Raw genomic sequence first — 102,051 nt, 5'->3', positions numbered from 1 at the left:
GAGTTGACGGGTGGTTCCTATTTCCCGGCGGCGAACGCGGCGGATCTTCCTGAGGCGATTGTGGATGCTTCGACGATTCATTATTCGTTGAGCGAGCGTGAGTTGGCTGGTTCGTCGGAGCCGTCGGGTAACGCTGGGGATCCGATATCGACCGCGTACGGCAACTTTCATGATTCGTGGACGGATCTTCCTGCGACGGCGGGGTTGTTCGGGTTGGATGTGGTGCGTTCGTATAACTCTCGTGATACTCGTTCGAGTGTGTTGTCGGTTGGTTGGCGTGGTTCGTTCTCGGAGCGTGTCGAGGAGTCGGGTGACGATGTTCGTCTTGAGCTTGGAGACGGCCGAGATGTGTGGTTTCGTGATAGCGGGTCTGGTGGTTGGAACCCGGGGCTCGCGTTTGATGGGACGTTGTCACAGGAACTTGATTCGTCGTACCGGGTAACGATGGCGAACGGTGATGTGTGGGATTTCGATACGTCGGGTCGTTTGGAGTCGAAATCTTCGTGGGATGGACAGTCAGTATCGATCGCGCGTAACGGTGCCGGGAACCCGTCGACGGTGACGTCGTCGCAAGGCCCGACTCTGACGTTTACATACAACGGTTCGAACCTTTTGACGGGTGTTTCGTCGTCGGACGGTAGGACCATCACGTATGGGTATACGTCTGGCCAGTTGACATCGTTTGTTGATACCGCAGCGAAAACGACGTTGTTCACGAACGACGCGGCTCAGCGGGTGTTGACGATCACGGACCCGAGCGGCGTCGTGATCGTGGCGAACACGTACACCGGGCTTGGTCGTGTCGCTTCACAGTCCACTCCTGATGTGAAGTTCAACTTCACCTACGATTTTGCGAATCGTGAAACAACGGTTGAGACGACAACTCATAGTCCACAATCTCCGGTGTTGTCAGAATCGATTGTGTATGAACATGACACATTTGGTCGGTTGATCAAGATGACTGATCCGAACAATCAGAGTGTCGTTCGGACGTACAACTCGAATGGTTGGGTGAACTCGTTTGTTGATCGTTCAACCGCTGAGGTGTTGTCGGATCGTAATCACCTCGGGTTACCGACGACAGTTTCCGATCCGAAATCTGGTGAGTCCGAGTTGACCTATGACGGCGCGTTCCGGTTGGAATCGATTGAGTCTCCGGTTTCTGGTACCACATCGTTCACGTACTCGGGATCGAATCGGATTCCCTCGACGATCACCGATGAGTTGTCGAAGGTGACGAGCCAAACGGTGTCTGGCGGGTTGATCACGTCTCAAACTGACGCTGACGGTGTAACCACCGCGTTCACGTACACGTCGTTGCGCCAGGTTGAATCCGTGAGCGTTGATGGCAACACCACCACCTTCGAGTATTTCCCGGCGGGCTGGTTGAAAAAGGTCACCACAGCGCAAGGGCGGGCGACGTCGTACACCTATGACGGCGCGGGGCGGGTTCTCACGATCACCGCCGCGGACTCGGGTGTGACGACGACGACCTATGACAACGCTGGTCGTGTGTTGAGCGTGACTGACTCGACAGCAGCGGTGACCACGAACACGTATTCGAGTGGCCGCCTCGTGTCGACAGCGAAACCGGGCAAGCCTGCCACGAGTTACACCTACGACGCGTTAGGTCGTCTCGCGAAGGTCACCGACCCGACCGGTGAAGAGGTCGAGGTTTCCTACGGTGTGTTGGGACGGATCGAGTCGCGAACCGATACGGCCGGCCGGGTGACGTCTTATGGGTATGACACTTCGGGGCGTGTCACGCGAGTGACCGCGCCCGGCGGCGGCGAGACCGACACGACCTATAACGCGAACGGCCAGGTCGTCACGGTTGCCGACCCGGTTGATCGACAAACAACGTTCAGTTATCTCGCGAACGGTTTGGTTGATGAGGTCACTGCGCCTGATGGTGGGGTGACGTCGTTTGGGTACGACGCTTTGGGTCGCCAGGTTTCGGTCACGGACCCGACCGGGCGTACATCGACACAAACGTTTACCGACGCCGGTCGGGTCGCGTCGAAAACCGATCCTGGCGGGGTTGTCACAACCTACGGGTATGACAACAGCGGACGGCCGGTGAGTGCAACAACACCGGCGGGTACCACCGTGGTTGGATACAACGACGACGGTTTGGCGGTCTCGGTAACGAACCCGGAGGGTGAAACCTGGACCCAGTCCTACAACGCGGCAGGGCTTGGATGGGTGTCCACCGACCCGGCCGGTGTGACCACGACCCAGTTGTGGTCGACTCGCGGTGAGTTGTTGAGCCGCCAAGTCTCGGGCCGCGGCGCTGAAACGTTCCAGTACAACCCTGATGGCACCCTCGACGTTGTTTCTGACGGGCTCGGTAACGAAACCAGCTACACCTATGACGACGCGGGCCGTTTGATCACTCGCACAACCCCAGCGGGTGTCGAGTTGTGGGGCTACACCAACGGTGAACTCACCACCTACGTTCCCCCAGTGTTGGGCGGCACTGCTCACCCGACCACCTATCGCTACGACACTGCAGGTCGCCTCGACAAGATCGTCGATGGATCCGCACGCTCACAAACACACACGTTCAACGCTGCCGGTGATGTGACCTCCACCGCGTTTTCCGATGGCGTCAACGTTGTGACACACACCCTTGGCTATGACAGCGCCGGGCGTCACAGCACCACAGTGACCCCGTGGGGTACCGAACCCAGCACCTATGACCTCGCGGGACGCGTCACCAGTACCGGCACCACCGACGGTCGCGTCGCACGGTACCTATATGACACCGGAGGTCGTGTCGCACAGTTGACAACTCCTGACGGTCTTGAAATCAACTACAGCTACGACACTGCGGGGCGGGTGTCGAAACTAACACCGAACGCGACGATGACCGATTGGTTCAACGCCGACAACGGCGCCGGCGCGGATCCGAACAAATGGACACGCCAACACGTGTCGGGCGGTTCCAGCGCGGTGCAGTACAACCGTCTTCGGATGGCGACAACAAACACGACGGGATCCTCGACCGCGGTCACGTCGATCGCAGCCCAGGCAGCGAACTCTGAAACAACGATCTCGTATCAAGTCGAGTCAACCTCGCCAGCGAACGCTTCAACGTTTGCTATCTACGCACGCCAAAACGCCACAGGAACAGACTCCTATCGTCTCGAAGTGCCCTCGGATGCGACGACCGCGTCGCTGATCAAACGAGTTGGCGGCACCGACACGACCCTTTCCACGTTCACGCTGCCCCCAGCCGGGTCCGAGATACGGATGCAGTTGAAGACCAACGGCAACCAGATTTCTGCCCGGGCATGGTTGAACGGCGCACCAACCCCAGGAACATGGGATGTTGCTGTCACCGACTCCTCAGTCACCGCGGCAGGCGCAACGCAACTGAAATGGACACGTAACGCAGGCACGAACGCGGTCACGATCGATGGATACCGTCAACTCAACACCGGTACAGCACTCACCCCGTTTGTGACCTACACCTACGACAACGCAAGCCGCGTGATCGCCGAAACACTCCCCGGTGGATCCTCACGCGGGTACACCTACGACGACGCCCAACTCATCCAAACCACCCAAACCGCGCCCGGAGCGAACCGCACAACGAACCTCGGATATGACACTGCCGGAGCGGTCAACACGATCGCTGTCGTCGGCGGCGAGTCCGCCACGTTCGGATACGACAACGCTGGACAACTCACCTCCACAACACCAGGAAGCGGCCCCGCCCAATCATGGACCTATGACACCGCCGGACGCCGTACCAGCCAAACCATCGGCTCCGCGACCACGAGCTACACCTACAACACCCAATCCCAACTCACCACGATCGACCACCCATCCGGACCAGACACCACCATCACCTACGACAACGCAGGTCGTCGACTCAACGAAACCACCGGAACCGACACCGTCGACTACACCTACAACCCGCTCGGCCAGACAGCAACAATCACCCGTGCCAACAACGGAACCACGATCACGAAAGAAGACCGCGCATACAACAGCGACGGGCTTCTCCACCGGGTCACCACCACCGGACCATCAGACTCGTTCCTGCGTTACGTCAAATACGACTGGGACATCAACCAGCCAATCCCACAAATCGTTTCACTACTCGACGGGTCCTCCAACAACGCGCTCGTTCACGGACCCGCTGGCCTTGTCGCATCGACCAAAGGCAACACGCCAACCGTGTTCGCGACCGACGCGCTCGGATCCATCATCAACAGCACCGGACAAAGTTTCGCCAACGCAACCAGCTACGACCCGTGGGGCAACCCCACCGGTGCCGCCACAACCGCCGCACCAAAACTCGGATACCGCAGCGAACTCAACACACAAACCGGTCTCTACCTACGCGCACGAGACTACAACCCAACAACCGGCACCTTCACCACCACCGACCCCCTCGACGACATACCAGGAACACCCACCTCCGGAAACCCATACCACTACGTCAACAACAACCCCATCAACTGGCAAGACCCACTCGGCCTCGCACCAGGCATCGGCCTACCAGGAGATCTAGATTTTACGCTAAATAAAGGTTCTTGGGATCCAGTCGAGATGATTGGGAACGATTGTTCCCGGTTCAACACTGCCCTTGAAATGGCATGCTTTGCCGTCACCTATTGGGGAACCACCCGAGGGTTCTCCTGCGGCGAGCTAGACATTGATCACGTAATCACATGTACTAGCGCGCAGAGCTATGTGCGCCGAAAGGACCTTCACTCAGCGTTTCAAAGAATCAAACAATATGTTGGTGTAGTCGAGACGGCCGTTACGGCCGCCCTCTCCGGCGGGCTGGGTGCCGGAGCGAACTTCGCAATCAACGGCATCGAGTTCATATCGAGTCTTGAATCCGTCGCCAAAGGTGACATGACAGATGTCGACGTGGTAGGCGTAGGCTTCAGCAAACTCGTACAAATCATCAGCAAAGGCCGCGTCCACACCACACCACAAATCATCACCCCAAGAGGAACAGGGGCTGTGGATGATGCCTTTGGTGCGGGCGATGCCATGGCGTCTCGGTACCTCAGGGCGATGTCGGATTCTCCGGTCGATATCCCGAAGGGTTGGACGCCCCGTGTGGCCGACAACGGCAAGGGGGTGGTGTTCCAGCGGCCTGGAGCTACTGGCAACGCCGACATGATTCGAGTGATGGATCCAACGTCGCAGTACCCGAACGGCTACATCCGGATCTACAACAGCCATGGCCAGCCCGTTGACCTCGCTGGCAAACCTGGTCCGCCGTCGGCGACGCACATCCCGCGATGAACTCGGATCCGGTGCTCGTGGAACACCCAGATCGCTGGGTGGTCTCGGTGAAGGGTGCGGCGGTGAGCAGGTGTTCGTTCGACTGGGCGGTCACATGGGTCATCGCTACCGAGAACGGGGATGTCGAGATCCGGGCTGAGCAGCCGTTCCTGTTTGGCGACCGGAATCCTGTTCACCTGGTGCCAGAGGGTGACCCTGTTCAGCTGGCACCGGTCCTGTCCACCGTGCGTGACTCGGTTGTTCGCATCGAAGCGTTTGCCAGCGGCCGACTCGAACTCGAGTTCGGAGCGGGAGCGATCGCGACGGTGGAGCCGTCCGAGGAGTTCGAGGCGTGGACGCTCGCCGGTCCGGGGGGCCTGAAGCTGGTCTCGACTCCGGGTGGTGGTGTGACGGCGTGGAGTTCAGCGCCGTCCTGACCCGTTCGTCTACTGGCTGCCGCTGGTGATGGTGCGGAGGCGGGTGCGGGTGAGGAGGGCGTCGAGGTGGTCGAGGAGGGCTTGTTGGTCGGCTTCGGGTAGTTCGGCGATGGGGGCGAGGCGTCCGGTGAGGGCGTGTTCGGGGGCGTGGAGGGGGCGGCGGTCGATGTCGTCGAAGACGAGGTGGTCGAGGCTGGTGTTGAGGGCTTGGGCGATGCGGGCGAGGGCGTCGAGGCTGGGGGTGATGCGCCCGTTTTCGGGTTCTTCGGATCTGAGCGGGGCGTGACCTCCGTTCAGATTGGGAGTGGCGGTTCATGCCATGCGGTGCGGTCGGCCGGGTTGTAGCGGAGGTGCCGGTATCGCTCGTGAGCAGATTGACGGCTGATCCCGAGCGCGTCAGCGATCTCGGACCACGTCGCACCCCAAAACCGGGCGCGGGCAATAGACACTTCGAGCTCATCTTGGGCGCCGCGCACGGCATCGACCTGACGGCGGGCCTTGACCAGGGCGTCGGTCTTGTGGCGCTCGGGGCGTTCCACACACGTCAGGATATCCTGACAGCGTCGCTCGGTCCCCGTTGGGGATCTCGTCATCAGGGATGAAACTGGCTGGCGGGAGGCTTGGGCGCTGACCCCGTCTGTCTTTGGCGCCTTGCGTTGAGCCTGTCTGACAGCGTGGTGGCTGCTGGCATTGGTAAGGAATCATCGAGTGTTGCTTCGAGCACGAGTCTCAGAATCTTGTTTCATCCTCGTTCAGCGCGCCCAAGCCTCCCGACTCGTCAACGACACGTTGGTGTCAGGAGGTAACGGTAATGGAAGTGATCCACGATCGAGTCGCTGGGCTCGATGTTCACAAACGCAGCGTGACCGCGTGTGTAAGGGTGCCGTCTGGTTCGGGCTCGAGGCGTCGTTCTGAACGCGAGTCGTTCGGGACCACGATCAACCAGTTGGTCGAGTTGCGGTCGTGGCTGGTCGCCCGCCAGGTCGGCTACGTCGCGATGGAAGCAACTGGCGTGTTCTGGATGCCGGTGTGGGACCTGCTCGCACCCGCCATCGCGAAGATGGATCTGGTGAACGCCCGGTACGTCAAAATGCTGCCCGGGCGAAAGACTGACATGTCCGACGCCGCGTGGCTTGCACACCTGGCCGAGGCCGGTCTGCTGCGCGGGAGTTTCGTGCCCCCACAACCCCAACGTGATCTTCGGGACCTGACCCGGTATCGGGCTCGGGCTGTGCAACAGCGCACTCAGCAGTCCCAGCGGACCGAACGGCTGTTGGAGACCGCCGGGATCAAGTTGGCGTCGGTGGTGTCCAAGACCTTCGGGGTGTCAGGACGAGCGATGCTCGACGCGCTCGTGGCCGGCGACACGAACCCTGTCCGCTTGGCGGACCTCGCGAAGGGCACACTGCGGTCCAAACGCACCGAACTCGCCGCGGCGTTGGAGAACCGTTTCACCGACCACCACCGCCAGATGCTCGGGACCTGCTTGGAGGCCTACGACTTCCACAACGGAGTCATCGAGTCGTTGAGCCGCCAGATCGCTGACGCCACGATCGCTGTCGGTGACCGGATCGAGCTGACGCGAACGATCCCTGGTGTCGATCTGCGTACCGCGGAGGTGTTCGCCGCTGAGATCGGCTTCGACATGAGCATCTTCCCCACAGCAGACCACCTCGCGGCGTGGTGCGGCGTCGCTCCCGGCAACAACGAGTCCGCCGGCAAGCAACGGCGGGCAGCGTCATCGAAGACGAACCCGTGGCTCGCCAACGCGCTCCGCCAAGCCGGCTGGGCGGCATCGCGGACCTCCAACACGTTCTTGTCGACCCGCTACCGGCGCCTCGTTCCCCGTCTCGGACCCCAAAAGGCCGTGACCGCTGTCGCTCACTCGATCATCGTCGGCTACTGGCACATGCACACCACCAACGAGCCGTGGATCGATCTCGGCACCGACTGGTACGACAAGCGACGAGACCCCAACACCGAGGCACGGCGGCTCACTCGCAAACTCGAAGCGCTCGGCCACACCGTCACCCTCGCCTAACCGCCCCGACCCCCAACCACGACACCAACGATCTTCGGGCCTACGGCCCGAGGCTCCGCCGCGCTCGAAAAGAAGACCAGTTTCGTCTCAGCCACGCGCAGGCTCGCGCCGAGATCTTCAAGTGGATCAACACGTACAACAACACACGGATCCACACCTCGCTCGGCGCCGGAATGCCGCCCGTTTGTTGAGCGTCGCGTTGGGTGGGAACGCCAGTACGATGCGCAACAAGCAGCGTAACCAACCGTCCGGAACAGCGGGGGACCCTCAGTCATTTACGTCTTCGAGATGCGCGGCGATGTCGCCGGTGGTGAGCCCTTTGACGTACAACGAGATCACCATCTGATCGAGCCCCGACAAGCGACGCTGACCAACCGGCTGGCGTTGCGGTCGCGGGGGACGCGCAGGCCCACGTCGCCGATTTCAGTGCACACCGTTTTCGGGTAATAACCGTCGCGTGAGTTGCCCGAGCCTCTACCCTCGACTGCATGGGACTCGTAGCCGAGATGGCAGGTGATCTCGGACTCCAGTGCTGCCTGCAATACCCGTTGCACCAGCCCAGCCACCAGATCGCCTTCACCGGTGAGCGCGATGCCGGTCGGTTTCGCGTCCTCAACGAGCCGCTCAGCAGCCGCAGACACCAACACATCACGCGACACCAGCTCCACCGGTCCCGACGCCTCGCCACCGGTCACAACGTTCGATGTCGATGCCATAGGAAAGACTCTTCGCGGCCCGCGACCACACGCCGCGAACCTTCAGGCCCACTCCCGGTTACACACCCCCTGCGACAGTCCCTCACCTATCTCGCGAACGGTCTGGTTGATGAGGTCAATGCGCCTGATGGTGGGGTGATGTCGTTTGACTACGACGCGTTGGCGGTTTCGGTAACGAACCCGGAGGGTGAAACCTGGACCCAGTCCTGCAACGCGGCAGGGCTCGGGTGGGTGTCCACCGACCCGGCCTACGTTCCCCCAATGTTGGGTGGCACTCCTCACCCGACCGCTGATCGATATGACACCGCAGGACGCCGTAGCAGCCAAACCATCGGCTCCGCGACCACCAACTACACCTACAACCCGCTCGGCCAAACAGCAACCATCACCCGCGCCAACAACGGAACCACGATCACCAAAGAAAACCGGGCATACAACAGCGGCGGGCTTCTCCACCGAGTCACGACCACCGGACCATCAGACTCGTTCCTGCGTTACGTCAAATACGACTGGGATATCAACCAGCCGATCCCACAAATCGTTTCACTACTCGACGGGTCCTCCAACAACGCGCTCGTTCATGGACCCGCCGGCATTGTCGCATCGGCTAAAGGCAACACGCCAACCGTGTTCGCGACCGACGCGCTCGGATCCATCATCAACAGCACCGGACAAAGCTTCGCCAACGCAACCAGCTACGACCCGTGGGGTAACCCCACCGGTGCCACCACAGCCGCCGCACCAAAACTCGGATACCGCAGCGAACTCAACACACAAACCGGTCTCTACCTACGCGCACGAGACTACAACCCAACAACGGGCACCTTCACCACCACCGACCCCCTCGACGACATACCAGCAACACCCACCTCCGGAAACCCATACCACTACGTCAACAACAACCCCATCAACTGGCAAGACCCACTCGGCCTCGCACCAGGCATCGGCCTACCAGGAGACCTAGATTTTACGCTAGCTAAAGGTTCTTGGGATCCAGTCGAGATGATTGGGAACGATTGTTCCCGGTTCAACACTGCCCTTGAAATGGCATGCTTTGCCGTCACCTATTGGGGAACCACCCGAGGGTTCTCCTGCGGCGAGCTAGACATTGATCACGTAATCACATGTACTAGCGCGCAGAGCTATGTGCGCCGAAAGGACCTTCACTCAGCGTTTCAAAGAATCAAACAATATGTTGGTGTGGTCGAGACTGCAGTTACAGCTGCCCTCTCCGGCGGGCTGGGCGCCGGAGCGAACCTCGCAATCAACGGCGCCGAGTTCATATCGAGTCTTGAATCCGTCGCCAAAGGAGATATGACAGATGTCGACGTGGTAGGCATCGGCTTCAGCAAACTCGTACAAATCATCAGCAGAGGCCGCGTACACGCCACACCACAAATCATCGCCCCGAAGGCGACAGACAACCTCGCTGGACTGGCGGATGACTACATTGACATCACTGCCAAGGGCAGCCGGGTCCGAAATGTTCAGACCAGCGTCAGTCGATCAAACTTTGAGCACAACCTGATCGAAGCGAGCTACCGGCCCACCGTGCTGCGCGCCGAGAAGAACATCGTTTCGTACGAGCGCAACGGAGCCCGCTACGTCGTGAGGGACGGAGCGGCATCGACAGGCGGCCCGACAGCCGACTTCTACCCCGCTGGATCTTCCTCCTTCACTCTCAAGATTCGGCTCGGCGGATGACCAGCGTCCGCGTCCACTCAGCAGAGCCCTGGAGACAGCTCCGAAGCCAGGCTGAGGCAGTCTTCAACCTGAACAGCCGATTGCCGCACGTCGTGTCCACGCTCCTGACGTCGCGCTCACCGTTCTTCGATGGCGATGTCATCTTCCTCGATGATGCTTGGGATCTGGTGTCGTCGCTCGCAATCGTCCATGGCGACACCGATGTGAGTGTAATGGTGGCGGAATCAGATACGGCGAGCTTCATCCTCAGCACGACCGGTGAATACGGCGGCTTCACCTGCTCATCAAGTGGTACCGCCGACTGCTATCGGACCGGCTTGTTCGGCGAGTCGCCGCGCGGGCCAGCCGGACTGATCGGGTACGTAGCTGACACCGTCGCCATCTTTGGAACCTCGGGTCGCTGGGGTATCTGGGTGGAGCGCAACATTGCAGGCCTTGTCGTGAGCACAACGCCTTCCGCTCTCGCTTCATGGGAACTTGAGAACGGACCTTTCCTCAACGCGGATGAGGCGCTTGACGGCTTTCTTGGGGTGAACCTCGGCGGCAGTGCACCTGACTCGGAATTTGCGGACACGTTGCGACGCAACTACGGAGTCTTCCGAGACGACTGAGAGGTAGGGGACTGCCGCGGGGTGGGGTGACATCTGAGCTGGCTTGCCTGTGGGGCAGGCCTGGAAGGATGTTCTCATGCCCAAGCCTTATCCGCAGGAGTTCCGCGACGATGTTGTGAGGGTCGCTCGGAGTCGTCCCGATGGTGTGACCCTGGAGCAGGTCGCCGCCGATTTCGGGATCCATCCGATGACGTTGTCGAAGTGGCTTCGCCGGGCCGCTGTCGATGACGGCGATCACGCTGGCGTCACCACGACCGAGTCCGTCGAGAACCGCGAGCTGCGCAAGCGTGTGCGGCTGTTGGAGATGGAAAACGAGGTGCTACGCCGGGCCGCGGCGTATTTCGGCCTGGCGAACCTCCCAAAAGGCTGATGTACCCGCTCGTGTCCGAGCTTGCCGCAGACGGGGTTCTCGTGGTGGTGTCGTGTCGGGTACTTGGCCTTGCTCGCCAGCCTTACTATCGGTGGCTCGACCGGCCGTTCAGCGACGATCAACTCGACGAGGCTTGGCTCGCTAACGCGATCTTCGACGCGCATCGTGACGATCCCGAGTTCGGCTACCGGTTCCTCGCCGATGAGGTCCGCCGCATCGACGACCACGCGGAGGTGTCGGACCGGGTCGTGTGGCGGATTTGCCGAGACCGCCGCTGGTGGTCGAGGTTCGGTAAACCCAAACGTCCCAAGGCCTCCAAGCCCGCCACGGCGGCCCATGACGACCTGGTACGCCGGGACTTCACCGCTGACGAGCCGAACGAGTTGTGGCTCACCGACATCGAGCGCCACGAGGCGTTCTTGAACCGGGTGGTGATGAAAGGACACCACCGCCGGCCTGTCGCAGCGGGCCGGGTGAAGCTGAGGGCAGTCTGATCCGGGAGACGCCGGGGAGAATGGAAGCGGCCCTGACAACGCCGGGACGTGCCAGCACTGTCAGATGGTGCGGGTCCGGCAAGCGAGACGGAAAGGTGTACGTGAGGAACCAGCGTCTGAACGCCTCTCAAGCGAAAACCACCAGCTCGAACCTGACGGATCTGGGCTGGGTTGCAACGCGCACCTCGACGGCGGTCATGACCGTTGCCGGGGGAACTTTTAGGTCGGGTGATGTCGCCGACCGGGAGGCCACGGTGAATGCCTGCGGCGTAGCCGTGGCGAAGTTGCAGGGGCATAGTTGGGCGCCGACCCCGTCAAACGGTTCAAGAGTGAACGTGGGAACCATCCCGTCGGTCCCTCCCCGCCAGCCATCCAGGTTGGCGGCCGGGAAGGCCCGTCGTCGGCTGATGCTGGCGGGATGGGGCGGAGGACCCGTAGTAGTCCGAGCACAGGAAAGCTGTGTACATGGCGAAGGGGTCCAGCGTGTTCGCAGCATCACTGCTGAACGAGGAGACCGCTGGTGAATATCGGCGATCCGTGGCCCGGCCTCGACGAGGCCGAGCAACGGGTACTCAAGATGCAAACGAAGCTGCACCAATGGGCGAAGGCTGATCCTGGCCGTCGCTTCGATGACCTGTTCAACCTCGTGGTTGACCCGGCGTTCCTCGTTGTGGCGTGGAGTCGGGTGCGGGGCAACAAGGGTGCACGAACCGCCGGAGTCGATGGAGTGACACCTCGCTCGATCGTGTTCGGTGCTGGGGTCCTGCTCGGTGGGCTGCGAGATGATCTCAAGGCCGGCCGGTTCACGCCTCAGCGGGTGCGGCAGAAGATGATCCCCAAGGCGGGCGGCAAGGCCCGTTCGCTGGGCATCCCGACTGCCACAGACCGGATCGTGCAGGCCTCGTTGAAGCTGGTGCTCGAACCAATCTTCGAGGCGGACTTCAAACCATGTTCCTATGGTTTCCGCCCGAAGCGCCGAGCTCAGGACGCTATCGCTGAGATCCACTACCTCGGATCGCCCCCTCGGAACTACGAGTGGGTGTTCGAGGCGGACATCAAGGCGTGCTTCGACGAGATCGACCACACCGCCCTCATGGGTCGTGTGCGAGAGCGGATCGGAGACAAGCATGTCCTGCGGTTGGTGAAGGCGTTCCTGAAGGCCGGTGTCCTCTCCGAGGATGGCAGCAGTCGGGAAACGATCACTGGCACACCACAGGGCGGGATCCTCTCACCGCTGCTGGCCAACATCGCACTGTCCGTCCTGGACGAGTACTTCACCACGAAGTGGGAAGCGCTCGGCCCGTCATGGACACGCGCCAAGCGTCGCCGCGCCGGCGAACCAACCATGCGCATCGTCCGCTACGCAGACGATTTCGTGGTCATGGTCCACGGCACCCGCGACGACGCTGAAGCGCTGTGGGATGAGGTCGGCTCGGTGCTCGCTCCGATGGGCCTGCGCCTGTCGGAGGAGAAGACGAGGGTCTGCCACATCGACGAGGGGTTCGACTTCTTGGGTTGGCGCATCCAGCGCCGGAACTGGAGAGGCCGAACCGGCAAGAAGGCGATCTACACCTACCCGTCGAAGAAGTCGTTGGCTTCGATCATCGGGAAGATCCGATTGCTGACCCGCCGAGCAAAGCATCGAACGCTCGCAGACCTGTTGCGCCGGTTGAACCCGGTGCTGCGGGGCTGGTGCAACTACTTCCGCCACGGCGTGTCGTCACGGACTTTCAACTACGTCGATCATTTCGCCTTCTGGCGGATCGTCGGTTGGCTCCGGAAACGACACGTCGGGCTGAACATGCACACCCTGGTCCGCCGCTACCTCCCTGGCTGGAGGATCCACGACGGCGGCATCGAGATGTTCCGCCCCCAAACGGTCGCCATCGAGCGCTACCGCTACCGGGGCGCCAAGATCCCGACCCCATGGACGAGCGTGACAACAGGACCACCCGCCACAGCGGCCTGAACACGTGGAGAGCCGGATGCGATGGAAGTCGCACGTCCGGTTCGGAGGGCGGGCCGGAGAAACCCACCGATCGAAAGACGACAGGGCGCTCCGGTCCGACCCCTACACCGAGCATCGGACGCGTGAAGGCAAGCTGTACCTCTGCGCGATCAAACGGTCGGCTCGCGCCTGCGCGCCCGTCGCGGTGTACGCGTCGGGGCCGCCGTTGCGGGCGATCTCGCGGCCGATCGTGGCCCGGTGTCGGCCGAGGCGGCGACCGATGGTGGTGTGGTTGTCGCCGTGTGTGATCCCGACGCGGATCTCCTCGCGTTCGGGCGCGGTCAACGCTTGAGCTGGCATGCTGGGGATCCTCCACTGGTCCGGGATGTGAGAGCAGCGCGCATTTTGCCCGTTCACGCTCTGACCAGTGGAGACCTCACCCTCAACCTGACGGTGTTGCCATCACCACTTGAACTCGCCTCTGTTGCGCGAATTGGACACAGCGGCGGGTTGTGCACGTGACCACCCGCAGCAGGATGACCCCCGTTTACACACCATGCCGAGTCTTTCTGTAGGGTGACAGACTGGAGGGCGTGGAACGCATGAATGGCCCCGTGTCGATCGTCGAGGTGTCGCCCCGCGACGGCCTGCAATCCGACCCGGCGATGCTCAGCACCGACCAGAAGGTGGCGCTCATCACCCGCGCCGTGCGCGCCGGGGTGCGACGGATCGAGACCGTGAGCTTCGTCAACCCCAAGCGGGTCCCGCAGATGGCCGACGCGGATGAGGTGATGGCCGCGCTCCACGCCGACACCGAGACACGTTCGCTCGGCGCGTCGTACATCGGCTTGGTGCTGAATCGTCGCGGCCTCGACCGCGCACTTGAGACCGGGGTGGACGAGGCCAACGCCGTGGTGATGGCGAGTGACACCTTCGCCCAGCGAAATCAGGGCCAGGACACCGCTGGGTTGATTGCGGCGGCCAATGAGATCTGCGTGGAGGCCGCCGCGCACGACCTGCCGACATCGGTCACCATCGGTGCCAGTTTCGGCTGTCCGTTCGAAGGCGAGTTGCCGCTCGATCGTCTCGCCGACGTCATCGAGCGGGTCGCCGAAGCGCTGCCGGCGGAGATCGCCCTGGCCGATTCCATCGGCGTGGCCGCGCCGACCGATGTGACCGAGCGATTCGCCCTCGCCCGGGAGATCATCGCCGATCGTCCGATCGCCCTGCGCGCCCACTTCCACAACACCCGAAACACCGGCCTCGCCAACGCCGCAGCGGCCGCCGCTGCGGGAGTGCGCACCTTCGACAGTTCGCTCGGCGGCATCGGCGGATGCCCGTTCGCGCCCGCCGCGACCGGAAACATTCCGACTGAGGACCTGCTCTACATGCTGCACCGCATGGGCCTCGACAGCGGCATCGACCTCGACGCTCTGACGGCGAATGTCGACTGGCTCGAAGGGGTGCTCGGACATTCGGTGCCGGGGTACCTGTCGAAAGCGGGCAACTTCCCGGCCCTCTCGTACTGACGCCACCACCAACGCCGCTCCTCTGAACAGAGTCTTCACACGCAGCGCAACGATCCGCGCTGAGCCGTGTGCAAAACTCTGCGCCGTGACTTCCCCGATCATCGTCGGCGGTGGCGTTGTGAAACGCTACGGCGACAACCTTGTGCTGAATCGAACCGATTTCTCGGTCGAGCCGGGGGTGACCGGGCTGCTCGGTGCCAACGGTGCAGGCAAGACCACCCTGATCGGCATGGTGCTGGGGTTGCATCGCCCAGATGCCGGCGAACTGCGGGTGTTCGGGCTCGACCCAGCCCAGCACGGCTTCGAGGTGCGCGGCCGGATCGGCTACGCCCCCGAGCATCACAACCTGCCCGACGACCTTCCTGCGAACGACTTTGTGCAACACATCGCCGAGGTCCACGGGCTGCCCACGGAAGCGGCGCTCGGCCGGGCATCGGACGCACTGTGGTTCGTCGGCCTCGGCGAGGAGCGGTTTCGCCCGCTCGGCACGCTGTCGACCGGCCAGCGGCAGCGCGTGAAGCTCGCGATGGCGATCGCTCATGACCCCGACCTCGTGGTGCTCGACGAGCCGACCGACGGCCTCGACCCGACCCAGCGCGAGGCAATGCTGTCGCTCATTCGCCGCCTCGCCGTCGAGTTCAACATGAGCGTGTTGTTGAGTTCGCATCTGCTCGACGAGGTCGAGCGCACGTGTGATCGCGTCGTGATCCTCAACGGCGGCCGGGTCACGGCATCGGGGGAACTCTCGGCGCTGAAAGGCGAGGGATCCGGCGTAAGCGTCGAGTTGCTCGAGGGCGCGGAATCGTTCGCCCGGCGCATGAGCGCTCGGGGATTCGAGGTGAGCTGCGACGGGCCACTCGTGGTCACCCGCTCGGGGTCCTCGGGTGCGAGCCAGCACGATCTGCAGCGGATCATCCGCGACGACCTCGCCGAGGCCGGTGCGCCAATCCTGCGGCTGTCGGATCGCATCGTCACCCTCGAGGAGATCTTCTTGGAGGTCGGCACATGACCTCCACGACTCCGCCTACCGCCGCCAGCGCCGCCAGCGCCGCCAGCGCCGCGGGTGGCGCCACCGCCGCCCGCACCCAAATTCTCGACCGCGGATATCGCCACTACGACGGCCCGCGCACCGGAACCTCGGGCGCGATGCGCAGCGTCGTCAAGTACACGGCGCAGCGTGCGCTCGGCATCCACCGCAAGTTCCGCTACAAGATCGTGCCGATCCTTGTGATCGCCATCAGCTTCGTCCCCCACATCGTGTGGGTCGGAATCATTGTGTTGACCAACCGACTCGACGAGCAATCCGACGGTGTGATGCCCGCTGGCGTCGGTCGAATGGTGGCGAACGAGCTCGTCAAGGACTATCCGGGTTCCTACGGGTCGATCGTGTTGGCCATCGCCCTGTTTGCCGCCTTCGTCGCTCCCGAGGTCCTGTGCACCGACCGCAGCTCGGGGATGTTGGGGCTGTATCTCGCCTCGCCGTTGAATCGGACGCGTTATCTGGCCGCCAAGGCGATGGCGATCGGCATGTTGTTGTCGATCATCACCGTCGGCCCGGCGCTGGTCATGTTGACCGGCTACACCTCGCAGGGATACGGACCCGACGGCTTTGGTGATTGGATCGTCACCCTGGCCCGGGTGCTCGGAGTCGGCGTGGCCATCGCCGCGTTCCACACCCTCATCGCCGCCGCCATCAGTTCGATCACGACCCGTCGTGCGGCGGCATCGGCGACGTTCATCGTCCTGGTGCTGGGCGCGGGGGTTTTGGCGACGCTGTCGCTGGTGGAGTTGCGCGCGCCGATGTGGGTCGGCGCCTTCGACCTGGTGCAGTTGCCGAGCGAGTTCGCCTACCGCGTGTTCGGCCGACCCGGTCCGCTGTCGTATTGGCCCCGCCCGCCGCTCGACACCTGGGTCGTCTACGCCGGATTCTTCGGGTGGATGGCGGTGTCGTTGCTCGTGATCTGGGACCGGTACCGGCGCGCCGAGGTCACGAAATGACCGCGCCGATCATCGCCTTTCGCGACGTGTCCAAGTCGTTCAAGGGACTCGTCGCGGTGTCGGAGGTGAGCTTCGACATCGGACCCGGTGTGACCGCGCTGCTCGGACCCAATGGCGCCGGCAAGTCGACGGTGTTGCGAATGCTCGTCGGGCTGACCGCGCCCGATCGGGGGACCGTGTCGGTGTTCGGCCACGACCCGCGCTCCAACACCGCCGTGTTGCGCTACGTCGGCCTCGTCCCGCAACAAGAGGGGGTGTTTCCCCGCACACGGGCCATCGACTTCGTTCGCCTCGCGGCGGTGCTCAACAGCGTCGACGACCCCGACGCCGCGGCGCGCATGGCCCTTGAAGCCGTCGAACTCGACCCCGACGACACCCGATTCGTCGACCAGTACTCCAAGGGCATGCGCCAGCGGGTCAAGCTCGCCCAGGCGATCGTGCACGGCCCGTCGGTGATCGTGGCCGACGAGCCGCTCAACGGCCTCGACCCTCGCCAGCGCCAACGGCTGATCCGGATCTTTCAACGGCTCGGCGCCGAGGGACGGTGCGTCATCGTGAGCAGCCACGTCCTCGACGAGGTGGAGCGGTTCGGGTCGCAGGTGCTGGTGCTCGCCCAGGGGCGCCTCGCCGCGGTCGGCGACTTCCGGGCGATCCGCGACCTGATGGACGATCGGCCGCACCTCATCCGGTTGCGCAGCGACAATCCCCGTGCGCTCACCTCGGCGCTGTTGGCCCGCGGCATCGTTCGCGGCGTGCAGTTCACCGACGCCGACACCGCCGAGGTCGCCGTCGACGACGTCGCGTTGTTTCGGCGATCGATCGCCCCCGCAGCGCGGCACCTCGACTGTTCACTCACCGAGGTGGCGCCGCTCGACGACGACCTCGAAAGCGTGTTTCGGTACCTCGTCGCCGGCCCCGGAGGGCGATGATGTCGGCGACCTCGACGAACGTCGCGCTCTATCGAACCCTGCTGTCGGCGACGACGAGCCGGGCGCGGGTGTACGGCTTCGTCGGTGTCGCCGTGGTGCAACTGATCGTGTCGTGGATGGTGCGGGGGAGCGGCGATCGCGTGCAGGGGGCGCTCACGATGATCGACGCGTTCGGTCTGACCCTGACCATTCCGCTCGCGGCACTCGTGTTCGGCACGGCATCCCTCGGTGACCCGATCGAGGACGGGACCTATGTGTATCTGTGGTTGCGTCCGCTGCGCCGGGCCGCGATCAGCGCGGCCGCCTTCGCCTCAACCCTCACCCTCGTCGTGCCACTTGCGGTGCTGCCGACGGTGCTGAGCGCGCTGGTCATCGCGGAGGGGCCGCGCCTGGTGCTGGCGGCCGCCGTCGCGTCGATGGCCGCGGCGGTTGCCTACAGCGCGGTGTTCGTCCTGATCGGCCAACTCACCCGGCGTTCGCTCGTGTGGGGGATCGCGTATCTGTTGATCTTCGAGCAGTTCATCGCCCGCGGCGGCCGCGGCGTCGGGTTCCTGTCCCTGCACAGCTACGCGGTCGCGTTGGTCCAGTCGATCTCGCACCAGGAGATGCGACTCGCGTACTTCGGTGGGGTGACCGCGGCGGTCGTACTTGCAACGGTCACGGTCGCCATGTTGGCGATCTCGATGCGTCGCCAGCGCTCGATGACCGTGGCCTGAGTCGACATGCGCCGACGTGTGCCGACTTGGCGCTGCGACGCTCAGCGGAAGTGAAACACCGGCGCGTCGTTGTGGTCGTCGAGTTCCGCGAGCAGCCCGCGGCGGCGCAACTCCGGCAAGACGCCCTCGCCGACCCACCAGGCCTCTTCGAGGTGCGGGTAGCCCGACAAGATGAACTCCTCGAAGCCCAGCTCGGCGTACTCGGCGATGCGATCCGCAACCTCGCAGTAGCTGCCGACGAACGCCGTGCCGGCACCACCGCGAACCAGGCCCACCCCGGACCAGACGTTCGGGTAGATCTCGAGGCTTCGCGGGTCCGAGAGATCGGCCCCGTCGAGGGCCGCTCCGCTGAGTTCGGCCATGCGTCGCTGCCCCTCCGACATCGTCGATTCGAAATCGGCCCGCGCCGCGGCGATCGCCTCGGGGCTCATCGCAGCCTGGAGTCGCGCGGCTTCGGCCCACGCCTCCTCCGAGGTCGGTCGGGCGATGGTGTGGAACCGGATTCCGAGTCTCAACTCACGGCCGGCTTCCGCCGCCAACTTGCGCATGCGCTCGACGCGCTCGGCCACCATCGCCGGCGGTTCGCCCCAGGCGAGGTACACATCGGCACCCCGCGCGGCGACCAGCTCGGCGGCTTCAGACGCTCCTCCGAAATAGATCTCCGGTGGATTCGGCGACGGCACGGCACGGGTGGTGGCACCGGCGACGGCGTAGTGCTCGCCGGAGTAGTCGAACTCCTCGCCGGACCAGGCGCCGCGTACGACGTCAATGAATTCGCCGGTGCGGGCGTATCGGGCATCTTTGTCGGCGTAGTCGCCGAAGCGGTGCAGTTCACGCGGTTCGGCGCCGGTTACCAGGTTCAACAGGATGCGTCCGCCCGAGAGCCGGTGGTAGGTCGACGCCATCTGCGCCGCGAGGGTGGGCGACATCAGACCCGGTCTCATGGCCACCAGGAACTTGAGGCGCGACGTCTGCGGTACGAGCATCGCCGTGGTGATCCACGAGTCCTCGCACCCGGTGCCACAAGGCGTGAGTACGGCGTCGAATCCGAGTTGGTCACACGCTCGGGCGATCTGTCCCAGGTAGTCCAACGACGGCGGTCTCACCGGTGCGCCGTCGTCGCTGGGGGTGACGTCGCGCGAGTCGCCTCCCGTGGGCAGGAACCAGTGGATCTTGAGCATGGCGGCTCCTCATCAACGCAAAAATCTGACGTTACCCGACGCACAAGGTCAGGATTGAACCGGGCGGCCGGAGAATCAGCGTCGCCGCAAACGATCGAGGCGCCACAGCACCGCGCCCGCAGCACCCGCAGACCCGAGCACGGCTACGACGATCCACCCCGGGGACACGCCGCTGTCGGACGTCATTGGCGCTGCACCAGCCCGTTCGTCGTCGGGGGCTCGTGAGGTCGAGGCCTTCGCTGCGGCCGAGGTCGGGGCGGTCTCGGTCGTCGTCGTGGTCGGGGCTGCCGAGGTGGACGGTGCCGGCGCTGCGGTGGTGTCGACGGTGGGCAACGTCGACACCGGTTCGCCGAACAGCGTCGTAGTGGGCGCCAAGGCGCCAGCGCGGGTGATGAAGAAGTCAGTGCCTGCGTAGTGGGTGTAGCCCTGTGACGCGTTCAAGGTTGTCACTCCGGCTGGAACATCGTCGGGAATGACGAACGAGGTCCGGAACTGGAATTGATCGTTCGCTGAAGCCGTCGCCACCGACGTCGGCCTCGAAACCCCGGTGTAGTTCCACATGGTGATGTCGATGTTCTCGACCGCGCGCGCTGGCTCCTGCCCCTCCGGCAGCGGGACGACATCGTCGCAACTCGTCGCCCAGGCCTCGCCGAAGACCGTGATGCGGTCGCCGGGCGCTCCGTAGGCCGGAACGACGTCGATCGAAGGGGGCACGCACGACGCTTCGGCCGCCGCCGACCCGGCCACGAACCCGCAACACACGAGTGCGAAAACGGCGGTGATGCGTCCGGTGATGCCCATGGCGCTCAATCTAGGTCGGCGCCCCGACTCGAACCCGGAGGAACGCGTCTCGAAACCGGACCAACGATCACACGCAAATCGACCGCATGGCGATAGATTCAGAACGACGCATCAATTCGGTGCGCCGTCAGGCTCGAACGGTTGAGGCTGGGGGGATGGCGGTGACCTTGCAAGCCGATGATCGCCCGAGTGCCCCGGCACCAAGGAGTGTGAGCATGTATAGGACGAGACGAACGGCAGTTTCGGCCGGACGCGGATTGTCGGCGATTGCGCTGGCATTGGCGCTGGTTGCATCAGGCTGTGGCGATTCGGAGGAGGTGGCCGACCCCGATGCCACCACGACGACCGCGGCCTCGGGGGAGATGCCCGGCGGCGACGCCGACTGCAGTCCGGTTGAGTGGGACGATGTCGCGGACGGCGGCGAATTCGTCGACTACGCACAGCTGGTGAGCGCTGGAGACAACACCAGCTTCGATCCGGCGGCGGTTCAGACCCTCGATGAGTCCCAAATCACGAACAGTCTCTTCGACGGACTGACCGACTTCGACTACTCGAATGGCTGTGAGCCCGAACTCAAGGGCCTCGCAGCAGAGTCGTGGGAGGTGAACGACGACTCGACTGAATTCGTGTTCACGATCAAAGAAGGCCTCGAGTTCTCGAACGGCGAGCCGGTGCTGCCCCACAATTTCAAACAGGCGTGGGAGCGTCTCGGCTCCAAGGAACTCGGAGCCGCGTACTCGTATCTGATCTCGTTCATCAAAGATGGGGCGAAGCTGAACGAGGGTGAACTCGACACGCTCGATTCGATCGTGGCCGATGACGAGGCCATGACCCTCACGGTCACGCTCGAGGCGCCGCTGTCGGATTTCCCGGCGATCGTCTCGTTCGCTCCGCTGTCGCCGATCACCGACGAAGACCTCGCGAGAGTCGGCAACACCACCGGTTGGGGCAAAAACGGGGTGTACATCGGCAATGGCCCCTTCGTGCTCGACTCGGCCGAGGCCTCCGATCAGGGCGAAGTCGTCATGACCCCGAACGAATCGTGGGCCGGCGACGTGACCGGGTACAAAGACGTTGTGCTCGACAAGGTGACGTTCAAAATCATCAGCGACGTCGAGTCGGCGTTCCAGGCGTTCGACTCCGGTGAGGGCGACGCCTCGACGATCCCGTCGGGCAAGTACAAGTCAGCGATGGCGAAGTACCCGAACACGGTCGGTGAGACCATGCTCGGCACCTACTACTTCGACATCGGCCACGAGGACCCGGTGCTCGGCGGCGAAAAGAACCTGAAGCTTCGCCAGGCGCTGTCGCTCGCGGTCGATCGCTCCGAAATCAACGACAAGGCCTACGAAGGCGTTCGTCAGATCTCGACCGGCGTGACCCCTCCCGGCATCCCCGGTTTCGAGATGGGTCTCGGCGAGTTCGCAACGACCGATGTCGATCGGGCGAAGGAGCTGTACCAGGAGTGGCAGGACGAGGGCAACGAACTGTCGGGTGATATCACGATCTCGTTCAACGCCGGAGGTTCCCACCAGACCGTCGTCGAGGTCATGCAGGCGAACATCAAAGACGTGCTCGGCATCGACGTGAAGCTGAACCCGATCGACGAGGACTATTTCAAGGTCATCGCCGAAGAGGGTGGCTGCCAGATCTGTCGGGCCGGCTGGTATGCGGACTACCCGACCTATGGCAACTTCATGGTCGACCTGTTCAGCCGTGCTTCGATCGGCCTCAACAACTTCGGCCGCTTCAGCGACGATGAGTTCGAAGAACTGATCGCCGACGCGTTGAAGGAATCCGACGAGGACAAGCGCGGCGAACTGTACCGTTCGGCCGAAAAGCGCCTGCTCAACGACACCGCGTATGTGATCGCACTCAACTGGTACACCGGGGATCAGGTGTTCCGAGACACGGTCGGCAACTACAAGCCGAACCCGCTCGGCGCCGTTCCGTGGGAACGCGTGGGCTTCAAGAAGTAGGCCCGATGAGATAGCCCCGGGGCGGAGGAGAGAACCTTCGCCTCCGCCCCGGGTTCTCGACAACACCTTCCTTCGAACGCACCCCACATGGTCGTCTTCATCCTCCGTCGCCTGATTTCACTGGTGGTCACCCTCCTCGGTGGTTTCACGCTGCTGTTCGTCTTGTTCTTCGCGTTGCCGAGCGACCCGGCGACCAAGATCGCCAGCGGAAGCGGAAAGCCGCCGTCCCCCCAGGTGGTCCAGAACACCAAGGAACGGTTGGGTCTCGACAAGTCGATCCCTCACCAGTACTGGGATCGCCTCACCGAGACCGTCACCCTCTCCGGGGAGAGTTTCAAGACCCGAGAGCCCGTTCGGGACATGGTCAAGACCCGCCTGCCGAACAGCATCCGGCTCGCCACCTGGGCGATGGTGATCGAGATCACCGTCGGCATCGGATTCGGTGTGTTGTCGGCCCGCAAACGCAACTCGATTGCCGACACCCTCACCACGACGGCCGCGGTCATCGCGTCGGCCATACCAGTGTTTGTGCTCGGTTACCTCCTCAAGCAGGTCACCGGCGTATATGCGTTTGAACACGGCTGGCCGGATTGGGCAAGGTTTCCGACGCTCGGGATTGGCCCGAACGAGTGGTACCTCGGCATCATCCCGTCGTTGGGTCAGCTCGAATACCTCATCCAGCCGGCGATCGTGCTCGCCTGCGTGTCGACCGCGATCGTCGCGCGCCTCACGCGCACCACGATGCTCGAGGCACAAAGCGCCGATTACGTGCGCACCGCGCGGGCGAAGGGCCTCGGCGACAAGGTGGTCTCGCGTCGTCACGTGCTGCGCAATGCGTTGATCCCGGTCGTGACCTTCATCGGCGTCGACTTCGGCACCATGGTCGGGATGGCGATCCTCACCGAAACCGTCTTCGACTGGCCCGGGTTGGGTTCGAAGGTGGCGACGGCGGCAGGACAAAGCGACCTGCCGGTCGTGCTGACGCTGTCGATGGTCGTGATGGCGGTATACGGCCTCGCCAACCTGATCGTGGACATCAGTTACGCCAAACTCGACCCGCGGATTCGGCTGGGGGAGGACTCGTGAGCGACATCACGGTGGTCGATCAGGGCGGCACGGCCGACGACGGTGCCCTCGATTCCGATCTGTTGATGGTCGCGGACGCGACGTTGACCCAATCCGGTCCGTCGCGTTCGCTGGCCCAGGACGCCTGGCGGAGGTTCCGACGCAACAAGCTCGCGCTGTTCGGTCTCGCGTTGGTGAGCGTGCTGGTGCTCGTCGCCATCGTCGGTCCGTTCCTCGTGCAGGACCCGACCAAGCTGTCCAAGTTCTACCTCGAAGGGCCGACCAAGCAACACCCGCTCGGCCTCGACGATCGCGGCGGCGATGTGCTGGCCCGCATCGTGCACGGCATCCGGTTGTCGATGGTGATCGGCTTTGTTTCTGCGGCGTTGCAGACGGTGCTGGGCATTGTGATCGGTGCCATTGCCGGCTGGTACGGCCGCTACGTCGATGCGGTCCTCATGCGTTTCGTCGACATCATGTTGGGGATCCCCTACATCATCTTGGCCTACGCCTTCATCACCTTCTTGGGTAAGGGTGTGTTCGCGGTCATCATGACCCTCGCCCTCAGTTCATGGCTGCAGACGTCTCGAACCGTGCGGGCCGGATTCATCCAGGCGAAGAACCTCGAATACGTTGAAGCGGCCCGCGCCCTGGGGGTGTCGAACGCCCGAATCATGATGCGCCACATCCTGCCCAACGTGTTGCAGCCGGTCGTCGTGTTGCTCACGATCGGAATCGGATCCGCCATTCTCGCCGAGGCGGCGCTGAGCTTTCTCGGGGTCGGGGTGCAGCCGCCGCAACAGTCGCTCGGGCTCATGATCAACAACTCCAAGGCGTTCTTCAGCGACGCGCCGTACCTGCTGTTGTTTCCCGGGTTGGCGATCGTGTTGACGGTTCTGGGGTTCATCCTCGTCGGCGACGGGCTGCGCGATGCGCTCGACGTGAAGGACAACTGACATGGCTGGGCCGGAGTCACCGCTGCTCGTGCTCGAGAACCTGACGGTCGGTTTCGAAACCGACGACGGTCTCGTGCAGGCGGTTCGCGGCGTCGATCTCGATGTCGGCGAAGGCGACGTGTTGGCGGTGGTCGGCGAGTCGGGCTCCGGCAAGTCGGTCACCGCACTCAGCGTGTTGGGGCTGCACCCGGCCGGGCGGACACGACTGGGTGGCAGGGTCTTGTGGCGGGGCGAAGACCTCCTCACTGCGAACGACGAGCGGATGCGTCAGGTGCGCGGCGGTGAGATCTCCATGGTGTTCCAGGATCCGCTGACCGCCCTCAACCCCGTGTATTCGGTGGGCGATCAGATCATCGAGATGGTCCGCTCGCACGAGAGCGTCTCGCGTTCTGAGGCCAGAACCCGAGCGATCGAGATGTTGCAACTCGTCGGCATTCCCCAGCCCGACAAGCGTGTCGACAGCTACCCGCACGAGTTCTCCGGAGGCATGCGCCAACGGGCGATGATCGCCATGGCGTTGTCGTGTGAACCGAAGCTGGTCATCGCAGATGAGCCGACAACCGCGCTCGACGTCACCGTGCAGGCCCAGGTGCTCGAGGTGCTGTTGGAGGCGAGTCGACGCCGTGGCGCTGCGATCATGTTGATCACCCACGACCTCGGCGTGGTGGCATCGATGGCCGACAAGGTCGCGGTGATGTACGCGGGCAAGGTGGTGGAGCGGGCAGAGACCGACGAGCTGTTCGCCCGCCCGACCCACCCGTACACGATCGGGCTGTTGGGGTCGTTGCCCCGGGTGGACGCACGCGAGGGCGACACCTTGACCCCGATCGGGGGGCAACCGCCGTCGATGCTGACCCCGCCGTCGGGGTGTGCGTTCCATCCGCGCTGTTCGATCGCTCGGCGCTCGACCGGATGTGCGGACGTGATGCCGGAGTTGACCGAGCTCGCGCCGGCGGGCGGTAGCGGTGGTGGTCACGGTGGTGTTGACGGCGCTGGAGAAGCGGACGCTGCGGCTGCCATGGGTTCGCACCAGGTGGCGTGTCATCGCCGTGATGAGGCGGCGGTCATGATCGAACGAGGTGAGCGATGACCGAACCCTCCACGTCACAGGACGGCGCGGTGGCGCTCGCGGCGTCGGCCCCGTTGCTCGAGACGGTCGACGTCGTCAAGGAGTTCCCGGTGATGGGCGGGTTTATACGCCATCGCGTGGGCACGGTGCACGCGGTCAGCGGCGTGTCGTTGACCCTCGACTCGTCGGAGACCCTCGGCATCGTGGGCGAGTCGGGTTGCGGGAAGTCGACCTTTGGTCGAGTGGTGCTCAATCTGTTGTCGAAGACGAGCGGATCGATCCGGATCGATGGCGTCGACACCGCAACAATCGCCGACAAGGAGCTGCGCCGCCAGGCACAGATGGTGTTTCAGGATCCATATGCGTCGCTGAATCCGCGCATGACGATCGGCGAGGTTCTGGCCGAGCCGTTCCTGGTGCACCAACGAAAGCGCGCCGCGGAGTCCCGCGAGGAGGTCGCCGAACTGCTGCGAACCGTCGGGCTGTCGCCGGAACATGCGAGCCGTTATCCCCATGAGTTTTCGGGTGGTCAGCGTCAGCGCATCGGAATCGCGCGGGCGTTGGCGGTCGCCCCCAAGTTCATCGTGCTCGACGAGCCAGTTTCGGCACTTGATGTGTCGATTCAGGCCGGAATCGTGAACTTGCTCGAACGGCTCCAGGACGAGCGTGGCATCTCCTATCTGTTCATCGCCCACGATCTGTCGGTGGTGCGTCACATCTCGCATCGGGTCGGGGTCATGTACCTCGGCAAGCTCGTCGAGATCGGCACCCAGGAGGAGATCTACGAGCGGCCGCGCCACCCCTACACCCACGCCTTGTTGTCGGCCGTGCCCGTGCCGGACCCGGTTCGGGAACGCACCCGGCGACGCATCGTGTTGGAGGGCGACGTTCCCTCGCCGATCGACCCTCCGTCGGGGTGCCGGTTTCGTACGCGTTGCTGGAAGGCCACCGAACAGTGCGCCACCGAGGAGCCGCCGCTCGTCGCGCCGGCGGGTTCGGTCGATGGCGATGGTCCCGGCGAGGGGGCGGCCCACCGGGTTGCGTGCTGGCACCCGGAGGCGTAACGCCGCACTCGTCGTGGCCGACCGCCGCACTTGCGTCGCACTTGCGTCGCGCTTGCGTCGCGCTTGCGGTTCTGTAGGTAATCGCGGTTGCCATAGCAACCGGAAATACCTACAGAACCTCGCCGGGCGGGTGGTTGCGTGGTCCGGGCGAGCGGGGTCCGTGCAGCTATGCGGTGCGGACCCAGACGAGCGCAAGTTGGGCGATCGACACGTCGGTCTTCTCGAGCGGAATCGCGACCTCGTCGATGAGCGCGGCGGCCTCGTCCCAGCGCAACACGATGGAGCCGACCTCGTCGGCGAGCTGAGCTTCGAGCGCGTCGATATTCGCGAGCTTCTCCTCGACCCGTGCGGCCGCTGCATCTACCCGGTTGTCAGCCCGTTGGGCACGTCCGTGACCCGTGGCTGCGCGGTTGACCGCGGTTCCGATCGACCGGGCACTCTTGCGGCCTCCGAACAGCGAGCCGAGCACGCTCGTGGCCGTGCCCAACATTTCGTTGCGCTTGGAGGTCTGTGCTTCGGCCTCGAGTTGTTCGACCCGACGCTGATCGGTGGCTGCGCCGGTGCGGAGCTTGTCGATTCGCGCTTGGAGCTTGGCCCGCAACTTGTCGGTCTCGGCGTCCGCCGCAGTATCGGCAGCGGCGGCGCAGCGTGCGACGAACTCGTCGCGGGATTCCCCGGGACGGCTGTAGAGCTTCAAGGTCTTGTTGGCGAAGATCGTCGTCGTCTGCGTGCGCACGAGGTGGTCCTTGACGGCCGCCTCCACCCCCGAAAAGAAGGTCTTGTTCTTGATCGGAGCCCCCGGCAACACGAAGACCGTGCCATCGGGCTGGGCGGCGACGAGGTCGCGATCGTCGTAGTCGACGACGTAGGGGCGCGTGACGTCGAGGTTCGCGTCGTTGAGGGGTGCGAGGATCGCCTCCCACTCCTCGGTGTGGTCGAGGCCGGCAGCCGTGTCGTCGAAGGTGAGATTCACCCGCAAGGCGATGCACGCCTGGAGCCGTCGGCCCTCCGGTCGCGTCCCGAGCACGGACGACCAGGGCGCCGCCGGGTCGAGGAACCGCACGGCGATCCCCTCGGCGACGGTCGGCATCACCGGCGATTCATCATCGGCGTGGGCTGGCGTCGGCGACGGCGACGAGACCGAAGCAACGGGCGCAGCGGCGGCCGGCTCAGGGTCAGTCGGCGCCGGGTCAGTCGGCGCCGGGTCAGCCGGCACGGCGGCAGCCGGCGCGGCGGCAGCCGGCGCGGCTGTCGGTGCGTTCTTGAGTTCCGCCATGCCGGGCAGTCGGCCGACCTGATCGCTCGACAACGGGCCGGCCAGATACGACATGGCCCATCGCACCGCGAAGGTCCGCGGCGCCTTGCCCCCGGTGGTGTGTAACAGGAACTCGCGTTTGGCGAGCCCCGAGATCGTGGCGTCGACCGACCGGAGATCGACCGTGCCGGCCGCGCTGCTCATTCCATCGAGCAGTCGGGCCTTGTCGCGCTCGGTCTGCAGGCGCCCCACCATCCATGTGCCCGCATTCGAGATGGCCTTGTAGTCGAGATCGACCGGGTTCTGTGTCGCCAACACCACACCGACCCCGAACGCCCGAGCCTGCTTGAACAGCGTCAGGATGGGCTTTTTCGACGGGGGAGCGGCGGTGGGTGGCACGAACCCGTACACCTCGTCCATGTAGACGAGGACCCGGAGTTTGGGTGAACCTTGTTGTCCGCGCATCCAGCTCACGAGCTTCGACAGGATCCGGGTGACGACCATCTGGCGCGCCTCGTCGGAGAGGTGCGCGAGGTACACCACCGCTGCGTTCGGCGACCCGTCGGGTGCCCACAGCATCGAGTCGATGTCGATGGCCTGCCCTGCCCCCCAGGCGGCGAACGAGGGCGAGGCGAGCAGGCCATTGAGCTTCATCATCAGCGCGGCACGATCGGCTCGGGGAAAGAACGTGTCGATCTCGATCACCCCGAGTTTGCGCATCGGCGGGTCCTGGATCCGCCCGAGCAGGGTGGCGAGATCGAGGGTTTCGCCCGCCGACCAGGCTTGGTGGATGAGGTTGGCGATGAGGACGTGCTCGCGGCCGCTCAGCGGATCCGAGGTGATGTTCACTAGCCCGAGGAGGCCCTGGGTGAGCGCTTCGATCTCGTCGTGAATCGCTTCGTCGTCGATGGCGATGTTGGTCGGCGGTGCGAGCGACCCGACGATGTTGATCGGAACTCCTGCGGTGCTGCCCGGCGTGTACACGCACATGCGATGACCACTTCGAAGTCGCACGATGTCCTCGGTCCCGAGCCCCCAACCGCCGAGTCCCTCGGACCAGGTCGCCGCCACCGCAGCGGCGTCCTCGCCGGATGGCACCCAAGGTGCGAATTCCTCGGGGGCGAGCGACGGGAAGCTCAACAAGAGGTTGCCCATGTCACCCTTCGGATCGAGGATGAGCGTGGGGATGTCGTGTTGCAGCGCCTCCTCCAACAACACGATTCCGAGGCCGGTCTTGCCCGATCCGGTCATGCCGACGATGACCCCGTGGGTGGTCAGGTCGTCGGGATTGATACCCAAGGGCGTCTCGCTGCGTTCGTGAGTAGCCGGGTCGGTGAGCGCACCGACGTACATTCCTTCGGGTCGTGTCGACATGCAGTTGTTCGTAGCAGCTTTCGCCATCCGGTGGCGTACACGACGGCGTGTGTGGGTGATTACGCCCAGTGGAAGCGGCTCGCGTCGCCATCGGGTCCGTCTGGTGAAAGAATCTCATCCGTGGTCGAGCGACACCGTGTCGCGCCACCGACAAGGAGCTGGAAATGGATCTCGGCAAGATCACCGACAAGGCCAAGGATCTTCTCGGCCAGAACGAGGAGAAGATCGAAGACGCCGTCGACAAGGTGGCGGACTTCATCGACGAAAAGACCGGACACAAGCACAGCGACAAGATCGACGGTGCCGTCGACAAGATCAAAGACGTGGTCGGCGAACCGGACCCCAAGCCCGAAGCCTGACCATGTGAGGCCCGTCGAGGCCGCGGGGCTATCGTTTCGACGATGGGTGCCACCTCGGCCTCGACGCCGTCTCCGTCCGGCTTCGCGTCGGCGTCTCGCCGTGCGGGAGCGGTCCGCGGCCCTTCCATGGGCGATCACGCGTTGGCCGATGCTTCGCCAACCGTGCTCTGGCTCGACCGCGAGGATCGCCCCGAGGCGGGCCCCGCACTCGGACAGACGGGAAATGGCGCCGATGACGCGGTCGACCTCGTCATCGTGGGTGGTGGCTACAGCGGTTTGTGGGCAGCGATCCAATCGATGCAGGACGATCCGAACCGCAGCGTCGTCGTCATCGAGTCGGGCCGGATCGCGGAACAGGCCAGCGGGCGCAACGGTGGGTTCTGTTCATCGTCGTTGACCCACGGACTCGACAACGGGGCGAGTCGATTCGGCGAGGATCTCAAGCGCATCGAAGCCGAGGGGCGGGCGAGCTTCGCGGGCATTCGCGACACGATCGAACATCACGGCATCGACTGCGATTGGCACGAGCCCGGACAGCTCACGGTCGCCACCGCTCCATGGCTCGTCGACGACCTCCACGCCAGCGCCGAGCTGTCGCGCAAGCACGGCTACGACATCGACGTGCTCGACGCCGAAGCGACCCGTTCGGAACTCGATTCGCCCACCTATCACGCAGGGTTGTGGCAGCGCGACGGCGAGGCGCTCGTCGACCCGGCCCGGCTCGGTTGGGGACTCGCCGCAGCAGCGAGGTCGCTCGGAGTGCGGATCCATGAGCGCACGACGATGGTCGGCCTCGAACGTCACGGTGCCGGCATGGCGGTGCGAACCGACCGCGGCACCCTGCGCTGCGGGGCGGTCATCTTGGCCACCAACGCGTTCCGGTCGCCGCTGAGACGGATCAACGCCACGGTCGCGCCCGTCTATGACTACGTGTTGGCCACCGAACCCTTGAACGACGACCAGCTCGCCGCGATCGGGTGGGCGAATCGACAAGGGGTGGCCGACACCACGAACCAGTTCCACTACTACCGGCTCGCGGCCGATCGTCGGATCGTGTGGGGCGGCTATGACGCGGTGTACCACTACGGGTCGCGCATCGATCCGGCACTCGACCAACGCGAGTCGACCCACCGGGTGTTGGCGCAGCACTTCTTCGAGACGTTCCCGCAACTCGAGGGGCTTCGTTTCACCCATCGCTGGGGTGGCGTCATCGACACCAGCACGAGGTTCTGCGTGAGCTTCGGTACGGCATTCGACGGTCGGGTCGCCTATGCGGTCGGCTACACGGGACTCGGCGTCGGGGCCACCCGGTTCGGCGCCCGGGTGTGTCTGGACCTGTTGTATCGACCCGACTCGGAACGTTTGTCGCTGTCGCTCGTGCGTAAACGCCCGATCCCGTTTCCGCCGGAGCCGATCCGCTGGGCGGGCATCGAGGTCACTCGGCGAGCGATGGCGCGCGCCGATGCCGCGCACGGCCATCGGGGCCCGTGGCTGCGTCTGCTCGACCGTTTGGGGCTCGGGTTCGATTCCTGAGCGAAACGGAGCCACCGTCTGAAACGGAGCCGCCGTCTGAGACGTGAGGGCGCGTTCATCTTCGCCCGGATCTGCGGACGCGGCGTAGCTTGGTGCCTATGCGTAGTGCCAAGGATTTCTTCAAGCCGCTCGCCGCCGGTGCCCCCCAGCCCGTCACCGAGATCCCGTTCCCGCCGTCGCGGATGATTCACTTCTTCCCCCCGCACCTCGACAAGGTGACCGCGAAGCTGCCGGAGATGGCGACCAAGGTCGACATCCTGCTCGGCAATCTCGAAGACGCCATCCCGGCGGATCAGAAGGAGAACGCCCGCGCCGGGCTCGTGAAGGTCGCCAAGGAGATGGATCTCGGCGACGCGCAACTGTGGACCCGGGTGAACTCGCTCGACTCTCCCTGGGTGCTCGACGACCTCATCACGCTCGTCACCGAAGTGGGCGATCGCCTCGACGTCATCATGATCCCCAAGGTCGAGGGCCCCGAGGACATCCACTACGTCGATCGCCTCCTCGCCCAGCTCGAGGCGCGCGCCGAGTTGACCAAGCCGTTGCTGCTCCACGCCATCTTGGAGACCGCCCGTGGCGTCGCCAACGTCGAGGAGATCGCACTCGCCAGCCCCCGCATGCAGGGCATCTCGCTCGGGCCCGCCGACCTCGCGGCCTCGCGGAGGATGAAGACCACCCGGGTCGGCGGCGGCCACCCCGGATACCTCGTGCGCCAAGACCCGCCTCGCGGCGAGGACGGACCGGTCTACGACGCCGAGCGCTCCTCCTATCAGCAGGACCTGTGGCATTACACGATCTCGCGCATGGTAGATGCCTGCGCGATGGCGGGCATCCTGCCGTTCTACGGGCCCTTCGGCGACATCAAGGACACGGTTGCCTGCGAGGATCAGTTCCGCAACGCGTTCCTGCTCGGCTGCGTCGGAGCATGGTCGCTTCACCCGGTTCAGGTCGACATCGCCAAGAAGGTGTTCTCGCCCTCCAAGGAGGACATCGACCACGCCCTGCACGTCATCGAGGAGATGGGCGACGGCACCGGCGCGGTGATGATCGACGGGAAGATGGAAGACGACGCCTCGGTGAAGCAGTGCCACGTGATGGTCAACCTCGCCAAGATGCTCGCCGCCCGTGACCCCGAGCTCGCCGAGCTCTACGGCTTCTGAGGAGGATCGCGACATGACTGATGTGATCGTTCCACGGCGCTCGGTGCTCTACATGCCCGGCGCCAACGACAAGGCACTCGAGAAGGCCAAAGGTCTTGCGACCGACGCCATCATCTTCGACACCGAGGACTCGGTTGCTCCGGACATGAAAGAGGCGGCGCGGGGCAAGGTCGCCGACGCGGTGCGTTCGGGCGAGTACGGCAAGCGTGAGCTGACCATTCGGGTCAACGGCCTCGACACGCAGTGGTTCGAGGACGACCTTCGTTCGGCGGGCGCGGCGGGTCCCCATGGCGTCGTCGTGCCGAAGGTGAACTCGGCCGCCGACGTTGCGACCATCGAGCGTTTACTCGAATCGGTTGCCGGGGCCGAGAACACGCGTATCTGGGCGATGTTGGAGACCCCGACCGCGGTCGAGAACGCCGTGGAGATCGCGACGGCATCCGAGCGTCTCGCCGTGTTGGTCATGGGGACCAACGACCTCGCCAAGGAGTTGCGCGCCGGGTTGGTGCCGGGGCGTCATCCGCTGTTGTGGGGACTCGGCCGGTGCGTGAACGCGGCGCGATATGCCGGCAAGGTGATCCTCGACGGGGTCTACAACGACGTTCGCAATCCCGAAGGGTTCGCGATCGAGGCCCAGCAGGGTGCCGAGATGGGCTTCGACGGCAAGACCCTCGTGCACCCGAGCCAGGTCGAGCCGTGCAACGAGGCCTTCGCCCCGTCCGAGGACGAGATCGACTACTCGCGGCGCGTCATCGAGGCGTTCGAGGCGGGCATCGCCGAGGGCAAGGGCGTCGTCACCGTCGACGGCAAGATGATCGAGAACCTGCACGTCGACAACGCTCGACGCGCCCTCGCCATCGCCGAGGCGATCGCCGCCCTCAACTCCTGAGGCTCGTCACCTCGCTGCACCCCTCACCCGCCCTGGCCTCACCCGCCCCGACCCTGCCCTCGCCATCTCTCGCTGCACCCCTCACCCGGCCCGACCCTGCCCACAGTTCAACCGTGGGCAAACGGGGCCACCAGCTGGTCGGGGTTGCCCACAGTTCAACTGTGGGCAGGCGAAGTCGGCGGCGCCGGTTGCGTTGCGAGTGTGCCAAACGTTGGTGCGTCGAGGAGCGCAGCCATCGTCGCCCGGACATAGTCCGGCTGGGTGGTGACTTGACGGTGGGTGAAGCGAACGGTGCGGTACCCGTGAATCGCCGCCTGTTGGTCGCGCCATCGGTCGAGTTCGAACGAGGCGGCGCGGCCGTGCCAGCGGCGACCGTCGAGTTCGACGATCAAGCGTGACTTCTCGAAGAGGAAGTCGACCCTGCCCGGCTCGCGTTCCGCCCACGGCGCCGTGGCCTGTGTGGCCACCCGACCCTCGATCAGCGATCGGACCTCGGCGAGGAACGCCCGCTCGAGTGTCGATTCGGTCGGTGGCTCCCCGTCGAGTTCCTCGAGAACCTGTCGTACGCGCGCGGTGCCTTTTCGGCCACGGGTCGCGACTTCGGAGAACGTCTCGGTCAAGGCGCACAACGTCGTTCGCTTTGCGCCGAGCTCGTCGTCGATGACTGCCCTCAGTCGGCCGAGGCTGAGCACTGACCCGAGGTCGATGAGGGTCCGCTCGAGCGTTGTCGTGGCGAACCCCGATCGTTCGGTGAGGTGATGCGGGTGCCAGGTACGTGAGCGTCGCACGGTGACGCCGGGGAGTCGGTGGTTGGCGGTCCACGGTGCCAGGATGACGATCGGCAGGCTTGGGCCGGGCAGGTCGATCCCGGCGAGCCTGGCCGCGCTCGTTTCTGCGAGCACCGACCTGGGGACTGCTGTCAACGCGGCGGTCGCCCAATAGTTCCAGGTTTGTGGCGCACCGGCGATAGCGACGACGTTGTTGTGGAGGCGAATGAGTTGGCCGGAGCTCAGCCGGGCCTTGAGTTGGCGGTCGCTCATCCCGACCGCATCCAAGGCGGAAGGGGTAAGGATGCCGTGGGTGGTGCGGGCAGCAGACGCGAGAAGTCGGTCGTACATCGGGGTCCCTGAGGTCGAAAGCCTGAGGGGGAAGCGGCCACGATGGTAACGGCGACCCGTGACATCGATCGATGGTCATGGGGGTGGGACGGGGTCCGATGCTCGGCTCGGCCTTGCCCACAGTTCAACCGTGGGTGAAACGGGCCGGCAGGTGGCCGAGTTTGCCCACAGTTGAACTGTGGGCGCGGGGAGGGTGGGCGCGGGAAGGGGAGGAGCGAGCGTGAACTGTGGGCAAGGGAGGGCGGGAGGCGGCCAGACTGGTGCGCACCTGAGACCTGTGAGGTGACGAACATGCAGACGCTCAACTACATCGGCGGACAGTTCCGCCCGGCGCGCAGCGGTGAGACGCTTGAGGTGTTGAATCCGGCGACCGGCGAGGCCATCGCCCAGGTCGCGTCCTCGGATGGATCCGATGGCACCGATGCCGTTCAGGCGGCGGCAGCGGCGTTCGATTCGTGGCGGCGCACGACGCCGCGGGAGCGTTTCGAGATGCTCAGTGCGGTGGCCGATGCGATCGAGGCCGACCTCGACGAGCTGAAACGGCTCGAGAGCATGAACGTCGGCAAGCCGGTGTCGATCGTCGACTTCGAGTTCGATCTCACCGTCGACAACTTCCGGTTCTTCGCCGCCGCCTCGCGTTTCGCCGAAGGGCGGGCGGCGGGGGAGTACCTCGAGGATCACACGAGCTTCGTGCGGCGCGACCCCATCGGGGTGGTCGTCGGCATCGCGCCGTGGAATTACCCGCTGAACATGGCGACGTGGAAGATCGGCCCAGCGCTCGCGGCTGGCAACACGATGGTGCTCAAACCGTCCGAACTCACGCCGCTGACCGCGCTTCGCCTCGCCGAGATCACCGCCGACATCCTGCCGCCGGGCGTGTTGAACGTCGTGTGCGGCACCGGGGCGAGCGTCGGATCGGCGCTGGTCAATCACCCCCGCGTCGACATGATCAGCCTCACCGGTGGGGTCGCCACCGGCAAACGCATCGCGGCGGAGGCCGCCGCGAGCCTCAAACGCCTGCATCTCGAACTCGGGGGAAAGGCACCGGTGGTGATCTTCGAGGACGCGGACCTCGACCTCGTCGTCGAGACCCTCACCGAGATGAGCTACTACAACTCCGGCCAGGACTGCACCCAACCGGCCCGCTACCTCGCGGCGGCGTCGATCTACGACGAGTTGGTCGACCGGATGACGGCGGCAGTGGCCGGCCTCGCGACGGGAGATCCGTTCGATCCAGACACTGCGGTGGGGCCGATCGTGAGCGCGGCCCACCAGCAACGGGTTACCGACATGATCGCCAGGGCCAAGGCGGACGGGGCGGCGGTCACCACGGGTGGTGCCGCGATCGACGGTCCCGGGTTCTTCGTCGAACCGGCGGTGATCGCCGCAGCGGCGCAAGACTCCGAGATCATCCAGCGGGAGATCTTCGGCCCGGCGGTGACCATCCAGCGGTTCGGATCCGAGGACGAGGCGTTGGCGATGGCCAACGACTGCGACTACGGGCTGGCGTCATCGGTGTGGACCGGTGACGTCGGCCGGGCGATGCGGTTCAGCCGAGATCTGCACTTCGGTGCGGTGTGGGTGAACGACCACATTCCGATCGTGTCGGAGATGCCCCACGGCGGCTACAAGCAGTCGGGGTACGGCAAGGACATGTCGATCTACGCGGTCGAGCACTACACCGAGTTGAAGCACGTCATGATCCGCCACTGAACCGGCGTCGACCCGTCGGCGAGAACGCCAGGCAAACGAGGCTCCGCTCGGCGGAACCACGGCGATACGCTGACGCGATGAGCTTCGACCCGAACGCATCCGGAACCCCGACGCCCCCTGGGTGGTACCCCGACAGCACCGGAAGTCAGCGCTATTGGGACGGGACGCAGTGGACCGAACACCTCGCGCCGGGGGCACCGCAGCACGGCGGCATGCAGCCCTACGGCGGTGGAGGCGACGACACGACGTTCGCGACGCTCGTTCACATCCTGGCGCTGTTCACGTCGTTCATCGGCCCGCTGATCATCTACCTGGTCAAGGGTGAGGAATCACCGTTCGTGAAGCACCACGCCGCGGAGGCGTTGAACTTCGGTATCACCGTGTTCATCGCGTACGCCGTGTCGGCCGTGCTGATGATCGTGCTGATCGGATTCGTGCTGTTCCCGCTGGTGGCCATCTGGAGCATCGTGATGCCGATCATCGCAGCGCTCGCCGCGAACAAGGGCGAGTGGTACCGCTACCCGCTGACGTTGAGGCTCGTCCCGGGCGGCCGCTAGGCCGGTAGGCCAGCCCCGACGGGCCGACCCCGACGCTCAGCCGCCGAAGCGACGGGTGAGCCAGTCGATCAGCACGGCGTTCACCTCGTCCGGCGATTCCTGTTGCACCCAGTGGCCGGCCTTGGCGATGGTTGCCATCTCGAGGTCGGAGCACACGGACGGCATGTTCTTGGCCAGCGCCGGAGGCAGCGCCGGATCCCACTCGGCCAGGATCATGAGCGTCGGCACGTCGATGACGGTCTTGCCGATCTCGGGGAAGGCCTCGCCGTTGGCGTCGATGTTGCGGTACCAGTTGATACCGCCGCGAAAGCCGGTCCGTTCGAACTCGGCGACGTAGCGGTCGATCTCCTCGGCCGTCGCGATCGGCTTGCCTCCGGGGTCGATGGTCTCGATGTTGATGAACGGGTTCATCGCCGGTCGTTTCGCCTCGCCGCCGCCGGTCGCGGCCGACTTCAGGAAATTCGTCGGGTCCACGCCGCCGCGCATGAGCTTTTCGAACACGAGCCGGCCCCGCGGGTCGAGCACCCGCTCGGCGACGCCGGGCTTTTGGAACCACAACATGTACTGCTTTTCGACGTCGTCGCCGAAGACCATCTTGAGAAACTCGGTGCCAGGAAACGGCGTGTAGGGCGTGCACACCCCGACGATCCCGGCGACGCGTTGTGGATGCAACACCCCCATCGCCCACACCACAAAGCCGCCCCAATCGTGGCCGACGAACACGGCGCGTTCGATGTCGAGCGCGTCGAGTAGGCCGACGAGATCCCCCGTCAGTTGACCCAACCCGTAGGCGCGGATCTCCTCGGGGGCACTCGAGGCCCCATAGCCGCGTTGGTCGGGGGCAATGGCGTGGAACCCGGCGGCGGCGACGGCGGGGAGTTGGTGGCGCCACGAGTACGCCAACTCAGGAAATCCGTGGCTGAACACCACGGCGGGCCCGTCTCCCTGTTCGTGAACCGACAGGGTGATGGAGCCATATGTCGGGTCTTTCACCGTGATGGGGCGTGCTGTGACAAAGGTCATCTTCGATATTTGAGCAGGTCTGAACCCTGGCCGCGGACAAATCGGTGTCGGCGAAGCGGCCGCGGCGCCACCGGCGGCACTCCCAAGCTGATAGAAGAGAGCCATGGCTGCGTCACGATTCGGGCAATCCACCTCCATCGCGGGCGAACGTTGGGCCTTGTCGCTCGGGGTCACCGACGAGGTGCTCAACCTTGCGGCGGCGTTCTACATCGGCGACGGCATCGCGGCGGGCGAATTGAACCGTCGCTTCACCCTGCCCCTGATGGGCGAGGTCGACCTGTCGTTGGCGCTGACGATCACCGGAGTCGAGTTCACCTCCTCGCCCGATCACGACGGCCGCTTGCACGCGTCGATTCGTGCCGCCGGAAGCGTCGATTTCGGAGCGGGCGCGGCCATGCCGGCGCTGCCGGGTAGAGCGCTCGTGCGAGCCGATGTGCTCGTGTCCCCGCGGGTCGAATTGCGTCCCGACGGTCGGTTCGTGGCGGCGCTCGACCTCGAAGGCGCCGAGCTGTTGCGCACGGTGATGGAGGGGATCGAGGGATCTGAGGTCGACCCGGGCACCGCCGCGGTCATGGGCGACATGTTGTTCGCCAGCATCGGCGGCGACATCTTCAGCGGACTTGCGGCACAGATGGGGCGCATCGGCATCGAACTCGAGCCCCATCAGGCCCAACCGCTCGTCGATCTCGGAGTGCGCGCCGCTCCCGGCGATGTGGTGATCGACGAGGGCCACATGACCGTCGGGCTCATCGCGGTCGACAGCGTTGAAGGCCACGCCATCGCACCCCTTCGGCCCGGCCAGGACGTCGTGGTCGGTCTGGCGTCGGGGTCGCTGACCCAGTTGGCCCTTCGCCTGGCCGAGGATTCGCTCGGGGTTCCGCTCCCCTTCGAGGTCGACCTGCAGACCCACAGCTCCGAGGTCGCAGCACGCATCCGTAACCGCCGGCTCACGAGTCTCGGGTTCCTGCCCGACCTGCGCACCGGGGTGCGGGCCTCGGTCGCGGCGCGGCTGCTCGACGACCGCATCGAGCTCAGCCCGCGCGAGGCCTGGGTGGAACTGCCGCTCGTTCCGTCGTTTGTGAACCGGTTCAACCAGGCGCTCGGATCGCTTGCCTCCCTGACGCCGTTTCAGGTGTCGCTGCCGGCGAAGGTGTCGGTGCCGATCGACGACTCGACGACCGTCGCCGTGCGGGCCACCGAGTTGGCGATGCGTCCCGACGGAGTGGTGTGCGTGTTGGAGGCGGACCTGTGAGCAACCCGGAGCCGCAGACACCTTCCGACCTCGACCCCGAGGCGCCGTCGGCGGGCGAAACCAATCAGCCGATCCCTGCCATCCCCGGGGCGTTCAACCTGCGGGAGTTCGGCGGCTATCGGGTCGCCGGGGGAGCGATCCGGCCGGGGTTGCTGTACCGAAGTGACCTCTTGAACCGTGTCGATCCACGTCGGGCGCACGACTGGCTGGGGGTGGCGGGCGTCGCCACGCTGGTCGATCTGCGCACCGAGGCGGAACGCGGCGCGGACGGATTCGTCGAATCGAACAACGACATGGAGTCGATCCACCGGTCGTTGCTCGACGAGGTGTGGAGCTGGCGCGACGAGGACGAGTCCGACTCGGAGTGGTTCCTGCGAGACCGCACCATCTCAATGTACGAGCAGCATTCCGATCGCATCGTCGTCGTGCTTGAGGACCTGGTCGCCCGAGACGGGGCGGCGCTGTTCCACTGCACCGCTGGCAAGGACAGAACCGGGGTCGTCGCCAGCGCGTTGCTGGGGGTACTGGGTGCCTCCGACGAGGTGATCATCGCCGACTATTCCAAGAGCACCGAGGCGATGGTCGGCATCGTGGGCTGGTACCGGGACCGGATGATCGAACAAGCGCGGGCCCAGGGCCTCGATGCGGCGCCGCCCGGGCGCCTCGATGAGGAGGAGATCATTCGCCGAGCCGCCGCTCCGGCGACCATGCGCGGCGTGATCGATGCGTTGAAAGCCCGCCACGGCTCCTTCGAGGGGTGGGCCGTCGATATCGGCGTCGACCGTCGGCTCATCGATGCGCTGCGGGCCAAGTTCGTTCACTGAGGACGATTCGCCATGCCGCTCGCTGCGGCGTCACACCAAGAGGACCCGATGACCGAAACGCTTCCACAGATCGACCTGTTGAACGGATACCTCTATGCAGCCGACCCGACCCCGACGTATCGATGGTTGCGGCATCACGCCCCGGTGTATCGCGACGACATCAACCGCCTGTGGGGGATCAGCCGGTACCACGACATCGTGGAGGTCGAGAAGCGGCCTCGCCGATATTCGAACCGCAACAGCTATCGGCCGATCCCGGTGGGAACCTACGACGACCGTTCGATGATCGGTCTTGACGACCCCGACCATCAGGCTCAACGTCGGCTCGTCGCTCGACGTTTCACGCCCCGGGCCGTGGTCGACCACGACGCGGAGATCACCGAGGTGATCGACGGCCTGATCGACGAAGCGCTCGCCGCCGGGACGGTGGACGCGGTCGAGGCGCTCGCCGCGCCCCTGCCGGCGATGATGATCGCGAAGTACCTCGGCTTCGGCATCGATCGGTGGCGCGAGATCAAGCGATGGTCGACCGACACGATTCAAAACGGCGGCGGGCTCCGGTACATGACCGAACCCGGCATCATCGCGGCGATGGAGTTCGCCGGCGCGTGCGCAGAGCTCATCGCCGACAAACGGGCGAACCCGACCGACGACATGGTCTCGGTGTGGTGCCACACCGAGATCGACGGGGAGCCGATGAGCGACGAGCAGATCATCGCCGAGTGCCTGCTCCTGGTCGACGGCGGCGCCGAAACCACGCGAACGGTGATCGCCCAGACGCTGTGGGACCTGATCGAACACCCCGACCAACTGCTGCGGCTCCGACAGAATCCCGACATGATCGCCGAGACCGCGGTCGAGGAGTTCATCAGGTGGGTCACCCCGATTCTGAATATGGCCCGAGTCGTCACCGAGGACCACGAACTCCACGGACAACAGCTCCGTGAAGGTGATCAGGTGCTGTTGATGTACAGCTCGGCGAACCGCGACGAGGCGGCCTTCGACTCACCCGATGTCTACGACGTCGGCCGCGTCCGCAACCAGCACGTCGCGTTCGGATTCGGCACCCACTTCTGCCTGGGCTCCAGCCTCGCTCGGCTGGAGATCCGCCGGTTCTTCGAGCGGTTCCTCGCTCGGGTGGCGTCGTTCGAAATCGCGGCCGGGACCGCTCCGAACCACATCCCGGGCGCGTTCGTGCGCGGCGTGGACGGCCTCGTGTTGGATCTGCGCTGAACGCCATGGGTCTGGCCGGGCTTCAACCGTGGGCGACCCCAGAGGTCACCGCCGTCAACCGTCTCCCGATGCGTCCGCCGCTCGATCCCCACGACGATCGTGCGGCGGCGTTGAGCGGAGCGGCATCGCCGTGGATCATGTCCCTTGACGGTACCTGGGGATTCCAGCTGCTGGATTCTCCCGACTGGGTGGAAGGGGCCCTCGCTGCACTGGAGACGGGCGAGCCGATGCGCGGCGGCGAACAGATCGAGGTCCCGGGCACCTGGGTCCTGCAGGGCGGAGACGACTTTCGTTTCGGGCGTCCCGCCTACACCAACGTCGTCATGCCGTTCGACGCCGAGCCGCCCCATGTCGCGACCCAGAACCCGACCGGGGTCCACCATCGCAGGTTCCGACTTCCTCGAGGTTGGTCGAAGCGGCGCATCGTGTTCGAGGTCGGCAGCGCCGACAGCTCGCTGCTCGTGTGGGTGAACGGTTCGGTGGTCGCGGCGAGCACCGACAGTCGCCTCAGCGCCTGTTTCGACCTCACCGATCACGTCCGGGCCGGGTACAACGACCTGGCGCTGGTGGTGACGCAGTGGTCGGCGGCCACCTGGATCGAGGACCAGGACCAATGGTGGCTGCCCGGGCTGCATCGCTCGGTGCGCCTGGTCGCCTTTGCCCCGAGGTCGCTCGGCGCGGTGCGTCTGGTGCCGGGATTGCGCGACGACCTGTGCACCGGCACGCTGGCGGTGGACATCGAACTCGACGCCGGCAACGACGTGCCCGACGGCTGGACCGTGGAGGTCGAGGTGTTGGGGGCCCGCCGGCGACGCATCGCCCGCCTGGGACCGCAGACGGTTGCGACCTTCACCCATGGGCACCCCCTCGAGGAGGTCATCTCGGCGATGTTCTGGGAGGGGCCCAGGGTGGTGGGCCTCGTCGAGGTCCCCGACATCGAGCCGTGGTCACACGAATCACCGAGGCTCTATGACGTCGTGGTGACGCTGCGCGACGCCGGCGGCGAGGTGGTCGACCTGCGCCGGCAACGAACCGGGTTTCGATCGGTCGTGGTGGCCGACAACGAGTTGCGAATCAATGGCGCGCCCGTGGTGATCAACGGCGTGAACCGTCACGAGTTCGACCCGACCCGGGGTCGCAGCGTCGACGAGGCCTCCATGCGGCGGGATCTCGAGTTGATGAAGCAGCACCACATCAACGCCGTTCGTTGCGCCCATGCCCCCACCGATCCGCGCTTTGTCGACCTCTGCGACGAGTACGGGGTCTACGTGATCGATGAGGCGAACATCGAATCCCATGGACGTCAGGCCTCGCTGTGCCACGACGACCGCTACACCAACGCCATCGTCGAGCGGGTCCGGCGATTGGTGCAACGCGATCTGAATCATCCGAGTGTGATCGCCTGGTCGCTCGGTAACGAATCGGGTTACGGGGCCGCCCACGACGCGGCGGCTGCCTGGGTTCGTCGCGTCGATCCCAGTCGCCCGCTTCACTACGAGGGCCCGTTGATGCACGACCTGTATGCCGACGCGCCCGTCACCGACATCGTGTGTCCGATGTACACCCCGGTCGAGGACCTCATCGCCTGGGCGAAAACGACCACCGACCGGCGCCGACCGCTGATCCTGTGCGAGTACGGCCACGCGATGGGTGCCGCAGGTGGACACGCCGCATATCAGGAGGCCTTTGAGGCACACCATGGATTGCAGGGCGGGTTCATCTGGGAGTGGTGCGACCACGCGCTGACCCTGCCCGACGGCGGCCCGGGCTATGGCGGTGACTTCGGCGAAGCGGTCCACGACGGCAACTTCTGCTGCGACGGCATCGTCGGTGCCGATCGTCGCGTGCGGCCGCTGCTCACCCACCTTGGACGCCTGTTCGCGCCACTGGCGCTCAAGCGCGGGGGTTCGAGCGGGGCGGACCTGGTGTTGACGAACCGGCGGTGGTTCAGCGACCTCGGCGACGTTCGGGTGCGTTGGTACGTCCTGGGCGATGGTGAGGCGGTGGCCGCGGGTGAATTCGATCCGATCGAATGTGCGCCGCGGGCCTCGGTCGACCTCGATCTGCCGGCGGCCGCGCTTGAGGCGTTCGGAGCACTCGAACCATCCGTCGAGGCGCACCTGCGGGTCGTGGTCGTTCCGAGGAAACGCCCGGCGTGGGCTCCGAGCGGATGGGTCGTGGCGACCTTGCAGGTGCCGCTGCGAAGCGAGTCGGGTGCCGAGTCGGGTGCAGAGTCAGCGGCCGCGTCGGGGGCCGCGTCGGGGGCGGAGTTGTCGTCGGTGTCGCGGTTGCCGTCGCGCCGGTCGGCCGCCGTCGCCGCCGACGCGAAAGCACAGATCGTCGGTGGTCAGGTCGAATTAGTCATCGGCGGTGGCACCTTGATGGCCCCGGAACTGTCGTTGTGGCGTCCGCCGAGCGACAACGACGGCCTGACCGTGGGATGGATGGACGGCTCGGGGGTGCTCGGGCGGTGGCGCGGCTGGGGACTCGACCGGCTCCGAATCATCGAACACTCGGTCGCGGCGCGGCGCGGGTCGATCGTGCGCACGACCCGGTGGCAGGCCGCAGAAGAACTCCAGGCGATCGTCCATCGGCAGGTGATCACCATCGGCGACGGCGCGGTGGCCTTCGCCGAGACCGTCACCGTTCCCAAGGCGATCGAGGAACTCCCGAGGGTGGGAGTCTGCTTCCGACTTCCCGGGGAATTCACCGACCTCACCTGGGTCGGTCCGGGCCCCGAGGAGACCTATCCCGACCGCACGAACGACCTCGTCGGCCGCTGGTCCGGGTCCATCGCCCGCGAGTTCGTGCCCTATGTGTTGCCCCAGGAGTACGGCCATCACCACGACGTGCGGTGGGCGGCGCTGTCGCGACCCGACGGGTCCGGGCTTGCACTGAGCGCTCCGGGCCGGTTCGGCCTCAACGTGTCGCAGTTCTCGGCGCAGGCCGTGACCGCGGCGTTTCACCTTGGCGATCTCGAACCCGATGGCGACGTGTACGTGTATCTCGACGCCCGGCATCGCGGTCTGGGCACCGCGGCGTGCGGCCCCGACACCGCCGAGCGGTTCCGGATCGGACCGGGTACGTTTCGGTGGACCTGGAACATGATGCCGACCGCGCTCGAAGCGGCGCGGCCAACGGAGGGGCGATGACCGTGTCGAGTGAACGAGAACTGACCGAACCCGTCGACCTGTGCGATTCGGCCGGGCACCTCAACCCCGAGGCCATCGGCTGGTCGCGGGTGCCGTTGCACCGAGCGAATCTCCGCGGTGCCTACGGGCGCAAGAAGCGCTGGGACTACTGGTGTTTCATCAACTCCGACCTCTACGTGGCGGTGACCTACGCGGACGTCGACTATCTCGGCATCACGGCGGTGTGGATCCATCAACCCTCCACGGGGTTCACCGCGTCGATCGAGCCCCCGGCGCCGTTCGCCCGCGGATTCGTGCACACCGAACGGAGCGGCGTCGGCACCATGTCGGTGCGCAACGCAGTGCGGCTGGGTAACGGACCGGTCGGCCTGCGCATCGAGGACCGACCGGATGCGACGCTCATCAAGGTGACCGCCGAACGCACGGCGTGGGGGCCACTCGACCTCGACGTCGCGGTCGAGCGACCCGAGGGGCACGAGTCGCTCAACGTCGTCATCCCGTGGTCGCTGCGCCGGTTTCAGTACACCGCGAAGGACAACTCCCGCCGCGTGCGGGGTCACATCTCGATCGGCGATCGTCGATTCGATCTCGGAGCCGAGGGCGACGAGACGACCTGGGGCATCCTCGACGTCGGCCGGGGGTTGTGGCGTTACAACAACCGCTGGAACTGGGCGAGCGGTTCGGGAATCGCGAGCGGGGGAGCGGTGGTCGGACTCCAGTTCGGCGGCAAGTGGACCGAGGGCACCGGGTACAACGAGAACGCCCTGTGCGTGGACGGCCGCCTCCACAAGATCCACAACGAGTTGTCCTGGGACTACGACTGGGACCACCCACTGCGACCGTGGCGGGTGATCGACCCGGTGGGCGGGTTGGTCGAGGCGACCCTCAGCCCCACCCACGACCGGCACAGCAAGGTGTCGATCGGAGTGTTGTCGATGGAGGTCCATCAGGTCTTCGGCACCTGGGCGGGCACGATTACCTCCGAGTCCGGCGACCTCGTTACTTTTGACGCCGTCGTCGGTTTTGCGGAAGAAGCGCGCAACCGGTGGTGACGAAGCGCTGAACGGAGCAGACATGGAAACGGGGTCGAACGGGTGGAACATCGCCGATATCTGGGAGTCGCACGCAGCGGTCGTGCCGAACGCCCCTGCGATTTTCTTCGGCGACGTTGAACTGAGCTGGGCCGACTTCGAGGATCGCGCGGCCCGACTCGCCACCGTGTTCAGCGACGCCGGACTCGCCCGGGACTCGAAGGTCGCGCTGTACCTCTACAACGGCCCCGCCTACCTCGACGCCACCTTCGCTGCATTCAAGCAGCGAATGGTTCCGGTGAACGTGAACTACCGCTACACCGACGCCGAACTGCGGTACCTGCTCGACAACTCCGATGCCGAGGCGATCATGGTCGACACCCGATTCGTCGACAACGTCGCCCGCCTGTTGCCGGAGTTGCCGAAGGTGAAGGTCGTCGTCGAGGTGGACGAGACCGGCCTCGGACCCAACCCCGCCGGCGCGCAGATCCCCAGTCTCATCGCCCACGCCGACGCGGTGACGACCCCGCCCCGGGCGCCACGAATCGAACGCAGTCTCGAGGACCTGTGGTTCCTCTACACCGGTGGCACCACCGGAATGCCCAAGGGCGTCATGTGGCCGCACCGGTCGATCATCGGGGCCGGCGCCACAAACTTTCGGCCCTACGCCACGGGAACCCCCGACTCGATCGAGTTTTTCGCCGAGGTCGCCCGAGCGGCCCATGATGGCGAGCGCGCGCCGCTGCGCCTGTTGCCTGCCGCACCGCTGATGCACGGCACCTCGGCGCTGACCAGCTGGGGAACGCTCAACGCCAGCGGGGCCATCGTGATGCTCACGGGCCACAGCTTCGACGCCGAGGAACTGATCACCACGATCGAACGTCGCGGTGTCACCAACCTCACCATCGTCGGCGACGCGTTCGCCCGGCCCATGCTCGCCGCGCTCGACACCGCCGACGAACGCGGGGAGCCGGTCGACCTGTCGAGCCTGCGACTCGTGGTCAGCTCGGGGGTGATGTGGAGCCAACAGACCAAGGACGCGCTCCTCGCCAGAGCAGACGTCTCATGTGCCGACTTGCTCGGCAGTTCCGAGGGGGTCGGTTTCGCCAATTCGGTCGCCAAACGCAATCGCTCGGCCCCGACCGCCCGTTTCAAGCTCGGCCCCGACGCCCAGGTGTTCGGCGATTCCGGTGCCCCGGTCGTGCCGGGGTCGGGGGAACGGGGCGTGCTGGCGGTCGGCGGGCCGATTCCCGTCGGCTACTACAAGGACGAGGCCAAGACCGCGGAGACGTTTCGCACCTTCGAGGGCCGCGTCTGGTCGGTGCCCGGCGACTTCGCCACGGTCGAAGCCGACGGCACCATCACCCTGCTCGGACGCGGCTCGGTGTGCATCAACACCGCTGGCGAGAAGGTGTTTGTCGAGGAGGTCGAGGAGACCCTGAAACGCCACGAAGCGGTGCTCGACGCCAACGTCATCGGCGTGCCGGACGACAAGTGGGGCAACGCCGTCTGTGCGGTGGTCAGCCTCGGCGACGGAACCGACGGTGACGACGAGACGGCACAAGCGCTCATGGACCACTGCCGTGAAACCCTCGCGGGTTACAAGGTGCCCAAACGCATCGTGTTCGTGCCGACGGTGCAACGCGGCCCCAACGGCAAGGCCGACTACCGCTGGGCGGCATCCGCGGTCTCGGGGTGAAGATTCGTCCGTGGCACGGCGTCTTCGCGATCGTGCTCGCCGCGAGCGCGTTCGCGATCGGCGCCTGTTCCGAGGGTGAACCCGGCGGCGACGGTGGCGCTGGTGGAGGTGGTGAGGCCGGCGGTGTCGCCGACGAGGCCGAGTTTCCCGAATGGATCGATGTCGCCCCGGACTTTCTCGTCGAACGACTCGGCGGCCCGACCTCGGCTCGCGAGTTTCGCGGCCGGCCGTTCAACCAGTCGGCGAGGTCGTTGTCGAACGAGGAGTTTCGTCGCTTCGGTAGCGGGGCGCTGGTCTTCGACCGGCATTTCGTCGCCGAAGATGGGCTCGGCCCGGTGTTCAACGCGGATTCCTGTCTGAGCTGCCACCTCGACGGCGTGGACGACTCCGACGCGGCGACCGTGGACGACGAGGGCGAAACCGTCCAGCGCGAGCAGGGGGGTGCCGGTCGCGGAGGCGATCCGGGACCCGGCCTGTTGTTGCGCCTGTCGGTTCCCGGGGCGTCGGCCGACGGCTCGCCGAACCCGGAGCCGACCTACGGCCTGCAACTCCAGGACCAGGCGGTCGGGCCGGCGAGCGCGGAGGGGACCGTGAAGGTGACCTGGTCCACCGAGACCGTCACCTACCCCGACGGGACCACGGTGGAGTTGCGCCGCCCGAGGTTCGACATCGACGAGTTGTCCTCGGGGCCGCTGGCCGCCGATGCGATGACCTCGCCACGGATCGCCCCCACGATGACCGGCATGGGCCTGCTCGAGGCGATACCCGAGGCCGCCCTGCGCGCGGCTGGCGACCCCGACGACGCCGATGGCGACGGGATCTCCGGACGTGTCAACGAGGTGTGGGACCGCAGCACCGCGACGACGACCGTCGGCCGGTTCGGGTGGAAGGCCGGCCAACCCACGGTGCTGCAACAGAGCGCCGCCGCCCTGCACGACGACATGGGCATGACCAACCGGGTGTTTCCCGCGACGTGTGACAACCAGGGCAGCGCATGCGATCCGACGTCACACGACGACGCGGCGGTCGACCTCGACGACGAACGGCTCGATCTGCAGGTGTTCTACAACCGCACCCTCGCCGTGCCGATCGCCCGCAACCTCGACGACCCAGCGGTGATTCGTGGCGCGAACACCTTCGTCGAGATCGGGTGTTCCTCGTGTCACACGACGACCCAGCGGAGCGGGCCCGACGAGGTGGCCGGCCTCGCGAACGTCGAGTTTCATCCGTTCACCGATCTGTTGTTGCACGACATGGGACCCGGGCTCGCCGACGGCCGACCCGAATTCGGCGCGAGCGGATCGGAGTGGCGCACACCGCCGTTGTGGACCGTCGGCAGACGCGGCGAGGTGACCGGTTTCGAGAATTTCCTGCACGACGGACGGGCCCGGACGATCGAGGAGGCGATCCTGTGGCACGGGGGCGAGGCCGAGGCGGTCCGTGGGCGGTTCATGGCGTTGGCACAACGTCGTCGGCACGACCTGATCGAGTTCATCGGCGCGCTGTGAGCGGTGATCGAGGCTGCAGCGCACCGGTGCTGTGACCCGCTCAGCCGAGCCGCGAGACTGTGGCCATGTTTCCCGATGACTGGTCCGACGACCTGACCAATGCGGTATCGACCGGGCTGCGCCTCGTGGTCATCCTCGTGATCGCCGCCATCGCACGCTGGGTTGCCCACCGCGCCATTTCCAGGGTCACGCGGCGAATGCACGTCAGTCTCGCCGGCGATGGTCTCACCTCGACGTTGGCGGGGACGCTGAGTGGTCCGGCATCGGTCGGGCGCTCCGAGGCTCGTGCCGCCACCATCGAAGCGATGTCGCAGTCCCTCGTCACCTGGGTCCTCGCATCGATCGTCACCCTGTTGGTGTTGGGGGAGTTGGGGATCAACCTGGCTCCGCTGCTCGCGGGCGCAGGAATCGTCGGAATCGCGCTCGGCTTCGGGGCCCAGTCGCTGGTTCGCGACGTGCTGGCCGGATTCTTCATCCTCGTGGAGGACCAGTTCGGGGTCGGCGATGTGATCGACGTCGGAACCGCGAACGGCACGGTCGAGCGCATCTCGCTGAGAAGTACCCAGTTGCGCGATCTCAACGGCACGGTGTGGCACGTCCCCAACGGCACGATCCTCACCGTCGGAAACAAGAGCCAGGGGTGGGCCCGAGCGGTGGTCGAGGTCACCATCGCACTGTCGGCCGATATCGCCGCGGCGCGACGGATCATGATCGAGGTGGCCGAGACGATGGCGCAGGAGGAACGCTGGCGCGATGCCATGGCGCTCGACGCCGGCCCCGACGATCAGGGGGTGTCCGCACTGACCCCGGTGGGCGCGACGTTGCGGATCGTGGTGACCACCGAGCCCAAGTCGCAATGGGCCGTCGAGCGCGAGCTGCGCCAACGCATCAAAGAGGCCTTCGACGCCGCCGGCATCAGCCTGGAGGTCCCCCACATCGCGCCGCCGGTTCTTTAGGCTCGCGAGGTGGCCCAGGTCCGCATTGGACGCGTCGTGGGCAGCCGATGATGCGAGGAGGTGACCGATGCAGAAGCAACTGGGCGGAGCGGGGCTGTTGGCGCTGCTCATCGTCGGTTACCTCATCTGGAAGGACCCGACGGGCACCGCGAATGCCATCTCGGGGTTCTTCGGTGCGGTCGGCGATTTCGCGTCGACGCTGTGGGACAAGCTCGGAGAATTCATCACCAGCCTGGTGGGCTGATGGATGACCGCTGGCATCGCCCGTGGTTGATGCGGCTCCTGCCGGATCGTCGCATCGAGCAATTTCTCAGCGAGGGCGAGCACGTGCTGCGAGACACGCGACCGTCGTTCAAGGTGTGGTTCCTGGGCGTGTTCGATGTGATCGTCGCCGGGGTGCTGATGCTCGCGGTCGTCGTGGCGGCGGCCGACGTCGCGGTCACCAAGATGGCGCTGGTGCTGTGGGCCGTGTTGGCGGTTCACCTCGTCGTCGAATTCGTCCGGTTCGCCTTCACCCGCTACGTCGTCACCGACCATCGAGCGATCAGTTGGTCCGGGGTGTACCACGACCGCTTCGAGTGGATCTCCTGGCGCAAGGTCACCGATGTTTCGGTGCACTCGTCGCTCGGCGAGCGCCTGCTCAAGACGGCCACGATCCGCGTCCACAGTGCCAATGAGGCCACCGGGTTCAAGACGATGAAGGGCGTGCCGAACCCGTTGGAGTACGCCCAGCTGATCGCCGATCTGGTCAACGCGTCGCAGGGACCGGTGACGTTGAGGCCGGACGGCGCACAACCGTCGCTTCGCGACTGACACACTCGACCCGTCCGGCGGACCATCGCTAAGGAGGAACCCCCATGGCCCACCCACGACGTTTCCGATTCGGAGCCGAACTGCACCGACCGTTTCCCGACATGACCTGGGCTGAGACCGCCCGCGAGGTGGAGTCGCTCGGATACTCAACGCTGTTTGTTCCCGATCACTTTCAGGACCAGTTCGCACCGATCGCCGCGCTGGCGTCGGCGGCCACGGCCACCAGCGACCTGAAGGTCGGCACCCTCGTGTTGGACAACGACTACCGCCATCCGGTCATCACCGCGATGGAGATGGCGACGATCGACGCGATCAGCGAGGGTCGGCTCGAACTCGGCCTCGGCGCCGGTTGGAAGCGCCTCGATTATGACCAGGGCGGCATCGCGTATGACGAACCCCGCGTTCGCGTCGAGCGGTTCATGGAGGCGGTCGAGGTCGTTCGGGCGCTGTTCGGCGACGACCCCGTCAACTTCTCGGGCGACTACTACACGATCACCGACATGGTGGGTGCGCCGCGGCCTCACACGGTCGGTGGGCCTCCGTTGTTGCTCGCGGGCGGCGCCCGGCGCATGTTGCGCTTCGCTGGGCAGCACGCGGCGATCGTGGGGGTGAATCCGTCGATCCACTCGGGTGAGGTCGATGCGGCAGCGGCTCGCGACGCGCTCTCGGATCGCATCGATGAGAAGTTCTCCTGGGTGCGCGAGGGGGCGGGGGAGCGCTTCGACGACATCGAGTTCAACGCCTGGTGCAGCGTCGCGACCATCACCGACGATCCGCTCGGGTTCGCAGAGATGGTGGCGCCGGGCTTCGGCATCGCTGCAGAGGATGCGCACACCGCGCTCGACTCGCCCATCACGATGATCGGCACGCTGGCGAGTCTCGGCGAGCAACTGCACCGTCGACGTGAGCGCTGGGGCTACAGCTACCACGTGTTCGCCGACGACGCCGTGCGGCCGATGGCTCCACTCGTCGCCGCCTACCGCGACGCCTGAGCCGCCATCTCGCCTGAGCCACCATCTGGCTGGTCAGTGCGAGGGGTGCTCGCCGAGCTGCTCGCTCAGGTAGTTCTGCACGCCGATCTGTTCGATCGTGGTGAGCTGGGTTTCGAGCCAGTCGATGTGTTCTTCCTCGGCGACGAGGATCTTTTCGAAGAGTTGGCGCGTGCCGTGGTCGGCGACCTCGTTGCACAACGCGATGCCGCGTCGCAGGCGGTCGACCGCCTCGCGCTCGACGGCCAGATCGTTGTTGAACTGCTCGACGACGTCCTCGCCGACGCGCAACGCATACAGCCGCTGAAGGTTCGGCACACCGTCGAGATACAGGACCCGGTCGATGAGTTCCTCGGCGTGGCGCATCTCGTCGATGGACTCGTCGCGGATGTGGTGAGCCAAACGGTTGTACCCCCAGTTGGAGCACATCTTGGCGTGGACGAAGTACTGGTTGATCGCCGTGAGTTCGGCGGTGAGTACCTCGTTGAGAACGTCGATGACCTCGGCATTGCCCTGCATGGGGACCTCCATCGTTGAGCGCAGCGGTGCGCGGCATCACCGTAGCGCCCCAAGGTAATGAAATGAGAACCACTCGCGCGACGTGTGGAGGGCCTTACGGCCTTGTTTTTCGGGGCTTTACGCCGCCTGGATTGAAACCCGAACCTCGGTGTTCACCTCGTCGATGATCTCTTCGATGTGGTCGATACACGAGCCACAATCGGTGCCGGCACCGCACATGGTGCTGACCTCATCGACGCACGCAGCGCCCCCCGAGACCGCCTTGCGAACGGCTCCCTCAAATACTGCGTTGCATGAGCACACGAGCATGTTGTTCAGCATACCTAACGTTGCGGTGCAGGACCACCTATTTTTTTCCGAAAGGTTCGATCGACGTGCCCGGCCGCATTCGCGGGTAGGCGCAGAGGCTCTGCCAGACTGAGGCCGATGGCTCTATCGGGTCCGAACTTCACCAGCGCATTCGGTCGTCACTGGCACGGGATCGGAGTCAGCGTCGACGCGATCGTCGGTGCCGTGAGCCGCCCGCTCGAACCGACGATGGAGCGCTGGCGTGCATCGACGGGACTGCGCCGGCGAGCCCCACTGGTTGTCGTTGCGGTCGTCGTGGCGGTCTACACGCTGCTCTTCGCGGTGCTGCAATGGAAGCGACACGAGTACTTCGGCACCTTCGACTACGACCTCGGCATGTACGACAACGGCATCTGGCAGACCGCCCATGGCCGCAACTTCATGACGACGCGGGGCATGAACCTGTTCGGGCACCACGCAAACCTTGGATTCCTGTTGTTCGTCCCCTTCTATTGGATCGGAGTCGGCGGCCCCCACTTCCTGAACGTGATGAACCTGCTGGGGATCGTCGCCACGTCGGTGCCCATCTTCCTGTTGGCCCGCACACACCTGCGCTCGAACTGGGCGGGGGCGTGGCTGGTCGTGGTGTATCTGGCTCACTTCTCGCCGCAGTGGATGATCCAGGAGACGTTCCACGCCGAAAGCCTGGCGTTACCGTTCGTGGTCGGGGCGTTCTACACAGCCTCGGTGAGACGGTGGCGCTGGTACTGGGTGTGCATCTTCGGCGCCGTGATCTGGAAGGAGGACATCGCTCTAGCGACGGCGATGATCGGACTCGCCGTCGGGCTCATGCTTCGCGAGCGTCGAGTCGCGTTGGCGACGATCGGGGTGTCGATGCTGTGGTTCGTCCTCGCGACGCGCCTGATCATGCCGGCGTTCGATCAGCACTCGGTGTTCGACGGATTGTTCGGCCCCCTCGGCAACAATTCGACCGAGGTGGTGGTCGGCGCGGTGACCGATCCCGGGCCCTTCGCCGACACCGTGCTGTGTCACGGATTCTGGGACGGGTCGCTTCACGAAGCAGACCCTGGTCGCACCGACATCGTGTGCCCGTCCGGCCAGATCCTCGAGGAGGTGTACCCTCCGCCTCGAGGATTCGCGACGCTCATGCAGCCGTTCGGATACGTCGGGCTACTCAGTCCCATCCTGTTGCTGGTCGGGCTGCCCCAGCACCTCGTCAACTCGGCCACGATGCAGCCATTCACCTGGGACCTTCGCTGGCACTACGCGCTCATGCCCTTTGCCGGGGTGCTGTTGGCCACCGTGTGGAGCGTGGTGAAACGCAAACGCGCGATCGTCGCTTGGGCGCTGATCTCGATGCTGGTGGTCGGCGTCGTCACGACCCATGACCGGGGTATCGGCCCGTGGGGGGCCGACTTTTCGCGGGGGTACTGGCGGGTTGTCGACGATCCGACCAATCAGGTGTACCGCGAGGTCATGGCCGAAATCGACGGCGACGACGTCGTGTCGACCAACTATTTCTTCGTGCCACACCTGTCTCATCGCGAGTACATCTACACGTTTCCGAACCCGTGGCGGCTGTCGAACTACGGAGCTGCAGGCTCGACCGTCGAGCCCCCCGACCCGGCGACCGTGGACGTGGTGCTGATCGACCGTGCGCGCTTGAACGCCACAGATCAGATGTTGTTCGACGAAGTGCGCAACAGCGGCGATTTCGAGGTGGTGACCCACCGGGTGGCCACGCCGCCCGATCGCGTTGCCGATCTCTACCTGTTGAGGCGTCGCGCCCCCTGACGCGCTATTCGGCGGGCGGCGGCGCGAGGGTGACGTCGATCGAGTAGCTGGCCCCGGGTGTGGTATCGAGCGTTGCGATGCGCAACGCTTCGCGCAGGTCGGCGGCGACGAGTTCGAGCGCGGCAAGGTGCGCCGAGTCGTCGCTCACCACGACGCGTTCGACGTCGGCTTTCATGCCGACCTTGGCCTCGGACTTCGCGCGCCGCACGTCGCGAAGGACGTTCTCGACGACCGCGAGGACGGGAAGGTCGGTGGCGGCTGCCTCGACATCGAGTTCGGCGACGGTCGGCCACGGGGCGCCGTGCACCGAACCCTGCATCCACCACGACCACGCCTCCTCGGTGGCGAATGGGAGGAACGGGGCGAACAGCCGTTGCAACACGCTGACGGCTCGCGCCAACGCGTTCGCCGCCGAGGCGGATGCGTCGCTGTCGCCGTAGGCCCGGATCTTCACGAGTTCGAGATAGTTGTCGCAGAAGCTCCAAAAGAACGTTTCGGTGCGTTCGAGCGCACGGGCATAGTCGAAGCGTTCGAACGCGGAGGTGGCCTCAGCGACGAGCGCGGACAGTTCGGCGAGGAGTGCGACGTCGACGGGTTCGTTCACTGCCCCGAGCGGGTCGCCACCGAAGCTGAGCGCGAACCGGCTGGCGTTGAGCAACTTGATGGCCAGGCGACGGCCGACCTTCATTTCCTTTTCGTCGAAGGCCGTGTCGGTGCCGGGCCGACCCGATGCCGCCCAGTACCGAACCCCGTCGGAGCCGTAGCTGTCGAGCAGGTGCGCCGGGGTGACGACGTTGCCCTTCGACTTCGACATCTTCTTGCGGTCGGGGTCGAGGATCCACCCCGACAACGATGCGTTCGACCACGGGGCGCGACCCTGCTGGGCATTCGAACGCACCATCGTGGAAAACAGCCACGTCCGGATGATGTCGTGGCCCTGCGGGCGAAGATCCATCGGAAACGTGCGAGCGAACAGGTCGTCGTCGGTTCCCCAGCCACATGCGATCTGCGGGGTGAGCGAGGAGGTCGCCCACGTGTCGAGGATGTCGGGATCGGCCCGGAACCCGCCCGGTTGGTTGCGTTGGGATTCGCTGTAGCCGGCCGGCACGTCGATTTGCGGATCGACCGGCAGTTGAGCGGCGGTCGGCACGAGCGGGTGGTCGTAGTCGGCCTCGCCCTCGGCGTCGAGGCGGTACCACACGGGGATCGGCACGCCGAAGTACCGCTGGCGGCTCACCAGCCAGTCGCCGTTGAGCCCGTTCACCCAGTCGGTGTAGCGGGCCTGCATGTAGGGCGGATGCCAGTCGAGTTCGTCGCCGCGGCGGATCAGCAGGTCGCGCAGGTCGGAATCTCGACCGCCGTTGCGCAGGTACCACTGCCGCGACTGGACGATCTCGAGTGGTTTGTCGCCCTTTTCGTAGAACTTGACCGGGTGGGTGATCTGTCGGATCTCGCCGACGAGCGCGCCGGCGTCGCGCAACAACTCGACCACCACGTTGCGCGCCCCGCCCGAGGCCTTTCGCGCGAACTGTCCGTACGCCGCTCGTCCGGACTCGGAGGTGACCCACTCGGGCGCGTCCGCCGCGAAACGGCCGTCGCGCTCGATGACGGCCCGCGCCGGAAGGTTCAACTCGCGCCACCAGATGACGTCGGTGTTGTCGCCGAACGTGCAGATCATCGCCGCGCCGGTGCCCTTGTCGGGGTCGGCGAGACGGTGAGCAACTATCGGCACCTCGACGTCGAACAGCGGGGTGGTCACGTTCGTTCCGATGAGGCTCGCATAGCGTTCGTCGTCGGGGTGACACACGATCGCCACACAACTCACCAGCAGTTCGGGTCGAGTCGTCGAGATCTTCACGCCCCGACGGTCGCCGTGGGTGAACTCGGCGGAGGCTTCGGTCGTCTCGTCGCTGAACGGGAACACGATGTCGTGATACGCGCCGGGGCGTTCATGGTCCTCCACCTCGGCCTGACTCACCGCCATCTGGAACGTCACGTCCCACATCGAGGGAGCATCCTGGCTGTAGGCATCGCCGCGGCCGAGGTCGTCGAGGAAGGCCTTCTGGCTGACGAGGCGGGCCTTGGCCCCGATCGTCTCATAGGTCATGGTCCAGTCGACCGACAGACCGAGCTTTCGCCACAGGTCCTCGAAGACCTTCTCGTCGTCGTGGGTGAGCCGCTCGCACAGTTCGATGAAGTTGCGTCGGCTGACCTCCACGAAGTCCTTGCGGTCCTTGGCGGGCTTGTCCGGTGGGGTGAAGGTGGGGTCATAGGCGAGGGTCGCATTGCAGCGGACCCCGAAGAAGTTCTCGACCCGTCGCTCGGTGGGCACCCCGTTGTCGTCCCAGCCCATCGGATAGAACACCTGCTTGCCGCACATGCGGTGGAAGCGGGCGATGGTGTCGGTGTGGGTGTAGGAAAACACGTGGCCGACGTGCAGGGAGCCCGACACGGTCGGCGGCGGGGTGTCGACGGAAAAGACGTCGTCACGGGTCGCGGAGCGATCGAAACGGTAGGTGCCCTGTTCCTCCCACAGCGCACCCCACTTGGCCTCGAGCCCCTCGAGCCCCGGTTTTTCGGGGACGCTGCGTTCGGGGCGGGGCTGTGGTGCGGTACTCATAGATGCGCCAATCGTACCGTGTGTCGCCAGGTGGGCCGGAGGGGTTGCGGGCCCGGGCCGACCCACGTGTCGGCTCCGTCGATGGGGTAGAACGGTGCGATGGTCAACAGCGAGGACGGCCCGACGATCGCCGAGGTCCGTCGGTTGGCGGGCGAGGCATTGCGGGCAACGGAGTTCTCCGACAAGGAGACGGTGCTCGAGCGTTTGGCCACCGCGGCGTCTGAGCTCGGCGATCCCGCCGGGGCCGCCGGGGCCCGTGACATGGGCGGTCCCGAGCTCGCGGACGCTGTCGATCTGGTGGATGTCCGTCGTCCGGGGCGGCCGGCGGCGGTGAGGCTCGTCGCCCCGCGGGAGTTGGCGAGGCGGACCTGGGGGACCGAGTCGGGGCGGGTTGCCACGCTGCACGCGTTGGCCCACATCGAGGCCAATGCCGTGAATCTCGCGCTCGATGCGGCGCATCGTTTCGCGGCGATGCCGGCGAAGTACTACGTCGACTGGACACGGGTCGTGCTCGAGGAGTTCGGTCACTTCCGGATGCTCGAATCCAGGTTGGCGGAACACGAGATCGCCTACGGCGACCTCGGATGCCACGACGGCCTGTGGGACATGGCGGTGAGCACCGCCACCGACGCGCGTTCGCGTATGGCCCTGGTTCCGATGGTGTTTGAGGCACGGGGTCTCGACGTCACTCCCGGGCTCATCGAGCGGTTCCGTCGCCACGGTGACGACGAGAGCGCGGACGTCCTCGAGGTGGTCCTGGCCGACGAGGTCGGCCATGTGGCGGTCGGGGTGGAGTGGTTCCGGTTCCTGTGTGATCGAGATGGCGTCGACCGGTCGATCGAATTCGAGCGTCTCGTGGCCGAGGCCTCGCTGAAACTGGTGCCGCCGTTCAACCACGATGCCCGGCGTCGGGCGGGCTTCGACATGGACGACTTGCGGCGTTGGGAGATGGTATTCACCGGAACGCAGCGAAATGCTTGACGCGGCGCGAACGGTGGACTGTAGTAGCGGGTGTCCTGACAACTACAGGGGGGGGAAACAATTATGCGTCGTACCAGCAGGGTCATCCTTGCCTCAATGATCATGGCGATACCGTTCGCCGCGAGCGCGTGCAAGATTCCGGTCGGCCCGTGCATCGTCACGATCCTTGAAGGCCCACTCAACGTCAACTGCACCTTCAAGTAGTTGACCTGACACAACGAGTCGGGCGTATCGTCCGACGCGAAAGGGGCCGAGTCATCCGACTCGGCCCCTTTCGCGTACGCGTGCACCTGTGGCTCGCCAGGCCGTGCGGCCAGGCCGCGCAGCGCGAGCGCCTAGCGGCGCTCGCGTCGAACTCGCTCGGCGGCGGACACCACGGCGAGCAGCGAGGCCGTGCTGATGTTGGGGTGTCGGCCGATTCCCCAACGGATCGTGTTGTCGTCGGCGACGGTCTCGACGTACGCGACCGCGGTGGCATCGGCTCCGCGTCCGGTCGAATGCTCCTGGTAGTCGACGACGTCGAGTTCGATGCCGAGCGCGTGATTGAGCCCGTCGACGAACGCGGCGATCGGACCGTTGCCGCTGCCCTTCCACGTCTGCGGTTCACCATCCACGACGACCTGGGCGGTCACCGTGGTGAGATCATCGGCGTCGCTGGTCAGTTCGTGGCTGCGCAACACGATCGTCGGCTCATCCGGGAGATACATCTCCTGGAACTGCTGCCACATGGCGTTCGGGGTGATCTCGGTTCCGGTGTCCTCGGCGACCGACTGAATGGTCTTGGAGAACTCGACCTGCAGCCGTCGCGGCAACGCGAATCCGTGTTCGGCTTCCATGATGTAGGCGACGCCGCCCTTGCCGGACTGGCTGTTCACCCGGATGACCGCCTCGTAGTTGCGCCCGACGTGGGCCGGGTCGATCGGCAGATACGGCACGGCCCACTTGCGGTAGGTGTTGGGCGAGTCGCCGCGGGTTTCCTCGGCGGTGTAGAGCTGGGCGAACCCTTTCTTGATGGCGTCCTGGTGCGAGCCCGAAAACGCGGTGTACACCAGATCGCCGACGTAGGGGTGGCGTTCGTGGACCGGCAGGCGGTTGCAGTATTCGGCGGTGCGGCGCAACGCATCGATGTCGGAGATGTCGAGTTCGGGGTCGACCCCCTGACTGAACAGATTGAGCGCCAAGGTCACGACGTCGACGTTGCCGGTTCGTTCGCCATTGCCGAACAGGCACCCCTCCACGCGGTCGGCACCCGCCAGGACGCCGAGTTCGGCCGCCGCCACCGCACAGCCGCGGTCGTTGTGGGGATGCAGGGACAACACGATGGAGTCGCGGTTGTTGACGTGACGCAGGAACCACTCGATCGTGTCGGCGTAGATGTTCGGCGAGTACATCTCGACCGTCGCCGGCAGGTTCATGATGAGCGGGTGCTCGGGGGTCGGTTCGATCACCTCGGCCACCGCGTTGCAGATCTCGACCGCGTACTCGACCTCGGTTCCCGTGTAGGACTCCGGCGAGTACTCGTAGCGAAACACCGTGTCGGGGTATTCGCGCTCGAGCTTTTTGCAGTAACGAGCGGCATCGGTGGCGATCGCGGTGATGCCTTCGCGATCCATGCCGAACACGACGCGGCGCTGCAGAATCGAGGTGGAGTTGTAGAAGTGCACAATCGCCCTGGGCGCGCCCTCGAGCGACTCGTAGGTGCGGTCGATCAGTTCCTCTCGGCACTGGACCAGCACCTGAATCCAAACGTCGTCGGGGATCAGGTCCTCTTCGACGAGCTGGCGTACGAAATCGAAATCGGTCTGGCTCGCCGCCGGGAATCCGACCTCGATCTCTTTGAAGCCCATGTCGACCAGCGTCTGGAACATGCGCAGCTTGCGGGCGGGGTCCATCGGGTCGATCAAGGCCTGATTGCCGTCGCGCAGGTCGACCGCGCACCAACGAGGCGCCTTGGTGAGCGAGCGATCCGGCCAGGTCCGATCCGGGAGCGCGAGCGGCACGAACGCGTCGTATTTCTCGAACGGCATGGGCTTCGGCGTGACGGGAGTGGGAGACATGGTGTGCTCGCTTGCTCGACGACTTGATGGGGTCGCGGTGGATGGTTGGGACGACGGCTCGAGGATCGGTACCGAAAAAGAACAAAGCCCCCGAGCCGATTCGGCGCAGGAGCTTTGGCGAGTACCGATCTGGGGGTACTCGCCTACCGGAGAAGAAGGAGGGCCTGGATCGATGCCGTCATCACGGCCACTATAGCGCGGCATTCGGTCGATGGGCGCGGCGGTATCGTGGCACCGATGTTGTTGCACGAGGCGGTCGAGTTCGCGGCCCGTTACGACGGTGACGCGGTGGCCCTCATCACCGAAGACGGCGTCCTGACCTACGCGGATCTGTGGGCCGAGGTGGTTCGAATCGGCGCCTGGGTGGCGTCGCTGGTGGCGCCGGGGGAGCGGATCGCCGTCGTGTCGGACAACCGGGCCGAGGTGGTGGCGCTGATGTACGGCGCCCCGATGGTGGGGGTGACGGTGATGTTCGCCAACACCCGTCTCGTATCGGCCGAGATCGACGCGCTCATCGACGACGTCGATCCGCAGTTGGTCGTGGGCGAGTCACGGTTGCTCGATGGGCTCAAGGCCGGGCGCGCCACGGTCGCCTTCGACTCGCCGGAATTCGGGCGACTCGATGGCGCCGCTGGTGTCTCGTCGCGGCCGGTCGACGTCGGCGACCCGGCGTGGATCATTCACACCTCGGGCACGACGGGGCGACCGAAGGGCGCGGTGCTCACACATCGCAGTCTGATGGCGGGGGTCCTGGCGACGGCGTTGGCCCGACCACTCGGCGACGGCGACTCGTATCTCTTCCCGTTCCCGCTGTTTCACGTCGCGGCCTACAACGTGATTCATGCGCATCTGAAGCGGCGACCGGTCGTGTTGGTGTCGAAGTTCGACGCCGAGGTGGTCATGACGCTCATCGAGGCACACCGGGTCACGACCCTTTCGCTGGCGCCGACGATGATCTCGATGCTGCTCGACCACCCGAGCCTGCGCAGCTACGACCTGTCGAGCCTCCGCCACATCTTCTACGGGGCCTCGGCGATTCCGCTCGATGTGTTGCGTCGGGCGGTGGCGGTGTTCGGATGCGGGTTCGGTCAGGGCTATGGCATGACGGAGTTGTCGGGCAACGCGGTGTTTCTCGACGCGCAGGCGCACGCTCGAGCGATCGACGGCGAAGAGCACCTGCTGGCCGCCTGCGGGAAGCCGTCACCGTTGGTGTCGATTCGGCTCGACGATGCGGGGGAAATCCTGGTCCGCGGCGATCAGGTGATCGACGGCTACTGGAACCGACCGGACGCGGACGACGACGCCTATGCGGACGGGTGGTTCCGCACCGGCGACATCGGGCGATTCGACGAGGAGGGCTACCTCTACATCGTCGATCGCAAGAAGGACATCATCGTTTCGGGGGGTGAGAACGTGGCGTCGCTCGAGGTCGAAGACGTCATGAGCGAACACCCGGCGATCGGTGCGGTCGCGGTGGTCGGGGTGCCGGACGAACGGTGGGGTGAGCGGGTGGTTGCGGTGGTCGTGGAGCGTGACGGGCACCAACTCGACGAGGCCGAGGCGGTGGCGTGGGCGAAGGGGCGGCTCGCCGGCTACAAGCGACCCAGGCAGGTCCTGGTCGTGGAGGCGTTGCCGATGAACGCGTCGGGCAAGGTGCTCAAGCGCGAGGTCCGCGACCTCGCAACCCGTCGCCTCGCCCGCCCCAACAGCCCCACCTGACCGTTCTCCGATAACCAGTGGTCGTGATCACGACCACTGGTTATCGGAGAACAGGTGGGCGCTGGTACGGGTGGGTACCGGTGGGTCAGCGGTTGGTGTCGGCGACCGCGGCGATCGCCGCGCAGATGGCCGCGACCTCCTCGGTGGTCGAGATGTACGGCGGCATCGTGTAGACGAGTCGGCCGAACGGACGCAGCCACACGCCCGAGTCGAGCGCGGCGCGGGTGGCGGCGGCCATGTCGACCGGCTCGCGCAACTCACACACGCCGATCGCCCCCAGCACCCGCACGTCGGCCACGACCGGGTGGTCGCGCAACCCCTCGAGTCCCTCGACCAACTCGCGCTCGATGCGCGGCACCCAGGTCCGCCACGGCGTGGAGTCGAGCAGACCGATCGACGCGTTCGCCACCGCTGCGGCGAGTGGGTTGCCCATGAATGTCGGCCCGTGGGCGAGCACCGGCAGGTCGCCCTGGGCGATCGTGGCGGACACCCGCGGCGTGCACATCGCGGCGGCCATGGTGAGATAGCCGCCCGTCATCGCCTTGCCGACACACATGATGTCGGGCGTCACCCCGGCGTGATCGGCGGCGAAAATCTCCCCCGTGCGCCCGAATCCGGTGGCGATCTCGTCGAAGATCAACAACAGGTCGTACTCATCCGCGAGCCCGCGCCACACACGGAGGTACTCGGGGGAGTGAAAGGTCATTCCGCCGGCACCCTGAACGACCGGTTCGATGATGATCGCCGCCAACTCCTTGAGGTGCGATTCGATCACCGAACGCAGGTGGGCGACGTAGGTCTCCTCGAGCGGCGCCGCGAAACCTGGCGGTGGGGCATCCGCAAACACCTGCTCGGGCAGGGTCCCCGTCCACGTCGCGTGCATGCCCCCGTCGGGGTCGCACACCGACATCGGGTGCAGCGTGTCGCCGTGATATCCGCCGCGCCAGGTGAGCAGGCGTCGCTTCAGCGGTTGTCCGAGCCCGTGCCAGTACTGCAATGCCATCTTGGTGGCGACCTCGACGGCGACCGATCCGGAGTCGGCGAGGAACACGTGCTCGATGCCGGCCGGCGCCAGAGCGACGAGTCGTTCGACGAGTTCGATCGCCGGCCGGTGGGTGAGGCCGCCGAACATGACGTGGCTCATCGAGTCGATCTGTGCGTGCGCGGCGGCGTCGAGTACCGGATGGCGGTAGCCCCAACACGCAGCCCACCACGAACTCATGGCGTCGATCACCTCGCTGGTCGACGCCGGGTCCGATCCGGCCTGGGGGGAAGCGATGCGTAGGCGCACGCCGCTTGCCGAGTTCACCAATGCGGCGGGCACCGTGGCGGGCATGGCCGCGTACGGATGCCAGACGTGGGCCTGGTCGAGCGCCAGGAGTTGGTCCGCCGACCGCTCGGCGGCCACGTTCAGACGACCTTGGTGAGCACGCCGACGGGCATCGAGAGCCGATCGAGCATGTCGAGATCCTGATCCGGCGTCCGGCCGAGGGTGGTGAGGTAGTTGCCGACGATGAGTGCGTTGATGCCCGCCGTCATGCCAGCCTCCTGCATGTCGCCGAGGGTGATCTCGCGCCCACCCGCGTAGCGCAGGATGACCTCGGGAAGCGCCAAACGAAACAGCGCCACCCACTTGAGCGCGTCCTTTGCCGGAGTGATCGGGCGAAGCTCCAACGGCGTGCCGGGCCGCGGGTTCAAGAAGTTGACCGGCACCTCGGTCGGCTGCAGGTCCTGGAGGTGTCCGATCAGTTCGAGCCGTTGCTCGTCGGTTTCGCCCATGCCGAGCAGCACCCCACAGCACAGTTCCATGTTGTTGTGCTTGACGAGTTCGCAGGTCTCCCATCGCTCGTCGAAATCGTGGGTCGTGACGACGTTGGGGAAATACGACCGCGAGGTTTCGAGGTTGTGGTTGTAGCGATGCACGCCACCCTCGGCGAGCCGTCGCGCCTGGTCCTCGGTGAGGATGCCGGCCGACACGGCGACCTGGAGGCCGGTTTCGTCACCGATGATCGGCACGAGCTCGAGGATGCGTTGCAGGGTCTTTTCGTCGGGGCCACGCACGGCCAACACGATGCAGAATTCGCTCGCCCCGAGCGCTGCGGTTTCGCGGGCCGCCTCGAGCACCTCTTCGGTGTCGAGGAACGGGGTCGCCGCGACCGGCGTGTCGAACTTCGAACTCTGGCTGCAGAAATGGCAGTCCTCGGGACACCCGCCCGTCTTCACCGACAGGATCCCCTCGACCTCGACCATGTCGCCGCATCGGGCGAGACGCACCTCGTGGGCGAGTTCCATCAGCTCGCCGAGCTTGGAGGTCGGAAGGCCGGACAACGCGCGAACCTCGTCGAGGCTCAGGTGGCCCCCGCGGTCGATCAGCCGAACGCGCGCCGCCTGGATCAGCTCGTCGGGCGCCGATTCGATGGACGCGGTCTGGGTCGGTGTCTCCGCGGTGTTGCTCACGTCGCTGTCTCCGTGGATGGGGGAATCGATTCTTCGATATCGATGCCGGTACGTTCGTCGCCAAGGAGTGCCGACGACGTCGAAAGGGTACCCCTCTGCGCCATGGAACCCGAAAAGCGAGCACAACCTCACCACCCGATTGCCGCAGCCTCGACCAGTCGGTGGAGCGACTTGGCCAGGGAGGCCGCGGAGCAGTTGCGGGCACAGGATCGCTGGCGGGTTATTCGCACCCTCGCCGACACCGGAGTGCGCTCGAGGCTGGCCGACGGCCGTGCGGTGGTGCAGTTCGCGTCGAATGACTACTTCGGGTTGAGCGAGCATCCCGCGGTGATCGAGGCGGCGATAGCGGCGACGCGCCGGTGGGGGACCGGGGCGGGGGCATCGCGGCTCGTCGTCGGGTCGCGGCCGATCCACGACGACCTCGAAGCGGCGCTCGCCGATTGGAAACACGCCGAAGCGGCGTTGCTGTTCGCTACGGGGTATGCCGCGAATGTCGGCGTGTTGGTGGCGTTGGCCAGGCTCGGCGCGGCGCTGGGCGCCCCGATCGGAATCGTGTCCGACGAGTTGAACCACGCCTCGATCATCGACGGCATCCGGCTGAGCGCAGCGCCGTTCAACATCTATGCGCACGCCGACGCTGAGGCCGCCAGGCAGCGGGTTGTCGAGCACCTCGATGCCGGCCGACGCCCGGTGATCGTGACCGACTCGGTGTTTTCGATGGATGGGGATCTGGCCCCGCTGGGCGACCTGGCGCAGTTGGCGGCTGAGACGTCCGCCTTGTTGGTGATCGATGACGCCCACGCGGTGTTCGCCGGCTGCGGAGCCGACCTTGTCGCCAGCGCACCGTCTCGGGGCGGTGCCGAGGTCGTGGTGGTCGGCACGCTGTCGAAATCGCTCGGGAGCCTCGGCGGGTTCGTCGCCGGGCCGACCGCGCTGGTCGACTGGTGTCGCAACACCTCGCGCTCGTTCATCTTCAGCACCGCCACCCCACCCGGGGTCGCCGCAGCGGCGCTGGCGGCACTCGAGGTGTTGCAGGGGGCCGAGGGTGTCGAGCTGACGGCCAAGCTGCGGCGCAACGTCGACGTGTTGGCGCCGGCGCAGGCCAGCGCGGTCGTTCCGGTGGTCGTCGGGACGGCCGAACGCGCCTTGGAGTGGAGCGACAAGCTGCTGGAACGGTCGATGTTCGTCCCCGCGATTCGGCCCCCGACCGTACCCGAGGGGTCATCGCGGTTGCGGGTGGCGGTCTCGGCTCGGCACGCTACAGGGGACCTCGAGGCGCTGCGCGAAGCGTTAGCGGACCTGCGACGCCTCGACCCGACCACCTGAGCGGAGATTCCCCATGAGCGCACGCCCCCGACGCCTGCTCGCCGTCGCCGGCACCTCGACCGAGGTCGGAAAGACCTTTGTCTCGGCCGCCGTTATCGACCGCCTGGTCGCCGACGGATGGAACGTCGAGGTTCGAAAGCCGGCACAATCGGCCAACCCCGGCGAACCGACCGATTCCGAGGTGCTCGCTGCGGCGAGCGGCGAACCCCACGAGCGGATCTGCCCGCCGAACCGCACCTACAGCGTCGCGATGGCCCCGCCGATGGCGGCGGCGGTGTTGGGCCTGACGGCGCCGACCACCGACGAGTTGGTCGACGAGGTCGAGGGGTCGTGGGGCGCCCTGTCAGCCGATGTTGGCATCGTCGAGCTCGCGGGAGGGGTTGCCTCCCCGATGGCCGTGGACGGCGATGGGGCCGACCTGGCCGCGACCTTTCGACCCGACGCCGTGCTGTTGGTCGCGGACGCCGGCCTCGGCACGATCAACGCCGTACGACTGTGTCTGGCGCGTCTCGACGAGGCGCTCTCGCTCAGTTCCGCCGCCGCCGGTGCGTCCGATGGGGTGGTCGACACTCCGGTGCTGGTCTTCATGAATCGCTACGACGACGCGAACGATCTGCACCACCGAAATGCCCAGTGGCTCGCGCACCAGGATCACGTCGTGTTGGCGACCGGCCTCGAGGAACTCGTCGACTGGGTGTTGAGCCTTGCGCCGAGATTGTGTGGCTACTGCGCGAAGGCGGTTCCCGATGATTGCGACGGGGCCTGTGGTCCCGAGTTCGATCTCGACCGGTACTGCGTGCGGTGCGGCCGCCGGCTGGTGGTGTCGATGAACCCCGTCAAAGCGATCGGACGCTGCAAGGTCCACGGCCTCGAGTGCGCTTGAGTCCGCCCGCTTGATTCAGCGCGCCCGCACGCCCCCAGCCACCGTTCTCCGATAATGAGTGGTCGTGATCACGACCACTCATTATCGGAGAACGGGCTGGCGGTTGGTGACGGGCTGGCGGCGGGCGAAGGGCTGGACACCGACGGCGGGGTGACCCCGGACACGACGACGCGGTTGCCGCCGTTCGCCTTGGCGAGGTCGATCGCCATCTCGGCGAGTTCGAGGAGCGCTTCGGGGGTCGTGGCCTCTTCGGAGCCGACGATTCCCACCGACGCACGAAACGGTGCGACCTCGCCCAACGCAAGGTGAAGGACCAACGATTCCCGCACCCGTTCCATCGCCGCGACCGCGTGTTGCGCGGAGGTTGACGGAAAGAGACACACGAAACGGTCGTCGTCGTAGCGAGCGATGATGTCGCTCGGGCGAAGGGTGCGGGTCAGCACCTCGGCGAACGTCCGAAGCGCCCGGTCGCCGAGGTCCGCGCCGTGGCAATCGTTGTAGTGACGGAATTCGTCGAGGTCGCACAGCGCGAGGGCAAACCCGGTGTCGGTGGACCGCAGGCGGTGAAGGTCGCCGGACAGTCGCTCGGATTTCGGCAGATGCGTGACCTCGTCGCGGGGGGAGGCATCGTGCAGCGTGCGGGCGGAACGCATCGCGGAGATGTGGTGGCCGACCCGTCGACAGACCACCTCGATCAGGCGAATCGCCTCGTCGTCGGGAAGGTCGCCTGCCGGGCCGCCGGAATGTGCCACGCCGAGGTGCCGGGCGCCGACGAGGATGGGCACGCACAGCGAGGAGACCTCCCAGCCGTGGCTGATGAGGTGGGCGCACGCGTCGGGGTTGTCGCTCGACGACGCTCGAACCGAGACCCGGTTCGCGAGGGCGCCGCAGGCGTGCGGTTCGTCGAAGATCACCGGCACGTCGAGGCCGTCTTCGAGGGCAGCGATCGACCAGGTGACACGGGATCCGGTCGGCGGCGCCAACAGCACCGCGTTGTCGCGTTCGGGCAGGAACGAACTCAGCGCCCGACCGATGACTTCGACGGCCTCGTCTTCGGTTTCGGCCCGGTCGATCGCCAGGTCGAGCTGTTCGAGAAAGGCGCGTCGTGTCGTCGCCACCTCAAGGCGCTGCTGGGTGCCCTGATGCGCGGTTCGAGAGGAAGCGAGGTCGGTGACCAACGGACGCACGAGGCCGAAGTGGGTGACAGCGCTCACCGAAGCACCCAGCGCGGAGGCAAACAGAAGGACGATCGCCAGCGGTGCGGAGGTGCCGAATCCGAGCACGGCCACCGCGACGGTGCAGGCGCTGACGGCACCGAGGGCGACCACGGCGGTGCGTGTGGGGTTCAGTGGTTCACCGAGCACCTCGAAGGTATCGGCGCCGTGGTGGCGACCTTGAACAATTCGGCGCCGCTAGCGCCGCTAGCTCCGCTAGCGCCGTGGCCGTCGCAACGTGCAAGCATTCGCAGGCATGGCACTAGCCTCGTGTCGATGATCGAGGTCGACGAATTCGATGGCGGACCGTGGGCGCAGGCCTCATTGCGTATCGCTTCGGACACCTTGTCGGTGGAGGAGATCTCCGATCTGTTGGGTTTGCGGGCCTCTCACGCCCGTACGTCGGAGGGGGAGCCGGCCTTCACGGTGTGGATGTACGAACCCGGGCTCGCACCGAGCGAGAACGCGGTCGATCACCTGATGATCCTGCTCGAGCGATTGCGCGATTGCCGCGAAGCCCTCGCCCGGCTGACCGCGACCGCCGCGGTGGAGATCTGGGTGTCGTTTTCGCCAGGGCATCGGCAGCGGAGCGTGGTGCTCGACGCCGGGGCACTCGAGCTGATCTCCTCATTCGGCATCGACCTGGTGACGGACACCTACCCGAGCCCGAAGCACTCCTGACGCTGCGCCTCGAACTCCGCCGGCGCCCAACATGGGCTCCGCTACCGTTGGCGACATGTTGTCTTTGTTCGACACCGCGTCCGGAACCGTGCGTCCCTTCGAACCCGCCCATCGCGGCAGGGTGACGATGTACGTGTGCGGACCGACGGTGTACGGGCCTCCCCATCTCGGCCACGGACGGTTCAGCCTCGTGTTCGACGTTTTGCGTCGCTACCTCGAATGGTCGGGCAACGAGGTCGTCTATGTGTCGAACATCACCGACATCGACGACAAGATCATCAACCGGGCCAACGCCGAGGCGCGGCCGTGGCAGGAGATCACCGCCGAGTGTGAGGACATCTGGTGGGAGGCGATGGATGCCATCGGGGTCAAGCGGCCGACCCATGTTCCCCACGCCACCGAATACGTCGCCGAGATGGTCGAGATGATCGAGCGACTGCTCGCCAACGGGTCCGCCTATGAGACCTCCGATGGCGTGTATTTCAGGCCCTCGACCGTCGACGACTACGGGCTGTTGGCGCGACAGGACATCGAATCACTCCAGGTGGGTGCACGCGTCAGCGTGGACGATGAAAAGGAATCGCCGATCGACTTCGCGTTGTGGAAGAAGGCGAAGCCGGGGGAGCCGGCGTGGCCGGCGCCTTGGGGAGATGGGCGTCCTGGCTGGCACACCGAATGCGTGGTCATGTCCCTCGACCTGCTCGGCGAGGGCTTCGACCTGCACGGCGGTGGTCAGGACCTGTGCTTTCCCCACCATGAGAACGAACGGGCCCAGGCGATCGCGGATGGAACGGTGTTCGCACGTCACTGGATGCACAACGGGTTCGTCGAGGTCGCCGGCGAGAAGATGTCGAAATCCCTCGGCAACTTCACCAACCTGATCGACCTCATCGAACGATTCGACCCGCGCGCGTATCGGATGCTGTGCCTTCAGGCGCACTATCGCAGCCCCATCGACGTCAACGAGAAGACCTCGACGCAGGCGAGCGCAGCGCTCGAACGACTCGATGCGCTCGCTCGGCGCATCCGCGACCTCGACACCGACGTTGCCGCGGACAACGCGACCTTGGAGGAGTTTCGCCGTCACATGGACGACGACCTCAACACGCCGCGTGCGCTCGCCGTGGTCGCCGAGACCGTTACCGCCATCAACAAGGCCCTCGACGCGGGCGACGGCGCCACCGCAGCACCGTTGGCCTCGGCGTTTCGCACGATGCTGGACGCAGTCGGTCTGGTGGTGAGCGATGCGCAGGGCGACGTCGGAGATGATGCCGAGGCGCTGTGTCGTGCACGCGACGAGGCGCGGGCGGCCAAGGACTGGGCGCGCGCTGATGAGTTACGCGACGAACTGGTGGGGCTGGGTTACGTGGTGGAGGACACCGCCCAGGGCACCCGGGTGCGCACGGCCTGAGAAGTCCGCCTGTTTGCCGGTTCCTGGCCGCAGCGACGGATCAGCGGCGGATCAGCGGCGGGCCTGGCGGTCCGACTCCCACACGATCACTTCGGCGCGTTCGAGTGCGGTGAGCGCCGCAGCCTGTTCGCCGGTCAGGCGCAACGCGTCGCCTTGGTTCAGCGTCGTGCCGTTCCACTGGTCGCCGGCCAGGTCCTCGAGATCGACCGCGACGGTGCCGGTTGCCACGAAGACGTGCACGTAGGGGGCGCGCGGCACGTCGAGGCGTTCGCGTTCGCCCATCCTCGCAACCCACATCACGGCGCCGGGCTGGTGGATGGTGACGGCGCCCTCGTGGCCTTGACCGCTGGCGATCGCGACCCAGCCGCCGGCGTCGAGTCGATCGGTGACATCGACCTGTTCGTAGCCGGGGGTGATGCCGGTTTGCGACGGGACGACCCACATCTGCACCAACCGTGCGGGAGCGGTGCTCGACGCGTTGAACTCGGAGTGGACGATGCCGGTTCCAGCGCTCATGCGTTGGGCCAGCCCGGGGCCGATGACGCCGTGGTTGCCCTCGGAGTCGCGGTGTTCGAGTTCGCCGTCGAGCACCCATGTCACGATTTCCATATCGGCGTGGGGGTGGGAGCCGAATCCTCCGCCGGGTGCGACGACGTCGTCGTTGGAGACGATCAGCAGCCCGTGGCCGAGTTCGTTGGGGTTGAAGTGGTGGCCGAAACTGAACGAGTGCCACGATTCGAGCCAGCCGATATCGGTGTGAAACCGTTGGCGTGCACGACGTATGTCGGCTCGGGTCGAGGTTGTCGTCGTCATGGTGGTTACGCTCCTTGCACGCTCTGCTTGCAGGTTCCATCGGTACAAACTATTTGCAGATGCAAATAATTCCCGGACCGCAGCCGCGAGGGTTCGCAGCGCGTCAGGCGCTCGGGAGACTGGTGCTGTACACCCACGCGTCGAAGAACGCACCGAGGTCGCGCCCCGCGATTTTCGATGCATATGCGACGAAGTCGGAGGTCGTGACCGAGGCGTCGGCGAATTCTGCGGGCCACCCTGCGATGATCGTTGAAAAAGCCTCCTCGCCAACCTCTGCGCGAAGCGCGTGGAGGGCGAGCGCCCCACCTTCGTAGCGCAGCGGCCCCCACAGATCGTGCGGGTCCGGGTCGGCGATGGCATCCATGGAGACCCCGGACGAGTCGAAGCCGGCGCGGATGGCGTCGGCCTGCGACTGCACCGAGGCGCCTCCACTCGCAGCGGACCACATCCACGACAGATACGTCGCCCAACCCTCGCTCAACCACAGGTCCGACCAGGAGCCGAGGTTGACCAGGTTGCCGAACCATTGATGCGCGAGTTCGTGCGCGGTCACCTCCGCGACGAGTTCAGTGGATCCGGAGGTGAACCAGTCGAGCGGGATCATCGACAGGGTGTGGGTCTCGAGCGCGAACGCGAGCGGCGTGTCGGGAACGAACACGCCGTAGATGCCCTCCGGCACCGGGCCGACGGTCGCATCGAACCAGCGGAGCTGTGCCTCGGTGAGCCCGAGTTGCTCCGTCACCGCAGCGGGTGCGCTGCGGGGCACGGCGTGGCGGATGGTCACCGTCGACTGCGAGAGCGCCACGTCGTGGGTGGTCACCTCGTAGTCGCCCACCGCCATCTGCAGCGCGTACAGCGGAATGTCGTCGCTCACCGTGAACTGCGAGGTGGTCGAGCCGTCGGGGTGGGTGATGACCTCGCCGGAGCGTCCGGAGGCCACCGCAGTTTCCCCCGCTGCGGCGTGAATCGTGATGTGGAACTGCGCGGGATCGCTCGGGTGGTCGTTGCACGGGATGATGCCGTGCATGCCGTTGGGTTCGGCGGCGGTGAACGACCCGGTCGGCGACCGCAGCCACCCGATGGAACCAGGGGACGTGACGTCGTCGATCGTCGCCGGGGTGCCGGAATAGGTGATGGTCACGACGTGGTCCCCGGAGATCGGCGACGGCGGGGTGATCGTCAACTCGTCATCGTCGCGAGCCACCACTGCGGCGGAGCCGTCGACGAGCACCTCATCGATGTCGAATCCGGCGAAGTCGAGGTTGAAGCTGGCCAGCGGGGCGTCGGCGGTCGTCGAGAGTTCGATGCCGACGGTGGCGGCCACCGTGCCGCCGCGGTTGGCGTCGGTCGCGTCGAGGTCGATCACATATCGGGTGACGTCGTAGCCGCCGTTGCCGGAGCCCGCCACGATCGGATCATTGAGCGACGCTGAGCCGTTCATCGTCGCAACGCTCGTGGTGGTCGCGGTCGTCGTAGTCGTCGGGGCGGCGTCGTCGACGACGGCGGTGGCCTCGCCGGACCCGCCGGCGCTACACGATGAGACCGCAGCGACCAAGGAGATGGCGGCCACCGTGCCCGCCACCGTGGAGAGTCTGGCGAAGGTTCGCGGAGCACTCATCGAAGGGACAACGTACACGTGACATCGCCCGCACCGGTCGGCAGCGTCGACGCCGGTCCGCTGGCAAGCGATGGTTGGAAACCGAGGTTACCCACCGGTAACTTATAGGCCAGCGGCGAGCTCGCCGTGGTGTTCCCGTGTGGCCCGAATGGCCATTCGACGCAGAGAAGGTGACCGACACATGAGCAACTTTTCGCTCGCACTCAACGACGACCAACTGCAGCTCCAAGAGTGGGTCCACGGTTTCGCCAAGGACGTGATTCGTCCCGCCGGCGAGGAATGGGACGAAAAAGAGGAGTTCCCCTGGCCCATCGTGCAGGAGGCGGCGAAGATCGGCCTGTACGGGATGGACTTCATGGCGAACGCCCTGTTCGATCCCACCGGGTTGTCGATGGTGCTCGCCGTCGAGGAGCTGTTCTGGGGCGACGCCGGCATTGCGCTGTCGATCATGGGATCGGGCCTTGCCGCCGCGGCGATCTCGGCCAACGGAACCCAGGAACAGACCCTTGAATGGGTTCCGCAGTGCTACGGAACCGCCGAAAAGGTGCAGCTCGGTGCGCTGTGTGCTTCCGAACCCGACGCAGGCTCGGACGTCGGCGGATACCGCACCCGCGCCGTCTACGACGAAAAGACCGATACCTGGACCTTGAACGGCACCAAGGCGTGGATCACCAACGGCGGCATCGCCGACATTCACGTCATCGTGGCGGTCGTCGAGCCGGGCATCGGTTCGCGGGGCCATGCCAGCTTCATCATCCCTCCCGGCACCCCGGGGCTCAGCCAAGGTCAGAAATACAAGAAGCACGGAATCCGCGCCTCGCACACCTCCGAGGTCGTGCTTGAGGACGTGAAGATTCCCGGTTCGTGTCTGCTCGGTTCGAAGGAACGCCTCGACGCCAAGATCGCCAAGGCGAAGGAGAACGAGAGCACCGGCGAAAAGCAGCCGGCGATGGCGACCTTCGAGGCGACACGGCCCACGGTGGGTGCGATGGCGGTGGGCATCGCCCGCGCCGCGTACGAGTACTCCTTGGAGTACGCCAAGGAGCGTCAGGCGTTCGGCGAACCGATCATCATGAAGCAGGGCGTGGCCTTCAAGCTCGCCGATATGGCGACCGAGATCGATGCCGCCCGCCTCCTGGTCTGGCGCGCCGCCTGGATGGCCGCCACCCGCACGCCGTTCAAGCAGGGCGAAGGTTCGATGTCGAAGCTGAAGGCCTCCGAGGTGGCGGTGAGGGCAACCGAAGAAGCGATCCAGATTCTCGGCGGCTACGGCTACACCCGCGAATATCCGGTTGAGCGTTGGCACCGCGACTCCAAGATCATGACGATCTTTGAGGGCACCTCCGAGATCCAGCGCCTCGTCATCGCCCGTTCGGCGTCGGGAGTTCGCGTTCCGTAACGCGCGATCGCGGCGGTTTCGTGCCGCGGCACCGGAACTCGGCGGGCGCGCCTGCGGGCCGTCGAAACCAGACGAAAACGTTGTCTGGAAATTCCGCGGATCTGCCCGGCAATGGTCGGTAGGCTGACCGCCATGCCACTCATCGAGGCCAGTGGGCTCGTCAAAAACTACGGGGAAACCTAGGCCCTTGCCGGCCTCGACCTTGAGGTCGAGGCCGGAATGGTGCTGGGGATGCTCGGTCCGAACGGGGCGGGCAAGACCACGACCGTGCGGATCCTCACCACCCTGCTCAAGCCCGACGCCGGCACGGCGTTCATCGACGGGATCGACGTGGTCGCCGAACCGCGACGGATCCGTTCACGGATCGGTCTCACCGGCCAGTACGCGGCGGTCGATGAACGCCTCACCGCCCGCGAGAACCTCGACCTCATCGGCCGCTTTTTCCGCCTCTCGTCCTCCGAGGCCGCCGGCCGGGCCAATGAACTGCTCGATCGGTTCCGCCTCGACGAGGCCGGAGATCGGTTGGTCAAGGGCTTCTCCGGTGGAATGCGTCGGCGACTCGACATCGCGATGAGTCTGGTCGCCCGCCCAAAGGTGCTGTTTCTCGACGAGCCGACCACCGGCCTCGACCCCCGCAGCCGACTCGACATGTGGGATCTGATCGACGAGTTACAGCGCGAAGGCATGACGACGCTGCTCACGACCCAGTACCTCGAAGAGGCCGACCGTCTCGCCGATGAGATCGTCGTCATCGATCATGGGCTCGTCATCGCACGCGGTACCGCTGCGGAACTGAAGGCACTCATCGGCGGATCGAAGGCGGTGATCGAGCCGTCGGGGGCGACCACGTTGACCGAGGTGGCGGACGCGTTGGCGTCGGTGCGCGGCGGGGCCGAGCCGACCAGCGAGGGGGGAGCGATCATGGTGCCGGTACGGCTGGGCACGACGACCCCCGACGTCGTGCGGCTCCTCGACGCCGCCGCGCTCGCCGTCGTGGACGTGGCCATCACGTCGCCCACCCTCGACGACGTATTCCTGGCACTGACTGGACACGCGAGCGACGCGGAGGTGTCGGCATGAACCCGCGAGGCAAGGTTGCATCCGACGAAAGGTCGGCGACGGCGCCCTCCGCCGGAGTCGATGCGCCCAACAGCGTGATGTGGGCCATTCGCGACAGCTGGAACGAGGCGACGCGACACCTGCGATCCATTCCCCGCAGCCCGGAGCTGTTGATGTTCACCGTGTTGCAGCCGGTGATGTTCGTGCTGTTGTTCTATTACGTGTTCGGCGGGGCGATTCAGGTTCCCGGCTCCTACGCGCAGTTCCTCGTTCCCGGCATCCTGGCGCAGACGGTCGTATTCGGTTCGTCCTTCACCGGAGTCGGGTTGGCCGAGGACATGTCGAAGGGCTTCGTTGATCGCCTTCGGTCGTTGCCGATCAACCAATCGGCGGTGCTGGTCGGCCGTACCTTGTCGGACCTGGCCCGCAACAGCCTCGGAGCGGTGATCATCATCGTCATCGGATTCGCCCTCGGGTTCCGTTTCAACGGCGGTGTCGTCGATGGCGTCGTGGCCACGTTGTTGTTCCTCGCGTTCGCCTACGCGTTCAGTTGGATTCAAGCGCTCGTCGGGTTGTCGGTGTCATCGGTGGAAGCGGCGAACTCGGCGGGGTTCATCTGGATGTTCCCCCTGACCTTCGTGTCGTCGGCGTTCGTTCCGACCGAGTCGATGCCGGGCTGGTTACGTCAGATCGCCGACGCCAACCCGTTCACCCAGGTCACCAACGCCGGGCGCGCACTGTACGCGGGCACCGACCCCGGCAACAGCGTGTGGATCGCGGCGTTGTGGGCGCTCGGAATCACGGTGGTCTTCGCCTATCTGGCCACGTCGAAGTTCAAACGCACGAGCCACTGAGGTCGCAACGCACTCGGGCACCGCTCGGCATCACCGTCTCGGTGCTGCCGCTCTGCGGTGGTCGGACGGATGGGCTCAGAAGATCTTGAGTCCGTCACCCACCATTTTCAGCCCGAGGATCACCAGCACCGTCATCATGATCGCCGTGTTGTTGCGGGTCATGAAATGGCGAAGGTCCTCGAGTGCGACGGCGGCGCGCTGCGGAGCGACGATGCTTGCGGCAATCGGAATGAGCACGCTCAGCGATCCCAGCGCGACGAACACGACGATGGCCTCCACCGCTGGGGTTGCGCCGCCGGTTTGTTCGACGATCGCGGCCGCCGCTGCGCCGACGAGTGCGAGGTTCTTCGGATTCGCAGCGGACAACAGCAGCCCGAACCCGGCGGCCTTCGAACCAGAGATGTCGGAGGTGTTGTCCATCCACGCCGGAAGTTTCGGTTCCTCCCCGTCGCGAGGGTGAGTGCGCCATTTGTGGACCGCGAGGGCCAAGAACGCCCCGCCGACCAGCAGCTTGGCCCACCCGATCCCGGTCGTAGCTGCATTCGCCGGGTCGGTGAGATCACCCTCGCCTTCGGCGGCGGACATGGCAGCAACGAACGCAACGGTGATCGTCGACAGCCCCACCACCCATGCCACCCCGAACGCCGGGCCGGTCACCCGTGAACGGTCGGCACTGAGCATCAGAATCACGCCGATGATCGGGATCGGACTGAGCGCAACCCCGGCGGCGAACGGGAGGACATCTCCGAGCGAGTCGATCATGGCGATGCTCCTGTTGAGCGGCTTTCATGCCGAGGTGGCTCCGATGCGGAGCCACCTCAGTATTGTCGCTCAGGAGACGTTGCCGAGCTTGTCGTAGAGGTCGGGGAACAATCCGGTCGGGTCGAGTTCGACCTTGGCCTTCTCATACGCCGGCCGGTCGTAGATCTGCCAGAACCGCTCTCGGCTGTAGTGGTTCCGGCCGATCAGGGTCTTGATCCCGCCGAGGTCGAAGGTGGCGGCCTCCAGGAGTTCGGAGTAGTCCCGGTGGCGTTCGGTATTGCGTTTCCCATAGACGGCGAAGTCGATGAACAGATCCCCTTCGGCGAAGCCCTCGCGGACATGGGGGCCGATCCAGGGATACAGCGTCGCCGGACGGTAGGGGACGACCCACAGTGGCCAGAAGTCGAACACTCGGCAGTACCACTCCCAGAAGCGTTCGAAGTTCGATTTGGGCAGGAAGATGTCGCACACCACCTCGGGGCGTCGCAGCAAGCGCCGCGACACCGGTGCCACTCGGTTCGACCAGGCGATCAGGTTCGTCGAGCCGAGGAACCAGCGGCCGACAGCACGGCGCAGTGGTTTGAACTGCAGCGGCGGAACGGTTGCGGTCATCCAGTGGCAGTCGCGGTCGTAGCGGAAGAAGTACTCCTCGGCGGTCATCACATCGCGTGAGCGGCGAGCGGCCTCGCGAAAGAACATCTGCTCGCCCGAATAGGTCGCCAGGTCGCCCTCGCCGGGCGCCTCGGTGAACCTGCCGACCACCAGCGTCAACTGGTCGGGGGCGTGGATGATCCCGTCGACGAAATCGTTGTCGGGGTTGCCGTCGAGGTCACAGTGCGCCGACATGTCGGCGCGGAACTTCGCGAGGTCGGTGTGGTGACGGTACTCGACGGCGACGAAGGGTTTCGCCGGCACAAGCCGAAAGGTCAGCCGGGTGAGGATGGCGAGGGTGCCGTAGGAACCGTGAAGGTGATGGAACAACTCCGGGCGATGGGTGGTGGACAGTTCGTGCACCTCCCCGTCGCCGCCGATCACCTCGTAGGACAGGCACGAGTCGTGGAATCCTCCGTAGCGAAACGACATCGACTCGACCGAACATCCGGCGACCGCACCGCCGAGGGTGATGCCGCGCAGTTCGGGCACCACGGTCGGTGCGAGCCCGAGGGGAAGGGTGGCGCGGACCAAGTCCTCGAAGGTGACTCCGGGCTCGGCGGTACAGGTCAGGGCATCGGTGTCGATGTCGATGATGTTGGTGAGTGCTGAGGTGTCGATCGACCGGGAGGCGAACCGGCGGTCACCGGGCAGCGGAACGACGTGGTGCACCCCGCCTTTGTCGATGTGGGTTGGCCCCGGGGTGGCATTGGCAGCGCGCACCTGCGCCACGATGCTTCGTACTCGTTCGTCGTGGGTCACCACACCATGGTCGCGCGTCGACGCCCGGATGCGCGAAGGTGGAGCCGTGAGCGAGTCCGCAGATATTTCCTACACCTGCCCCCGATGCAGCGCCGAGGTGGCTGAGGCGTATTACGGACCATGCCGTTCGTGTCGCCAACTGCTGCGCGATCAGTACGCGGGGCTCGAACAGGACATTGAGGCCGAGGAGTACGCACCGAAGATGAACGTGACGCCCAACGCGGTCGCGCTCAAGGAGTAGCGCTCAGCGGGTTGGCGACGGGGTCCCGACTTCGCTGCGAATGCCGCGAAGGCCGGCCCAGGCCAACCAACTGACCTCGGTGGCGAGCGTCGTGGCGTCGACCTCGACCGCGTTGGCGAGCCAGTAACGACAGGCCCCCTCGGCGAGCCCGACGATCCCGTTGCCGAGCAGCCGACGCCGTTCCAGGCTGAGGCCGTCGACGTCGATGAGTTCGGCTGCGAGTTCCGCGATCGAATCCTCGACCTGCTGCACTGCCTCGGCGAACTCCTCGTCGCGGCGGGTGCCCGCGCCGAAGAGCACCCGAAAGGCATTGGCATTGCCCTCGACATAGGTGAAGTAGGCGACGAACCCGTATTCGATCTGTTGGCGTGGCCCCGGAGCGTCGGCGGTTGCCTTGGCGATCGTCTGACGCAGTTCGTCGCCGAGTTCGGCCAACAACGCGAGGTAGAGCGCCCGTTTCGAGGCGAAATGCTGGTAGAGCACCGGCTTGGTGACCCCGGCCGCCTCGGCGATGACATTCATCGAAGTGTCGTGGAACCCGTTGGCCGCGAAGACGTCGACGGCGGTCTTCAACAGTTGCGCACGGCGTTCGGCGGCGGGTAGGCGCATGACCCGTAAGTTACCATGCGGTAACTACGGATCCCGCTGAGCCGTACGTCACGTTTCTCGCCGGGCTGATGGGGCGTTCGTCAGCCGTGGCGGTTCAGTAGTGGAACTTCTCGCCTCGTTCGTCCTGTTCGGCGTATTTGACGCCGTACCCGAAGATCATCGCCGGGACTAACAGCAGCCCGGACAGCACCAACAACACCAGGATCGTCGTGGTGACCCAGAGCGAGAACGACGTGATGAAGCCGATGACGAACACGACCATCGCCAACAGGATCGCCAGATAGCCGTATCGGTTCGCCTTCGCTGACAACGCTTTGATGCGGGCTCGTTTGGCCTCGATCCCGTCGTCCGCGGAAACTTCGGCATCGGCTGGATTCGTCGGCGGTTCGCTCACGGGCTCCACTCTGGCACGTGGGCGATGACGACGAGAAACAGTCGATCAATCGAACACGAACGGCCGACCGGCGCTCAGGCGTGGCGACGCGACAGGCCTCGAGGGCCTCGAGGCAGCGTGATCTGATCGAGACGCAACGGTGATGACTCCGCCGGCAGAACCCGGGCTCGGAGCACCGCCATGATGACGAGCACGACTCCGACGAGGGTCAACACATCGCCGATCGAGATGACCTGGTGGGTCGGCAGGGCGATGACTTCGCCGAGAAAGCTGAGGCGGTCGCCGTCGGCAACGTGCCGGGCGCCGGTGAGGTGCACCGTGCCGGTCGTTCCCGGGTCGATCAGGCCGGCGCGTTCGAGCGCGGCGCGACTCGTCGGCATCCCCCAGTTGAGGATGGTCACCAACCAGTTCAGCGAGAGCCCTGCGGCGAGGACCACCATGCCGCCGATTCGCAGGTTGAACACGGCGAATGCGATCAGCGCGCCCTTCGACACCAGGTCGACGAACACCGCCCATCCACCGGAGAGTCCGATGACTTGAGCGAGGATCTGCACTGCCAACGCGACCGCTGCGGTTCGGGCGAGGTCGGGGCGAATGCTTCGCGCTCGTTCCACCGAACCGCCCAGCCAGAGGCCGAGCCCGACTCCCAACGCGAGAGCGACGATGGTGGGGATGATCGCCATGGGTTGAATCTATCGGCGGTTTGCGGGTTCGCGGTGGACGCCTCATCGCCAACGTTTCCAGCCACGGAACTAGCCTGTGCGCCCATGTCCGATGATCAACTTCTCACCTCGCTCAGCGGGTCCGGGGTGCTGACCCTCACGATCAACCGGCCCGAGCGGCGCAACGCGCTGTCGTGGGATCTCGTCGCACGAATGCGCTCGGCGGTGCAGGCAGCCCGCGACGATTCGGGGGTGAGGGTGATCGTGTTGACCGGCGCCGGCGACAAGGCGTTCTGCGCCGGTGCCGACCTCGACACGATGGCCGCCGGAGCCGGTGCGTTTGCCCTGCACGAACAGCGCGGACAGCTCGCTGGGCTGTTCCTCGATCTGTACGAGGTGGGCAAGCCGACGATCGCCAAGGTCCGCGGATTCTGCCTCGCGGGTGGGTTCGGGCTTGCCACGGCCTGCGACCTCGTCGTCGCCGCGGAGGACGCCACATTCGCCACCCCGGAGATCAACGTCGGGTTGTGGCCGTTCATGATCACCGTCCCATTGACGCGGTCGATCTCCCCGAAGAAGGCGCTGGAGCTGATGATGACCGGCCGCCGGATCTCCGCGGCCGAGGCGGATTCGTTGGGACTGTTGACGAGGGTGGTGGAGGCGGCCGAACTCGACGATGAGGTTCGGCGTCTCGCCGATGAGTTGGCGTCGAAATCCTCCGCGGTCATGAAGCTCGGTCGCGACTCGTTCTATTCGGTGTACGGACGAAACGCGGCCGACGCCCTCGCCCAGTTGCATCCGTTGCTGTCGCTCAACAACACCCTTGCGGACGCTGCCGAAGGCATCGCCGCGTTTCGCGACAAGCGCGAACCCGAGTGGACCGACGGCTGACGGGTCGGTCACGCTGAGCACGGCTCGTGCCCGGTGTGACCACCGATCCCAGCAGTCCTCGAGTCCCGCAGTTTCTCCCGAAAGGCATCACGATGAGCGAGTCCGCCCCGGTTATCTCCTCCAACGTCATCGATCGTGTGGCGACCATCACGATCGATCGTCAGGATCGGCGAAACGCACTCAATTTCGCGGCGCTCGAGGCGCTCGATTCGGCGGTGGCCGACGCGCTCGACGCGAACGTGGCGGCGATCGTGTTCACGGGGGCCGGCGGTCATTTCTGTGCAGGCGCCGACCTCAAGGAGTTGGAGGATCAGGCCTTCGACACCCGGCTGCGCACCATGCTCTCCAACGTTGCCGACGCCTCGGTGGTGACGATCGCCGCGATCGGCGGGGCCTGCATGGGTCTGGGCATGCAGCTGGCCCTCGCCTGCGACATCCGCATCGCGACCGAGGACGCCTACTTCGGTATCCCCGCCGCGAAGTTGGGCATCGTGGTGAACCACTGGACCCTCAACCGACTGACCTGGGCAGTCGGGCCGGGGGCCGCACGCCATATGTTGCTGAGCGCCGAGGTCTACCGGTTCGACGATGCCATGCGCTGTGGTCTGGTGCAGTCATCGGGGGACTTGGCGGCAGCGCTCGAACTGGCGGCCCGGGTCACGACCCTCGCACCGTTGGCGATCGCGGGGACGAAACTCGGGCTCGACCTGGTGGAACAAGACATCGCCAGTCCCGCATTCGACGCGGCCTTCGACCGGGCCTGGGCGAGCGAGGACCTCGAAGAGGGGCGGCGGGCCTTCGCCGAGCGTCGCCCGCCGGTGTTCACCGGGCGTTGACCAGACCCCGCCTGCCGCCGCCCAGCCTGCCGCGGCCCAGCCTGCCGCGGCCCAGCCTGTTCTCCGATAACCAGTGGTCGTGATCACGACCACTGGTTATCGGAGAACGAGCGGGGTGCGGGGTGCGGGGCGCTGGTCAGCGGCGGCTGTTTCGTGCGCTGCCGACGGTCATGGCGGAATCGGATCCGGCGGTGACCCGAAAGACCCCGCACAGAATCGACCGGTCATTGGTCGTCGTCCACGACTCTGCCGAGGGCCACCACGCCTGCACGTCGTACTCGCTGCTTTCCCACGCCAGTCCCACAAACGACGCGAACCCGGTCAGGCACTGCGCCTCGGCGGCGTTGGCCACCGTGAGGTCACCGGGATAGGGCGTGCCGGGTGGGGTGGGCTCGCCGAGCTCGAGTTGTGTCGTGGAGTAGGCCTCGAACTCGTGGGGATCATCGCACGCGACGACGAACACGGCGTAGGGCTGCTGGGTCGGGTCGGGCACCGGGTTGAAACACTGTCCCGACAAGATGTCCATCGTGGCGGTCAACAGGCCCGCCGGCGTGGTCGTGGTCGTGGTCGACTCGGACGATTCCTCGCCCGCCGAGTCGTCCGTGGCATCGTTCGATGAGCAACCACCGGCGCCCAGCACGATGCACAACATGACCGCCGCAGCGGTCGCCGCGGCGCGAGCGGACGGGGCGAAGCGATTCAAAGGGCGGGGGAGCACCCCAAAACGATACGAGACCGGCGTGCCGCGGACGCGAACCGGCCTGAGAACGGCGCTCGGTGCTCGGTGTTCGGCGCTCGGCGCTCGGCGCTCGGTGTTCGGTGCGACCGGAGGGGCCGGCGCTCAGAACGACGGGAGGAACTTGTCGACGTGGGTGAACGAGAGCCACAGCGGCCAGGCGCTGAGCGCGACGGTGAACAGGTAGATCCACCAGGCGCGGCGCTGGCGTCGGCGCAGGAACGCGGCGAATGCCATCGACGCGAGCCAGATGGCGACCACCGCCGCGAACCAGGCGATCGCAGGTGCCAGTTCGTCGGGATCCCCGGCGATCATGGCTGCCTCTTCATCGCCCGAATCGGAGCCCACCGTTTCTGAATTCTCGGGCTTGACCGTGGACGTGCTCGGATCGAGGTCCTCGTCGGGTGCGGGCGCCGGATCGGCGATGAGTGTGGCCTGGACGATGATGCGATACCTGGCGGAGCGCTTCGGGTGACAGGCGGTGAGGGTCAACATGTTCTCGTCCGACTGGTCCAACACGCTGACGTCGGACGGGCGCACCGCAAACCAACCGGGCCCCCACAGCCGGTTCTCCTCGCCGCTTCGCCGTTCGTCGGGCGACGGCCGAACCTCGTAGGTGAACTTGCCCTGGTTGGTGTACACGATGATGTGGTCGCCCGGGACGAGTTCGTCGATGCGGTTGAACGGCGCGCTGTAGGTGGTGCGGTGCCCGGCGATGCCAGCGTTGCCCTCGTTGCCGGGAAACGGCGTACCGGTGTAGTGGCCGGGCCCCTTGCGCAGGTCCGCCTTGGACACCCCCTGAACGAACACGGTCGGACCAAGGTCGATCTTCGGAATCTCGATGAATCCCGCCCCCTCGCCCTCTGCGGGAGCTTCGAGCGGCTCGGCGGTGCGCGGCTCGATCTTGGAGAGTCGTTCGACGATGCTGCGCAGTGCCTCGTCCTTCGGCTTGTCGGGATCCACCCCCACGGTCTCGCCGAACTCCCGGGTGAGATCTCGTTGATGGCCCTGGGTGTCGAGGCTCGTGCCCCAGAGTTGGTAGCCGACGAACAACAACAGCACCGTGCCGCTGAAGATCAGGGAACGCCCGACACCACCGAAGATCCGAGAAATCACGCCGTCAAGCTACCGGCACTCTTGGCGATTCCCGCGGGCACCCGGGTAGCGTTGGCCTGCGACCGACCACCACGAGACCTGCGTGAACAGCGAGCCCGGCATCATCGACCCCGTCATCTCACTGCGTAACGTCGTGGCCCGAGCGGGTCGTTTTCCGGTGTTGGCCGGGATCGATCTCGACGTGAACCCGCGAGAACGCGTCTTGGTTCAGGGGCCGAACGGGGCCGGCAAAACGTCGTTGCTGCGGGTCGTCGCGGGGCTGTTGCCGGTGAGTTCGGGAGTGGCCACGGTGCTGGGTCACGACCTCGGCGCCGGTCCGGGCTCCGCTTCGAGTGCCGGTCCGGGCTCCGAGCCACGAGGTGGGGTCAACCAGCGGGCACAACGCCGTGCGGTTCGGGCCTCGATCGGGTACCTGGCGCACAGTACCGGCCTGTACGACGACCTCACCGCGGCCGACAACGTGCGATTCTGGGCCCAAGCGTGTCGCGTGCCCGCATCCGACGCGGAGGCCGCGATGGACCGGGTGGAGTTGGCCCAACGTCTGAGGTCCGTCCCCGTGAAACGCCTCTCGACGGGGCAGCGCAGACGCGTTTCGTTGGCGGCGACGATCGTGCGGCGTCCACGGCTGTGGTTGTTGGACGAACCCCACGCCGGCCTCGATACCGCCGGTAGGGATCTTGTCGATGGCTTGATCGTCGCGGCGAGCGAGGCCGGAGCGACGGTGATGTTCGCGTCCCACGATCTCGATCGCGCCGTCGCGGTGTCGACGCGCATCGTGTCGTTGAGCGGAGGCACGGTGGTCGCCGATGCTGCGTGACGCGGTGCTGGTGTGTCGCAAGGACCTGCTCGTCGAATGGCGCAGTCGCGTCACCACGCGATTCGTGGGGCCGTTCGTGCTGTCGGTGGTGATGCTGTTCGCGTTCGCGTTCGATGCCGACACGACCATGTTGCGCGCCGGCGCCGGTGGACTGTTCTGGGTGACGGTGCTGTTCGCATCCAACACGATCGCCCAGCGCAACGCCGTCATCGACCGCTCCGACGGCGTCCACGAGGCGTTGCGGATGAGTTCGTTGTCGCCAGCGGGGGTATTCGCTGGCAAGACCGCGTCGGTATTCGTGCAGTTGAGCGCACTCGAGGTGGTGCTCGCGGTCGCGATGATCCTCATGTACGACGTGCGCCTCGGCGGCATCGGCCTGCTCGCCGCGTCCATCCCGCTGGCGACGATTTCCGTGTCGGCGATCGGCGCGCTCTATGGCTCGCTGTCGGCCGGGATGGACGGCCGCGAGGCGCTGTTGCCGCTGCTGAGCCTGCCGGCGCTCGCTCCGGTGCTGTTGGCGGCGACGAAGTGTTTCGCCGTGGCATTGGGCACGGGGGTCGGCCCCGGCTGGCGATGGGTGGCGATGTTGGGCATGCTGATGGCCATCCATGTGGTGGCCGGAATGGCCACAGCTGTGGCCCTGCTCGAAGAGTCCTGACCGGGGAGTCCGACGAGCGCATCGGCCCAGAAGTGAACGGAACGCTTTCGATGAACGATTCTCCCCAGTCCACCTCGTCGCGCGGGTCCCGAATTCTTGGGATTCTCGCGGCGATCAGTGCGCTGTTCCTGGTCCTGTACGCGTTCTGGTTCTCCAAGGCCGACGTCGAGTTGGGCAACACGGTTCGCATCTTGTACCTGCACGTTCCGACCGTGATCGTCGCGTACCTGTGCATGGTCGCGAACCTCGTCGCGTCGGTGTTCTACCTGTGGAAACGCTCAGAGTTCGCCGATCAACTGGCGGCGGCAACGGGCGAGATCGGCATGGTGTTCCTGGGTGTCACGGTGATCACCGGCATGTTCTGGGGTAAACCGACCTGGGGGACCTACTGGTCGTGGGGCGACGCCCGCCTGACCTCGACCCTGCTGTTGTTCCTCCTCTACGTCGGCTACGTCGTCGTTCGGAACATCCCCGCGGAGCTCGGGCAGCGCAACGTGCGTTCCGCCGTGGTGGGCATCGTCGCGGCGCTCATGATCTATCCCGTACGCATGTCGACCGAGTGGTTCTCGACATTGCACCAGGGCCGCACGGTGGGTGCCCCGGGAGCGTCGAAAATCTCGGGGAACCAGGAATTCGCGCTGTATCTGGGATTCCTCACGTTCGCGCTGTTTGCCGTATGGCTCACGATGCATCGGTTCCGGGTGGGTTGGCTGGCCGATCGGGCGGCCGAATCCGACCTGGAGTCGGCCATCGAGGCGCGGCGGGCGGAAGGCCGCGCTGAATTCGGAAAGGTGAACCCATGATCGCAACCGCCATCGACAACACGACGGCCTGGGTTTCGGTGGGAATCTCGTGGGCCGTCACCGTCGGGGTGATCGGCGGGTACGCGCTGATGGTCATCCGCAAGGGTAGGCACCTGTCCAAGCGTGTTCCCGAGGACGAGCGGCGGTGGATGTGACCACGTCGGGAGGGATGAACGGTGGCGGCATCGGCGAAGAGTCGATCGACGCCCGAACCACCGATGACGCGTTCGAACTCACGCCGCGCGACGTGTCCGCCACCGGTTCCGGTGGAGGCGGAGGCGGGGCGCGAAAATGGGGCATGTGGGGAGTGCTCGTCGCGGTCGTGGCCGCACTGGTGTTCGTGGGGTACAGCCTGATCGGCGCGTCGACGTACTTCTACAACGTGGACGAGGCCGTCGAGCGGCGCACCGAAATCGGTGACAAGCGGATCCGACTTCAGGGCAACGTCATCGAGGGGTCGGTCGAGGACGGCGACCGCGTGCGATTCCTGTTGTCGTTCCACGGGGTATCGGTGCAGGTCGAACACACCGGTGAGGTGCCCGACCTGTTCGGCGAGTCGATCCCGCTCGTGGTGGAGGGCCGCTTCGTCGGCGAGGAGTTCCACAGCAACCGGGTTCTGGTGAAACACGACGAGAGCTACGAAGAAGATCACGACGATCGGATCACCGAAGCCGAAATCGATGCCGAGGCGACCGCCACCAAGTCGGGGTCGTGACCGGGACCGATGGCAGTTTCACTCGGTAACGCCGCACTCGTCCTCACGCTGCTCGCGTGCGTGGCGGGAGCCGTGGTCGTGGCGACCGGGGTGATTCGCGGTCGCGCCGATCTCGTGTTGTGGTCGCGCCCCATGGCCTCGCTGTCGTTGGTCGGCGCGGTCATCGCAGTGTTGGTGATGCAGGTGTCGCTGATCACCAACGACACGTCGGTCGCGTACGTGGCCGAGACGGGCAGCTCGAAAACCCCGTTCCCGTTCAACGTCGCCACGATGTGGTCGGCGCTCGAGGGGTCGGTGCTGTTGTGGGGCCTGCTGCTCAGCATCTTCACCGTCATGGTGGGTGCGAAGTTCAAAGGCCGGATCGGAGACGCCCTGTTGGGGTGGGCGATGGTGATCATGTTCATCGTCACCGCCTTCTTCTTCACGCTGATGCTGACCGCGGCGCCGGTGTTTCGTGGCTCGGGTCAGCCCCCCGGTTTCGACGGGCCGGGTCCGAACCCGTTGTTGCAGAACCACATCCTCGTGGCGTTTCACCCGCCGATGCTCTACATCGGATTCGTCGGGTTCACCGTCCCCTTCGCGTTCGCCATGGCTGCGCTCATCACCGGCCGCCTGGGTGAAGGGTGGCTGGCGGAAACCCGACGCTGGACGGTCATCTCGTGGGGGTTCCTCACGGCCGGGATCGTGCTCGGCGCCTGGTGGAGCTACGAGGTGTCGGGTTGGGGTGGCTACTGGGCGTGGGACCCGGTGGAGAACGCCTCGTTTCTCCCGTGGCTGACCGGCACCGCGTACCTGCATTCGGTGATGGTCCAGGAACGACGCGGCATGTTGCGGGTCTGGAACCTGTCGCTGGTGATCGCGACCTTCGCCTTGACGATCCTCGGCACGTTCCTGTCGCGGTCGGGGGTCGTGCAGTCGGTGCACGCGTTCAGCGACGGCGCGGTCGGCCCGACCCTGTTGGGGTTCTTCGCCGTCGTGGTGATCGTCGCGCTCGTGCTGATCGGCTGGCGGGGGGAACGGCTGCGCTCACCCGGCGCGATCGATTCGCCGTTGAGCCGCGAAGGCGCGTTTCTCGCCAACAACGTGTTGTTTGCCGCCTTTGCTTTCGTGGTGTTGCTGGGCACCGTGTTCCCGCTCGTCGTCGAAGCGCTCAACGACGACACGCTCAGCGTCGGGGCTCCGTTCTTCGACACGATGTCGACGCCGATCGGTCTCGTCATGTTGTTCCTCATGGCGGTCGCTCCGGTCTTGCCGTGGCGCGCCGCGTCGGCGGAACTGCTGAGCAAGCGACTCTGGTGGCCGATGTGGACCTCGGTGCTGGTGCTGGGCCTCGCGGTCGCGGTCGGCGCTCGTGGCGTGGCGCCGCTGTTGGGATTCTGGCTGTGTGGATTCGCTGCCGGTTCGGTGCTGCGCCAACTCGTGCTGGCCACCCGACGACAGGGTTGGCGGGGCTTTGTCGGGCGGGCGAACGGTGGCATGGTGGTGCACCTCGGGGTGCTGTTGATCGCGGTGGCCTTCACCGCCTCGTCGAGTTTCAGTCGTCAGGGCGAGTTCACGATGACGATCGGTGATCGGGTGTCGGTGGGCGGTCACACGTTTGAGTACGTGTCGAACCGGGTCGTCACCGAATCCAACCGAAACGAGATTCGTGCGGGCATCCGGGTCAACGATGGGCGGACCTTCGAACCGGCGATCAACCAGTACCTCATGACGGGAATGGAGGTGTCGAGGCCCTCGGTGCGGGTGTCGTTCACCGAGGACCTCTACATGAACCTGCTTCGCAAGCCGACCACCTCGGATCCGACGATTCGGCTGCTCGTCGTCGTCGAGCCACTCATTCAATGGTTGTGGATCGGCGGGTTGGTCATGGTGCTGGGCACCGTTCTTGCTGCGTTTCCCGGGCGCCGCAGAGACCCGCTCGCACCTGTGTCGGAGTCGACCGAGGTCACGTCCGACGACCCGCCATCGCACCCAGCCCAGATCGCCGAAGGAGCGGTGAATTGAAGAATCGGCCAGCGGTGATCGCGTCGATCGTCGGGATCGTGATGGCAGCACTGATCGCGGTGTTCGTCATCGCCAGCGTGCGCGACGACGAGGCGACCGACACCAACAGCATCGTCGGGCGCGAGATGCCCGAACTGCAGGCGACCGACCTGCAAGGCCGTCCGTTTCGCAGCGACGACTACCTCGGGCAGTTCCTGCTCGTGAACTTCTTTGCCACGTGGTGCCCTCCGTGCGTGGCCGAGCACCCGGAGCTCAAGTTGTTCTCCGAGCGTCATGGTCAAAGTGGCGATGCGGCCGTGGTGAGCATTGCCTATGACGAACCGGCTCCCACCGTGCAGCAGTTCTTCGACGACCACGGTGGCGAGTTTCCCGTCCTGGTGGGGCTGGGGGTGGACATCAACGTGCAATTCGGGGTCATCGGGCTGCCCGAGTCCTATCTGGTGGCTCCGGATGGCATCGTGATCAAGAAGTTCATCGGCGGCATCACCGCGGCTCAAGTGGAGGCCGAGATGCAGCGCTGGAACGACGAGGGCGGTCGCTGATGGGTGCTGGCGCAACGGGGCGCAGCACGCGTGGGAACCTGAACGGCCCGCAGTCGCGCACCCTTCGCCGGGCCGGTTGGGCGCTCGGGTTGGTCGCGGTGGTGGTGCTGCTCGCGCTCGGGGCGAGGCCCGCGCCGGTGGAGGGAACCTCGCAGGATCGGCTGCACCGCATCGCCGAGCAACTCAAGTGCCTGAAGTGTTCGGGTGAATCGGTTGCCAGTTCTCAGTCGGGTTTCGCCCAGACGATGCGCGCCGCGATCGAGGAACAGATGAGGGCCGGAAAGTCCGACGACGAGATCTTCACCGCGATGGCCCAGGCCTACGGAGAACGTGTTCTACTGAACCCCCGCGGCACCGGTATCGGCGCATTGGTGTGGGTGTTGCCGGTGGTAGTTGCCTTCGGTGGAGTCGCCGGGATGGGGGTGGCCTTCATGAGCGCGCGTTCCCGCCGTGACTCCTCGGCGTCGTTGCGGGTCGACGCCGCCGGCGCGGCGAAGGTCGAGGCGGCGTTGCGGGCCGGCGTCTCCGGCGTCTCGGCGGATGCCGGCGGCGCGGCGAGTGCCGGCGGCGCGGCGAGTGCCGGCGGCGCTGCGGATGACCCGGGGTCCACCTGATGGCCCGAAGGATCGACCTCGACGCGATCGCCCGTCTCGAGGAGGAACGCGACTACCTGCTCGACTCGATTCGTGATCTCGATCGAGAACGCGACGCCGGCGATGTCGATGAGGAGGATTACGAGGAACTGCGCCGCGGCTACGTCGCGCGGGCGGCGGCGGCGATCGAGGCCCTCGAGGAACACACCGACGAACTCGCACAGCGCCAGGCCGCGGCGCGCCCAGCGCTGTCGCGACGCCTGGCGTGGATCGGCGGGTGTCTCGTGTTCGGGGTGGTCGCCGCGGTGCTGTTGATCAACGCTTCAGCCAGTCGGGTCGGCGACGAGAGCCTCACCGGCAACACGGCCTCGCCCGGTGCCGGCGCGAGACGTTGCATGACGCTGTCGATGTCGGAACCGCAGGAGGGCATTGCGTGCTACGACGAATTGTTGGCCGATGCTCCCGACAATGTCACCTACCTCACCTACCAGGGCTGGGCCTTCGCCCGAACCGACCGTCCAGAGGAGGCCATGGAACGCTTTGATCGCGTCGTCGAACTCGATCCGACCTTTCCCGACGTCTGGGTGTTCATCGCCTCGGTCCGTGCCGACACCGGGGACTTTGCCGGTGCACAGGAGGCGATCGACGCACTCATGGCGCTCGACCCCTCGCCGGCGGTGCGCAACACGCTCGCCAGCCAGGGCCTCGAACGAAAGATCGCGCTGGGCCTGCTGGGACCGGACGCCGCGGCGTGTTGGGAACAGACCGAAACGGCCGGCACCCAGCTCGGCGAGGCGACCTCGTCGGCCGGAGACGGTTCGGCCGGTGACTCACCCGATGGCGACGCGCTGGCGAAGGCTGCGACGACGTTGGCCGACGCGGTGAAGTGCTTCGAGGGCGAACTCGACGCTCACCGCGACAACGCGCAGTTCCTGACCCTGCGGTCCTTCACCCTGGGGCTCTTGGCCACCATCGACAACGAACTCGCCGCGGCGACCCTGCCCACGGCCCTCGCCAGCGCCGACGAGGCGCTCGTGATCGACCCACAGGACCCGACCGCGCTGCTGTTGCGGGCAACCTGGAACATGTGGCTGGGCGATTACGACGCGTCGTTGGCCGACCTCGATGCGCTCGGGGATCGCGAGATCTCCCCGCTGGTGTCGCCCTACGTCGGCGCCGCTGAGATCCGCGCCGAGGTGACCCGGCAGGCATCCGCGTCGGGGGGTTGATCGCGCGCCTCGGGGTGGGCCGCGGCGCGGAGATCATTCGCCGCGCCGAGCTTTTCGCGACGCTTCAGTGCGACGCTCCCGTAGAGTCGCGCCATGAAAATCCTCGTGATCGGTTCCGGCGGTGTCGGTTCCGCGTTCGCAACGATCGTGTCCCGGCGGGGGTTCTTCGAGACGTTGGTCCTCGCCGACATCGATCTTGCGCGAGCGCAACGCGCTGCGACCCGCACGGGCGATGCCAGGGTGAGTGCCATGGCGGTCGACGCGTCCGACTCGGCGGCGGTCGCCGCGGCCATTGCCAACGCGGGGGCCACGTTGGTCCTGAACGCCGCGGATCCTCGCTTCGTCATGCCGATCTTCGAGGGCTGCTTTGCGGCGGGTGTGACCTACATCGACATGGCGATGTCGCTGTCGAGCCCCCATCCGGGCGACCCCCACGCCGTGTGCGGGGTGAAGCTGGGTGACGAACAGTTCGCGCGCCACGATGCCTGGGCAGAACGCGGGCTGCTCGCCTTGTGCGGGATGGGTGTGGAGCCGGGTCTCGCCGATGTGTTCGCCCGGTACGCGTCGGATCACCTCTTCAGCTCCATCGATGAGATCGGCGTGCGCGACGGGGCCAACCTCGAGGTCGCCGGCTACGACTTCGCGCCGACATTTTCCATCTGGACCACGATCGAGGAGTGCCTCAACCCGCCGGTGATCTGGGAGCGCGAGCGCGGGTGGTACACCACCGAGCCGTTCAGCGAGCCGGAGACCTTCGTGTTTCCCGAGGGCATCGGTCCGGTCGAATGCGTCAACGTTGAACACGAGGAGGTGCTGTTGGTGCCCCGTTGGATCGACTGCAACCGCGTGACGTTCAAATACGGGCTCGGCGACGAGTTCATCGACGTGCTCAAGACCCTTCACAAGCTCGGGTTGGATCGGGTCGATCCGGTCGAGGTACGCGGCCAGCGGGTGTCGCCGCGCGACGTCGTGGCCGCAGTCCTACCGAACCCGGCCGACCTCACCGATGAGATCTCGGGTAAGACATGTGCCGGCACCTGGGTCAGCGGAACCGGCACCGACGGCGAGCACAAAGAGGTGTACCTGTACCACGTCGTCGACAACGCCGAGTCGCTGGCGCGCGACGGCGCACAGGCGGTCGTGTGGCAGACGGCGCTGTTCCCGGCCGTTGCCGCTGAACTCATCGCCGAGGGAGTGTGGCACGGTGCCGGGGTGCTCGGTCCGGAGGCCTTCGATGCCGTGCCGTTTCTGGACATGGTGTCCGGCGAGCATCGCTCGCCGTGGGGGATTGAGGATCGCACCGCTACGGCGAGCTGAGCAGCCCGTCCCGGTCCAGGTGGGCAGCGTTGTCGCGCGGCCGGCGGTCGGTGGTCGGTGGTCAGCGGGTCGTTGCGTACGAGCCGCTGATGAAGCGATCCCCGTCCCACGACAGCGCCCACACCGAGCCTTTCGAACATCCCGACTTCGTCGGAACCAGCATCCCGCGCAGCCGGGCGCGTCGGATGAGTTCGGGGATCATGTCGCCGTGGGAACACATCACCGAGTCGCCCGACTCGCGGGCGAGCGATTCGATCAGTTCCCACGCTCCGTCGATGTCGGCGCCTTCCAACAGGTGGGGCGAGGTGGACAACGACACACCGAGGCGGCTCGCGGTCGGTTCGATGGTTTCCACGCAGCGTGCCGCTGGAGAGGACCACACCCGCTCGACGGCCGGGACCCCGAGGTCGCCGAGTCCGGTCAGTTGCTCCGCACCGGAAAAGACTGCGGCCAATCGCTCAGCCTGAACCAGCCCCGTCGAGTCGAGATGGCGGTCGAGGTCGTTGGGATCGGAATCATTGCGGTGGCCCGCCGAGCCGTGGCGAACGAGGAAAATCGTCACCGACGCAGACTAGGCAACCCGCGAACGTAATGTGGAAGCGTGAGCGGCCGTGCGCGATTTCGAACCCACCCGGGCAGCGTGTTGATGTGGGGTGTGGCCCACGGGGCGTTGTGGGCGCTGCTGGCACTCGTCTTGGGGTTCGTCGAGTTCGTCGATGTCTGGAAGGCCGTGGCGTTCGGCGCGGTCATCGGAATCGGCCACTCGGTGTTGCAATGGTCGACCACCAGCTTGTCGGTCGAGGACGGAACCCTCGTGAGTCGGAATTTCACGTGGGTTCGTCGCGTGCCGATTTCCGAGATCGAACTCGTCCAGCGGGCGCGTCATCGGCGATGGTCGGGGGTGGTGGTGCGGCTGCGCGACGGCGATGAAATCGTGTTGGCCGCGCCGGTGAGTTCGGTAATGAACCCCAATCCCGAGTTCGACGAGGAGTTGCGGCGGCTGTGCGCCAGCATCGTGCTCGGCGAATCCGAACACGACGCCGAACACGACCCCGACCGCCGTTGGGACGACTGAGTCCGGCGCTCCGCCTACGCCACGCCCCCCGGTTGTGGGCGCTACCGTTGCACTGACGCCACGAGGTACACGCGAGGTTGGCGTTCGTAACAAGGCACGACGTGAGGAGCGGCTGTGGGTATTCGTGTGATGATTGCAACCGACGGTACCGACGAATCGGTCGAGGCCGCCCAGCGGGCGTTGGACTACATCCCGGTCGATGCCGAGGTGTATCTCGTGTCCATCATCGAAGGGAAATACGACCCGGCGCTCGACGCTGGCGGTTTCGCCGGTCCGCTGATGGACGAGGACGAGGCCGAGGAACGATTTCAGGAGGCGAAGGAAGAGGGACGCGAGGCCATCGAGCGCACCGAACGAATGCTGGGCGCACGAAGTGTCGTGGAGCGGATCGTGCCATCGTCGGCTTCGGTCCCCGACGCGATCGCCTCGGTCGCTCGAGAGGACGACGTCGACCTCATCGTCGTCGGCTCCACCCAGACCGGATGGTTCGAACGTCACCTGCTCGGCGGCACCGATGAGCGACTGTTGCGCAAGGCCCCGTGCCCGGTGCTGGTGATGACCGGCGACGACTGATCGGTTCCGCCGTCCTGCTTGGGCGGGCCGGGCGGCTTTTCCGGCAGGAGGCCGGGCCTGGACGAGTTCTGGGCGCGCTCGCGGGTCACATCCGACTCGCTAGCGCGCCCAGAACTGTTTCGGCGCAGTGTTCGGTGCAGCGGAGTGGCTCAGCGGCGCAGTGCCCAGAGCTGCTCGAGTACCCGTGGAAGTTCGGCGAGCAGCCGATCGATATCCTCGTCGGTCGTGAGGTGACCCATCGAAATCCGAAGCGAGTGCTGGGCGTCGGCTCCCATCGCCGCGAGCACCGGGGACGGCTCGAGTGCTTCGGAACTGCACGAGTTGCCCGAGTGCACGGCGATTCCGACACGATCGAGCCCGATCAGGATCGGCTGAGGTTCGATTCCGTCGATCTCGAGACACACGAGTTGTGCCAAGCGTTCGTCGGGGTGGCCGAGCACGCCGACCCCCGCGGCATCGCGGGCCCAGTCGACGATGCGGGACCGCAGCGTCTCGAGCCGCTCGGTCTCCGCTGCGAGTGTCGCCGTCGCAGCGTTGAGCGCGGCGGCGAACCCGGCGATGGCCACGACGTTTTCGATTCCGGCGCGCCGCGCTCGTTCCTGGTCGCCCCCGGTGATGAGCGGGTCGAGCCGTACGCCGCGCCGCACGAGCAGCGCGCCCACACCGGTGGGTCCTCCGAGTTTGTGGCCCGACACCGACAGCAGGTCGGCACCGCTGCGCTTGAACGAGATCGCGGTGCGCCCGGCGGCCTGGGCGGCGTCGACGTGAAACAACACGTCGTCGAGCTCGGCGACGCGTGCTGCAACCTCGGCGACCGGCTGGATCGTGCCGACTTCGTGGTTCGCCCACTGCAGGTGCACCACGGCGGTGTCGCTGCGCACCGCGTCGAGCAGCTCGTCGGGCGACACCCGGCCGTAGCGGTCGGCCCCCACGCTGGTGTGCGGACCGCGCTCGGCACAGGTCCGCACCGCCGCGTGTTCGACGGCGCTGAGCACGCTGTGGGGGCGTGTCGGGTCGGCACGGACGGCGCCGTGCGACGCGGCCGCGATCGCCTCGGTCGCCCCCGAACAGAACACGACCTCGCGTGAACGGGCCCCGAGTGCGGCGGCCACGACGTCGCGGCAGTCCTCCACAAGTCGGCGGGCGTCAAGACCTTCGGAGTGGCTTCGGCTCGGGTCGCCGATCTCGCCGTTCCCGGACGCCTCGAGGAGCGCGATCATCGCTGTGCCCGCCTCGGGACGAAGCGGGGTGGTCGACGCATAGTCGAGGTAGGTGCGAGCCATGGTCAGAACCTACTGCCGTGGCCGGTGGTCGCTGGTGTGGTTCGGCCCGTGAACCCTTCCCGTAGCATGGCGCCGTGGCGACACTCGAGATCCCGTTCGGCGGGCTGGACGGCGACGAGGCGTTGGAACGTTTCACCGGGTGGGTCGAGGCACAGGGGCTCTCGCTGTACCCGGCCCAGGAGGAGGCCACCCTGTCGTTGTTCGCCGACGAGCACGCGGTGATCACGACGCCCACGGGGTCGGGCAAGTCGCTCGTCGCCACCGCCGGCCACGCCGAGGCACTGGCCGCCGGAGGCTTCTCGGTCTACACGGCCCCGATCAAGGCGCTCGTGTCGGAGAAGTTCTTCGATTTCCGGGCGATCTTCGGCGCCGACAACGTCGGGATGGTCACCGGCGATACGCAGATCAACCCGACCGCGCCGATCCTGTGTTGCACCGCCGAGATCCTCGCGCACGCCGTCTTGCAGTCGGGTCGCGAGCTGCCGTTGCGTCACGTCACGATGGACGAGTTCCACTACTTCGCCGAACGGGGGCGGGGTTGGGCGTGGGAACTGCCGCTGCTCGAACTGCACCACACCCGCTTTCTGCTGATGTCGGCGACCCTCGGAGACACGGGCTGGCTCGTCGAACACCTCGACTCGACGACCTCGCGATCCGCGGCGGTCGTCGGGGGAGGCGAGCGCCCGGTGCCGCTGTCGTTTCGCTATGCCGTCACGCCCATTCACGAGACGATCAACGAACTCATTGGCGACGACCTCGCTCCGGTCTACGTCGTGTACTTCACCCAGAAGGCGGCGAGTGAGGCCGCCCAGGCGTTCATGAGCCTCAACGTGTTGACAAAGGAGGAGAAGCAGCGTGCGGCCGAGATGATGGCGGGCTTCCGGTTCGACACCCCCTTCGGCAAGGACCTGCGGCGACATCTCGCCGCGGGCATCGGCGTCCATCACGCGGGGCTGTTGCCGCGGTATCGACTGCTGGTCGAGCGGATGGCCCGCGAGGGGCTGTTGAAGCTCATCTGCGGCACCGACACCCTGGGCGTGGGGGTGAACATCCCGATCCGATCGGTGCTCATCACGCAGCTGTGCAAATACGACGGGGCGCGCACCCGCATCCTCAGCGTGCGCGAGTTCCAACAGATTGCCGGCCGGGCCGGACGACGTGGCTACGACACCTCCGGGACCGTCGTCGTGCAGGCGCCGGCATACTGGATCGAGAACCGTCGCGACGAGGCCAAGGCGGCGAATGCGGGAAAGCGGCTCAAGCACCGCAAGAAGGCGCCCGAGCATGGGTTCAAGGACTGGAACTCCGACACGTTCGATCGGCTCGTCGGCGGGGTTCCCGAGACGTTGGTCTCACGGTTCGAGGTGGATGGCGGCGCGGTGCTGCGGGTGCTCGACCGTCCCGGTGACGGCGTGGCGCAACTGCGCGACATCGTGTCGCGCAGCTTCGCCAAGGAATCGGCCCGCGACGAGATGCTCACCCAGATCGACGACATGTTGGCCTCGCTGGTCGCCGCGGATCTGGTGGAGGAACTCGACGAGCCCGATGCCGAGGGTCGTCCGTACCGGCCGCATCCACAGCTGCAGGAGCGCTTTTCGCTCGATCGACCGCTGTCGCCGTTCGTCGTCGACATGCTCACGGCGATCGCCGAGGCCGACGCCGATGGCTCGCCTGGCGATGATGTGCCGTCCGACGATGTGCCTGCTGAGAGCGAGCAGGCGGTGCCCGCAACGTCCCCCTACGCGGTGGCGCTCGACATGGTGAGTGTGGTCGAGGCCAGTCTCGAGGACCCCTCCGCGATCCTGCAGGCGCAGCGGCGGGTGTTGCGCGACGAGGAATGGGCGAAGCTCACCGCCGAGGGCGTCGAGTTCTCGGAGCGCCAGGACCGTGTCGCAGAGGTCGACTGGCCCCGGCCGCTGCGCGACGAGTTGGTGGCGGCGTGGCGGATCCACCTCGAGGCCAACCCGTGGCTGGCGGGGGAGTGGGTGCGGCCGAAGTCGATCGCCCGCGACATGTTCGAGCAGGGCGAGACGCTCACCGGGTACGTGCATCGCTTCGGGTTGCGTCGTTCGGAAGGCGTGTTGGTCCGGTACCTCGCGGATTGCTTCCGGGCGTTGGAACGAAACGTTCCTGACCACCTGCGCACACCGGAGCTCGCGGAGATCGGCGACTGGTTGGCGGCGGTGGTTCGAAGCGTCGATTCCTCGTTGCTCGCCGAGTGGGAGCGACTCGAACGAATCGCGCACGGCGAAGAGGTGGACGATGTGGTGGCGAACGAACTCGACGCTGACGCGCCCACCGATATCACCCGCAACCGCCGCGAGTTCCGTGCGCTCGTGCGAACCGAGATGTTTCGTTGGGTGCAGGCCGCTGCCCGCCGGGCGCTGGCCGAAGCGGTGTCGGAGCTCGATCAGGTCGACAGCGAAGGTGCCGCGGCGCAGCGCGACGCCGGCGCGATCGATGAGTCGCTGGCTCCGTATTGGTCGGAGCACGCATGGATCGACATCTCCCCCGATGCCCGCGCCGCGCAGTGGTTCGTGTTCGACGAGCCGCCGGTCTCCGCTGGGCCGGCGACGGGCCGTCACGGCGCGACACAGATTCTCGTCGATCCTGAGGGTTCGGGCGAGTGGCGATTGCGGGGGATTGTCGACGTCGATCGCAGTCGGGCCGACGGGGCGTTGGTCATGGCATTTTCCGGGGTCGAACATCTGACCTGAGTGCTTGTATTGAGCGCCTGGGCCTGTTGCTGGCGCCGTCCGCCGCCGGTTCATTGGCGTATCGGTGGTTGGGGTGGTTTGGTCGGGGTGAGTGAGAGTTGCCCGGCGGTGGCTCGCCTGGCCCTCGTCGCTCCGCCGGTTCGTCCGGTCCTGCCCGAGTTTCGGCCTGTGTTTGACCGGCGGGCGTCGTGGGGTCGGTGGATGCGGGTGTTGGGGGTGGCGGCCATGCGGTCGTAGCGGTTCCGGATGGTGGCGATCGCGTCGGCCAGGTCGACGGTTCCGCCGCGGACTTTAACTTTGGGTCGGGCCGGGGGTTCGGGTTGGGTGGCGAGTTCTTCGGGGATGGGGCCTTGGCGTTGTACCCCGTGTTGTTGCCCCCAGATGGTGATGCCACAGGGGTGGGTGTAGAGGGTCCAGCCGTCGGTGGTGATGTGCATGGCCCAGCCGACGCGGTGCACCAGGCCGTGGTGGTGTCGGCACAGGCACGCCAGGTTGTTCACCGCGGTTGCGCCGCCGTTGCGGTGATGGCGAACATGGTGGGCTTCGGTGTGGTGGACCGGTGCTTCGCAGCCGGGGAAACAACACCCCCCCGTCGCGTGCGGCGAGTGCGGCGCGTTGAGCGTCGGTCGCGAGCCGTACGGAGTGGCCGACATCGAGCGGTTGGCCGAGCGAGTCCAACAGCACGGCACGTAGTTCTGGGTCACACATCATCCGTTCGATCACATCGGCGGTGAGCGGATCGCCTGTGGGGTTGTACGCCTTCGGGGTGCCGTGTTCGTCGGCCTGCAGAATCACTGACACTTCGGCGGTTCCTGGCCGGTAGTTACCCGACAGGGTGAACTGGGTGCCGAACCGGCACAGGTCCATCAACGCTTTCGCGCGTAGTTGCGATTCTGATGTTGTCGGTGACCCGCCGAACTGTTCAGCGTCGTTGCGGACAGCTTTGCGGTGACGGTTGGTGGCGTCGTTGATGGCTTGACGTACAACTTCGGCGTAGTCGCCGAAGAACTCTCCGACGATTTCCACACCGATGACACCGTCGGGGCCGTGGATGTCGCGTAGGTCGAGCCAGGACTCTTCTGCTGGTGGGGCGGGTTCGGTGCCGTCGGTGTCGACGAGGCGTGCCAACGCGGCGATGACCTTTTCCCATTTCGCGAACGTCAAATGTTCCGCGAGGTCCAGCATTGGTCCGGCGTTGTCGGACCAGGTGGGTTCGATCCGCGGGTTCGACCAGCGGCCGATCACGACCAGATGATCAAACCCCGCAACACCGGAACGGAGCCGGTCCAACACGTCGGGCCGATACCGGCGCCGCACCGCCCGAGCCACCGATACCCGTCGGGCCGCGGTCACCCCCGAACAACGAGCGGTCTTCGATACCCACGCTTTGGTGGACAGGCCTTCGACGATGTCGGTCATCCCAACAGCATCCAGCTCGCCCACCACGTCGATCATGTGCAGATCCAAACGGCGTTGCAGCTCGAACAACACCGCAACATCGTCGATCCCGGAACCCAGGCTATTCAGTTCGCTGTCGAAGCCCTCGAACATGCGTTTGACACTAAATCGAACCCCTGACATTGAGATCAGGGTGGTTGTGTCCTCGACCGCCCTGGGTCGCTGAACAACTGCGTCGTCGGGCACCAAAAGGTCGGTGCCCTCCGGTGAGCAGCTACGGGTCGGGTCGGTACTGCCCGGGTATCACGGGTGCCGACATCGGCGAACGGTACGCTTCATCCGTCGCAAGGAGCACACAACGTGGACGTTCAACAGCGGATCAACAGCGTCGCAGCTTGGCGTCATCGCATCGAGGTTGCACCGGGTGTCGTCACGCCCGGCCATGAGGATACGGCTGAGGAATGGCGTCGGCTGCGGGTGCCTTCGGACCTTTCCGGCAAGCGAGTGCTCGACGTTGGTTGCTCGGACGGGTTCTATTCGTTCGCCTGCGAGCAACTCGGAGCGGAGGTCACGGCAATCGATGACGAGAGCTCCTTGTTGGCCGGGGGCCTCAACGGGTTCCAGGTCGCGCAGGAGCTTCTGGGTTCACGAGTCGAGTACCGCACAGCGGATGTGCATGCCCTGCCCGAATCGCTCGGCACCTTCGACCTGATCTTGTTCATCAACGTCCTCTACCACCTTCGAAACCCGCTGCTCGCGCTTGACGAACTGGCCGCTGCGGCCAAGCCAGGCGCTCGGCTGATTCTCAAGACCTACTTCCGTCAGGACGTGCGGTTCTGGGTCAAGGGCCGACCGGTGGCGTTCGACATCTCGCGGAGCCCGAAGTGGTGGTTCTTCCCGAATAGCGAACTCGCTGGCGACCCGACGAACTGGTTCGCACCGAACAAGGCGGCCCTACTCGGCGCGCTTGAGGTCTGTGGGTGGGAACCTCAAGGCGCCCCGCAGATTCACGGCGACCGCCTGTACATCCACGCACTTCGCCGTTGACGCCGCCGTCTCGGTGTCTCGGGTCTGCGAGGTGCTGCAATGCCGATTTCCTCCAGTGCGAGACAGTGCAGGTCGGCGCTGGGTGTAATCCAACCATGTACGTATACTACGTACATGGCCAACAAGACTATTAGTCTTCCCGACGACGTCGTGCGGATCATCGAGACGCTCGATGTTCCGTTCTCCACCTGGGTAGCCGAACAGTTGCGTCGCCATGCGCGGGAAAGTTCAGTTCCCTTTGTCGATCAGTTGATGGCTGATGCGGAGTTGGCTGGACGGTCGCGTCCGACACCATCTGATGCCCGATCGATCGGCAGGCGAATTGGGCGCGCAGCGCCGTGGTAGCGAGAGGCGACGTCTACTGGGTCGAACTCGACAAGCGGCGTCCGTGCGTCATCGTGTCGTCGAACGATGTGCTCAGCGCAGATGTCTGGCAAACCCACGTGGTACCGCTCACCTCGAACCTCGATCGGGCGGGCCTGGCGGGCAATGTCATGTTGCCGGCGACTGTGACGGGGCTGGCGTTGGATTCCGTCGCAGTGCCACTCGGTCTCGAACTGGTCGATCGGGTATGGCTTGGTGATCGATCGGGACACCTGTCTCTAGCACTCATTGCGGCGATCGATGACGGGGTGCGGATAGTGCTCGGGGTGTAGCCCGTTGGGGGCGGCAGTGCGGTCGTCTCATGACCGGGAACGAGGACGTCCGGTTCGGCGATGGGTCGACGTGCGCGTGGCCTTCGGTGTGGGTGTGCCTTACGCCTCGTCGAGCGACGCCTCGTCGAGCGGTGCTGAACCGAGCGGTGCCGAGTCGACGGAGGTGACGCAGCGGTCGTCGCCACGGGGGATGGTCGAAAGCAGATCGACCGGCGTCTCGCCGTAGAGGGCCTCCAACATGCCCGACACGATGCCGCGGTCGACGGCGCAGATCACCGGATGCTCGGCCGGCGCGTCGCCGAAGGGACAGTGATCGCTGACGATGCGCAACTCGTCACCGTGGTGCTCGGCCTTGGTGGCGAACCCGTGGGCGGCGAGGGAGTCGGCGACCGCGTGTAACGCTGCCCGAACCGAACGCTGGCCGGCCGCGGCGTCTCCGAGTGACGCCGCCAGCGAACGCCCATAGGAGACGCCCACCTCCTCGGCGATGGCGCTGGCCCGCTCCTCGCCCAATTCCGACAGTGCCCGGCCCAACAGGTTGATCACGATGTCGTCGTGGCGCACCGGCATGACGAAGGGCATGTGGTCATCCGATGCCCGGTACCGCTTCGATGGGCGCCCGGCGCCGCTCGCTCGAACCGTCGCCACATCGAGGTACCCGCCGGCAGCCAACTTGTCGAGGTGGTGGCGGGCGACATTCGCATGCAACTCGAAGTGTTGGGCCACCTCCGACGCCGTCACCCCGGCCGTCGAATCGTGAGCGAACAGGTAGATCTCGCGCCGGGTGGGGTCGCCGAACGCAGAGGTGATGGCCGACACCGCGGAGGAGAAGTCGGTCGGGCTGAGGCGCTCTCGTTCCTCTAGGCCATCGGGCGCAGACATGTTTCCAGGCTACATCGGCCCGGGGTATCGGCCGCTGCAGACCCCACCGACGGGTTCGGACCAGATTTGGGTGCCGCACACCCATGGGAAAGAATGGCCACATGTCGTCTTCCGAAGCAGCGCTCACCGAATCAGCGGTCCTCGATGTTCTCTCGACCGTCGTCGACCCCGAGTTGCGTCGTTCCATCGTCGAACTCGGCCAAGTCGACGAGGTTGCGGTCGCTGGCGACGCGGTTCGTCTCCTGATCCTGACCACGACGCCGAACTGCCCGCTTCAGGCCGGCTTCGACGCCGAGATCCGCGAGAAGCTCGCCGCGATCGGTGCCGTCGATATCCAGCTCGAATTCCATCCGATGGATGATGAGGAACAGCGCGAGTTGCGCCTCAAGCTCATCGGCGATCCGGCCTCGACCGCCGGTTCGCAACAGGCACACGGCCACGCCGAGGGGCGCTCGATCCCGTTCTCCAACCCGGCGGTGAAAACCCGGGTCCTGCTCATCGCGTCGGGCAAGGGCGGCGTCGGCAAGTCGTCGGTCACCACGAACCTCGCGGTGGCCATGGCCCGCCGCGGCAAGCGGGTAGCGATCGTCGACGCGGACGTGTGGGGATTTTCGATTCCGAAGATGATCGGGGTGACACGCCCACCTCGGCTCATCGATCAGATGATCGTGCCACCGGTGGCCAACGGCGTGTCGGTCATGTCGATGGGGTTCTTCGCCGAGGAGAATCAGGCCGTCATCTGGCGTGGCCCCATGTTGCACAAGGCCCTCGAACAGTTCCTCACCGACGTGTTCTGGGACGAGCCCGACTACCTCCTCATCGACCTTCCGCCCGGCACCGGCGACATCTCGATCTCCCTTGCACAGTTCCTGCCCCGAGCCGAGATGTACGTCGTCACCACCCCGAACTCGGCATCGCAGCGCGTCGCGCAGCGGGCTGCCGCCATGGGTCACAAGGTCAACCTGCCGGTGCGCGGCGTCATCGAGAACATGAGCTGGTTCACCGGCGACGACGGCAAGCGGTATGAACTCTTCGGCGAAGGGGGCGGCAAGCGTCTCGCGGAGGACAT

At 65.8% G+C, this 102,051-nt stretch carries 93 protein-coding genes (1 of these 93 cut by a window edge); 65 read left to right on the top strand and 28 right to left on the bottom strand.

Annotated features, from left to right (window positions below; all coding sequences use genetic code 11):
- Positions 1 to 1,335 precede the first annotated feature (1,335 nt).
- Together M9952_11775 and M9952_11770 are read left to right on the top strand one after the other, a co-directional pair.
- On the top strand, positions 1,336 to 5,274 hold the full coding sequence (locus M9952_11775; protein MCO5313599.1) for a hypothetical protein: 3,939 nt from the start codon (positions 1,336 to 1,338) through the stop codon (positions 5,272 to 5,274).
- Complete coding sequence (locus M9952_11770) at positions 5,271 to 5,690, top strand: DUF6188 family protein (protein ID MCO5313598.1); 420 nt, start codon at positions 5,271 to 5,273, stop codon at positions 5,688 to 5,690. Before M9952_11775 ends, M9952_11770 begins: the two co-directional genes overlap by 4 nt.
- Before the next feature lie 293 nt (positions 5,691 to 5,983).
- Here M9952_11770 and M9952_11765 read toward each other — a convergent pair whose 3' ends face one another.
- Positions 5,984 to 6,229, bottom strand: coding sequence for a hypothetical protein (locus M9952_11765; protein ID MCO5313597.1), 246 nt, complete (start codon positions 6,227 to 6,229; stop codon positions 5,984 to 5,986).
- A 272-nt stretch (positions 6,230 to 6,501) separates the two neighbouring features.
- Here M9952_11765 and M9952_11760 point away from each other — a divergent pair, with 272 nt between their 5' ends.
- Complete coding sequence (locus M9952_11760) at positions 6,502 to 7,731, top strand: IS110 family transposase (protein MCO5313596.1); 1,230 nt, start codon at positions 6,502 to 6,504, stop codon at positions 7,729 to 7,731.
- Between the two features lie 335 nt (positions 7,732 to 8,066).
- On the opposite strand, the gene M9952_11755 is transcribed toward M9952_11760, so the two are convergent.
- Entirely contained in the window at positions 8,067 to 8,447 is a 381-nt protein-coding gene (locus M9952_11755; protein MCO5313595.1) for a transposase, read from the bottom strand.
- 138 nt (positions 8,448 to 8,585) lie between these two features.
- On the opposite strand from M9952_11755, the gene M9952_11750 reads away from it, so the two are divergent.
- The 5 genes from M9952_11750 to ltrA all read left to right on the top strand — a co-directional run bounded on the left by M9952_11750 (position 8,586) and on the right by ltrA (position 13,595).
- Positions 8,586 to 10,151 carry a hypothetical protein gene (locus M9952_11750; GenBank protein MCO5313594.1) on the top strand — a complete coding sequence of 522 codons (1,566 nt, stop codon included), beginning with the start codon at positions 8,586 to 8,588 and terminating at the stop codon, positions 10,149 to 10,151.
- Entirely contained in the window at positions 10,148 to 10,762 is a 615-nt protein-coding gene (locus M9952_11745; protein MCO5313593.1) for a hypothetical protein, read from the top strand. The genes M9952_11750 and M9952_11745 overlap by 4 nt, the downstream gene beginning before the upstream one ends.
- A 76-nt stretch (positions 10,763 to 10,838) precedes the next feature.
- Positions 10,839 to 11,132: a transposase gene (locus M9952_11740; GenBank protein ID MCO5313592.1), complete on the top strand. Its 294-nt coding sequence runs from the start codon at positions 10,839 to 10,841 to the stop codon at positions 11,130 to 11,132.
- Positions 11,132 to 11,626 carry a hypothetical protein gene (locus tag M9952_11735; protein ID MCO5313591.1) on the top strand — a complete coding sequence of 165 codons (495 nt, stop codon included), beginning with the start codon at positions 11,132 to 11,134 and terminating at the stop codon, positions 11,624 to 11,626. Before M9952_11740 ends, M9952_11735 begins: the two co-directional genes overlap by 1 nt.
- Positions 11,627 to 12,146: 520 nt before the next feature.
- Positions 12,147 to 13,595, top strand: coding sequence for a group II intron reverse transcriptase/maturase (gene ltrA / locus M9952_11730; protein ID MCO5313590.1), 1,449 nt, complete (start codon positions 12,147 to 12,149; stop codon positions 13,593 to 13,595).
- A gap of 102 nt (positions 13,596 to 13,697) precedes the next feature.
- Here ltrA and M9952_11725 read toward each other — a convergent pair whose 3' ends face one another.
- Entirely contained in the window at positions 13,698 to 13,934 is a 237-nt protein-coding gene (locus tag M9952_11725) for a helix-turn-helix domain-containing protein (GenBank protein MCO5313589.1), read from the bottom strand.
- A gap of 242 nt (positions 13,935 to 14,176) precedes the next feature.
- On the opposite strand from M9952_11725, the gene M9952_11720 reads away from it, so the two are divergent.
- From M9952_11720 to M9952_11700, 5 genes are all read left to right on the top strand, one after another.
- Positions 14,177 to 15,103: a hydroxymethylglutaryl-CoA lyase gene (locus M9952_11720; GenBank protein ID MCO5313588.1), complete on the top strand. Its 927-nt coding sequence runs from the start codon at positions 14,177 to 14,179 to the stop codon at positions 15,101 to 15,103.
- 85 nt (positions 15,104 to 15,188) lie between these two features.
- A complete protein-coding gene (locus M9952_11715) occupies positions 15,189 to 16,112 on the top strand; it encodes an ABC transporter ATP-binding protein (GenBank protein ID MCO5313587.1) in 924 nt (307 codons plus the stop codon).
- A complete protein-coding gene (locus tag M9952_11710; protein ID MCO5313586.1) occupies positions 16,109 to 17,101 on the top strand; it encodes an ABC transporter permease in 993 nt (330 codons plus the stop codon). Before M9952_11715 ends, M9952_11710 begins: the two co-directional genes overlap by 4 nt.
- Positions 17,098 to 18,030, top strand: coding sequence for an ABC transporter ATP-binding protein (locus M9952_11705; protein MCO5313585.1), 933 nt, complete (start codon positions 17,098 to 17,100; stop codon positions 18,028 to 18,030). The genes M9952_11710 and M9952_11705 overlap by 4 nt, the downstream gene beginning before the upstream one ends.
- Complete coding sequence (locus tag M9952_11700; GenBank protein ID MCO5313584.1) at positions 18,030 to 18,746, top strand: hypothetical protein; 717 nt, start codon at positions 18,030 to 18,032, stop codon at positions 18,744 to 18,746. The genes M9952_11705 and M9952_11700 overlap by 1 nt, the downstream gene beginning before the upstream one ends.
- A 41-nt stretch (positions 18,747 to 18,787) precedes the next feature.
- On the opposite strand, the gene M9952_11695 is transcribed toward M9952_11700, so the two are convergent.
- Both M9952_11695 and M9952_11690 read right to left on the bottom strand, forming a co-directional pair.
- Positions 18,788 to 19,927: an LLM class flavin-dependent oxidoreductase gene (locus M9952_11695; GenBank protein MCO5313583.1), complete on the bottom strand. Its 1,140-nt coding sequence runs from the start codon at positions 19,925 to 19,927 to the stop codon at positions 18,788 to 18,790.
- A gap of 75 nt (positions 19,928 to 20,002) precedes the next feature.
- Positions 20,003 to 20,728, bottom strand: coding sequence for a hypothetical protein (locus M9952_11690; GenBank protein ID MCO5313582.1), 726 nt, complete (start codon positions 20,726 to 20,728; stop codon positions 20,003 to 20,005).
- Between the two features lie 215 nt (positions 20,729 to 20,943).
- Here M9952_11690 and M9952_11685 point away from each other — a divergent pair, with 215 nt between their 5' ends.
- The 5 genes from M9952_11685 to M9952_11665 all read left to right on the top strand — a co-directional run bounded on the left by M9952_11685 (position 20,944) and on the right by M9952_11665 (position 26,861).
- A complete protein-coding gene (locus M9952_11685) occupies positions 20,944 to 22,707 on the top strand; it encodes a peptide ABC transporter substrate-binding protein (GenBank protein MCO5313581.1) in 1,764 nt (587 codons plus the stop codon).
- An 87-nt stretch (positions 22,708 to 22,794) separates the two neighbouring features.
- The gene (locus tag M9952_11680; GenBank protein MCO5313580.1) at positions 22,795 to 23,793 is read left to right on the top strand and encodes an ABC transporter permease; all 999 of its coding nucleotides are present in this window, start codon (positions 22,795 to 22,797) and stop codon (positions 23,791 to 23,793) included.
- A complete protein-coding gene (locus tag M9952_11675; GenBank protein MCO5313579.1) occupies positions 23,790 to 24,728 on the top strand; it encodes an ABC transporter permease in 939 nt (312 codons plus the stop codon). Before M9952_11680 ends, M9952_11675 begins: the two co-directional genes overlap by 4 nt.
- A gap of 1 nt (position 24,729) precedes the next feature.
- Positions 24,730 to 25,818: an ABC transporter ATP-binding protein gene (locus M9952_11670; protein MCO5313578.1), complete on the top strand. Its 1,089-nt coding sequence runs from the start codon at positions 24,730 to 24,732 to the stop codon at positions 25,816 to 25,818.
- 92 nt (positions 25,819 to 25,910) lie between these two features.
- Positions 25,911 to 26,861 (top strand): ATP-binding cassette domain-containing protein, encoded by a 951-nt coding sequence (locus M9952_11665; GenBank protein ID MCO5313577.1) that lies wholly within the window; start codon positions 25,911 to 25,913, stop codon positions 26,859 to 26,861.
- Positions 26,862 to 27,027: 166 nt separating this feature from the next.
- Here M9952_11665 and M9952_11660 read toward each other — a convergent pair whose 3' ends face one another.
- Positions 27,028 to 29,490 carry a DUF87 domain-containing protein gene (locus M9952_11660; GenBank protein MCO5313576.1) on the bottom strand — a complete coding sequence of 821 codons (2,463 nt, stop codon included), beginning with the start codon at positions 29,488 to 29,490 and terminating at the stop codon, positions 27,028 to 27,030.
- Between the two features lie 164 nt (positions 29,491 to 29,654).
- Here M9952_11660 and M9952_11655 point away from each other — a divergent pair, with 164 nt between their 5' ends.
- From M9952_11655 to M9952_11640, 4 genes are all read left to right on the top strand, one after another.
- Positions 29,655 to 29,849: an antitoxin gene (locus M9952_11655; GenBank protein ID MCO5313575.1), complete on the top strand. Its 195-nt coding sequence runs from the start codon at positions 29,655 to 29,657 to the stop codon at positions 29,847 to 29,849.
- A 42-nt stretch (positions 29,850 to 29,891) separates the two neighbouring features.
- Positions 29,892 to 31,382: an FAD-binding oxidoreductase gene (locus tag M9952_11650; GenBank protein ID MCO5313574.1), complete on the top strand. Its 1,491-nt coding sequence runs from the start codon at positions 29,892 to 29,894 to the stop codon at positions 31,380 to 31,382.
- 98 nt (positions 31,383 to 31,480) lie between these two features.
- Positions 31,481 to 32,542, top strand: coding sequence for a CoA ester lyase (locus M9952_11645; GenBank protein ID MCO5313573.1), 1,062 nt, complete (start codon positions 31,481 to 31,483; stop codon positions 32,540 to 32,542).
- 13 nt (positions 32,543 to 32,555) lie between these two features.
- Positions 32,556 to 33,431, top strand: coding sequence for a CoA ester lyase (locus M9952_11640; GenBank protein ID MCO5313572.1), 876 nt, complete (start codon positions 32,556 to 32,558; stop codon positions 33,429 to 33,431).
- Between the two features lie 155 nt (positions 33,432 to 33,586).
- Here the strand turns inward: M9952_11640 and M9952_11635 are convergent, their stop codons facing one another.
- Positions 33,587 to 34,549 carry an endonuclease domain-containing protein gene (locus M9952_11635; protein ID MCO5313571.1) on the bottom strand — a complete coding sequence of 321 codons (963 nt, stop codon included), beginning with the start codon at positions 34,547 to 34,549 and terminating at the stop codon, positions 33,587 to 33,589.
- A gap of 291 nt (positions 34,550 to 34,840) precedes the next feature.
- Between M9952_11635 and M9952_11630 the strand changes: the two genes are divergently transcribed.
- Together M9952_11630 and M9952_11625 are read left to right on the top strand one after the other, a co-directional pair.
- On the top strand, positions 34,841 to 36,262 hold the full coding sequence (locus M9952_11630; protein ID MCO5313570.1) for a gamma-aminobutyraldehyde dehydrogenase: 1,422 nt from the start codon (positions 34,841 to 34,843) through the stop codon (positions 36,260 to 36,262).
- Positions 36,263 to 36,339: 77 nt separating this feature from the next.
- Entirely contained in the window at positions 36,340 to 36,819 is a 480-nt protein-coding gene (locus M9952_11625; GenBank protein ID MCO5313569.1) for a DUF4870 domain-containing protein, read from the top strand.
- 36 nt (positions 36,820 to 36,855) lie between these two features.
- On the opposite strand, the gene M9952_11620 is transcribed toward M9952_11625, so the two are convergent.
- Positions 36,856 to 37,842: an alpha/beta hydrolase gene (locus M9952_11620; GenBank protein ID MCO5313568.1), complete on the bottom strand. Its 987-nt coding sequence runs from the start codon at positions 37,840 to 37,842 to the stop codon at positions 36,856 to 36,858.
- A gap of 103 nt (positions 37,843 to 37,945) precedes the next feature.
- On the opposite strand from M9952_11620, the gene M9952_11615 reads away from it, so the two are divergent.
- The 11 genes from M9952_11615 (at position 37,946) to M9952_11565 (ending at position 51,302) form a co-directional block, all read left to right on the top strand.
- Complete coding sequence (locus tag M9952_11615) at positions 37,946 to 39,094, top strand: hypothetical protein (GenBank protein ID MCO5313567.1); 1,149 nt, start codon at positions 37,946 to 37,948, stop codon at positions 39,092 to 39,094.
- Positions 39,091 to 39,918, top strand: a complete 828-nt coding sequence (locus M9952_11610) for a tyrosine-protein phosphatase (GenBank protein MCO5313566.1) — start codon at positions 39,091 to 39,093, stop codon at positions 39,916 to 39,918. Before M9952_11615 ends, M9952_11610 begins: the two co-directional genes overlap by 4 nt.
- Positions 39,919 to 39,966: 48 nt before the next feature.
- Positions 39,967 to 41,151 (top strand): cytochrome P450, encoded by a 1,185-nt coding sequence (locus tag M9952_11605; GenBank protein ID MCO5313565.1) that lies wholly within the window; start codon positions 39,967 to 39,969, stop codon positions 41,149 to 41,151.
- A 5-nt stretch (positions 41,152 to 41,156) separates the two neighbouring features.
- A complete protein-coding gene (locus tag M9952_11600) occupies positions 41,157 to 44,303 on the top strand; it encodes a DUF4981 domain-containing protein (GenBank protein ID MCO5313564.1) in 3,147 nt (1,048 codons plus the stop codon).
- Positions 44,300 to 45,355: a DUF2804 domain-containing protein gene (locus M9952_11595; protein ID MCO5313563.1), complete on the top strand. Its 1,056-nt coding sequence runs from the start codon at positions 44,300 to 44,302 to the stop codon at positions 45,353 to 45,355. The genes M9952_11600 and M9952_11595 overlap by 4 nt, the downstream gene beginning before the upstream one ends.
- Before the next feature lie 22 nt (positions 45,356 to 45,377).
- Positions 45,378 to 47,033 carry an AMP-binding protein gene (locus M9952_11590; GenBank protein MCO5313562.1) on the top strand — a complete coding sequence of 552 codons (1,656 nt, stop codon included), beginning with the start codon at positions 45,378 to 45,380 and terminating at the stop codon, positions 47,031 to 47,033.
- Positions 47,030 to 48,541, top strand: coding sequence for a thiol oxidoreductase (locus M9952_11585; GenBank protein ID MCO5313561.1), 1,512 nt, complete (start codon positions 47,030 to 47,032; stop codon positions 48,539 to 48,541). The genes M9952_11590 and M9952_11585 overlap by 4 nt, the downstream gene beginning before the upstream one ends.
- A gap of 65 nt (positions 48,542 to 48,606) precedes the next feature.
- The gene (locus tag M9952_11580; protein ID MCO5313560.1) at positions 48,607 to 49,497 is read left to right on the top strand and encodes a mechanosensitive ion channel family protein; all 891 of its coding nucleotides are present in this window, start codon (positions 48,607 to 48,609) and stop codon (positions 49,495 to 49,497) included.
- 67 nt (positions 49,498 to 49,564) lie between these two features.
- Positions 49,565 to 49,741, top strand: coding sequence for a hypothetical protein (locus tag M9952_11575; GenBank protein ID MCO5313559.1), 177 nt, complete (start codon positions 49,565 to 49,567; stop codon positions 49,739 to 49,741).
- Positions 49,741 to 50,310, top strand: coding sequence for a PH domain-containing protein (locus M9952_11570; GenBank protein MCO5313558.1), 570 nt, complete (start codon positions 49,741 to 49,743; stop codon positions 50,308 to 50,310). The genes M9952_11575 and M9952_11570 overlap by 1 nt, the downstream gene beginning before the upstream one ends.
- Positions 50,311 to 50,354: 44 nt before the next feature.
- Positions 50,355 to 51,302 (top strand): TIGR03621 family F420-dependent LLM class oxidoreductase, encoded by a 948-nt coding sequence (locus M9952_11565; GenBank protein ID MCO5313557.1) that lies wholly within the window; start codon positions 50,355 to 50,357, stop codon positions 51,300 to 51,302.
- A 33-nt stretch (positions 51,303 to 51,335) separates the two neighbouring features.
- Here the strand turns inward: M9952_11565 and bfr are convergent, their stop codons facing one another.
- Both bfr and M9952_11555 read right to left on the bottom strand, forming a co-directional pair.
- Entirely contained in the window at positions 51,336 to 51,818 is a 483-nt protein-coding gene (gene bfr / locus M9952_11560; GenBank protein ID MCO5313556.1) for a bacterioferritin, read from the bottom strand.
- Between the two features lie 117 nt (positions 51,819 to 51,935).
- On the bottom strand, positions 51,936 to 52,127 hold the full coding sequence (locus M9952_11555) for a (2Fe-2S)-binding protein (protein ID MCO5313555.1): 192 nt from the start codon (positions 52,125 to 52,127) through the stop codon (positions 51,936 to 51,938).
- Between the two features lie 117 nt (positions 52,128 to 52,244).
- Between M9952_11555 and M9952_11550 the strand changes: the two genes are divergently transcribed.
- Positions 52,245 to 53,921: a DUF2079 domain-containing protein gene (locus tag M9952_11550; protein MCO5313554.1), complete on the top strand. Its 1,677-nt coding sequence runs from the start codon at positions 52,245 to 52,247 to the stop codon at positions 53,919 to 53,921.
- A 4-nt stretch (positions 53,922 to 53,925) separates the two neighbouring features.
- Here M9952_11550 and valS read toward each other — a convergent pair whose 3' ends face one another.
- Positions 53,926 to 56,541, bottom strand: a complete 2,616-nt coding sequence (gene valS / locus M9952_11545) for a valine--tRNA ligase (GenBank protein ID MCO5313553.1) — start codon at positions 56,539 to 56,541, stop codon at positions 53,926 to 53,928.
- 99 nt (positions 56,542 to 56,640) lie between these two features.
- On the opposite strand from valS, the gene M9952_11540 reads away from it, so the two are divergent.
- Positions 56,641 to 57,522: a ferritin-like domain-containing protein gene (locus tag M9952_11540; GenBank protein MCO5313552.1), complete on the top strand. Its 882-nt coding sequence runs from the start codon at positions 56,641 to 56,643 to the stop codon at positions 57,520 to 57,522.
- 335 nt (positions 57,523 to 57,857) lie between these two features.
- Here M9952_11540 and leuA read toward each other — a convergent pair whose 3' ends face one another.
- Positions 57,858 to 59,579 carry a 2-isopropylmalate synthase gene (gene leuA / locus M9952_11535; GenBank protein MCO5313551.1) on the bottom strand — a complete coding sequence of 574 codons (1,722 nt, stop codon included), beginning with the start codon at positions 59,577 to 59,579 and terminating at the stop codon, positions 57,858 to 57,860.
- Positions 59,580 to 59,816: 237 nt separating this feature from the next.
- Between leuA and M9952_11530 the strand changes: the two genes are divergently transcribed.
- Positions 59,817 to 61,298, top strand: a complete 1,482-nt coding sequence (locus M9952_11530; GenBank protein ID MCO5313550.1) for an AMP-binding protein — start codon at positions 59,817 to 59,819, stop codon at positions 61,296 to 61,298.
- 85 nt (positions 61,299 to 61,383) lie between these two features.
- Here the strand turns inward: M9952_11530 and M9952_11525 are convergent, their stop codons facing one another.
- Both M9952_11525 and bioB read right to left on the bottom strand, forming a co-directional pair.
- Positions 61,384 to 62,706, bottom strand: a complete 1,323-nt coding sequence (locus M9952_11525) for an adenosylmethionine--8-amino-7-oxononanoate transaminase (GenBank protein MCO5313549.1) — start codon at positions 62,704 to 62,706, stop codon at positions 61,384 to 61,386.
- A gap of 2 nt (positions 62,707 to 62,708) precedes the next feature.
- Positions 62,709 to 63,755 carry a biotin synthase BioB gene (gene bioB / locus M9952_11520; protein ID MCO5313548.1) on the bottom strand — a complete coding sequence of 349 codons (1,047 nt, stop codon included), beginning with the start codon at positions 63,753 to 63,755 and terminating at the stop codon, positions 62,709 to 62,711.
- A 102-nt stretch (positions 63,756 to 63,857) separates the two neighbouring features.
- Here bioB and M9952_11515 point away from each other — a divergent pair, with 102 nt between their 5' ends.
- Together M9952_11515 and M9952_11510 are read left to right on the top strand one after the other, a co-directional pair.
- Positions 63,858 to 65,081 carry an 8-amino-7-oxononanoate synthase gene (locus tag M9952_11515; GenBank protein ID MCO5313547.1) on the top strand — a complete coding sequence of 408 codons (1,224 nt, stop codon included), beginning with the start codon at positions 63,858 to 63,860 and terminating at the stop codon, positions 65,079 to 65,081.
- Positions 65,082 to 65,094: 13 nt separating this feature from the next.
- Complete coding sequence (locus tag M9952_11510; GenBank protein MCO5313546.1) at positions 65,095 to 65,964, top strand: dethiobiotin synthase; 870 nt, start codon at positions 65,095 to 65,097, stop codon at positions 65,962 to 65,964.
- A gap of 68 nt (positions 65,965 to 66,032) precedes the next feature.
- Here the strand turns inward: M9952_11510 and M9952_11505 are convergent, their stop codons facing one another.
- The gene (locus tag M9952_11505) at positions 66,033 to 67,328 is read right to left on the bottom strand and encodes a sensor domain-containing diguanylate cyclase (GenBank protein ID MCO5313545.1); all 1,296 of its coding nucleotides are present in this window, start codon (positions 67,326 to 67,328) and stop codon (positions 66,033 to 66,035) included.
- Between the two features lie 126 nt (positions 67,329 to 67,454).
- Between M9952_11505 and M9952_11500 the strand changes: the two genes are divergently transcribed.
- Together M9952_11500 and cysS are read left to right on the top strand one after the other, a co-directional pair.
- Positions 67,455 to 67,859 carry a DUF4279 domain-containing protein gene (locus tag M9952_11500; protein ID MCO5313544.1) on the top strand — a complete coding sequence of 135 codons (405 nt, stop codon included), beginning with the start codon at positions 67,455 to 67,457 and terminating at the stop codon, positions 67,857 to 67,859.
- A 55-nt stretch (positions 67,860 to 67,914) separates the two neighbouring features.
- Entirely contained in the window at positions 67,915 to 69,270 is a 1,356-nt protein-coding gene (cysS, locus tag M9952_11495; GenBank protein MCO5313543.1) for a cysteine--tRNA ligase, read from the top strand.
- A gap of 51 nt (positions 69,271 to 69,321) precedes the next feature.
- On the opposite strand, the gene M9952_11490 is transcribed toward cysS, so the two are convergent.
- Together M9952_11490 and M9952_11485 are read right to left on the bottom strand one after the other, a co-directional pair.
- Positions 69,322 to 70,083 (bottom strand): pirin family protein, encoded by a 762-nt coding sequence (locus M9952_11490; GenBank protein ID MCO5313542.1) that lies wholly within the window; start codon positions 70,081 to 70,083, stop codon positions 69,322 to 69,324.
- 103 nt (positions 70,084 to 70,186) lie between these two features.
- On the bottom strand, positions 70,187 to 71,701 hold the full coding sequence (locus tag M9952_11485; GenBank protein MCO5313541.1) for a M1 family metallopeptidase: 1,515 nt from the start codon (positions 71,699 to 71,701) through the stop codon (positions 70,187 to 70,189).
- Positions 71,702 to 71,882: 181 nt separating this feature from the next.
- On the opposite strand from M9952_11485, the gene M9952_11480 reads away from it, so the two are divergent.
- The 3 genes from M9952_11480 to M9952_11470 all read left to right on the top strand — a co-directional run bounded on the left by M9952_11480 (position 71,883) and on the right by M9952_11470 (position 75,013).
- A complete protein-coding gene (locus M9952_11480; protein MCO5313540.1) occupies positions 71,883 to 73,100 on the top strand; it encodes an acyl-CoA dehydrogenase family protein in 1,218 nt (405 codons plus the stop codon).
- Positions 73,101 to 73,331: 231 nt separating this feature from the next.
- Entirely contained in the window at positions 73,332 to 74,180 is an 849-nt protein-coding gene (locus M9952_11475) for an ATP-binding cassette domain-containing protein (GenBank protein ID MCO5313539.1), read from the top strand.
- The gene (locus M9952_11470; protein ID MCO5313538.1) at positions 74,177 to 75,013 is read left to right on the top strand and encodes an ABC transporter permease; all 837 of its coding nucleotides are present in this window, start codon (positions 74,177 to 74,179) and stop codon (positions 75,011 to 75,013) included. The genes M9952_11475 and M9952_11470 overlap by 4 nt, the downstream gene beginning before the upstream one ends.
- Before the next feature lie 75 nt (positions 75,014 to 75,088).
- Here the strand turns inward: M9952_11470 and M9952_11465 are convergent, their stop codons facing one another.
- Together M9952_11465 and M9952_11460 are read right to left on the bottom strand one after the other, a co-directional pair.
- On the bottom strand, positions 75,089 to 75,775 hold the full coding sequence (locus M9952_11465; protein ID MCO5313537.1) for a GAP family protein: 687 nt from the start codon (positions 75,773 to 75,775) through the stop codon (positions 75,089 to 75,091).
- 69 nt (positions 75,776 to 75,844) lie between these two features.
- On the bottom strand, positions 75,845 to 77,188 hold the full coding sequence (locus M9952_11460; GenBank protein ID MCO5313536.1) for an FAD-binding oxidoreductase: 1,344 nt from the start codon (positions 77,186 to 77,188) through the stop codon (positions 75,845 to 75,847).
- Between the two features lie 46 nt (positions 77,189 to 77,234).
- On the opposite strand from M9952_11460, the gene M9952_11455 reads away from it, so the two are divergent.
- Positions 77,235 to 77,429 carry a hypothetical protein gene (locus M9952_11455; protein ID MCO5313535.1) on the top strand — a complete coding sequence of 65 codons (195 nt, stop codon included), beginning with the start codon at positions 77,235 to 77,237 and terminating at the stop codon, positions 77,427 to 77,429.
- Between the two features lie 3 nt (positions 77,430 to 77,432).
- Here M9952_11455 and M9952_11450 read toward each other — a convergent pair whose 3' ends face one another.
- From M9952_11450 to M9952_11440, 3 genes are all read right to left on the bottom strand, one after another.
- On the bottom strand, positions 77,433 to 78,038 hold the full coding sequence (locus tag M9952_11450; GenBank protein ID MCO5313534.1) for a TetR/AcrR family transcriptional regulator: 606 nt from the start codon (positions 78,036 to 78,038) through the stop codon (positions 77,433 to 77,435).
- 94 nt (positions 78,039 to 78,132) lie between these two features.
- The gene (locus M9952_11445; GenBank protein ID MCO5313533.1) at positions 78,133 to 78,432 is read right to left on the bottom strand and encodes a hypothetical protein; all 300 of its coding nucleotides are present in this window, start codon (positions 78,430 to 78,432) and stop codon (positions 78,133 to 78,135) included.
- Between the two features lie 74 nt (positions 78,433 to 78,506).
- On the bottom strand, positions 78,507 to 79,115 hold the full coding sequence (locus M9952_11440; protein MCO5313532.1) for a DUF5317 domain-containing protein: 609 nt from the start codon (positions 79,113 to 79,115) through the stop codon (positions 78,507 to 78,509).
- Between the two features lie 84 nt (positions 79,116 to 79,199).
- On the opposite strand from M9952_11440, the gene M9952_11435 reads away from it, so the two are divergent.
- Entirely contained in the window at positions 79,200 to 79,985 is a 786-nt protein-coding gene (locus M9952_11435) for an enoyl-CoA hydratase-related protein (protein ID MCO5313531.1), read from the top strand.
- A 92-nt stretch (positions 79,986 to 80,077) separates the two neighbouring features.
- The gene (locus M9952_11430) at positions 80,078 to 80,821 is read left to right on the top strand and encodes an enoyl-CoA hydratase-related protein (GenBank protein MCO5313530.1); all 744 of its coding nucleotides are present in this window, start codon (positions 80,078 to 80,080) and stop codon (positions 80,819 to 80,821) included.
- Between the two features lie 136 nt (positions 80,822 to 80,957).
- Here the strand turns inward: M9952_11430 and M9952_11425 are convergent, their stop codons facing one another.
- Both M9952_11425 and M9952_11420 read right to left on the bottom strand, forming a co-directional pair.
- A complete protein-coding gene (locus M9952_11425; GenBank protein ID MCO5313529.1) occupies positions 80,958 to 81,539 on the bottom strand; it encodes a septum formation family protein in 582 nt (193 codons plus the stop codon).
- Positions 81,540 to 81,662: 123 nt separating this feature from the next.
- Positions 81,663 to 82,673, bottom strand: a complete 1,011-nt coding sequence (locus M9952_11420; protein ID MCO5313528.1) for a sortase — start codon at positions 82,671 to 82,673, stop codon at positions 81,663 to 81,665.
- Positions 82,674 to 82,755: 82 nt separating this feature from the next.
- Here M9952_11420 and M9952_11415 point away from each other — a divergent pair, with 82 nt between their 5' ends.
- From M9952_11415 to M9952_11370, 10 genes are all read left to right on the top strand, one after another.
- Positions 82,756 to 83,490: an ABC transporter ATP-binding protein gene (locus M9952_11415; protein ID MCO5313527.1), complete on the top strand. Its 735-nt coding sequence runs from the start codon at positions 82,756 to 82,758 to the stop codon at positions 83,488 to 83,490.
- The gene (locus tag M9952_11410; protein MCO5313526.1) at positions 83,480 to 84,148 is read left to right on the top strand and encodes a heme exporter protein CcmB; all 669 of its coding nucleotides are present in this window, start codon (positions 83,480 to 83,482) and stop codon (positions 84,146 to 84,148) included. The genes M9952_11415 and M9952_11410 overlap by 11 nt, the downstream gene beginning before the upstream one ends.
- Before the next feature lie 50 nt (positions 84,149 to 84,198).
- Complete coding sequence (gene ccsA, locus M9952_11405; protein MCO5313525.1) at positions 84,199 to 84,951, top strand: cytochrome c biogenesis protein CcsA; 753 nt, start codon at positions 84,199 to 84,201, stop codon at positions 84,949 to 84,951.
- Positions 84,948 to 85,106: a hypothetical protein gene (locus M9952_11400; GenBank protein ID MCO5313524.1), complete on the top strand. Its 159-nt coding sequence runs from the start codon at positions 84,948 to 84,950 to the stop codon at positions 85,104 to 85,106. Before ccsA ends, M9952_11400 begins: the two co-directional genes overlap by 4 nt.
- A complete protein-coding gene (locus M9952_11395) occupies positions 85,097 to 85,666 on the top strand; it encodes a cytochrome c maturation protein CcmE (protein MCO5313523.1) in 570 nt (189 codons plus the stop codon). The genes M9952_11400 and M9952_11395 overlap by 10 nt, the downstream gene beginning before the upstream one ends.
- Before the next feature lie 9 nt (positions 85,667 to 85,675).
- Positions 85,676 to 87,670, top strand: coding sequence for a heme lyase CcmF/NrfE family subunit (locus M9952_11390; GenBank protein MCO5313522.1), 1,995 nt, complete (start codon positions 85,676 to 85,678; stop codon positions 87,668 to 87,670).
- Entirely contained in the window at positions 87,667 to 88,212 is a 546-nt protein-coding gene (locus tag M9952_11385; GenBank protein MCO5313521.1) for a TlpA family protein disulfide reductase, read from the top strand. Before M9952_11390 ends, M9952_11385 begins: the two co-directional genes overlap by 4 nt.
- Positions 88,212 to 88,826: a cytochrome c-type biogenesis protein CcmH gene (locus tag M9952_11380; protein MCO5313520.1), complete on the top strand. Its 615-nt coding sequence runs from the start codon at positions 88,212 to 88,214 to the stop codon at positions 88,824 to 88,826. The genes M9952_11385 and M9952_11380 overlap by 1 nt, the downstream gene beginning before the upstream one ends.
- The gene (locus M9952_11375; GenBank protein ID MCO5313519.1) at positions 88,826 to 90,034 is read left to right on the top strand and encodes a tetratricopeptide repeat protein; all 1,209 of its coding nucleotides are present in this window, start codon (positions 88,826 to 88,828) and stop codon (positions 90,032 to 90,034) included. Before M9952_11380 ends, M9952_11375 begins: the two co-directional genes overlap by 1 nt.
- A 93-nt stretch (positions 90,035 to 90,127) precedes the next feature.
- The gene (locus M9952_11370; protein MCO5313518.1) at positions 90,128 to 91,351 is read left to right on the top strand and encodes a saccharopine dehydrogenase NADP-binding domain-containing protein; all 1,224 of its coding nucleotides are present in this window, start codon (positions 90,128 to 90,130) and stop codon (positions 91,349 to 91,351) included.
- Between the two features lie 61 nt (positions 91,352 to 91,412).
- Here the strand turns inward: M9952_11370 and M9952_11365 are convergent, their stop codons facing one another.
- Positions 91,413 to 91,913: a histidine phosphatase family protein gene (locus M9952_11365; GenBank protein ID MCO5313517.1), complete on the bottom strand. Its 501-nt coding sequence runs from the start codon at positions 91,911 to 91,913 to the stop codon at positions 91,413 to 91,415.
- A gap of 39 nt (positions 91,914 to 91,952) precedes the next feature.
- Here M9952_11365 and M9952_11360 point away from each other — a divergent pair, with 39 nt between their 5' ends.
- Complete coding sequence (locus M9952_11360; GenBank protein ID MCO5313516.1) at positions 91,953 to 92,426, top strand: hypothetical protein; 474 nt, start codon at positions 91,953 to 91,955, stop codon at positions 92,424 to 92,426.
- Positions 92,427 to 92,555: 129 nt separating this feature from the next.
- Positions 92,556 to 92,999: a universal stress protein gene (locus M9952_11355; GenBank protein MCO5313515.1), complete on the top strand. Its 444-nt coding sequence runs from the start codon at positions 92,556 to 92,558 to the stop codon at positions 92,997 to 92,999.
- Between the two features lie 149 nt (positions 93,000 to 93,148).
- Here the strand turns inward: M9952_11355 and M9952_11350 are convergent, their stop codons facing one another.
- Complete coding sequence (locus tag M9952_11350; protein MCO5313514.1) at positions 93,149 to 94,282, bottom strand: cysteine desulfurase; 1,134 nt, start codon at positions 94,280 to 94,282, stop codon at positions 93,149 to 93,151.
- Between the two features lie 74 nt (positions 94,283 to 94,356).
- Here M9952_11350 and M9952_11345 point away from each other — a divergent pair, with 74 nt between their 5' ends.
- Positions 94,357 to 96,999 (top strand): DUF3516 domain-containing protein, encoded by a 2,643-nt coding sequence (locus tag M9952_11345; protein MCO5313513.1) that lies wholly within the window; start codon positions 94,357 to 94,359, stop codon positions 96,997 to 96,999.
- A gap of 291 nt (positions 97,000 to 97,290) precedes the next feature.
- On the opposite strand, the gene M9952_11340 is transcribed toward M9952_11345, so the two are convergent.
- Complete coding sequence (locus tag M9952_11340) at positions 97,291 to 98,550, bottom strand: DUF222 domain-containing protein (GenBank protein ID MCO5313512.1); 1,260 nt, start codon at positions 98,548 to 98,550, stop codon at positions 97,291 to 97,293.
- Positions 98,551 to 98,757: 207 nt separating this feature from the next.
- Here M9952_11340 and M9952_11335 point away from each other — a divergent pair, with 207 nt between their 5' ends.
- The 3 genes from M9952_11335 (at position 98,758) to M9952_11325 (ending at position 100,100) form a co-directional block, all read left to right on the top strand.
- The gene (locus M9952_11335; GenBank protein ID MCO5313511.1) at positions 98,758 to 99,444 is read left to right on the top strand and encodes a DUF1698 domain-containing protein; all 687 of its coding nucleotides are present in this window, start codon (positions 98,758 to 98,760) and stop codon (positions 99,442 to 99,444) included.
- Between the two features lie 114 nt (positions 99,445 to 99,558).
- Complete coding sequence (locus M9952_11330) at positions 99,559 to 99,789, top strand: hypothetical protein (GenBank protein ID MCO5313510.1); 231 nt, start codon at positions 99,559 to 99,561, stop codon at positions 99,787 to 99,789.
- A complete protein-coding gene (locus M9952_11325; protein MCO5313509.1) occupies positions 99,783 to 100,100 on the top strand; it encodes a type II toxin-antitoxin system PemK/MazF family toxin in 318 nt (105 codons plus the stop codon). The genes M9952_11330 and M9952_11325 overlap by 7 nt, the downstream gene beginning before the upstream one ends.
- Positions 100,101 to 100,199: 99 nt before the next feature.
- Here the strand turns inward: M9952_11325 and M9952_11320 are convergent, their stop codons facing one another.
- A complete protein-coding gene (locus M9952_11320; GenBank protein MCO5313508.1) occupies positions 100,200 to 100,982 on the bottom strand; it encodes a helix-turn-helix domain-containing protein in 783 nt (260 codons plus the stop codon).
- A gap of 101 nt (positions 100,983 to 101,083) precedes the next feature.
- Here M9952_11320 and M9952_11315 point away from each other — a divergent pair, with 101 nt between their 5' ends.
- Positions 101,084 to 102,051, top strand: partial view of an Mrp/NBP35 family ATP-binding protein gene (locus M9952_11315; GenBank protein ID MCO5313507.1) — the 5' portion only. It continues 187 nt past the right edge of the window; the window shows 968 of its 1,155 coding nt (coding positions 1-968); its start codon is at positions 101,084 to 101,086; its stop codon lies off the right edge, out of view.

The sequence above is a fragment of the Microthrixaceae bacterium genome, from assembly GCA_023957975.1.
Taxonomy (GTDB): domain Bacteria; phylum Actinomycetota; class Acidimicrobiia; order Acidimicrobiales; family Microtrichaceae; genus JAMLGM01.
Note: the sequence above shows the minus strand (reverse complement) of the source record. Positions and strands in the feature narration are given on the sequence as shown.

What these genes read in the sequence shown, in the direction of transcription:
- M9952_11770 (MCO5313598.1), top strand. Translation starts at nt 5,271, where the DNA reads ATGAACTCGGATCCGGTGCTCGTGGAACACCCAGATCGCTGGGTGGTC.
- M9952_11760 (MCO5313596.1), top strand. Translation starts at nt 6,502, where the DNA reads ATGGAAGTGATCCACGATCGAGTCGCTGGGCTCGATGTTCACAAACGC.
- M9952_11755 (MCO5313595.1), bottom strand. Translation starts at nt 8,447, where the DNA reads ATGGCATCGACATCGAACGTTGTGACCGGTGGCGAGGCGTCGGGACCG.
- M9952_11750 (MCO5313594.1), top strand. Translation starts at nt 8,586, where the DNA reads ATGTCGTTTGACTACGACGCGTTGGCGGTTTCGGTAACGAACCCGGAG.
- M9952_11745 (MCO5313593.1), top strand. Translation starts at nt 10,148, where the DNA reads ATGACCAGCGTCCGCGTCCACTCAGCAGAGCCCTGGAGACAGCTCCGA.
- M9952_11740 (MCO5313592.1), top strand. Translation starts at nt 10,839, where the DNA reads ATGCCCAAGCCTTATCCGCAGGAGTTCCGCGACGATGTTGTGAGGGTC.
- M9952_11735 (MCO5313591.1), top strand. Translation starts at nt 11,132, where the DNA reads ATGTACCCGCTCGTGTCCGAGCTTGCCGCAGACGGGGTTCTCGTGGTG.
- M9952_11725 (MCO5313589.1), bottom strand. Translation starts at nt 13,934, where the DNA reads ATGCCAGCTCAAGCGTTGACCGCGCCCGAACGCGAGGAGATCCGCGTC.
- M9952_11720 (MCO5313588.1), top strand. Translation starts at nt 14,177, where the DNA reads ATGAATGGCCCCGTGTCGATCGTCGAGGTGTCGCCCCGCGACGGCCTG.
- M9952_11710 (MCO5313586.1), top strand. Translation starts at nt 16,109, where the DNA reads ATGACCTCCACGACTCCGCCTACCGCCGCCAGCGCCGCCAGCGCCGCC.
- M9952_11705 (MCO5313585.1), top strand. Translation starts at nt 17,098, where the DNA reads ATGACCGCGCCGATCATCGCCTTTCGCGACGTGTCCAAGTCGTTCAAG.
- M9952_11700 (MCO5313584.1), top strand. Translation starts at nt 18,030, where the DNA reads ATGTCGGCGACCTCGACGAACGTCGCGCTCTATCGAACCCTGCTGTCG.
- M9952_11695 (MCO5313583.1), bottom strand. Translation starts at nt 19,927, where the DNA reads ATGCTCAAGATCCACTGGTTCCTGCCCACGGGAGGCGACTCGCGCGAC.
- M9952_11690 (MCO5313582.1), bottom strand. Translation starts at nt 20,728, where the DNA reads ATGGGCATCACCGGACGCATCACCGCCGTTTTCGCACTCGTGTGTTGC.
- M9952_11685 (MCO5313581.1), top strand. Translation starts at nt 20,944, where the DNA reads ATGTATAGGACGAGACGAACGGCAGTTTCGGCCGGACGCGGATTGTCG.
- M9952_11680 (MCO5313580.1), top strand. Translation starts at nt 22,795, where the DNA reads ATGGTCGTCTTCATCCTCCGTCGCCTGATTTCACTGGTGGTCACCCTC.
- M9952_11670 (MCO5313578.1), top strand. Translation starts at nt 24,730, where the DNA reads ATGGCTGGGCCGGAGTCACCGCTGCTCGTGCTCGAGAACCTGACGGTC.
- M9952_11665 (MCO5313577.1), top strand. Translation starts at nt 25,911, where the DNA reads ATGGGCGGGTTTATACGCCATCGCGTGGGCACGGTGCACGCGGTCAGC.
- M9952_11660 (MCO5313576.1), bottom strand. Translation starts at nt 29,490, where the DNA reads ATGTCGACACGACCCGAAGGAATGTACGTCGGTGCGCTCACCGACCCG.
- M9952_11655 (MCO5313575.1), top strand. Translation starts at nt 29,655, where the DNA reads ATGGATCTCGGCAAGATCACCGACAAGGCCAAGGATCTTCTCGGCCAG.
- M9952_11650 (MCO5313574.1), top strand. Translation starts at nt 29,892, where the DNA reads ATGGGTGCCACCTCGGCCTCGACGCCGTCTCCGTCCGGCTTCGCGTCG.
- M9952_11645 (MCO5313573.1), top strand. Translation starts at nt 31,481, where the DNA reads ATGCGTAGTGCCAAGGATTTCTTCAAGCCGCTCGCCGCCGGTGCCCCC.
- M9952_11640 (MCO5313572.1), top strand. Translation starts at nt 32,556, where the DNA reads ATGACTGATGTGATCGTTCCACGGCGCTCGGTGCTCTACATGCCCGGC.
- M9952_11635 (MCO5313571.1), bottom strand. Translation starts at nt 34,549, where the DNA reads ATGTACGACCGACTTCTCGCGTCTGCTGCCCGCACCACCCACGGCATC.
- M9952_11630 (MCO5313570.1), top strand. Translation starts at nt 34,841, where the DNA reads ATGCAGACGCTCAACTACATCGGCGGACAGTTCCGCCCGGCGCGCAGC.
- M9952_11625 (MCO5313569.1), top strand. Translation starts at nt 36,340, where the DNA reads ATGAGCTTCGACCCGAACGCATCCGGAACCCCGACGCCCCCTGGGTGG.
- M9952_11620 (MCO5313568.1), bottom strand. Translation starts at nt 37,842, where the DNA reads ATGACCTTTGTCACAGCACGCCCCATCACGGTGAAAGACCCGACATAT.
- M9952_11615 (MCO5313567.1), top strand. Translation starts at nt 37,946, where the DNA reads ATGGCTGCGTCACGATTCGGGCAATCCACCTCCATCGCGGGCGAACGT.
- M9952_11605 (MCO5313565.1), top strand. Translation starts at nt 39,967, where the DNA reads ATGACCGAAACGCTTCCACAGATCGACCTGTTGAACGGATACCTCTAT.
- M9952_11600 (MCO5313564.1), top strand. Translation starts at nt 41,157, where the DNA reads ATGGGTCTGGCCGGGCTTCAACCGTGGGCGACCCCAGAGGTCACCGCC.
- M9952_11595 (MCO5313563.1), top strand. Translation starts at nt 44,300, where the DNA reads ATGACCGTGTCGAGTGAACGAGAACTGACCGAACCCGTCGACCTGTGC.
- M9952_11590 (MCO5313562.1), top strand. Translation starts at nt 45,378, where the DNA reads ATGGAAACGGGGTCGAACGGGTGGAACATCGCCGATATCTGGGAGTCG.
- M9952_11580 (MCO5313560.1), top strand. Translation starts at nt 48,607, where the DNA reads ATGTTTCCCGATGACTGGTCCGACGACCTGACCAATGCGGTATCGACC.
- M9952_11575 (MCO5313559.1), top strand. Translation starts at nt 49,565, where the DNA reads ATGCAGAAGCAACTGGGCGGAGCGGGGCTGTTGGCGCTGCTCATCGTC.
- M9952_11570 (MCO5313558.1), top strand. Translation starts at nt 49,741, where the DNA reads ATGGATGACCGCTGGCATCGCCCGTGGTTGATGCGGCTCCTGCCGGAT.
- M9952_11565 (MCO5313557.1), top strand. Translation starts at nt 50,355, where the DNA reads ATGGCCCACCCACGACGTTTCCGATTCGGAGCCGAACTGCACCGACCG.
- bfr (MCO5313556.1), bottom strand. Translation starts at nt 51,818, where the DNA reads ATGCAGGGCAATGCCGAGGTCATCGACGTTCTCAACGAGGTACTCACC.
- M9952_11555 (MCO5313555.1), bottom strand. Translation starts at nt 52,127, where the DNA reads ATGCTCGTGTGCTCATGCAACGCAGTATTTGAGGGAGCCGTTCGCAAG.
- M9952_11550 (MCO5313554.1), top strand. Translation starts at nt 52,245, where the DNA reads ATGGCTCTATCGGGTCCGAACTTCACCAGCGCATTCGGTCGTCACTGG.
- valS (MCO5313553.1), bottom strand. Translation starts at nt 56,541, where the DNA reads ATGAGTACCGCACCACAGCCCCGCCCCGAACGCAGCGTCCCCGAAAAA.
- M9952_11540 (MCO5313552.1), top strand. Translation starts at nt 56,641, where the DNA reads ATGGTCAACAGCGAGGACGGCCCGACGATCGCCGAGGTCCGTCGGTTG.
- leuA (MCO5313551.1), bottom strand. Translation starts at nt 59,579, where the DNA reads ATGTCTCCCACTCCCGTCACGCCGAAGCCCATGCCGTTCGAGAAATAC.
- M9952_11530 (MCO5313550.1), top strand. Translation starts at nt 59,817, where the DNA reads ATGTTGTTGCACGAGGCGGTCGAGTTCGCGGCCCGTTACGACGGTGAC.
- M9952_11515 (MCO5313547.1), top strand. Translation starts at nt 63,858, where the DNA reads ATGGAACCCGAAAAGCGAGCACAACCTCACCACCCGATTGCCGCAGCC.
- M9952_11510 (MCO5313546.1), top strand. Translation starts at nt 65,095, where the DNA reads ATGAGCGCACGCCCCCGACGCCTGCTCGCCGTCGCCGGCACCTCGACC.
- M9952_11500 (MCO5313544.1), top strand. Translation starts at nt 67,455, where the DNA reads ATGATCGAGGTCGACGAATTCGATGGCGGACCGTGGGCGCAGGCCTCA.
- cysS (MCO5313543.1), top strand. Translation starts at nt 67,915, where the DNA reads ATGTTGTCTTTGTTCGACACCGCGTCCGGAACCGTGCGTCCCTTCGAA.
- M9952_11490 (MCO5313542.1), bottom strand. Translation starts at nt 70,083, where the DNA reads ATGACGACGACAACCTCGACCCGAGCCGACATACGTCGTGCACGCCAA.
- M9952_11485 (MCO5313541.1), bottom strand. Translation starts at nt 71,701, where the DNA reads ATGAGTGCTCCGCGAACCTTCGCCAGACTCTCCACGGTGGCGGGCACG.
- M9952_11480 (MCO5313540.1), top strand. Translation starts at nt 71,883, where the DNA reads ATGAGCAACTTTTCGCTCGCACTCAACGACGACCAACTGCAGCTCCAA.
- M9952_11475 (MCO5313539.1), top strand. Translation starts at nt 73,332, where the DNA reads ATGCTCGGTCCGAACGGGGCGGGCAAGACCACGACCGTGCGGATCCTC.
- M9952_11470 (MCO5313538.1), top strand. Translation starts at nt 74,177, where the DNA reads ATGAACCCGCGAGGCAAGGTTGCATCCGACGAAAGGTCGGCGACGGCG.
- M9952_11465 (MCO5313537.1), bottom strand. Translation starts at nt 75,775, where the DNA reads ATGATCGACTCGCTCGGAGATGTCCTCCCGTTCGCCGCCGGGGTTGCG.
- M9952_11450 (MCO5313534.1), bottom strand. Translation starts at nt 78,038, where the DNA reads ATGCGCCTACCCGCCGCCGAACGCCGTGCGCAACTGTTGAAGACCGCC.
- M9952_11440 (MCO5313532.1), bottom strand. Translation starts at nt 79,115, where the DNA reads ATGGCGATCATCCCCACCATCGTCGCTCTCGCGTTGGGAGTCGGGCTC.
- M9952_11435 (MCO5313531.1), top strand. Translation starts at nt 79,200, where the DNA reads ATGTCCGATGATCAACTTCTCACCTCGCTCAGCGGGTCCGGGGTGCTG.
- M9952_11430 (MCO5313530.1), top strand. Translation starts at nt 80,078, where the DNA reads ATGAGCGAGTCCGCCCCGGTTATCTCCTCCAACGTCATCGATCGTGTG.
- M9952_11410 (MCO5313526.1), top strand. Translation starts at nt 83,480, where the DNA reads ATGCTGCGTGACGCGGTGCTGGTGTGTCGCAAGGACCTGCTCGTCGAA.
- ccsA (MCO5313525.1), top strand. Translation starts at nt 84,199, where the DNA reads ATGAACGATTCTCCCCAGTCCACCTCGTCGCGCGGGTCCCGAATTCTT.
- M9952_11400 (MCO5313524.1), top strand. Translation starts at nt 84,948, where the DNA reads ATGATCGCAACCGCCATCGACAACACGACGGCCTGGGTTTCGGTGGGA.
- M9952_11390 (MCO5313522.1), top strand. Translation starts at nt 85,676, where the DNA reads ATGGCAGTTTCACTCGGTAACGCCGCACTCGTCCTCACGCTGCTCGCG.
- M9952_11380 (MCO5313520.1), top strand. Translation starts at nt 88,212, where the DNA reads ATGGGTGCTGGCGCAACGGGGCGCAGCACGCGTGGGAACCTGAACGGC.
- M9952_11375 (MCO5313519.1), top strand. Translation starts at nt 88,826, where the DNA reads ATGGCCCGAAGGATCGACCTCGACGCGATCGCCCGTCTCGAGGAGGAA.
- M9952_11370 (MCO5313518.1), top strand. Translation starts at nt 90,128, where the DNA reads ATGAAAATCCTCGTGATCGGTTCCGGCGGTGTCGGTTCCGCGTTCGCA.
- M9952_11355 (MCO5313515.1), top strand. Translation starts at nt 92,556, where the DNA reads ATGATTGCAACCGACGGTACCGACGAATCGGTCGAGGCCGCCCAGCGG.
- M9952_11350 (MCO5313514.1), bottom strand. Translation starts at nt 94,282, where the DNA reads ATGGCTCGCACCTACCTCGACTATGCGTCGACCACCCCGCTTCGTCCC.
- M9952_11340 (MCO5313512.1), bottom strand. Translation starts at nt 98,550, where the DNA reads ATGTTCGAGGGCTTCGACAGCGAACTGAATAGCCTGGGTTCCGGGATC.
- M9952_11330 (MCO5313510.1), top strand. Translation starts at nt 99,559, where the DNA reads ATGGCCAACAAGACTATTAGTCTTCCCGACGACGTCGTGCGGATCATC.
- M9952_11320 (MCO5313508.1), bottom strand. Translation starts at nt 100,982, where the DNA reads ATGTCTGCGCCCGATGGCCTAGAGGAACGAGAGCGCCTCAGCCCGACC.